Annotated in this window: 124 protein-coding genes, 2 tRNA genes and 1 pseudogene (2 of these 127 running past the window's edge); 74 read left to right on the plus strand and 53 right to left on the minus strand. The window is 56.0% G+C overall.

Annotation, left to right across the window (positions count from 1 at the left end):
• From SOM40_RS09610 to SOM40_RS09620, 3 genes are all read right to left on the minus strand, one after another.
• A protein-coding gene (locus SOM40_RS09610) for an SDR family NAD(P)-dependent oxidoreductase (RefSeq protein WP_166182270.1) crosses the window boundary here: on the minus strand, positions 1–515 show its 5' portion. It extends 250 nt beyond the left edge of the window; only the first 515 of its 765 coding nucleotides appear in the window; the start codon lies at positions 513–515; the stop codon falls past the left edge of the window.
• Positions 516–518: 3 nt separating this feature from the next.
• Positions 519–1,841, minus strand: a complete 1,323-nt coding sequence (gene hisD, locus SOM40_RS09615) for a histidinol dehydrogenase (RefSeq protein WP_312996274.1) — start codon at positions 1,839–1,841, stop codon at positions 519–521.
• 73 nt (positions 1,842–1,914) lie between these two features.
• Entirely contained in the window at positions 1,915–3,153 is a 1,239-nt protein-coding gene (locus SOM40_RS09620) for an MFS transporter (RefSeq protein ID WP_106993677.1), read from the minus strand.
• Between the two features lie 352 nt (positions 3,154–3,505).
• Here SOM40_RS09620 and SOM40_RS09625 point away from each other — a divergent pair, with 352 nt between their 5' ends.
• The 5 genes from SOM40_RS09625 (at position 3,506) to SOM40_RS09645 (ending at position 9,478) form a co-directional block, all read left to right on the plus strand.
• The gene (locus tag SOM40_RS09625) at positions 3,506–4,576 is read left to right on the plus strand and encodes a LacI family DNA-binding transcriptional regulator (protein ID WP_320456988.1); all 1,071 of its coding nucleotides are present in this window, start codon (positions 3,506–3,508) and stop codon (positions 4,574–4,576) included.
• Entirely contained in the window at positions 4,573–5,544 is a 972-nt protein-coding gene (locus tag SOM40_RS09630; protein ID WP_320456987.1) for a nuclear transport factor 2 family protein, read from the plus strand. The genes SOM40_RS09625 and SOM40_RS09630 overlap by 4 nt, the downstream gene beginning before the upstream one ends.
• Positions 5,545–5,662: 118 nt before the next feature.
• Positions 5,663–6,802 (plus strand): nuclear transport factor 2 family protein, encoded by a 1,140-nt coding sequence (locus SOM40_RS09635; protein WP_225758969.1) that lies wholly within the window; start codon positions 5,663–5,665, stop codon positions 6,800–6,802.
• A complete protein-coding gene (gene hisD, locus SOM40_RS09640) occupies positions 6,802–8,112 on the plus strand; it encodes a histidinol dehydrogenase (RefSeq protein WP_320456986.1) in 1,311 nt (436 codons plus the stop codon). Before SOM40_RS09635 ends, hisD (SOM40_RS09640) begins: the two co-directional genes overlap by 1 nt.
• A gap of 52 nt (positions 8,113–8,164) precedes the next feature.
• On the plus strand, positions 8,165–9,478 hold the full coding sequence (locus SOM40_RS09645; RefSeq protein ID WP_320456985.1) for an amidase: 1,314 nt from the start codon (positions 8,165–8,167) through the stop codon (positions 9,476–9,478).
• Here the strand turns inward: SOM40_RS09645 and SOM40_RS09650 are convergent.
• A complete protein-coding gene (locus tag SOM40_RS09650; RefSeq protein ID WP_320456984.1) occupies positions 9,465–11,075 on the minus strand; it encodes an FAD-NAD(P)-binding protein in 1,611 nt (536 codons plus the stop codon). The two genes, SOM40_RS09645 and SOM40_RS09650, sit on opposite strands and share 14 nt — an antisense overlap.
• A 296-nt stretch (positions 11,076–11,371) precedes the next feature.
• Here SOM40_RS09650 and SOM40_RS09655 point away from each other — a divergent pair, with 296 nt between their 5' ends.
• From SOM40_RS09655 to SOM40_RS09670, 4 genes are read left to right on the plus strand one after another with little or no spacing between them, the layout of a single operon-like run.
• Positions 11,372–13,771, plus strand: a complete 2,400-nt coding sequence (locus SOM40_RS09655) for a DMSO/selenate family reductase complex A subunit (RefSeq protein ID WP_320456983.1) — start codon at positions 11,372–11,374, stop codon at positions 13,769–13,771.
• Entirely contained in the window at positions 13,755–14,387 is a 633-nt protein-coding gene (locus SOM40_RS09660) for a DMSO/selenate family reductase complex B subunit (RefSeq protein WP_225758964.1), read from the plus strand. The genes SOM40_RS09655 and SOM40_RS09660 overlap by 17 nt, the downstream gene beginning before the upstream one ends.
• Positions 14,380–15,213, plus strand: a complete 834-nt coding sequence (locus SOM40_RS09665; RefSeq protein WP_312187392.1) for a dimethyl sulfoxide reductase anchor subunit family protein — start codon at positions 14,380–14,382, stop codon at positions 15,211–15,213. The genes SOM40_RS09660 and SOM40_RS09665 overlap by 8 nt, the downstream gene beginning before the upstream one ends.
• Positions 15,214–15,269: 56 nt before the next feature.
• Positions 15,270–16,088 carry a 4Fe-4S binding protein gene (locus SOM40_RS09670; protein ID WP_320456982.1) on the plus strand — a complete coding sequence of 273 codons (819 nt, stop codon included), beginning with the start codon at positions 15,270–15,272 and terminating at the stop codon, positions 16,086–16,088.
• Positions 16,089–16,155: 67 nt separating this feature from the next.
• On the opposite strand, the gene SOM40_RS09675 is transcribed toward SOM40_RS09670, so the two are convergent.
• From SOM40_RS09675 to mdtK, 3 genes are all read right to left on the minus strand, one after another.
• Positions 16,156–16,232 (minus strand) — tRNA-Val (locus SOM40_RS09675).
• 11 nt (positions 16,233–16,243) lie between these two features.
• A tRNA-Val gene (locus tag SOM40_RS09680) sits at positions 16,244–16,320 on the minus strand.
• 151 nt (positions 16,321–16,471) lie between these two features.
• The gene (mdtK, locus tag SOM40_RS09685; protein WP_166182283.1) at positions 16,472–17,845 is read right to left on the minus strand and encodes an MdtK family multidrug efflux MATE transporter; all 1,374 of its coding nucleotides are present in this window, start codon (positions 17,843–17,845) and stop codon (positions 16,472–16,474) included.
• Between the two features lie 222 nt (positions 17,846–18,067).
• Between mdtK and SOM40_RS09690 the strand changes: the two genes are divergently transcribed.
• Positions 18,068–18,712, plus strand: coding sequence for a riboflavin synthase subunit alpha (locus tag SOM40_RS09690; RefSeq protein ID WP_320456981.1), 645 nt, complete (start codon positions 18,068–18,070; stop codon positions 18,710–18,712).
• Positions 18,713–18,746: 34 nt separating this feature from the next.
• Here the strand turns inward: SOM40_RS09690 and cfa are convergent, their stop codons facing one another.
• Both cfa and punC read right to left on the minus strand, forming a co-directional pair.
• A complete protein-coding gene (gene cfa / locus SOM40_RS09695) occupies positions 18,747–19,895 on the minus strand; it encodes a cyclopropane fatty acyl phospholipid synthase (protein WP_225758960.1) in 1,149 nt (382 codons plus the stop codon).
• Between the two features lie 281 nt (positions 19,896–20,176).
• Positions 20,177–21,373 (minus strand): purine nucleoside transporter PunC, encoded by a 1,197-nt coding sequence (gene punC, locus SOM40_RS09700; protein WP_225758959.1) that lies wholly within the window; start codon positions 21,371–21,373, stop codon positions 20,177–20,179.
• A 116-nt stretch (positions 21,374–21,489) separates the two neighbouring features.
• Here punC and punR point away from each other — a divergent pair, with 116 nt between their 5' ends.
• A complete protein-coding gene (gene punR, locus SOM40_RS09705) occupies positions 21,490–22,422 on the plus strand; it encodes a DNA-binding transcriptional activator PunR (RefSeq protein ID WP_320456980.1) in 933 nt (310 codons plus the stop codon).
• Here punR and purR read toward each other — a convergent pair.
• On the minus strand, positions 22,419–23,444 hold the full coding sequence (gene purR / locus SOM40_RS09710) for an HTH-type transcriptional repressor PurR (RefSeq protein WP_106993691.1): 1,026 nt from the start codon (positions 23,442–23,444) through the stop codon (positions 22,419–22,421). The two genes, punR and purR, sit on opposite strands and share 4 nt — an antisense overlap.
• A 295-nt stretch (positions 23,445–23,739) precedes the next feature.
• Here purR and cydH point away from each other — a divergent pair, with 295 nt between their 5' ends.
• Both cydH and SOM40_RS09720 read left to right on the plus strand, forming a co-directional pair.
• Positions 23,740–23,829 carry a cytochrome bd-I oxidase subunit CydH gene (cydH, locus tag SOM40_RS09715; RefSeq protein ID WP_106993692.1) on the plus strand — a complete coding sequence of 30 codons (90 nt, stop codon included), beginning with the start codon at positions 23,740–23,742 and terminating at the stop codon, positions 23,827–23,829.
• Positions 23,830–23,992: 163 nt separating this feature from the next.
• Entirely contained in the window at positions 23,993–25,159 is a 1,167-nt protein-coding gene (locus SOM40_RS09720; RefSeq protein WP_320456979.1) for an MFS transporter, read from the plus strand.
• 35 nt (positions 25,160–25,194) lie between these two features.
• Here the strand turns inward: SOM40_RS09720 and sodB are convergent, their stop codons facing one another.
• Complete coding sequence (sodB, locus tag SOM40_RS09725; RefSeq protein WP_225758957.1) at positions 25,195–25,776, minus strand: superoxide dismutase [Fe]; 582 nt, start codon at positions 25,774–25,776, stop codon at positions 25,195–25,197.
• Positions 25,777–25,898: 122 nt separating this feature from the next.
• Complete coding sequence (locus SOM40_RS09730) at positions 25,899–26,702, minus strand: C40 family peptidase (RefSeq protein WP_106993695.1); 804 nt, start codon at positions 26,700–26,702, stop codon at positions 25,899–25,901.
• 336 nt (positions 26,703–27,038) lie between these two features.
• Here SOM40_RS09730 and grxD point away from each other — a divergent pair, with 336 nt between their 5' ends.
• The gene (grxD, locus tag SOM40_RS09735) at positions 27,039–27,386 is read left to right on the plus strand and encodes a monothiol glutaredoxin 4 (RefSeq protein WP_032617810.1); all 348 of its coding nucleotides are present in this window, start codon (positions 27,039–27,041) and stop codon (positions 27,384–27,386) included.
• A 46-nt stretch (positions 27,387–27,432) separates the two neighbouring features.
• On the opposite strand, the gene rnt is transcribed toward grxD, so the two are convergent.
• The 5 genes from rnt to eptA all read right to left on the minus strand — a co-directional run bounded on the left by rnt (position 27,433) and on the right by eptA (position 32,088).
• Positions 27,433–28,083: a ribonuclease T gene (rnt, locus tag SOM40_RS09740; RefSeq protein ID WP_166182289.1), complete on the minus strand. Its 651-nt coding sequence runs from the start codon at positions 28,081–28,083 to the stop codon at positions 27,433–27,435.
• A gap of 96 nt (positions 28,084–28,179) precedes the next feature.
• Positions 28,180–28,587 (minus strand): lactoylglutathione lyase, encoded by a 408-nt coding sequence (gene gloA / locus SOM40_RS09745; protein WP_106993697.1) that lies wholly within the window; start codon positions 28,585–28,587, stop codon positions 28,180–28,182.
• An 83-nt stretch (positions 28,588–28,670) separates the two neighbouring features.
• Positions 28,671–29,768, minus strand: coding sequence for an alkene reductase (locus SOM40_RS09750; RefSeq protein ID WP_261643076.1), 1,098 nt, complete (start codon positions 29,766–29,768; stop codon positions 28,671–28,673).
• Positions 29,769–29,821: 53 nt separating this feature from the next.
• Positions 29,822–30,421, minus strand: a complete 600-nt coding sequence (locus SOM40_RS09755; protein WP_320456978.1) for a TetR/AcrR family transcriptional regulator — start codon at positions 30,419–30,421, stop codon at positions 29,822–29,824.
• A gap of 38 nt (positions 30,422–30,459) precedes the next feature.
• Positions 30,460–32,088, minus strand: coding sequence for a phosphoethanolamine transferase EptA (eptA, locus tag SOM40_RS09760; protein WP_320529772.1), 1,629 nt, complete (start codon positions 32,086–32,088; stop codon positions 30,460–30,462).
• Between the two features lie 147 nt (positions 32,089–32,235).
• On the opposite strand from eptA, the gene SOM40_RS09765 reads away from it, so the two are divergent.
• From SOM40_RS09765 to sodC, 3 genes are all read left to right on the plus strand, one after another.
• On the plus strand, positions 32,236–32,475 hold the full coding sequence (locus SOM40_RS09765) for a DUF1289 domain-containing protein (RefSeq protein ID WP_106993700.1): 240 nt from the start codon (positions 32,236–32,238) through the stop codon (positions 32,473–32,475).
• A 48-nt stretch (positions 32,476–32,523) separates the two neighbouring features.
• Positions 32,524–33,420: an aldo/keto reductase gene (locus SOM40_RS09770; RefSeq protein WP_320456977.1), complete on the plus strand. Its 897-nt coding sequence runs from the start codon at positions 32,524–32,526 to the stop codon at positions 33,418–33,420.
• Positions 33,421–33,501: 81 nt separating this feature from the next.
• Positions 33,502–34,020, plus strand: coding sequence for a superoxide dismutase [Cu-Zn] SodC (sodC, locus tag SOM40_RS09775; protein WP_106993702.1), 519 nt, complete (start codon positions 33,502–33,504; stop codon positions 34,018–34,020).
• Here sodC and SOM40_RS09780 read toward each other — a convergent pair.
• Genes SOM40_RS09780 through SOM40_RS09790 form a run of 3 tightly spaced genes read right to left on the minus strand, consistent with a single transcriptional unit; the run spans position 33,999 to position 37,131 of the window.
• Complete coding sequence (locus SOM40_RS09780; RefSeq protein ID WP_320456976.1) at positions 33,999–36,032, minus strand: FUSC family protein; 2,034 nt, start codon at positions 36,030–36,032, stop codon at positions 33,999–34,001. The genes sodC and SOM40_RS09780 overlap by 22 nt on opposite strands.
• Positions 36,029–36,892 carry an efflux RND transporter periplasmic adaptor subunit gene (locus SOM40_RS09785; protein WP_320529771.1) on the minus strand — a complete coding sequence of 288 codons (864 nt, stop codon included), beginning with the start codon at positions 36,890–36,892 and terminating at the stop codon, positions 36,029–36,031. The genes SOM40_RS09780 and SOM40_RS09785 overlap by 4 nt, the downstream gene beginning before the upstream one ends.
• A 2-nt stretch (positions 36,893–36,894) precedes the next feature.
• Complete coding sequence (locus SOM40_RS09790; protein WP_106993704.1) at positions 36,895–37,131, minus strand: DUF1656 domain-containing protein; 237 nt, start codon at positions 37,129–37,131, stop codon at positions 36,895–36,897.
• Between the two features lie 185 nt (positions 37,132–37,316).
• Here SOM40_RS09790 and slyA point away from each other — a divergent pair, with 185 nt between their 5' ends.
• Entirely contained in the window at positions 37,317–37,757 is a 441-nt protein-coding gene (gene slyA, locus SOM40_RS09795; RefSeq protein ID WP_106993705.1) for a transcriptional regulator SlyA, read from the plus strand.
• Positions 37,758–37,792: 35 nt separating this feature from the next.
• On the opposite strand, the gene SOM40_RS09800 is transcribed toward slyA, so the two are convergent.
• Both SOM40_RS09800 and slyB read right to left on the minus strand, forming a co-directional pair.
• Positions 37,793–39,145, minus strand: a complete 1,353-nt coding sequence (locus tag SOM40_RS09800; protein ID WP_320456975.1) for an MASE4 domain-containing protein — start codon at positions 39,143–39,145, stop codon at positions 37,793–37,795.
• 203 nt (positions 39,146–39,348) lie between these two features.
• Positions 39,349–39,816: an outer membrane lipoprotein SlyB gene (slyB, locus tag SOM40_RS09805; protein ID WP_106993707.1), complete on the minus strand. Its 468-nt coding sequence runs from the start codon at positions 39,814–39,816 to the stop codon at positions 39,349–39,351.
• A 285-nt stretch (positions 39,817–40,101) separates the two neighbouring features.
• On the opposite strand from slyB, the gene anmK reads away from it, so the two are divergent.
• The 5 genes from anmK to pdxY all read left to right on the plus strand — a co-directional run bounded on the left by anmK (position 40,102) and on the right by pdxY (position 44,685).
• Positions 40,102–41,226, plus strand: a complete 1,125-nt coding sequence (anmK, locus tag SOM40_RS09810; RefSeq protein WP_106993708.1) for an anhydro-N-acetylmuramic acid kinase — start codon at positions 40,102–40,104, stop codon at positions 41,224–41,226.
• 96 nt (positions 41,227–41,322) lie between these two features.
• Positions 41,323–41,646 carry a C-type lysozyme inhibitor gene (gene mliC / locus SOM40_RS09815; RefSeq protein ID WP_106993709.1) on the plus strand — a complete coding sequence of 108 codons (324 nt, stop codon included), beginning with the start codon at positions 41,323–41,325 and terminating at the stop codon, positions 41,644–41,646.
• Between the two features lie 57 nt (positions 41,647–41,703).
• Positions 41,704–42,360: a pyridoxamine 5'-phosphate oxidase gene (gene pdxH / locus SOM40_RS09820; protein ID WP_106993889.1), complete on the plus strand. Its 657-nt coding sequence runs from the start codon at positions 41,704–41,706 to the stop codon at positions 42,358–42,360.
• 126 nt (positions 42,361–42,486) lie between these two features.
• Complete coding sequence (tyrS, locus tag SOM40_RS09825) at positions 42,487–43,761, plus strand: tyrosine--tRNA ligase (RefSeq protein WP_166182295.1); 1,275 nt, start codon at positions 42,487–42,489, stop codon at positions 43,759–43,761.
• A gap of 63 nt (positions 43,762–43,824) precedes the next feature.
• Complete coding sequence (gene pdxY / locus SOM40_RS09830) at positions 43,825–44,685, plus strand: pyridoxal kinase PdxY (RefSeq protein WP_225758949.1); 861 nt, start codon at positions 43,825–43,827, stop codon at positions 44,683–44,685.
• An 81-nt stretch (positions 44,686–44,766) separates the two neighbouring features.
• On the opposite strand, the gene gstA is transcribed toward pdxY, so the two are convergent.
• The 12 genes from gstA to blr form a co-directional block, all read right to left on the minus strand.
• A complete protein-coding gene (gstA, locus tag SOM40_RS09835; RefSeq protein WP_106993712.1) occupies positions 44,767–45,372 on the minus strand; it encodes a glutathione transferase GstA in 606 nt (201 codons plus the stop codon).
• A gap of 108 nt (positions 45,373–45,480) precedes the next feature.
• The gene (dtpA, locus tag SOM40_RS09840; protein WP_106993713.1) at positions 45,481–46,986 is read right to left on the minus strand and encodes a dipeptide/tripeptide permease DtpA; all 1,506 of its coding nucleotides are present in this window, start codon (positions 46,984–46,986) and stop codon (positions 45,481–45,483) included.
• A gap of 615 nt (positions 46,987–47,601) precedes the next feature.
• On the minus strand, positions 47,602–48,237 hold the full coding sequence (nth, locus tag SOM40_RS09845; RefSeq protein ID WP_320456974.1) for an endonuclease III: 636 nt from the start codon (positions 48,235–48,237) through the stop codon (positions 47,602–47,604).
• A complete protein-coding gene (locus SOM40_RS09850; protein ID WP_106993715.1) occupies positions 48,234–48,920 on the minus strand; it encodes an electron transport complex subunit E in 687 nt (228 codons plus the stop codon). Before SOM40_RS09850 ends, nth begins: the two co-directional genes overlap by 4 nt.
• Before the next feature lie 2 nt (positions 48,921–48,922).
• Positions 48,923–49,543, minus strand: coding sequence for an electron transport complex subunit RsxG (gene rsxG / locus SOM40_RS09855; protein WP_166182298.1), 621 nt, complete (start codon positions 49,541–49,543; stop codon positions 48,923–48,925).
• A gap of 10 nt (positions 49,544–49,553) precedes the next feature.
• Positions 49,554–50,606 (minus strand): electron transport complex subunit RsxD, encoded by a 1,053-nt coding sequence (gene rsxD / locus SOM40_RS09860; RefSeq protein WP_320456973.1) that lies wholly within the window; start codon positions 50,604–50,606, stop codon positions 49,554–49,556.
• Positions 50,607–52,628 (minus strand): electron transport complex subunit RsxC, encoded by a 2,022-nt coding sequence (gene rsxC / locus SOM40_RS09865; RefSeq protein ID WP_320456972.1) that lies wholly within the window; start codon positions 52,626–52,628, stop codon positions 50,607–50,609.
• Positions 52,621–53,199, minus strand: coding sequence for an electron transport complex subunit RsxB (rsxB, locus tag SOM40_RS09870; protein ID WP_106993719.1), 579 nt, complete (start codon positions 53,197–53,199; stop codon positions 52,621–52,623). The genes rsxC and rsxB overlap by 8 nt, the downstream gene beginning before the upstream one ends.
• A complete protein-coding gene (rsxA, locus tag SOM40_RS09875) occupies positions 53,199–53,780 on the minus strand; it encodes an electron transport complex subunit RsxA (protein ID WP_106993720.1) in 582 nt (193 codons plus the stop codon). Before rsxA ends, rsxB begins: the two co-directional genes overlap by 1 nt.
• Before the next feature lie 76 nt (positions 53,781–53,856).
• A complete protein-coding gene (locus SOM40_RS09880) occupies positions 53,857–54,297 on the minus strand; it encodes a DUF2569 domain-containing protein (protein ID WP_106993721.1) in 441 nt (146 codons plus the stop codon).
• Between the two features lie 83 nt (positions 54,298–54,380).
• The gene (ydgT, locus tag SOM40_RS09885) at positions 54,381–54,596 is read right to left on the minus strand and encodes a transcription modulator YdgT (RefSeq protein WP_032617854.1); all 216 of its coding nucleotides are present in this window, start codon (positions 54,594–54,596) and stop codon (positions 54,381–54,383) included.
• Between the two features lie 200 nt (positions 54,597–54,796).
• The gene (blr, locus tag SOM40_RS09890) at positions 54,797–54,955 is read right to left on the minus strand and encodes a division septum protein Blr (protein WP_181247264.1); all 159 of its coding nucleotides are present in this window, start codon (positions 54,953–54,955) and stop codon (positions 54,797–54,799) included.
• 245 nt (positions 54,956–55,200) lie between these two features.
• Between blr and SOM40_RS09895 the strand changes: the two genes are divergently transcribed.
• Complete coding sequence (locus SOM40_RS09895; protein ID WP_106993723.1) at positions 55,201–56,241, plus strand: oxidoreductase; 1,041 nt, start codon at positions 55,201–55,203, stop codon at positions 56,239–56,241.
• Between the two features lie 33 nt (positions 56,242–56,274).
• Here the strand turns inward: SOM40_RS09895 and add are convergent, their stop codons facing one another.
• The 7 genes from add to SOM40_RS09930 form a co-directional block, all read right to left on the minus strand.
• The gene (add, locus tag SOM40_RS09900; RefSeq protein ID WP_106993724.1) at positions 56,275–57,276 is read right to left on the minus strand and encodes an adenosine deaminase; all 1,002 of its coding nucleotides are present in this window, start codon (positions 57,274–57,276) and stop codon (positions 56,275–56,277) included.
• Between the two features lie 113 nt (positions 57,277–57,389).
• Positions 57,390–58,619 (minus strand): site-specific integrase, encoded by a 1,230-nt coding sequence (locus tag SOM40_RS09905; RefSeq protein ID WP_320456971.1) that lies wholly within the window; start codon positions 58,617–58,619, stop codon positions 57,390–57,392.
• 1 nt (position 58,620) lies between these two features.
• Positions 58,621–58,839, minus strand: a complete 219-nt coding sequence (gene xisR / locus SOM40_RS09910; protein ID WP_106993726.1) for an excisionase family protein — start codon at positions 58,837–58,839, stop codon at positions 58,621–58,623.
• Positions 58,840–58,903: 64 nt separating this feature from the next.
• Positions 58,904–59,143 (minus strand): DUF4060 family protein, encoded by a 240-nt coding sequence (locus tag SOM40_RS09915; RefSeq protein WP_088902320.1) that lies wholly within the window; start codon positions 59,141–59,143, stop codon positions 58,904–58,906.
• Positions 59,144–59,180: 37 nt separating this feature from the next.
• Positions 59,181–60,296: a RecT family recombinase gene (locus SOM40_RS09920; protein ID WP_320456970.1), complete on the minus strand. Its 1,116-nt coding sequence runs from the start codon at positions 60,294–60,296 to the stop codon at positions 59,181–59,183.
• Positions 60,297–60,307: 11 nt separating this feature from the next.
• Complete coding sequence (locus SOM40_RS09925) at positions 60,308–63,577, minus strand: RecE family exodeoxyribonuclease (protein ID WP_320456969.1); 3,270 nt, start codon at positions 63,575–63,577, stop codon at positions 60,308–60,310.
• Positions 63,578–63,716: 139 nt separating this feature from the next.
• Positions 63,717–63,881 (minus strand): YdaE family protein, encoded by a 165-nt coding sequence (locus tag SOM40_RS09930; protein WP_234600577.1) that lies wholly within the window; start codon positions 63,879–63,881, stop codon positions 63,717–63,719.
• A gap of 93 nt (positions 63,882–63,974) precedes the next feature.
• Between SOM40_RS09930 and SOM40_RS09935 the strand changes: the two genes are divergently transcribed.
• Positions 63,975–64,151 (plus strand): hypothetical protein, encoded by a 177-nt coding sequence (locus SOM40_RS09935; RefSeq protein WP_320529781.1) that lies wholly within the window; start codon positions 63,975–63,977, stop codon positions 64,149–64,151.
• Between the two features lie 198 nt (positions 64,152–64,349).
• Here SOM40_RS09935 and SOM40_RS09940 read toward each other — a convergent pair whose 3' ends face one another.
• From SOM40_RS09940 to SOM40_RS09950, 3 genes are all read right to left on the minus strand, one after another.
• A complete protein-coding gene (locus SOM40_RS09940; RefSeq protein WP_320456968.1) occupies positions 64,350–65,111 on the minus strand; it encodes a hypothetical protein in 762 nt (253 codons plus the stop codon).
• 20 nt (positions 65,112–65,131) lie between these two features.
• Positions 65,132–65,410 carry a hypothetical protein gene (locus SOM40_RS09945; RefSeq protein WP_320456967.1) on the minus strand — a complete coding sequence of 93 codons (279 nt, stop codon included), beginning with the start codon at positions 65,408–65,410 and terminating at the stop codon, positions 65,132–65,134.
• Positions 65,411–65,512: 102 nt separating this feature from the next.
• Entirely contained in the window at positions 65,513–65,917 is a 405-nt protein-coding gene (locus tag SOM40_RS09950) for a helix-turn-helix domain-containing protein (protein ID WP_320456966.1), read from the minus strand.
• A gap of 72 nt (positions 65,918–65,989) precedes the next feature.
• Between SOM40_RS09950 and SOM40_RS09955 the strand changes: the two genes are divergently transcribed.
• The 6 genes from SOM40_RS09955 (at position 65,990) to SOM40_RS09980 (ending at position 69,057) form a co-directional block, all read left to right on the plus strand.
• Positions 65,990–66,208, plus strand: coding sequence for a transcriptional regulator (locus SOM40_RS09955; protein ID WP_071701156.1), 219 nt, complete (start codon positions 65,990–65,992; stop codon positions 66,206–66,208).
• Positions 66,209–66,219: 11 nt separating this feature from the next.
• Positions 66,220–66,759: a toxin YdaT domain-containing protein gene (locus SOM40_RS09960; protein ID WP_320456965.1), complete on the plus strand. Its 540-nt coding sequence runs from the start codon at positions 66,220–66,222 to the stop codon at positions 66,757–66,759.
• 79 nt (positions 66,760–66,838) lie between these two features.
• The gene (locus SOM40_RS09965; protein WP_320529770.1) at positions 66,839–67,762 is read left to right on the plus strand and encodes a replication protein; all 924 of its coding nucleotides are present in this window, start codon (positions 66,839–66,841) and stop codon (positions 67,760–67,762) included.
• Positions 67,759–68,535, plus strand: coding sequence for an ATP-binding protein (locus SOM40_RS09970; protein WP_320456964.1), 777 nt, complete (start codon positions 67,759–67,761; stop codon positions 68,533–68,535). Before SOM40_RS09965 ends, SOM40_RS09970 begins: the two co-directional genes overlap by 4 nt.
• A complete protein-coding gene (locus SOM40_RS09975) occupies positions 68,525–68,836 on the plus strand; it encodes a hypothetical protein (protein WP_320456963.1) in 312 nt (103 codons plus the stop codon). Before SOM40_RS09970 ends, SOM40_RS09975 begins: the two co-directional genes overlap by 11 nt.
• Complete coding sequence (locus SOM40_RS09980; protein WP_320456962.1) at positions 68,833–69,057, plus strand: hypothetical protein; 225 nt, start codon at positions 68,833–68,835, stop codon at positions 69,055–69,057. The genes SOM40_RS09975 and SOM40_RS09980 overlap by 4 nt, the downstream gene beginning before the upstream one ends.
• A 41-nt stretch (positions 69,058–69,098) precedes the next feature.
• On the opposite strand, the gene SOM40_RS09985 is transcribed toward SOM40_RS09980, so the two are convergent.
• Positions 69,099–69,584 (minus strand): hypothetical protein, encoded by a 486-nt coding sequence (locus SOM40_RS09985; RefSeq protein WP_320456961.1) that lies wholly within the window; start codon positions 69,582–69,584, stop codon positions 69,099–69,101.
• Positions 69,585–70,276: 692 nt separating this feature from the next.
• On the opposite strand from SOM40_RS09985, the gene SOM40_RS09990 reads away from it, so the two are divergent.
• The 14 genes and pseudogenes from SOM40_RS09990 (at position 70,277) to SOM40_RS10055 (ending at position 76,339) form a co-directional block, all read left to right on the plus strand.
• Positions 70,277–70,516, plus strand: a complete 240-nt coding sequence (locus tag SOM40_RS09990) for a hypothetical protein (RefSeq protein ID WP_039029266.1) — start codon at positions 70,277–70,279, stop codon at positions 70,514–70,516.
• A 34-nt stretch (positions 70,517–70,550) separates the two neighbouring features.
• Positions 70,551–71,147, plus strand: a complete 597-nt coding sequence (locus tag SOM40_RS09995) for a DUF1367 family protein (protein ID WP_320456960.1) — start codon at positions 70,551–70,553, stop codon at positions 71,145–71,147.
• 4 nt (positions 71,148–71,151) lie between these two features.
• Positions 71,152–71,352, plus strand: a complete 201-nt coding sequence (locus SOM40_RS10000) for a hypothetical protein (RefSeq protein WP_032612101.1) — start codon at positions 71,152–71,154, stop codon at positions 71,350–71,352.
• 2 nt (positions 71,353–71,354) lie between these two features.
• Positions 71,355–71,645 carry a DUF1364 domain-containing protein gene (locus SOM40_RS10005; RefSeq protein WP_142489724.1) on the plus strand — a complete coding sequence of 97 codons (291 nt, stop codon included), beginning with the start codon at positions 71,355–71,357 and terminating at the stop codon, positions 71,643–71,645.
• A complete protein-coding gene (gene rusA / locus SOM40_RS10010; protein WP_320456959.1) occupies positions 71,642–72,004 on the plus strand; it encodes a crossover junction endodeoxyribonuclease RusA in 363 nt (120 codons plus the stop codon). Before SOM40_RS10005 ends, rusA begins: the two co-directional genes overlap by 4 nt.
• Positions 72,001–72,141, plus strand: coding sequence for a YlcG family protein (locus SOM40_RS10015; RefSeq protein WP_320456958.1), 141 nt, complete (start codon positions 72,001–72,003; stop codon positions 72,139–72,141). The genes rusA and SOM40_RS10015 overlap by 4 nt, the downstream gene beginning before the upstream one ends.
• Positions 72,138–72,842, plus strand: coding sequence for a bacteriophage antitermination protein Q (locus tag SOM40_RS10020; protein WP_320456957.1), 705 nt, complete (start codon positions 72,138–72,140; stop codon positions 72,840–72,842). The genes SOM40_RS10015 and SOM40_RS10020 overlap by 4 nt, the downstream gene beginning before the upstream one ends.
• Positions 72,843–73,040: 198 nt before the next feature.
• On the plus strand, positions 73,041–73,535 hold the full coding sequence (locus SOM40_RS10025) for a hypothetical protein (protein WP_320456956.1): 495 nt from the start codon (positions 73,041–73,043) through the stop codon (positions 73,533–73,535).
• A 157-nt stretch (positions 73,536–73,692) separates the two neighbouring features.
• Positions 73,693–73,917, plus strand: a complete 225-nt coding sequence (locus tag SOM40_RS10030; protein WP_320456955.1) for a class II holin family protein — start codon at positions 73,693–73,695, stop codon at positions 73,915–73,917.
• A complete protein-coding gene (locus SOM40_RS10035; RefSeq protein WP_320456954.1) occupies positions 73,895–74,458 on the plus strand; it encodes a lysozyme in 564 nt (187 codons plus the stop codon). Before SOM40_RS10030 ends, SOM40_RS10035 begins: the two co-directional genes overlap by 23 nt.
• Positions 74,458–74,730 (plus strand): annotated as a pseudogene (locus SOM40_RS10040) (DUF2570 family protein); the annotation flags it as partial. The gene SOM40_RS10035 and the pseudogene SOM40_RS10040, both read left to right, overlap by 1 nt.
• Positions 74,669–74,992, plus strand: a complete 324-nt coding sequence (gene lysC, locus SOM40_RS10045; RefSeq protein ID WP_422655538.1) for an Rz1-like lysis system protein LysC — start codon at positions 74,669–74,671, stop codon at positions 74,990–74,992. The pseudogene SOM40_RS10040 and the gene lysC, both read left to right, overlap by 62 nt.
• A 29-nt stretch (positions 74,993–75,021) precedes the next feature.
• Positions 75,022–75,315 (plus strand): Acb2/Tad1 domain-containing protein, encoded by a 294-nt coding sequence (locus SOM40_RS10050; protein ID WP_320456952.1) that lies wholly within the window; start codon positions 75,022–75,024, stop codon positions 75,313–75,315.
• 859 nt (positions 75,316–76,174) lie between these two features.
• Positions 76,175–76,339, plus strand: coding sequence for a YnfU family zinc-binding protein (locus tag SOM40_RS10055; protein ID WP_219921357.1), 165 nt, complete (start codon positions 76,175–76,177; stop codon positions 76,337–76,339).
• Positions 76,340–76,608: 269 nt separating this feature from the next.
• Here SOM40_RS10055 and SOM40_RS10060 read toward each other — a convergent pair whose 3' ends face one another.
• The gene (locus SOM40_RS10060) at positions 76,609–76,959 is read right to left on the minus strand and encodes a hypothetical protein (RefSeq protein WP_320456951.1); all 351 of its coding nucleotides are present in this window, start codon (positions 76,957–76,959) and stop codon (positions 76,609–76,611) included.
• A gap of 144 nt (positions 76,960–77,103) precedes the next feature.
• Positions 77,104–77,331, minus strand: a complete 228-nt coding sequence (locus SOM40_RS10065) for a hypothetical protein (RefSeq protein WP_320456950.1) — start codon at positions 77,329–77,331, stop codon at positions 77,104–77,106.
• 23 nt (positions 77,332–77,354) lie between these two features.
• Between SOM40_RS10065 and SOM40_RS10070 the strand changes: the two genes are divergently transcribed.
• From SOM40_RS10070 to SOM40_RS10195, 26 genes are all read left to right on the plus strand, one after another.
• Positions 77,355–77,927, plus strand: a complete 573-nt coding sequence (locus SOM40_RS10070; RefSeq protein WP_320456949.1) for a terminase small subunit — start codon at positions 77,355–77,357, stop codon at positions 77,925–77,927.
• Entirely contained in the window at positions 77,924–79,495 is a 1,572-nt protein-coding gene (locus SOM40_RS10075) for a terminase large subunit domain-containing protein (protein WP_320456948.1), read from the plus strand. The genes SOM40_RS10070 and SOM40_RS10075 overlap by 4 nt, the downstream gene beginning before the upstream one ends.
• 4 nt (positions 79,496–79,499) lie before the next feature.
• On the plus strand, positions 79,500–80,903 hold the full coding sequence (locus SOM40_RS10080; protein WP_320456947.1) for a DUF4055 domain-containing protein: 1,404 nt from the start codon (positions 79,500–79,502) through the stop codon (positions 80,901–80,903).
• Position 80,904: 1 nt separating this feature from the next.
• Positions 80,905–82,008: a structural protein gene (locus tag SOM40_RS10085; protein WP_320456946.1), complete on the plus strand. Its 1,104-nt coding sequence runs from the start codon at positions 80,905–80,907 to the stop codon at positions 82,006–82,008.
• A 124-nt stretch (positions 82,009–82,132) separates the two neighbouring features.
• Positions 82,133–82,885 carry a DUF6651 domain-containing protein gene (locus tag SOM40_RS10090; RefSeq protein ID WP_320456945.1) on the plus strand — a complete coding sequence of 251 codons (753 nt, stop codon included), beginning with the start codon at positions 82,133–82,135 and terminating at the stop codon, positions 82,883–82,885.
• A gap of 19 nt (positions 82,886–82,904) precedes the next feature.
• Complete coding sequence (locus SOM40_RS10095; protein WP_320456944.1) at positions 82,905–84,041, plus strand: major capsid protein; 1,137 nt, start codon at positions 82,905–82,907, stop codon at positions 84,039–84,041.
• Between the two features lie 38 nt (positions 84,042–84,079).
• Positions 84,080–84,349 carry a hypothetical protein gene (locus SOM40_RS10100; RefSeq protein WP_320456943.1) on the plus strand — a complete coding sequence of 90 codons (270 nt, stop codon included), beginning with the start codon at positions 84,080–84,082 and terminating at the stop codon, positions 84,347–84,349.
• A 2-nt stretch (positions 84,350–84,351) separates the two neighbouring features.
• A complete protein-coding gene (locus SOM40_RS10105) occupies positions 84,352–84,834 on the plus strand; it encodes a DnaT-like ssDNA-binding protein (RefSeq protein ID WP_212478099.1) in 483 nt (160 codons plus the stop codon).
• Position 84,835: 1 nt separating this feature from the next.
• Positions 84,836–85,189, plus strand: coding sequence for a hypothetical protein (locus SOM40_RS10110; RefSeq protein ID WP_212478100.1), 354 nt, complete (start codon positions 84,836–84,838; stop codon positions 85,187–85,189).
• A 2-nt stretch (positions 85,190–85,191) separates the two neighbouring features.
• Entirely contained in the window at positions 85,192–85,791 is a 600-nt protein-coding gene (locus SOM40_RS10115; protein ID WP_320456942.1) for a hypothetical protein, read from the plus strand.
• A 7-nt stretch (positions 85,792–85,798) separates the two neighbouring features.
• On the plus strand, positions 85,799–86,230 hold the full coding sequence (locus tag SOM40_RS10120; RefSeq protein ID WP_320456941.1) for a DUF4128 domain-containing protein: 432 nt from the start codon (positions 85,799–85,801) through the stop codon (positions 86,228–86,230).
• Between the two features lie 46 nt (positions 86,231–86,276).
• The gene (locus SOM40_RS10125) at positions 86,277–87,209 is read left to right on the plus strand and encodes a phage tail tube protein (protein WP_320456940.1); all 933 of its coding nucleotides are present in this window, start codon (positions 86,277–86,279) and stop codon (positions 87,207–87,209) included.
• Between the two features lie 143 nt (positions 87,210–87,352).
• Positions 87,353–88,126 (plus strand): hypothetical protein, encoded by a 774-nt coding sequence (locus SOM40_RS10130; RefSeq protein WP_320456939.1) that lies wholly within the window; start codon positions 87,353–87,355, stop codon positions 88,124–88,126.
• Between the two features lie 64 nt (positions 88,127–88,190).
• Positions 88,191–88,529 carry a phage tail assembly chaperone gene (locus SOM40_RS10135; RefSeq protein WP_320456938.1) on the plus strand — a complete coding sequence of 113 codons (339 nt, stop codon included), beginning with the start codon at positions 88,191–88,193 and terminating at the stop codon, positions 88,527–88,529.
• Positions 88,530–88,546: 17 nt separating this feature from the next.
• Positions 88,547–88,834, plus strand: a complete 288-nt coding sequence (locus tag SOM40_RS10140) for a DUF1799 domain-containing protein (RefSeq protein ID WP_103792440.1) — start codon at positions 88,547–88,549, stop codon at positions 88,832–88,834.
• Positions 88,834–91,887 (plus strand): phage tail tape measure protein, encoded by a 3,054-nt coding sequence (locus SOM40_RS10145; protein ID WP_320456937.1) that lies wholly within the window; start codon positions 88,834–88,836, stop codon positions 91,885–91,887. Before SOM40_RS10140 ends, SOM40_RS10145 begins: the two co-directional genes overlap by 1 nt.
• A gap of 72 nt (positions 91,888–91,959) precedes the next feature.
• Entirely contained in the window at positions 91,960–92,313 is a 354-nt protein-coding gene (locus SOM40_RS10150) for a hypothetical protein (protein ID WP_320456936.1), read from the plus strand.
• A 54-nt stretch (positions 92,314–92,367) separates the two neighbouring features.
• Positions 92,368–92,718 carry a phage tail protein gene (locus tag SOM40_RS10155; RefSeq protein WP_320456935.1) on the plus strand — a complete coding sequence of 117 codons (351 nt, stop codon included), beginning with the start codon at positions 92,368–92,370 and terminating at the stop codon, positions 92,716–92,718.
• Positions 92,718–93,488 carry a phage minor tail protein L gene (locus SOM40_RS10160; protein WP_313825723.1) on the plus strand — a complete coding sequence of 257 codons (771 nt, stop codon included), beginning with the start codon at positions 92,718–92,720 and terminating at the stop codon, positions 93,486–93,488. The genes SOM40_RS10155 and SOM40_RS10160 overlap by 1 nt, the downstream gene beginning before the upstream one ends.
• A 12-nt stretch (positions 93,489–93,500) precedes the next feature.
• On the plus strand, positions 93,501–94,232 hold the full coding sequence (locus SOM40_RS10165) for a C40 family peptidase (protein ID WP_320456934.1): 732 nt from the start codon (positions 93,501–93,503) through the stop codon (positions 94,230–94,232).
• Positions 94,220–94,807: a tail assembly protein gene (locus SOM40_RS10170; protein WP_320456933.1), complete on the plus strand. Its 588-nt coding sequence runs from the start codon at positions 94,220–94,222 to the stop codon at positions 94,805–94,807. The genes SOM40_RS10165 and SOM40_RS10170 overlap by 13 nt, the downstream gene beginning before the upstream one ends.
• A 55-nt stretch (positions 94,808–94,862) precedes the next feature.
• On the plus strand, positions 94,863–99,797 hold the full coding sequence (gpJ, locus tag SOM40_RS10175) for a TipJ family phage tail tip protein (RefSeq protein ID WP_320456932.1): 4,935 nt from the start codon (positions 94,863–94,865) through the stop codon (positions 99,795–99,797).
• 64 nt (positions 99,798–99,861) lie between these two features.
• On the plus strand, positions 99,862–101,541 hold the full coding sequence (locus SOM40_RS10180) for a phage head spike fiber domain-containing protein (protein WP_320456931.1): 1,680 nt from the start codon (positions 99,862–99,864) through the stop codon (positions 101,539–101,541).
• 38 nt (positions 101,542–101,579) lie between these two features.
• Complete coding sequence (locus SOM40_RS10185) at positions 101,580–101,843, plus strand: hypothetical protein (RefSeq protein ID WP_320456930.1); 264 nt, start codon at positions 101,580–101,582, stop codon at positions 101,841–101,843.
• Between the two features lie 9 nt (positions 101,844–101,852).
• The gene (locus SOM40_RS10190; RefSeq protein ID WP_320456929.1) at positions 101,853–102,608 is read left to right on the plus strand and encodes a tail fiber domain-containing protein; all 756 of its coding nucleotides are present in this window, start codon (positions 101,853–101,855) and stop codon (positions 102,606–102,608) included.
• Positions 102,609–102,931: 323 nt separating this feature from the next.
• Positions 102,932–103,252, plus strand: a complete 321-nt coding sequence (locus SOM40_RS10195; RefSeq protein WP_320456928.1) for a hypothetical protein — start codon at positions 102,932–102,934, stop codon at positions 103,250–103,252.
• Between the two features lie 339 nt (positions 103,253–103,591).
• Here the strand turns inward: SOM40_RS10195 and SOM40_RS10200 are convergent, their stop codons facing one another.
• The 3 genes from SOM40_RS10200 to SOM40_RS10210 form a co-directional block, all read right to left on the minus strand.
• Positions 103,592–103,837 carry an Atu4866 domain-containing protein gene (locus SOM40_RS10200; RefSeq protein WP_149358975.1) on the minus strand — a complete coding sequence of 82 codons (246 nt, stop codon included), beginning with the start codon at positions 103,835–103,837 and terminating at the stop codon, positions 103,592–103,594.
• 115 nt (positions 103,838–103,952) lie between these two features.
• Complete coding sequence (locus tag SOM40_RS10205) at positions 103,953–104,174, minus strand: hypothetical protein (RefSeq protein WP_071031576.1); 222 nt, start codon at positions 104,172–104,174, stop codon at positions 103,953–103,955.
• A 237-nt stretch (positions 104,175–104,411) separates the two neighbouring features.
• Positions 104,412–105,134 (minus strand): SDR family oxidoreductase, encoded by a 723-nt coding sequence (locus tag SOM40_RS10210; protein WP_071031578.1) that lies wholly within the window; start codon positions 105,132–105,134, stop codon positions 104,412–104,414.
• A 98-nt stretch (positions 105,135–105,232) separates the two neighbouring features.
• Here SOM40_RS10210 and SOM40_RS10215 point away from each other — a divergent pair, with 98 nt between their 5' ends.
• Entirely contained in the window at positions 105,233–106,132 is a 900-nt protein-coding gene (locus SOM40_RS10215; protein WP_320456927.1) for a LysR family transcriptional regulator, read from the plus strand.
• A 452-nt stretch (positions 106,133–106,584) separates the two neighbouring features.
• On the opposite strand, the gene SOM40_RS10220 is transcribed toward SOM40_RS10215, so the two are convergent.
• Both SOM40_RS10220 and malX read right to left on the minus strand, forming a co-directional pair.
• Positions 106,585–107,757, minus strand: a complete 1,173-nt coding sequence (locus tag SOM40_RS10220) for a MalY/PatB family protein (protein ID WP_261643244.1) — start codon at positions 107,755–107,757, stop codon at positions 106,585–106,587.
• 49 nt (positions 107,758–107,806) lie between these two features.
• The gene (gene malX, locus SOM40_RS10225) at positions 107,807–109,399 is read right to left on the minus strand and encodes a maltose/glucose-specific PTS transporter subunit IIBC (protein WP_106993739.1); all 1,593 of its coding nucleotides are present in this window, start codon (positions 109,397–109,399) and stop codon (positions 107,807–107,809) included.
• A gap of 178 nt (positions 109,400–109,577) precedes the next feature.
• Here malX and SOM40_RS10230 point away from each other — a divergent pair, with 178 nt between their 5' ends.
• The gene (locus SOM40_RS10230) at positions 109,578–110,606 is read left to right on the plus strand and encodes a Mal regulon transcriptional regulator MalI (RefSeq protein ID WP_166182304.1); all 1,029 of its coding nucleotides are present in this window, start codon (positions 109,578–109,580) and stop codon (positions 110,604–110,606) included.
• An 8-nt stretch (positions 110,607–110,614) separates the two neighbouring features.
• On the opposite strand, the gene SOM40_RS10235 is transcribed toward SOM40_RS10230, so the two are convergent.
• Positions 110,615–111,505 carry a LysR family transcriptional regulator gene (locus SOM40_RS10235; protein WP_320456926.1) on the minus strand — a complete coding sequence of 297 codons (891 nt, stop codon included), beginning with the start codon at positions 111,503–111,505 and terminating at the stop codon, positions 110,615–110,617.
• Between the two features lie 108 nt (positions 111,506–111,613).
• On the opposite strand from SOM40_RS10235, the gene SOM40_RS10240 reads away from it, so the two are divergent.
• Positions 111,614–112,314, plus strand: the 5' portion of a protein-coding gene (locus SOM40_RS10240; protein WP_320456925.1) for an MBL fold metallo-hydrolase. It continues 280 nt past the right edge of the window; 701 of the gene's 981 nt are visible here — the first part of the coding sequence; the start codon lies at positions 111,614–111,616; the stop codon falls past the right edge of the window.

Raw genomic sequence — 112,314 nt, forward strand, 5'->3', positions numbered from 1 at the left:
GCTTTGGTGAGACCCTCCAGGGCGAATTTGGAGGCGCAGTAGACGCTGCGCCGCGGACCGCCGACGTGCCCCATCTGCGAGGAGAGGTGAACGATCGACCCGGCGATCTGCTGGTCGCGCATCCGCGCCGCCACCCGCTGGCTGATAAAGAAGGTGGCCCGCAGGTTAATCGCCATCACCGCATCGAAATTCTCCTCACTGACGGCCAGAAATGGTTCGTGGCGCGCCAGCCCGGCGCTGTTCACCAGAATGTCGAACGCGGGCAGCCCGGCGAGCGCCGACTCAACCTGCGCCACGTCGGTGATATCCAGCGCCACCGGGTGCAGCCCCAGCCCATGTTCCGCGGCGAGGGTGGCGGCACCGTCCAGCCCCTGGCGATCCCGGGCGGCGATCCACACCTGTGCCCCGGCGTGGGCCAGGGCGACGGCGCAGGCGAACCCCAACCCTCTGGAGCCGCCCGTCACCAGGGCGCGCTTGCCGTGCAGGCCAAAGGAGGGCATCTCAGGAAAGGTCATGGGTTATACCTTCTCTCTGACCGGGGCCGGAGTGGCGTAAGGTACCTCCACCTGACCGTAGCGGCGCACGCGAACGTTGGCCTGCTCGGCGTGACCAGCAAAGCCCTCCAGCAGCGACAGCCGCGAGCAGTAGCTGCCGATCTCGGCGGTGGCTTCATCGCTGAGCACCTTCTGCCAGGTGCAGGTTTTCATAAACTTGCCGACCCACAGGCCGCCGGTGTAACGCGCCGCCTTTTGCGTCGGCAGGGTGTGGTTAGTGCCGATCACCTTGTCGCCGTAAGCGACGTTGGTACGCGGGCCGAGGAACAGGGCGCCGAAGTTGGTCAGGTTCGCGAGGAACCAGTCGTCGCGGTCGGTCATCACCTGGACATGTTCAGAGGCGATGCGATCCGCTTCGGCGAGCATTTCGTCGTAGCTGTCGCAGACGATGATCTCCCCGTAGTCGTGCCAGGCCTGGCGAGCGATGTCGGCGGTGGGCAGTTTTTCCAGCAGGCGGTCAATCTCCCGTAGCGTCTCTTTGGCCAGGGTCATTGAGTTGGTCAGCAGAATAGCCGGGGTGGTGACCCCGTGTTCAGCCTGTCCCAGCAGATCGGTGGCGCAGATCTCGGCGTCGACGGTGTCGTCGGCAATCACCAGGGTTTCGGTGGGGCCAGCGAAGAGATCAATCCCTACCCGGCCAAACAGCTGGCGCTTGGCCTCCGCCACAAAGGCGTTACCCGGCCCGACCAGCATATCCACCGGGGCCAGGGAATCGGTGCCGAGCGCCATCGCGCCAATCGCCTGAATGCCACCAAGGGCGTAGATCTCGGTCGCGCCGGCCATTTTCTGCGCCGCTACGATCGCCGGGGCAGGCTCGCCGCCGAACGGCGGGGCACAGCTGACGATGCGGGAGCAGCCCGCCACGTTGGCAGTAATAATCGACATGTGCGCCGAGGCCAGCAGCGGATATTTCCCCCCCGGGACATAACAGCCCACCGCGTTAATCGGAATATTTTTATGGCCGAGGATCACCCCGGGGCGGGTCTCAATTTCCAGGTCAAGCAGACATGCTTTTTGCGCGCGAGCAAAATTAAAGACCTGCTCCTGGGCGAATTCGATATCGTGAATATCCTGACGGCTTAATTTTTTGATACAGGCATTAATTTCTGCATCGCTGAGGCGATAATCCTGCCGGTCATAACGGTCAAACTTAATGGATAATTCGCGAATGGCTTTATTGCCGCGCTTTTCAATATCCGCAAGGATAAGCTCTACCGTTTCCCTTATTTGTCGCTGCGCATCCTGACGTTCCTGAACCGGTTTACTGGTTTTAAGTATATAAGCCACACTATCTTCCTTCTCTATTTATGATGAGGGGTACCCTCCCGGCGGGCCGGGATAAATTTATCGGTAATAAAAATTACTGGTCGCGCGCGGGCGCGAGGGAACTGTTAAGAGATAATTCAGCCGTGGCCGGTGTTTTACGGGAATAGACCCAGCGCACCGAAAGCGGGGTGGCAATTGCCGCGACAATCGACAGGGCGGCGATAAACAGATACCCGGACGACAGATTAATGTGCTGCATCATCACCCCCATGATCACCGGCCCGGCAAACATGCCGCAGGAGTAGATTGTCTGGAACAGCCCCATCCGCGTCGACTGCTCATCGGAGGTAGTGTTAACCACGCTCAGGGACATAAAGGCCGCGAATGCCATCCCGAAGGAGAAGCCGGCCAGCGCCTGCAGGAGATAAATCAGATAGAGATTGCTGGTGAAGGGGATGCCAAAGGTCGACACCACCTGCAGCACAATGCCCAGCACCGCGGTCTTCATCAGGCCCAGGCGCTGGTAGAACACGCTGCTGCACAGGGCAATGGCGAGAGCGTAGAAGATCAGATGGATGTTGCTCAGCAGGGTTAAAATTCCGGCCCGCCCGCCCAGTTGCTCGGCGTAGATCGGCGTCAGGGTATCGCGGGTGGCAAAAGGCACCAGGATGACGAGGGTCGCCAGAATGCCGATCAGCCACACCGAACGGTCGGCCAGCTGCAGGCGGGCTCCGGCGATACAGGCTTTCAGCGTCGGGGCTTTGACCGGGTCGTGGACATCGCGAATGCGGGTGGTGAGATACAGCGCCACCAGCGCCGACACGCAGGAGACGAAGAAGGCGATGTTGTTATCAAAATAGTGAATCAACAGGCCGCCGATGCAGTTGCCGAGAAACACCCCCACCGGCCCGGCCAGCGCCAGCAGCGCCACGGCAGCGGGGGCCTCTTTGCGATCAAAGTAGCGAATAAACAGGATGTTGTAGAGCACCCAGGTGGCGGCAGTCACCCCGTCCGCCGCTTTCGCCAGATACAGGGTAATGGCATTCGGCTCCAGCCAGGCCAGCGGCCAGGCGATGATCGGCAGGACCAGCGCGAACTGGATAAAGATTTTCCGACTCTTCACCACGTCGGAGACAATCCCCAGCGGGAAGCGGATCAGCAGGGTCGCCAGCCCGCTGGCCCCCATGATGATCCCCATCACCTGCGGCTCCATCCCCTGATTAATCATCATCGGGGCCAGAAACGCATCGATGCTATGAATACAGATAAAAAACAACACGCTGATGATAAAGAACAGCCGGGCTTCCGGTCGGCGTAACAGTGCTCGAAACATGGTTGTGAACCTCTTAAAACGTAATGGGTTAAAACCAGTCAAGTACAACTTTTACCGGCTCACTCCTTTTGGTGACTGCCCAATCTGCCCGGTACCATTGACGGTGTGAAAACTGCGCTGCATACGTATTCAAAAATTGAAGTTACGAAAAGGTTTCAATTTTGTAAAGGTCGTTTGTCACCATTGTGAAAAAAATAATTTAGGTTGTTGCATACGCATGCAAAGATGGTGTAAGACTAAAAAGTACCCGCTTCCTGAGGCACAGTTTTGCGGGGGAACATCGCAGGTGATCGGCTTAACGCCTTGAATCTGTGCCAGAATGGGGAAGCGAAAGGGATAAGGACTCAGGGCAATGAAACGTAAGACTTTTACAGCGGTGACCTCTCAGCAGGTGGCGCAGCTGGCGGGCGTATCACAGTCGGCGGTGTCGCGCACCTTCACGCCGGGGGCCAGCATCTCGCCGGCCACGCGTGAAAAAGTGCTCAAGGCGGCGCGGGAGCTGGGCTATCGGCCGAACGCCATTGCGCGTTCGCTTAACACCGCCCGGTCGCGGATCATCGGGGTGGTGATCTCCTATTTTGATAATCAGTTTTACCCCCAGGTGCTGGAGGCGCTGGCGCAAAAGCTGGACACCCTCAACTACCACCTGCTGCTGTTTGTCGGCGATCGCGAGGGGAACGTGGATCGGATTTTCGACCAGATTATGCAGTACCGCGTGGACGGCATCGTGCTGGCTTCGGTGACGCTGTCGCTGGATCTCTCCGAGGAGTGTCTCGCTGCCGGGATCCCGGTGGTGCTGTTTAACCGCAGCGAAGAGAGCGGCATGGCCTCCAGCGTCAACAGCAATAACGAGGCGGCTGCCCGCCAGATTGCTGAATTTTTACTGGCCGCTGGTCATCAGCGCTTTGCTTACGTGGGCGGCGTGGCGGACTCGTCCGTCAACATAGCTCGCCAGCACGGGTATCTGGCGGCGCTGCAGGAGCTGGGGGCTGACGACGTCCGGGTGGTTAACGGTAATTACGATGCGCAGCAGACTGCCCGGGCGGCATACGCGCTCTTTTCTGCCACGCCCGCGCCGGATGCCATTTTCGTCGCCAACGATCATATGGCTGTCATCGTGATGGACGTGGCGCGGTACGAGTTTGGCCTGCGCATCCCGGAGGACGTCTCGATCATTGGCTACGACGATATTGGCCCGTCCGGCTGGGCATCCTACGCCTTAACCTCTGCCTCGCAGCCGGTGGAAGCGATGGTTGAGGCCACGGTGGAGCTACTGATGAAGCAGATCGACAGCGGCACTATCGAACCTGAACAGGTCATCGTCCCGGGCAGGCTGGTGGTACGCCACTCTGCGCGCCGCCCGCATACGGGCACTATTGATGCAGAGGGTAATTACGTGTTCCAGACCCAGGAGGACAAATGAGCAGATTGCCGGGATTCAGCCCCCAGTTCGACTCTATCCAGCAGTTTATTCTCACCCTGACGCATGTGGTCTGGGAGCAGAAGGACATTGGCCAGCTGGCCGATTTTTACGCCACGCCGGTGGTGTTTATCACCCCGGAGAAGCAGCTTAACGATCTCTCGCAGTTTATGCGCCTGACCCTGGAGGCGATGCACAGCTTCCCCCAGCGTACCGTGCTGACGGAAGACATTCTGGCGACGCAAAACCCCGGGGATGAGCATTACGCTGCCCAGCGCACGATTGCCTGCATCCGCCATCAGGGGGAGGGCTTCTTCGGCCCGCCAACCGGGAAAACCGTCTGGGTGCGTACCTGGGCCGACCGGATTTGCGCCGAGGGCGCCGTGCGCCAGGAGTGGCTCCTGCAGGACCGGGCGGCGATTGTGGCCCAGTTAGGACTCAACGTGCAGGCGTTCGCGCGCAACCTGGGCGTGATGCAGGATCAGCTGGGAATGGTGCGTGAAAGCGCGGAAACCCTCGACGCGCGCTGGGCGGGTGGGCCTGAAGGCGACGATGTCGACGGGCCGATTGCCGGCGTGGTGGAGCGCTATCTGACGATGTGGGCGGGGGGCAACAGCGGCACCGTGCCGGGCCTGTACCATCCAGCCGCCACGCTCTATGCGCCGGGGCACTGCATCGGTACCGGCGAGCAGGAGATCGCCGCGCTGCTGTCGGGCTACCGGGCCTCCTTTGCCGACAGCGAAGTGCAGCTGCACCACCTGATCGTGCGTCGGGACCCCAACGAGCCGGTGCGCATTTCCCTGCGCTGGTCGCTGCTGACCTGGCACGACGGCTACGGAAAATTTGGCGTACCGACCCGTAAACCGGTCTCTATTACCGGTATCAGCCAGCTGGAATTACGCGATGGGTTAATTATTCGCGAATATTTAGGCATTGATGAATTAGCTATCTGGTCACAACTCGTTAATTAAGCGAAATATCGTTATCTAAAAAACGTTTTTAATTCTGCCGCAATATCTGTTGCGGCTCTCTTCTCCATCCATTCCGGGTGCGGGATCGTATTGTCTGAAAATAGATGCAGGAGTTTATATGTCTTCAACCGAAGCAACAAATAAAGCGCCAGCCGTACCTGAAAAAAACAGTAAACTTACCCGCGACGAACCGGTATTACAAATTGAACGCCGGGACTTTATTGATTTAGTCCCGGAGAAACGTCCGCGCGTACAATCATTACGTGGATTCGATGAGTGTTATACCGATATTGTCGATTACATCGTTCGCTGTACCCATAAAATATGGGATGAACGCGATGTGGGATTAATTTACACCCACTATACCCACAACTGTGTGTTATATAACGCGCTGGGCACGCTCTATACCCGCGAGCAGGTGGTGCAGGATACCCTTCAGCGTCTGGTGGCCTTCCCGGAGCGCCGCGGCATGGCTACCCAGGTGATCTGGAATGGTAACGACGTGGACGGTTTCTATACTTCGCACCTGGTGACCGGCAGCGGACGTCATACTCAGTTCAGCCACCTCGGCAAGCCGACCAACCGCACCTTCGTCACCCGCACCGTGGCCGACTGCATGATCCACGAGAACAAGATCTACCGGGAGTGGGTGGTGAGCGACAACATGTCGCTGATGAAGCAGCTCGGGCTCAATACCGACGAGATCGCCTTTAACATGGCGAAAGAGCAGTTCGACAAGGGCTTTCGCGTCACCGACATCGGCGAAAACGGCCGCATGCTGGGGCAGTATCCGCCGGAAATGGTCTGCGACGTCTCCATTGCCCACACCGACACCGAAGAGCAGTGCCTGCGCTGGCTGCACGAAATCTACAACCGCCGGATGCTGGGCAAGATCAAAGAGGTCTACGCCCCGAACGTCCAGTGGCACGGCCCGCTGATGAAAGAGCTGTACGGCACGGCGTCGGTCACCCATCAGACCCTGGCCCTGATCGGCATGATCCCGGACGGCGCCTGGCTGCCGCAGCATATCTGCTCCAACCCGTGCGAGGAGGGCGGCACCAAGGTGGCGGTGCGCTGGATTATTGAGGGGCATCATCTGGGCTACGGCGAGCTGGGTAAACCGACCGGTGAACGCCTGTTCGTGATGGGCATGTCTCACTACCACATTATCAACGGCAAAATCGTCGACGAGTGGGTGGTTTACGATCACCTGGCGCTGCTGGCGCAAATCAAACTGGGTCAAATGGAGGAAGCGTAATGTCTGTACAGTCAATTGTTGACCAGGTGAGCTGGATTAAACGTCCTCAGGGGCAGGATGCGCAGGCCGACAGGTCGTTAACCGACACGGTGAGCGCCATTATTGAGCGCGTAAAAGCTGACGGCGACGCGGCCCTGAGAAGCTATTCTCAGCAGTTTGATAAGGTGGTGCCGGCGCAGTTTGAAGTCAGCGCTGAGGAGATCGAGACCGCGCTCAGGGAGATGGATCCCCAGACCCGCCGCGACAGCGAGTTTGCCATCCAGCAGGTGCGCCGCTTTGCCGAAGCCCAGCTCGCCACCATGCAGCCGCTGGAGGTGGAAACCCTGCCCGGCGTCCATCTGGGGCACCGCATTATCCCCGTCCAGACGGTGGGCTGTTACGTCCCCGGAGGCCGCTACCCGATCCTCTCCGCGCCGGTGATGTCCATCGTGCCGGCGACGGTGGCCGGATGTGAGCAGATCATTGCCTGTCTGCCACCCGCGGCGCACCCGGCGATGATTGCGGTCTGTCACCTCGCCGGGGCGCATCGGATCTTTAAAATCGGCGGGGCGCAGGCCATCGCCGCCATGGCCTGGGGCACCGAAAGCGTCCCGGCGGTGGATAAAATCGTCGGGCCGGGCAACGCCTTTGTGAACGAAGCCAAGCGCCAGGTATTCGGCAAGGTGGGGATCGACGCCCTGGCCGGACCGAGCGAGATCTTCACTATCGCCGACGACAGCGCCGATGCGCGCATTATTGCCGCCGACCTGCTGGCCCAGGCCGAGCATGATGTCCATACCCGCGTCGGGCTGGCGACCACCAGTCGGGCGATTGCCGAAGGTACCCTGGCAGAAATCGAACGCCAGCTGAAAAACCTGCCTACCGCCGCCACGGCGGGCGAGGCCTGGCGTCGTCAGGGTGAAATTGTGGTCTGTGACAGCGAAGCGCAGCTGATCGCCTTCGCAGACTACATGGCCACCGAGCATCTGCAGGTCCATACCCGGGATCCGCACGGCACGGCGGCGAAAATCCGCAATTACGGCTCGCTGTTTATCGGCCAGAATGCCAGCGTGGTGTTCTCGGATAAATGCTGCGGCACCAACCATACTCTGCCGACCATGGCGGCGGCGCGCTATACCGGTGGGCTGTGGGTAGGGGCTTACGTTAAGATCTGCACCCATCAGTGGATCGACGAGCAGGGTATCGCTGCCATTGCCGAACCGGCGATCCGCCAGAGCCGTACCGAGGGGATGCAGGGCCACCGTCGTGCGGCGGAGATCCGTCTGCGTCCAGAGGCACTGGATGCCATCACCTCCGGGCTGCGCGACTAAAGGCGACAGGAGGTCGGGCGCGAGCCTGGCCTCCGGCAGGCTAAAGGATGCTATGAAAAAACAACGGCTGATCCCCCCCGCGGATTGTGTGGCGGAGATAACCCGACGGCTGGCGACTATTGATGCGAACCCGCAGCTGAACGCCATTCTCGGGATCAACCCGAATGCCCTTGCTGAGGCCGCTGAGCGCCAGAGGCAGCGGCGTGATGGTAATCTGTTAGGCCCGCTGCACGGTGTGCCGCTGATCGTCAAAGATAATATCGCCTGCGCCGGGCTGCCCCTGACATTAGGTTGCGCCGCGCTGGCGCAGCTACGGGCGACAACGGATGCGCTGGTGGTGCGTCGGCTGCGCCAGGCCGGAGCGATTATTCTCGCCCGGGCGAATATGTCCGAGTTTGCCTTCGACGTCCGCTCCCGCAGCACGCTGGGCGGGGATGTGCATCACCCGCAGTTTCCGGGTATCACCGCAGGCGGCTCCAGCGGGGGAAGCGCGGCGGCGGTGGCGGCCGGGATGGCGGAAGGTGCGCTCGGCACCGATACCGGCGGCTCGATCCGGATCCCGTGCAGCTATACCGGACTGGTGGGGTTGAGGCCGCGGGTACGCAGGGCGCAAATGCAGGGCATCGCGCCGCTCTCCCTGAGTAAAGACACGGTAGGGCCGATGGTGCACAGCGTCCAGGACGCGGCTCTGCTGCACGCGATTATCCATGGCCAGACGCCTGACACTGTTCAACCTCTGTCGCTGAAAGGCGTGCGGTTAGGCGTTGTCCGCGCCCTGGAAGGGCGTGATCCTCAGCAACTGGCCGTCTGGCATGACGCCATCGCCACCTTGAGGCGGCACGGCGCGACGATCGTGGAGATTGACCTGCCGGTCCTGCCTGAACTGGCAAAAGCGACCTGTCTGAGCCTGTATGAGTTTCGCGTGGGGTTTGACGTCTGGTTACAGCGGCAGCCCGGCGCGCCTGCGGGGCTCCGGGGGATTGTTGCCTCCGGGCAATTTTTGCCGGAGTTTATGCCGCTCCTGACCCGGATGCTCGCCAGCGAGAGGTTAAAAACGCCGGAGTGGTTTGCCGGACGGCAGCTGCGGCGTCGGCTGCAACAGGCCCTGGGGCAGGTGGCAGAGCAGGGGCGGTTCGACGGTTTTCTCTACCCAACGGTGAGCCGGATTGCCGACAGCCTTGAGAAAATGCCCCCCGGCTGTGGCCCCGAACTGGCGGCCATCAGCGGGTTTGCTGCCATCACGCTTCCCTGCGATCGCACGCAAACCGGCTTCCCCGTAGGGCTCGAAATACTCTCCTGCGCCGGAGATGAATCCTCCTTACTGGCGCTGGCCGCTGCCTGCGAAACCGCCTTCAGTCTGGAGTAAACCGCAGCCATCTGCGCACGCGCGAGGCGGGTTGCACGGCGGCTTTGGCCATCGCCTCGCCAATCTCGGCGCACACCACCAGCCCCTGCACAAAGGGGCGATCGTGCATCAGGTACGGCAGGGCACCGAAGGCAATTTTCCCGCGCAGGTAGTCGGGGGCCAGCAGGGTGTAATCGTCCCCGACATCGGGAATATCCTCTCCGGCGGACTCCAGCTGGTGGCGCAGGACCGGAAACGGCAGGTCTTTGGTTTTGAGCGGTTGCTGCCCGCGCGCGTCAATAAACACATCGAAATACCAGGCTTCGCCCTCGACATGGATCACCGTCCGATCCTCTTTCAACGCCAGCTCATAATCAGCACCCAGGGTAAGGATGCTGATAACGCCCGCTTCGCGCAGGGCCAGCAGACGGCGGATCGACTGGGAGGGGATCGCCGCATAGTTGTCGATGAAAATACGCGCCAGACCGACCTTAAAGCGCTCTCTGTCCTCTTCAGTCAGATGGGGAACAATCTTCTCCACGGCCTCATGCAGCCGCAGGATGGTGTAGCGCCACGGCACCGTGCGTTTGTCGCGCTTGTTGCGTTCCACTTCATCAAGGTTAGAGACCGCCCAGCGGAACGGGCCCTGTTTTTCCCGGTCGGCAAACCAGGCCTCGCGGATGGTGTCAGCCGTCAGGGTCTCTAACGCCACCGCCTTGCTCCACTGCGGGTCGGCGTGCAGCAGCTCGGCCACAATGAGGTCAAAGATGCGATCCAGTAATCCCTCTGAGCCCTGTTCGATAGCGGCATCGATTGCCGCTTCCGTGGCGATGGTGAGCGGCTCGTAGGGGATCGGGCAGTAAAAGTCGGCTTCGGGCAGGATCCCCGAGCGGGACATCAGCACAATCTTCAGCGCCTCGCTGCCCTCATCCAGCCGGAACTGGATCTGTTCATCTTCGGATTCAATAAATGTGCCGTGCTGAACGGCCACCGCCATCGCTGCATCCAGCCCGCTCAGCGAGGTGCCCATAATGCCGACGTCGCAGGCGGGGATTCTGGCCTCCATCAGCCCGGACCACGGGCTCGGGAAGAAGGATCGCGATGCGGCCTCCTCATCCGGCCAGACGTGCCCGGTGGCAATTACCGCCAGATCGAACTGCTTCGGTGTCGGCTCACCCTCGGCCCAGAGATTAACTCCCTCAGGCGTGGCCTCCACGTCGGTGACCTGGCAGGACTCGCGCACTTCCACTTCAAAGCCCGCTTTTTTCGCCTCCTCGACCAGCTGCACAAACTGATCGCGGAAATATTCCCCCAGCAGGATGCGCGGCAGGAACTGGCGCACGTGCAGGGTCGATTTCTCCACACCGTAGCGCGCCAGATGGGCATCGTCCTGGGTACGCAGCCAGTCAATATAGGTGGAAAAGATGGGCGGAATTTCAATGCTGGCGATGTTGGCCAGCATCAGCCTTGAGTTGTCTTCGTCGCTGTAGGGCATGCCAACCCCGGCTTTTTCAGCCTGCTCATAAACAGTGATGCAAAGCGGCGTCCGATGGTTCAGTAGTGAAAAAAACGTATAAATGCCGGTCGGCCCTGCGCCGATAATGGCGATCCTTTTCATCAATGCTCACCCTTTTTTTGCCTGCCTGACAATCGTCTCAGGCACGCGCGTTATTAATCCATGAAAAATAAGTGTGGTTGAAAACGCAAAATGAGCAAATCAGTAGCTCAGGCATACCCCTGACTCATTAGTTTTGTGAATGTATATGGAAAATAGCATTCGCATACTCAATTGTTTTACCTAAATAAAATAAAAATAACGTGCGTAGTACAGAGCACATTTTCTCAATTGATTCATATCAAATACCAAATTGGGGTTATAGGGAAGAATGCACCTCTTTTTTGAGAGGGAACAACATGTTAGAACGCAAAGAAAAAAGGGACGCGCTTTTTCCCGACGTCACGCGCCGGGGACTGCTGAAGGCCAGCTCAGCGCTGGTGACGCTGCCCTTTGTGATGTCCGGCAAGGCCTTTGCCGCCAAAAGCGAAGCCGGAACGGCACCCGAAGCCGCTGGCGCTGCGGAACGCGTCGTCCAGACCTGCAGCACCTTTGACTGCGGTGGTAAATGCGATATCCGCGCCCACGTCGCCGACGGCGTGGTCACCCAGATCACCACTCGCCCGGATAGCGCGCTTGATCCAGAGATGCCGGTGATGCGCGCCTGCGTGCGCGGTCGCAGCTATCGCAAGTTTGTCTACCACCCGGATCGCCTGAAATATCCGATGAAGCGCGTCGGCAAACGGGGCGAGGGGAAGTTTGAGCGCATCTCCTGGGAAGAAGCCACCACGCTGATTGCCGACAATCTGCAGCGCATTACCGCCAAATATGGCCCGGCGTGCCGCTTTGTGCACAACAATACCGCCACCAGCGGGGGCACCTTCTCCGGCGATAAGATGATGCGTCGTCTGCTCAATCTCACCGGGGGCTATCTGGAGTACTACCACTCGGTGAGTATGGGCAACACCGCCGCCGCCACGCCTTATACCTACGGCACGGCCGCCAGCGGTAATTCGCTGGATACGCTCGCCGATACAAAGCTGGTGATTTTGTGGGGGCACAACCCGACCGAAACCATCTTCGGCCACACCAACCACTATTTTCAGCAGATGAAACAGAACGGCACCCGCTTTATCGTCGTCGATCCGCGCTACTCCGATACCGTGGCGTCGCTGGCGGATGAGTGGATCCCGCTGCTGCCCGCTACCGACAATGCCCTGATGGACGCGATGATGTATGTCATCGTCAGCGAAAATCTGCACGATAAAGCCTTTATCGATCGCTATACCCTGGGCTTTGACGAGGCCTCCATGCCGGAAGGCGTGCCCGCCAACGAGTCGCTGATGGCCTACCTGATGGGGGATAAAGACGGTCAGGTTAAAACCCCCGAGTGGGCGGAAAAGATCACCCGGGTTCCGGCCCAGACGATTCGCCAGCTGGCGCGGGATTACGCCAACACCAAACCGGCGGCCCTGATTCAAGGCTGGGGTCCGCAGCGCCACAACTGCGGCGAGCGCACTGCCCGCGGGTCGACGCTGCTGGCAACCCTTACCGGTAACGTCGGAATTAAAGGCGGCTGGGCAGCAGGCTATGGCGGCAGCAGCAACCGTAAATTCGCCGCAGGCCCGGAGATGCCAGATAACCCGGTCAAAGAGAGCATCTCGATCATGAACTGGGTGCAGGCCGCCGCCGATGCCAGCAAGGTGACGGCAGAGCAGGGGCTGAAAGGCGGGGATAAGCTCCAGAGCAATATCCGGATCCTCTTCTCGCTGGCGGGCAACTACCTGGCGAACCAGAATCCGGATCTGCATCAGGCGGTGAAGGTGCTGGAGGATGAGTCGAAGATCGAGTTTATCGTCGCCAGCGACCTCTATATGACCCCGAGCGCCCGCTATGCGGATCTGCTGTTACCAGAAACCAGCTTTATGGAACGCTGGAACATCGGGGAAACCTGGGGGACGGCAAGCTATCTGATCCTGTCAGAGAAGCTGATTGAGCCGGAGTTTGAACGCCGCTCTGACTATGACTGGCAGCGCGAAGTGGCCACTAAGCTGGGGATTGAGCCGCGGTTCAGCGAAGGCCGCACCGAGCAGGCGTGGATTGAACATATCTGGGAGCAGACCCGTCTCTCCATGCCGGATGAACATCTGCCGACGTTCGCCGAGCTGCGGGAAAAACGTCAGCATCTGTTTAAAAGCAAGCCGCATATCGCCTTTGAAGACAACATCCGCGATCCGCAGAATCATCCCTTCCCGACGCCGTCCGGGAAAATTGAGATTTTCTCGAAGCGTCTGTATGACATGAATAACCCGGAGATCCCCGCGCTGTCGCATTACGTTCCGGCGCACGAAGGCCCGGAAGATGCGCTCGCGAAGCAGTTCCCGCTCCAGCTGATCACCTGGAAAGGGAAAAACCGCGCCAACTCCACGCAGTATGCCAACCCCTGGCTGCAGGAAGTGCAGGTCCAGAAACTGTGGATCAACCCGGAGGATGCCCGGAAGCGGGGGATTCGTCAGGGTGATAGCGTGCGTATTCACAACCAGCGCGGTGTCTGCCAGGTCCCGGCAGAAGTCACCATGCGCATTATGCCTGGGGTAGTCGCCATGCAGGCCGGTGCCTGGTGGCAGCCGGATGCCGAGGGCGTCGATCACGGCGGATGTGCCAACGTCCTGAGCTCCGCACGTATTACTCCGCTTGCGAAAGGCAATTCTCATCAAACCATGCTTGTGGAGGTCGCAAAGTATGAGTCAGCAGTATAAGGAATACCCACCGGTCAGCGATAAGCAGCTTGGCTTTTTCATTGACTCGTCACGTTGCTCCGGGTGTAAAGCCTGCCAGGTGGCCTGTAAGGACAAGCATAACCTTGAGGTGGGACGCCGTTTCCGCCGCGTCTATGAGGTGAAGGGCGGCGGGTTTATCCCGACCGGGCAGGGCGGCTATACCAATAACGTCTATGCCTTCACCCTGTCGATCTCCTGCAACCACTGCGCGGATCCGATTTGCACCAAAAACTGCCCGACCACGGCGATGCATAAGCGCCCGGGGGACGGCATTGTGCGCGTCGATACCAATAAATGCGTCGGCTGCGGGTACTGCGCCTGGTCCTGTCCTTACGGCGCGCCGCAGATGAATGAGGAGGCCGGCCAGATGTCAAAATGCGATTTCTGCGTGGATTTACAGGCCAAAGGCGAGCAGCCGATTTGTGTTGCCACCTGTCCACTGGGGGCGATCCAGTTCGGGCCGATCGAGGAGCTGCGTGCGAAGTATGGCAACCTCTGTGACGTGCAGGGCCTGCCGGATTCGTCCATTACCCGGCCTAACCTGGTGATTAAAGCGCATCAGGGTGCAGAAAAAGAGGAACAGCCGCATGCATGAGTTACCGCTTCTGATCTTTACCCTGCTGGTTCAGGGCTCGGTGGGCATGACCCTCTTCCTGGCCCTGTCCGCCCGGGCGGGGTCGCGTGTGCCGGAGGTGAAACCCCAGCTGTTACCGGGGATGCTGATCGCCTGCGTGGCCGGGGGCCTGGGGCTGGTGGTTTCTACTCTGCACCTCGGCTATCCGCTGAACGCGTTTAACGCTCTGCGCCACGTCGCCAGCTCATGGCTGAGTCGTGAGATCGTCTTCGCCAGCCTGTATCTGGCGGCGTTAGGGCTTTGCACGCTGGTGATGCTGGTCAGAAAGCAGCTGATCCCGCTGTTACTGCCCGTTGCCGCGGTGCTGGGGCTGATCGATGTCTGGTGCATGAGCGCGATCTATGCCCATACGTCGGTCATCACCTGGAGCCATTTCAACACCTGGCTGATGTTTTACGGCGCCGTTGGTGTGCTGGGCGCGGTGGCGCTGGCATGGCTGCCGATGCTGAAAGCCCGGTCCGTAGCCCGGGAGCGGCAGTCGGTGATGCGCTTCGCGGCGGCGATGGTGGTGGCGATTGTCGCTATCCGTCTGCTGGCGCAGCCGGACTATATCGCGTATCTGGCCAACGCCAGCCTGAGCGGAGTGGTGACCCTGCCACACCAGCCGATGGCGATCTTCACCCAGCTTAGCGGTCTGCGACTTTTTAGCTGGACCTTATCCGTGCTCGGCGCGCTGCTGTTTGCAGTAAGCGCCTGGCGTCAGGGTAAGCTCGGCTTGATGGTCGGCAGCCTGCTGCTGGTGCTGTCTGAAGTGTTGTTCCGCTTTATGTTCTTCTGCATTAACTGATGGCGCTATTTCGCCTGACGCAGCCCCCCGCGCCGCCCGGCGTGGGGGAGTCCTGCTTGCGCAAGCAATTTCCCCGCCACGACTGCCAGGCCTGCGTGGCGGCATGTCCGGTGCAGGCTATCACCGCAACGCCCAGCACGTCGACCATTAACGCGCTGGATTGCCTGCAATGCGGCCGCTGCCTGTTTGTCTGTCCGGCGGATGCGCTGCAAAACCTTCGACCTGAAACCCGCCGCTATACCGCATCGACGCTGGTGGCGCCTTTTTCCACGCTGGAGCCGTCCGTTGAGGAGTTACTGATGTGGCATCAGCAGCACGGGATCCGCGCGGTGGAGATGGAAATGGACGCCTTCCCCGGATGGGTGCGTGCCGTTGCGACACTGAATATCCGGCTCCGGGCGCTGAATGCCCCGGTCTGGCAGATCCTCCCCCCGCCGCCAAAAGCGATCAACACCGGGCGACGACACTTTATCAAGGCTAGTGAAACGGACGTTAAGTCAGCCACCGTTCATACCGGGCGTCGGGCCCGTCGTCAGGCTTTTTCTGCGATCAGCGAATATCAGCTGTCGCTGGATCAGGGGCAGTGTACGGCCTGCGGCGCCTGCGCCAGGGTCTGTGGAGAGAGGGCGCTTAGCCTGAGCGAGGTTGCGCTGACGTTCTCGTCGTCATCCTGTACCGGCTGCAACAGCTGTGCGGTGGTCTGTCCCGTGAAGGCGGTTCGCATTGAAAAACAGTTAAGTGAAAACAGGGTGCAGCGCTTTAGCTGGATACAAAAATCCTGCCGTTGCTGCCAGCGGGCGTTTTATACCTTTGATCCGGAAACGAAACGCTGTGCGGTGTGTCAGCGGCATCAGTACGGTATGCGGGAAGCATGAGTAAGATGTTTAAAACGGTGTTTGATTAGCGAGAGAGTAAAAAGGAACTGCTGATGACTTACTGAAATGGTGCGTCCGAGTGGACTCGAACCACCGACCCCCACCATGTCAAGGTGGTGCTCTAACCAACTGAGCTACGGACGCACTGTAGAGAATGGTGCGTTCAATTGGACTCGAACCAACGACCCCCACCATGTCAAGGTGGTGCTCTAACCAACTGAGCTATGAACGCATTGTTGTGTGTGACAACGGGGACGAATATTAGCGGCAGTGCGGGCATCAGGCAAGAGGAAAACTGCAAATTTCTTCCAGATTTCACGCGATTGCTGTATTCCCGCGCAAAACGAAGAGAAAGTAGCCGCCCGCAGGCGGCTGGTGCGCAATTAGCGTGCAGCGCGTTGCAAAATCACGCTTGATGGCTGACGCTGCAGGAAGCGCATACGCAGCATCATCATGATTGCGGCAGAGGTTAAGCCGATAATAAAGCCCATCCAGAAGCCGGCGGGGCCCATCCGATCCACCACCAGGTCGGTGAGGGCCAGAATATAACCGCTCGGCAGCCCCAGCACCCAGTAGGCGATAAAGGTAATAAAGAAGATCGAGCGGGTATCTTTATAGCCACGCAGCACGCCGCTGCCAATCACCTGAATCGAGTCGGAGATCTGATACACCGCCGCCAGCAGCATCAGCTGGGAGGCGAGGATCACCACTTCCGGATTGTCGTTATAGAGCAGGGCAATCTGCTCCCGCAGCGTAACGGTGAACAGGGCGGTGCAGACCGCCATGCACACCCCAACGCCAATACCGGTGCGGGCGGCGGTTTGCGCATCCAGGGTTGAGCCCTGGCCGAGGCGATACCCGACGCGAATGGTCACAGAGGCAGCAAGCGACAGCGGCAGAACGAACATCAGCGAGCTGAAGTTCAGGGCGATTTGATGACCGGCCACGTCGACAATCCCCAGCGGGGAGACCAGCAGGGCAACCACCGCGAACAGCGTCACTTCAAAGAATAGCGCCAGCGCGATGGGCAGGCCCAGCTGCATCAGACGTTTCACCACCGCCATGTCCGGCTTGCTGAAACCGGCTTCGTAGCGAATATCGCGCATGGAACGGGCGCGCTTCACGTAAGACAGCATGCCGAAGAACATGACCCAGTACACCGCCGCTGTCGCCACGCCGCAGCCGACGCCGCCCAGTTCCGGCATGCCGAAATGACCGTAAATAAAGATGTAGTTCACCGGAATATTCACCAGCAGGCCAATGAATCCCATCACCATGCCCGGTTTGGTCTTCGCCAGACCTTCGCACTGGTTACGCGCCACCTGGAAGAATAAATAACCTGGCGTCCCCCAGAGCAGGGCGCGTAAATAGCCGACGGCTTTATCCGCCAGGGCCGGATCAATATTGCGCATGGCGTGAATAATATAGCCCGCGTTCCAGAGGACAATCATGATCAGCACCGAGACAAAACCCGCCAGCCAGAAGCCCTGGCGGATCTGATGGGCAATACGTTCCCGACGTCCGGAGCCGTTGAGCTGGGCAACAGTAGGGGTTAACGCCAGCAGCAGGCCGTGACCGAATAAAATAGCCGGCAGCCAGATAGAGGTGCCGATGGCGACCGCGGCCATATCAGTGGCGCTGTAGCCGCCTGCCATGACGGTATCGACGAATCCCATCGAGGTCTGGGCAATTTGCGCAAGTATTACCGGGATCGCCAGGGCTAATAACTGACGCGCTTCAATCAAGTACTTCTGCACGTGAACACCTTTGATATTGTTGTTATTTGATAAAGAGAAAGCCGCTGCGAAATGCAGCAAGAAAAAGATGAGGGGAATTCCAGCTATTGTAGCGGGGATAAGCTAATTATCTAGTGAAAAAATCGCCAGAAAAGGTGGGGTACTGGCAACCTCTATTTTCAACTGTTATTGTGGTGCGATAAAACGGTGTCATCACCGAAGGAACAAACAGGAGTCGTAAGCATGTTTACTGGTATTGTGCAGGGCACCGCGAAACTGGTGTCCATTGATGAAAAACCCAACTTCAGAACCCATGTTGTGGCCCTGCCGGATGAGATGCTCGATGGCCTGGAGACCGGGGCATCGGTTGCGCACAACGGTTGTTGTCTGACGGTCACCGTGATCAACGGTAACCTGATCAGTTTCGATTTAATGAAGGAAACGCTGCGCATCACCAACCTGGGTGAACTGGCTGAAGGCGATATCGTTAACGTTGAGCGCGCGGCAAAATTCAGCGATGAAATCGGCGGTCATTTAATGTCGGGCCATATTATGACCACGGCTGAAATTTCTAAAATCCTGACCTCAGAAAATAACCGCCAGATCTGGTTTAAAGTTCAGGATCCGTCATTAATGAAATACATCCTTTATAAAGGATTTATTGGCGTGGACGGCATCAGCCTGACGGTGGGGGAAGTAACCCCAACCCGTTTCTGCGTGCACCTGATCCCGGAGACCCTGCAGCGCACCACCCTCGGCAATAAAAAGCTGGGCCATCGGGTCAATATTGAAATCGATCCGCAAACCCAGGCGGTGGTCGATACCGTGGAGCGCGTACTGGCGGCCAAAGAGGCAGCCGCCATCCAACAGACGCTCAACGACGCGTGATAATAAAACACCCCGGCAAGCCGGGGTGTTTTATTTAGCGTGCCACCCGCAAACCGTTCTCCACGCCGCGGCTGAACACCACCTGCCACAGATGAATATCGCGGGCGCGAAACGCCCCGGCGCAGGCATTCAGGTAATAACTGAACATCCGTTTAAATCGTTCGGAATAGTTGTCTGCGATCTCCGGCCAGGCGGCGAGGAAACGTTCATGCCATGCCATCAGGGTCGTATCGTAATCAGCGCCAAAATTATGCCAGTCTTCCATCACAAAATGGGCTTCGCTGGCATTGGCAATCTGGCGAACTGAGGGTAAACAGCCATTCGGAAAGATGTATTTATCGATCCACGGGTCGACGTGATGATCGGTTTTTTGTGAACCGATGGTGTGCAGCAGAAACAGACCATCCGGCTTGAGGTTGCGATCCACCACCTCAAAATAGGTGCGGTAGTTCTTCGGCCCGACATGTTCAAACATCCCCACAGAGACAATACGATCGAACTGGTCGCGCAGGTCGCGGTAATCCTGCAACAGGATGGTGACATCAAGCCCCTCACAGCGCGCCTGAGCCATTTTTTGCTGTTCAGCGGAGATGGTCACGCCCACCACGCTGACACCATAGTGATGCGCCATAAAATGCGCCAGCCCACCCCAGCCACAGCCGATATCGAGCACCCGCATGCCGGGTTTCAGCTGCAGTTTTTCACAAATCAGACGTAATTTATCCTGCTGGGCCTGTTCGAGGGTGGTTGCCTCTTTCCAGTAACCGCAGGAGTACTGCATGGTGGGGTCGAGCATGCGGCTGAACAGGTCGTTCCCGAGATCGTAATGCTCTTTGCCAACGATCCAGGCACGTTTTTTACTCTGCAGGTTGAACAGGCGGGCAGTGGCGATCCGTAGCGTATCCTTCAGGTGGCTGGGAAGCTGTGTTTCCAGGCCCGCCCGCAGGACGTTGTTGAAAAAGATATCCAGTCGCTCGCACTCCCACCAGCCGTCCATATAGCTCTCGCCAAGACCCAGCGAGCCCTGCTGCAGGACGCGTTTAAAAAAATCGGGGTGTTTAATTTGTAGATCGGAGGATGCCGGGCCGTTGATGGTGATACCCGCGCGGCTCAGCAATTCGTTGACGATCCGGAACCAGTCATCATTCCGGATGCTGACTTCTTCTATACACGATGAACTCATAGCTTCTCCATCACCTGATGTGATCAGAACCCATAAACAGCGTAGACGCTCTTTATGGACAGTGAGAAATTTCACGGGAGTGACCCGTGAGGCTAATATCCGACGTAGAACAGAGGAAGGGAGAGGACCCTTGCCGAAAGGCCATCCATGGTAAAACGGGAGCGCTCCGGCTCCCGTTAACACTTAATATTTGTAGTATTTATCAGAACGCTTCAGTGAGTATAGGACTGATATCGCAGTGATTCAACAGGATATCGTTAGCAAGCTAACTACATATTCTGTCAGGCGCGTGACGATTCGGCCTGCAGGCTGTCATCCCGCTGGCTGGCGGGGATGTACTGCATCCGATAGCCCAGCGCCGCCAGCACCACAGTCGCCACCATCACGCTGGTAGTGGTCAGCAGCGGGGTGGCAATCAGCCACGACACCAGCAGGCTCGCCAGGAAGCAGAGACCCAACTGCAGGGTGTTCTGCAGCGCGGCGGCGCTGCCGGTCGCCTGTGGGAAAGGACGCAGGGCCTGGGCCACCACAATTGGGTAGATCGCGCCGTTCGCCACCGCCATCAGGCAGAAGGGGATCAGCAGCTCAGTCAGGCCCACGCCCGGGATAAACCCGACCGCCCAGGTGCCGATCACGCTGACGGCAAACAGGCCCAGCAGCCACGGCAGCATCTGGTGACCCTGCCATTTCTGTAGCGCGGCACGGCAGCCATAGCCACCAATCAGGAAGGCGATGGTCTGCGGCACGTAGCTCAGGCCGATCGCTGCCGGGCTGTAGCCCATGTCGCTGAGGATAAACGGCGAGCCGGTCAGCCAGGCGAAGAAGCTCGCAGAGCAGGCGGCATAAATCAGGACGTTGCCGCGATAGGTACGCGAGCGCAACAGCGATAAAAAGGTGACGCGTTGTTTAGGTTGTTCATTTTTCACTGCCGCTGGCTTCAGGCTAAAGGCCGGGATCATCAGCACCAGGGTGATAACAAACAGCACCGCAAAAATCGCCTGCCAGCTGAAATGGGCGAGGATCCAACTGCCGAGCAGCGGGGCCAGCGCCGGAGAGAGTCCGACCAGCGGCATGATGGTGGCAAAAATACGGTTAGTGCGCGAGGCCGGGTAGTAGTCGGTCACCAGCGCCTGCCATGTGACCGCTGCGGCACAAACCCCCACCGCCTGGATGAAGCGCAGCACCAGCAGCCAGGTGGCATCGCGAACCCACAGCATACCGAGGCAGCCGAGAGCGAAAATGGCTAAGCCCGCCAGTAAAACCGGCTTACGGCCGAAGCGGTCGGACATCGGTCCCCACAGCAGCTGAGCAAAGGCAAAGCCCGCCAGGAACAGGCTCAGGCTGGCGCTGATGGCCGCCGCTGGGGTCTGCAGATCTTCCTGCATGATGGCGAAGGCAGGCAGGTACATATCGGTGGCGAGAAAGCCCAGCACGCTTAAGCCGCCGAGCCAGACTAAAAATCCTTTCCCGGGTGTCATTATTTTATTACTCCGTTTGGGCGCAGGTTTGGGTAGCCGCTGAGTGTAGGGAGTGCAAACCCGCTTGTGAAACGCTAATATTTGGCGGTTGCATTCAAAAATTTTGCAGGCAGAAAATGTGGTCAGAATATTCTCTTGAAGTGGTGGATGCTGTAGCGCGTAACGGCAGCTTCAGCGGAGCAGCGCAGGAGCTGCATCGCGTCCCGTCCGCCATCAGCTACACCGTGCGTCAGCTGGAGGAGTGGCTGGCGGTACCGCTGTTTGAGCGGCGTCACCGGGATGTGGAACTCACGCCTGCCGGGACGTGGTTTCTCAAAGAGGGGCGGTCTGTTATCAAAAAAATGCAGATCACCCGCGAACAGTGCCAGCAGATCGCCAACGGCTGGCGGAGCCATATCTCCATTGCGGTGGATAATATCGTGCGCCCCGAGCGCACCCGGCAGATGATTGTCGATTTTTACCGCCACTTTTCCGACGTCGAGCTGCGGGTCTCGCAGGAGGTCTTCAACGGCGTCTGGGATGCGCTGGCGGACGGCAGGGTGGAGATGGCGATCGGCGCCACCCAGGCGATCCCGGTCGGGGGGCGCTATGCGTTTCGTGATATGGGCACCCTGAGCTGGATCTGCGTGGTGGCCAACCATCATCCGCTGGCCGCCATGGAAGGACCGCTCAGCGATGATACCCTGCGCAACTGGCCCTCGCTGGTGCGCGAGGACACCTCCCGCTCGCTGCCGAAACGCATCACCTGGCTGCTGGATAACCAGCGGCGGATCGTCACTCCGGACTGGGAATCGTCCGCCACCTGCCTCTCGGCTGGTCTGTGCGTGGGGATGGTGCCGGTGCATTTTGCCCGGCCGTGGATCGACAGCGGGAAGTGGGTCGAGCTGACGCTGGAAAATCCCTTCCCGGATGCGGCCTGCTGCCTGACCTGGCAACAAAACGATATGTCACCGGCCCTGGCCTGGCTGCTGGATTATCTGGGAGACAGTGAAACGATGAACCGGGAGTGGCTGCGGGAGCCAGAGGTGCTGGCTCCCGGAGAGGATTAACGGCGGTAGTCGCGGAACGGACCATCCGCCACGGAACGGCGTTCGATCAGGCGCGGATGCACCTCAATTGACTGGGACTCTTCGCGCTTATTGACGATACGGTCCAGCAGCATGTTGAAGGCGGTCTCCCCCAGCGAATCTTTTGGCTGGTGGATGGTGGTCAGCGCCGGGGTAAAGAAGCGGGCGTTGCGCACGTTATCATACCCGATCAGCGAAACGTCCTGCGGAACGCGCAGGCCCATCTCATCGGCAGCACAGAGCGCACCCATTGCCATAATGTCTCCGCCACAGAAGATGGCGGTCGGGCGCGGACTCTGGGAGAGGATCTGCTGCATGGCGCGGTAGCCAGACTCCGGTTCAAAGTCGCCCTGCACGATCCAGTTTTCCGGGACCGTGATTAAGGCCTCTTCCATCGCTTTCATAAAGCCCGCCAGACGTCCGGCACCGGTGTTGCGCTCCAGCGCTCCCGGGATCACGCCGATTTCGCGGTGACCGCGTTCAATCAGATAACGTCCGGCCATGTAGCCGCCCTCAAAGGCGTTATCGATCACCGAGTCGGTAAAGTCGGCCTTCGCTTCGCCCCAGTCCATCACCACCATCGGAATATTGCGATACTCTTCCAGCATCGACAGCAAGGATTCCGGGTATTCGGAACACATCACCATCAGGCCGTCGACGCGCTTCTGCGCCATCATCGACAGATAGGCGCGCTGTTTTTCCTGGCTGTTCCAGGCGTTGCCGAGGATCAGGGTGTAGCCCTTCTGGAAGCAGTTCTTCTCAACTGCTTCAATAATTTCCGCAAAATAGGGCGCTTCGCTGCTGGTCGCCAGCAGGCCGATCGATTTGGTGTGATTAACCTTCAGACTGCGGGCTACGGCGCTGGGAGAGTAGTGCAGCTCTTTAATGGCCGCCCAGACGTTGTTACGGGTCTCTTCCGCGACAAAGCGGGTTTTGTTAATAACATGTGATACGGTTGTAGTGGAAACGTTTGCGCGTTTCGCCACGTCTTTAATTGTTGCCATCAGATGTCACTCCAGACCATATCTAAGCTCCTGAAAAACCAATAGGTAAACGTTTGCCTTCACTCGCCCTAATTGCGCAATTTGAATTGCGGTACGCCGGGAAAACGACACAGGACGTCAGGAGGGGGTCAATGGCCGGTACGCTAATAAATTTAGCGTGGAATTTTGTCTTATCTTGGCCAAAAGGGGAAGAGCAAAAACCGATATCAATCTAAATCCAGCAAGATTTTTACCCGGAACTGTGTAAAAATGAGCAGGCTCACTCTTCATAGGGTGATTAAAAGGAGAAAAATTGATGAGTACCGATCTTAAGTTTTCGCTGATTACCACCATTATTGTTCTGAGTCTGATTGTTGCCAGCGGTCTGACTGCGGCACTGCACTGATTGATGCGGGAGAGTTCCGCTCTCCCTCGTTCCTGCGCTGATTGTTACGCGCCCGGCAAAAATCTTTTGCCAAATTGTTAACTTCTCATTTTTTGTGATTGGTGTCATGCTTTCGCCTTCATTGTTCTGTGTCGCCTGACGACACGGTGTCTGGAGTTGAAGTATGAGAATCAATTTTCCGCTGCTGGCCCTGGCCATTGGCGCCTTTGGTATCGGCACAACCGAATTTTCCCCGATGGGCCTGCTGCCGGTTATCGCCCGGGGCGTGGATGTCTCAATTCCCGCTGCGGGCATGCTGATCAGCGCCTACGCCATCGGCGTGATGGTGGGTGCGCCGCTGATGACCCTGCTGCTGTCCCATCGCGGTCGCCGTAACGCGCTGATCTTCCTGATGGCGATCTTTACCGTCGGTAACGTGCTGTCGGCGCTCTCCCCGGATTACACCACCCTGATGCTGTCCCGAATTCTGACCAGCCTGAACCACGGCGCCTTCTTTGGCCTCGGGTCGGTGGTCGCTGCCAGCGTAGTGCCGAAGCACAAGCAGGCCAGCGCCGTCGCCACCATGTTTATGGGCCTGACCATCGCCAATATCGGCGGCGTGCCGGCCGCAACCTGGATGGGTGAAGTGATTGGCTGGCGCATGTCTTTCCTGGCCACCGCGCTGCTGGGCGTGGTCTCAATAATCGCGCTGTTCTTCTCCCTGCCAGCGGGCGGGGCGGGTGAAAAGCCGGAGGTGCGCAAAGAGCTGGCGGTCCTGCTGCGTCCGCAGGTGTTATCTGCGTTGCTGACCACCGTGCTCGGGGCTGGCGCGATGTTTACGCTCTACACCTACATTGCCCCGGTGCTGCATGATATCAACCAGGCGACGCCGGCCTTTATCACCGCCATGCTGGTGCTGATTGGCGTTGGTTTCTCCATCGGCAACTATCTTGGCGGCAAACTGGCGGACAAGTCTGTGAGCGGCACCCTGAAAGGCTTTTTACTCCTGCTGATCGTGATCATGCTGGCTATTCCGTGGCTGGCGCGTAGTGAAGTGGGCGCGGCCGTGGCGATGGTAGTCTGGGGTATGGCGACCTTTGCGGTGGTTCCGCCGCTGCAGATGCGCGTTATGCGCGTGGCCAGCGATGCGCCAGGCTTATCGTCGTCGGTAAATATCGGTGCTTTTAACCTGGGGAATGCGCTGGGGGCGGCTGCCGGTGGGGCAGTTATTTCCAGCGGGATGGGTTACAGCTTTGTCCCGGTGATGGGGGCGATTATTGCAGCCCTGGGACTTATTCTGGTCTTTGCCTCCGGGCGAAAACAACCCGAGCCGGTTTGCGCCACCGAATAAAAATAACGCCGAAGGAGTTCCCTTCGGCGTTTTCATTATGCCGCGAAGTTCTTCGCCACAAATTCCCAGTTTACCAGCGCCCAGAAGTGCTCAAGGTAGTTCGGGCGCGCATTACGGTAATCGATGTAATACGCATGTTCCCAGACGTCGACGGTCAGCAGCGGGGTAGCGCTGGTGGTTAACGGCGTTCCCGCGTTAGACGTAGAGACGATGGCCAGCTTGCCGTCGGCCTCTTTAACCAGCCAGGTCCAGCCTGCGCCAAAGTTTTTCACCGCGGCATCGGTAAACTTCGCTTTAAATTCCGCGAAGCTGCCGAATGCAGCAGCGATGGCCGCAGCCAGTTCGCCCGTCGGTTCGCCGCCTGCATTGGGTGCCAGGCAGTGCCAGTAGAAGGTGTGGTTCCACACCTGAGCAGCATTGTTGAATACGCCGCCGTCGGACGTGCGCACGATCTCTTCCAGGGTTTTCCCTTCGAAGGCGGTACCGCCGATCAGGTTGTTCAGGTTAGTGACGTAGGTCTGGTGGTGTTTGCCGTAGTGGTATTCCAGGGTCTCCGCCGAGATATGCGGGGCCAGGGCGTCTTTTGCATACGGTAATGCAGGTAATTCAAACGACATTGCTTCTCTCCTTATTATAGTGATCCATTCAATAACCCTATTGAATGAAGGGGTAGGGTAGCAAATTGAAAGCCTATGTAAAATAGGAACTTACCCCGCTGAGACGCCAGCGGGGCAGGGGATTAACGGAGGGTGTTGGCCTTCATCACGCGACGTGCGCCGACGTAATGACGTTGCCAGTAGTCTTCGCTCAGGGAGGTGATCTGAATGTCCTGGCCGGTGCGTGGCGACTGAATAAATTTGCCATTACCAACGTAGACGCCGACGTGATCGGCGGTGCCGCGACCCTGGGTGCGGAAGAACACCAGGTCGCCGCTCTCCAGCTCACCGCGATCGACCGGAGAGGCGTCACGCAGGTGGTACATTTCGTTGGCGGTGCGCGGAATGCGGAATTTAACCAGATCTTTATAGGCGTAATAGACCAGACCGCTGCAGTCGAAGCCAGTACGCGGCGAACTGCCACCCCAGCGATAAGGTTTACCAATCTGACCCATCAGCTTATTCATTGCCGTCTTCTGGGCTTTTTGCACCCGGACTTTATGCGCTTCGGCAAGGGTAGTGGTTTTGCTGGTTTTAACGCAATGCGCTTTACGCCCTTTGCGGGCAGTGCATTTTTCTGTCACAACGCGGGAGGCGGTTTGCGTGGTTCGGCTGGCGCTGCGGGAGGTGGTTCGGCTTTTTTTACTGGAATTCGTTGACTGTGTTTTAGCGAGGCTTTTTTTGGTGCTGCTCTTTTTACTGGTGCTCTCTTTTTTTGCGGTTTTGCTGGTACTGCTTTTTTTCTTGGGTTCGGTCGCTTTCGCCAGATGCGTTTTATGCGCGGCAGAAGGCCGCGCCTGCTCTGAGGCGTTAGCCATCGGCGTGAATGTGAGAGAAGTAAACAGCAAAGCACAGAGCGTGATCGAGAATGTATTTATTCGCGCCACTGGGCAATCCTCTGGTAATTGCAGGTTATAAATAAACCGGCTTATGATTTACAAAACTCGTCGATTCTAATCTATAAAAAGGCCCGGCGTTAATAAACTTTTTGCATCTAAAACTGTGTTTCGTTAGCGAGTGCAAAAAATCAGAATTTCATTGGGGCGATTTGTGCATTACCTGAACAAAAGCGCCGGTAATCGCGCGATAAGTTAGGTTGTGTATGCAACTTTAAGGGACGCGCGGTAAAATCATATAAGTGACAAAAATGTTATTTTCCGTTGTCGGTCTGAAACGCTACAATGTCAGACGATTGCCGTAACAGAAGTTAAAGGAAGCAAAACATGAGCACTACTATTGAAAAAATTCAGCAGCAGATTGCTGAAAACCCGATCCTGCTGTACATGAAAGGTTCTCCGAAGCTGCCAAGCTGTGGTTTCTCCGCTCAGGCGGTCCAGGCGCTGTCGGCCTGTGGCGAACGTTTTGCTTACGTTGATATTCTGCAGAACCCGGATATCCGCGCTGAGCTGCCAAAATACGCGAACTGGCCGACCTTCCCGCAGTTGTGGGTTGACGGCGAACTGGTTGGCGGCTGCGACATCCTGATTGAGATGTATCAGCGTGGCGAACTGCAACAGCTGATCAAAGAGACGGCTGCAAAATACAAATCAGAAGAGCCAGGCGCCGAGTGATCCACCGCGCCCGGTAAATAAAAAAGCGACCTTATGGTCGCTTTTTTTATGCGTTGTTGTCGGCTTCCGGCAGCGGCCAGCCGCCAAGGCGTTTCCAGCGGTTCACAATTTCACAGAACAGTTCAGTGGTCCGCTCGGTATCGTAGAGGGCAGAGTGCGCCTGGGTGCCGTCAAACTCAATCCCGGCGGTAATGCAGGCTTTCGACAGTACGGTTTGTCCCAGCGCCAGCCCGCTTAATGCGGCGGTATCGAAGGTGACAAACGGGTGGAATGGGTTCCGCTTCAGTGACGCACGTTCGGCGGCGGCCATCATAAAGCTGTGATCGAAGGTCGCGTTATGCGCCACCATAATGGCCCGGTTACAGTTCTGGTCTTTCATGCCCTTGCGCACCATTTTGAAAATGGCATGCAGCGCTTCATATTCGCTGACCGCCCCACGCAGCGGGTTATGCGGATCAATGCCGTTAAACGCCAGCGCCTCAGGCTGCAGATTGGCCCCTTCAAAGGGTTCAACGTGAAAGTGCAGCGTGGAGTCCGGCAGCAAATCGCCCTGTTCATCCATTTTCAACGTGATGGCGGCAATCTCCAGCAGCGCATCGGTTTTGGCATTAAATCCAGCGGTTTCGACATCAATGACTACAGGATAAAAACCACGAAAACGGTCGCACAGACCGGTAAGTTGAGCGTTATCGGACATCTGGATCTCTTACAAGGGGAAAAAAGCAGTGGGCATTATGGCAAATTTTGCTATGAGATGCAGTAAAACAACGGGCGCATGGCGCGCCCGCAGGGATCAGTTGCCCAGACCGCGACCCGCGTCTTTGGCTTCGATCAGTTCGATTTTATAACCGTCTGGATCTTCAACAAAAGCGATCACAGTGGTGCCGCCTTTAACCGGACCCGCTTCACGGGTGACGTTACCGCCGTTGCTGCGGATACGCTCGCAGGCTTCGGCCGCGTTATCCACTTCCAGCGCGATATGGCCGTAAGCGTTGCCCAGGTCGTAGCTCTCAACGCCCCAGTTATAGGTGAGTTCGATAACGGCTTCGTCGCTCTCAGGACCGTAACCGACAAACGCCAGAGAGTATTTGTACTCCGGGTTTTCGCTGGTACGCAGCAGGGTCATGCCCAGTACGTTGGTGTAGAACTCGATGGAACGTTGCAGGTCGCCAACGCGCAGCATGGTGTGAAGTAGGCGCATAGTATCCTCTTAGCTTTTTATCATCTTGAACAGAAACGATGTTTTAGTATAGCGGCGAATTGTCGCCGCTATCAATGAAGGGATTATAAAGAAGGGTAATCGGTATAACCTTCCGCGCCGCCGCCGTAGAAGCTCTCCGGACGCTGCGGGTTCAGCTCAGCTTTACGCTCCAGGCGTGCCACCAGATCCGGGTTGGCGATGTAGGCGCGGCCAAAGGCCACGGCATCAATCAGCCCCTTGTTGATCAGATCTTCTGCTTTTTCCGGCGTATACGCGCCTGCACCGATGATCACGCCCGGGAAGCGGTCGCGCACTTTCTGGCGGAAGGCGTCGGTGTATGGCTCACCACCCGCCCAGTCTGGCTCGGACATGTGCAGGTAGGCGATGCCGCGTTTAGCCAGCTCTTCGATCAGATACAGCGCGTCCGCTTCTTCGTTCGGGCCGTTATCGACGTTCTGGAAGGAGCCGATTGGCGAGACGCGGATCCCGATGCGATCGGCGCTCCATTCGTTTGAAACAGCATCAATCACTTCCAGCACCAGACGGGCGCGGTTCTCTACGCTGCCGCCATACTGATCGGTACGCTGGTTAGAAGACGGTGACAGGAACTGGTGCAGCAGATAGCCATGGGCACCGTGCAGCTCGACCAGGTCGAAACCGGCTTCACGGGCATTGGCGACGGCCTGGCGGAAGTCGTTGACGATGCCAGGGATCTCGTCCAGCTCCAGCGCGCGCGGCGTGGTGGTATCAACGCGGATCGCGTGGCCATTTTCATCGCGCAGGGAGGTGCGGGTTCCCGCGTTGAGGGCAGAGGCCGAAACCGGTGCCTCGCCGCCAGGCTGGATGCTGCTGTGCGAGATGCGGCCGGTGTGCCACAGCTGGACCGCGATGCGGCCGTCTTCGGCGTGCACGCCGTCGGTGATCTTCTTCCACGCCGCGATCTGCTCCGGGCTGTGCAGGCCAGGTGCGCCGGCATAGCCTTTGGCCTGGGCGGAGATCTGAGTGGCTTCAGAGATGATCAGACCCGAGCTGACGCGCTGGCGATAGTATTCGCCCATCAGTGGGGTGGGGATATCGCCCGGCTCAATGCTGCGCAGACGCGTAAGCGGTGCCATAAAGACGCGGTTTGGTGCAACGATCGCGCCCACTTTAAGCGGGGTGAAGAGTTTTTCGGCTGACATAGTGGCTCCTGAGTAGACCGGTCGTCTAGTAATTCATGAAATAAAAACGCCTGTTAAAGGCCAGGCGTAGCAATGATGTTTTTAACATGGTCCAGCGCGCTCTCCAGCGGCAGCGCACTGCGGGACATTTTGGCCTGCAGATTGGCGCCCAGCCACAGAGAGTAGAGCACCTGCGCCTGAGTGAGCGGTTCGCCAGTGAAAGCGAGTGACTTCTCATCCCGGCCTTTCGCCAGCGCCTGCGCCAGCAGGGTGATCACACCCGTGGCCCCTTTATCCATCGCGGTGCGCATATCTTCGGAGAGATCGCACACCTCGGCAGAGAGTTTTACCGTCAGACAGCCGCTGATAATGCCCTGGGCACAAAACTGGGCCAGCGTCTCCTGATAATAAGCCAGAACACGATCCCGACAGTTGCCCTCGCCGCTGGCGAAATGCGCCGCCAGGCGCTGATGGTAACCCGCATAGTGGCGCTCCAGCAGCGCCACGCCAAACGCCTCTTTAGAGCGGAAGTAGTGATAGAACGACCCCTTCGGCACATCGGCGGTTTTCAGCAGCTCGCTCAGCCCCATTCCGGTAAACCCGCGGTGCATGCAGAGCCGCTCCCCGGTTGCCAGAAGGTGTTCGCGTGTATCGTGTTCAGTATGCTTATTCATGTCGTCAATGTAGTAGACCAATCGGTCTAATGCAAGCCTTATATGCGACGACAGTGGCTGAGCAGATCCATTTCCGGCTGATAGACCGACGTCTGGATGTTCATCATTCCCAGCATCGTGGAGAACAGATTGTCCTGCGAGACCGTCTCTTTTGCCGCCTGGTCGTGCAGACACTGCTCATCAACGCCGAAGCTCTGTTGGTAGTTTTTTGACAGCCAGAACATAAACGGAATATGGGTCTGCTGCTCCGGGGCCAGCAGGTACGGCGTGCCGTGCAGATACAGGCCATTTTCCCCCAGCGATTCGCCATGATCCGAGAGATAGACCAGCGCCGTGTTCATCGTTCCCTGACGAGCTTTCAGGGCATCGATGGTTCTGCTCACCACGCTGTCGGTATACAGAATGGTATTGTCGTAGGTATTCATCAGCGCCTGATGATCGCAGTCCTGGATCTCATTGGTGTCGCAGGTTGGGGTAAAGCGACGGTACTGCGCCGGATAACGTTGATAGTAGGCCGGGCCGTGGCTGCCCATCAGGTGGATAACCAGTACCGTATCCTGTTTCAGGCCATCCAGCGTCTCATTCAGGCGGTAAAGGTCAACGTCATCGATGCAGGATTTATCCTTACAGAACTGATCCAGCTTCCACTGGGTCATGTCGGTGTGGGGAATGCGGTTGCAGGCGCCTTTACAGCCCCCATCGTTATCCCGCCACAGTAGGTTGATCCCGGCGTGATTCAGCACATCCATTAACCCTTCCTGATGGTGCGCCAGGTCGGCATCATATTTTTTCCGCGGCATTCCCGAAAACATGCATGGCACCGAGACGGCGGTTTCGGTGCCGCAGGAGGAGGCCTGCGGGAAGTTAATCACATTCTCTTTTTTCAGCTCAGGGTTGGTCTCACGGTGGTAACCGTTCAGGGAGTAGTTCTCCGCCCGGGAGGCTTCCCCGATCACCAGCACCAGCACGGTCTTTTTCTGCTCCGCCAGCAGCACCGGGCCTTTACGGGCATCTTCACCGAGGCGGATTAAGGTCTGATCGCCGGCGAACCAGCGGGCCTTGCTGTATTTGGCGATGGCGCTGACGTAGTTAGCCGGCGTGACCATTTTGACGATGCCTTTGTTATTGCGGAACAGCGAGGCGTAGTCCTTATAAAAGACCGCCGCCACCAGAATAATCACCACTGTGCTTCCGAGAATGGCCGCGAGACGCATTAACAGGATCTGCCACCACTTACCAGGGCGAATGCGGATCATTGCCAGCACGCTGGCAGGTACCAGCCCGGCGACAGCCAGCCACAGCACCAGCTGCGGGGTGACCAGCGCCGTGGCCTCCTGGGAGTTGGTCTCAAAAACGTTGACCATCATGTTCTGGTCGATTACCGCGCCGTAGGTAAACATAAACCAGGTCGCTGCCGCGCAGCCGAGGGTTAGCAGCACCAGCAACGGTTTGCGGATCAGCGGGATATTCAGGATGCTGAATACAATCACCCAGCCGCAAAACAGCACCAGCGGCACGGTGAGGGCGAAGAGCACGTCATGCAGTCGGGCGGGGGAGATCACCTGCCAGCTGCGATGAATAAACAGGGCATTTAACAGCGTAAATAAGAGGGCACAGCCCAGCGTGAATCTTGTATCGTTACACTGTAACTTTTTTAAGGTGATCATCATCATTAAGCCTGCATCGTATTGATGAGGCGAGTATAGGGAGCGAAGATTAGTGAAACCTTAATGCCACAATTCTGTGATTGACGCCTTGCGTTACCCCGGCTTAAGGTCTTCACTTTACTCATTCTTGGGTGTCGGGAGGGTCGTGTGGCTGAACAACTGGAGTTCTTTCCCGTCCAGAGTCCCTGCCGGGGTATCTGCCAGTCTGACGAGCGGGGATTCTGTCGCGGCTGCATGCGCAGTCGGGAAGAGCGTTTTAACTGGCAATCCTTTAGCGATGCCCAGAAGCAGGAGGTCCTGCGCCTGTGTCGTCAGCGTCTGTTGCGTAAATTACGCGCAAACAAAGCCCCCGAAAGCGAAGAACCGCAGCAACCCTCACTTTTTTAGCGCCGCGAATGCGTATACTCTTCCCAGACTTTTTTTAAGGAAATTGCTATGGTTCAGCGTATTACCCTTGCCCCGCAGGGCCCTGAGTTTTCTCGTTTTGTGATGGGTTACTGGCGTCTGATGGACTGGAACATGTCCGCCCAACAGCTGGTCAGCTTTATTGAACAACATCTTGATCTGGGGATCACCACCGTAGACCATGCCGATATCTACGGCGGCTACCAGTGTGAAGCGGCCTTCGGTGAGGCCATGAAGCTCTCTCCCGCGCTGCGTCAGCGGATGGAGATCGTCACCAAATGCGGCATTGCCACCACGGCCAAACCAGAGCATGCCCTCGGTCACTACATTACCGACCGCGACCACATCATCAGCAGTGCAGAGCAGTCCCTTACCAATCTGGCCACCGATTATCTTGACCTGCTGCTGATCCATCGCCCGGATCCGCTGATGGATGCCGACGAGGTTGCTGAAGCCTTCCTCGCCCTGCACCAGAGCGGCAAGGTGCGCCATTTCGGCGTGTCCAACTTTACCCCGGCGCAGTTTGCCCTGCTCCAGTCGCGTCTGCCGTTCACCCTGTCGACCAACCAGGTCGAAATATCACCGGTATACCAGCCACTGCTGCTGGACGGGACTCTCGATCAGCTCCAGCAGCTGCGCATCCGGCCGATGGCCTGGTCCTGCCTCGGCGGCGGTCGTCTGTTTAATGACGACTCCTTCCAGCCGCTTCGTGATGAACTCGCTCAGGTCGCCCAGGAGCTGAATGCCGAAACCATCGAGCAGGTGGTGTACGCCTGGATTTTACGTCTACCGTCGCAGCCGCTGCCGATTATCGGTTCCGGTAAAATCGAACGGGTGCGTTCAGCCCTGGCGGCAGAGCAGCTGCAGATGACGCGCCAGCAGTGGTTCCGCATCCGTAAAGCCGCGCTGGGTTACGACGTGCCGTAATTCCGTATTTATCTGACTTTCCGGTGAAATTCTTGCCCCTGGTATAAACTTAAGGGGCAAAAAATAACCGAAGGAGGTCATATGAAGCGTTTTACTCTGGCAGCGTTGACGCTGGTGGTCTGCGCAGGTGCGCAGGCTGCCAGTGAAGAAGTAAAGATGAACCTCGTCACCTCTGGGGGGATTGGCCAGTCCATCGGGACGGTGAAAATTACCGAAACGGATAAAGGCCTCGAGTTTTCCCCCGATCTCAAAGCCCTCCCGCCGGGCGAACACGGTTATCACGTCCACGCCAAAGGCTCCTGCGAACCCGCCATGAAAGAGGGTAAACCTTCCGCCGCTGAGGCTGCGGGCGGGCACCTCGATCCCCAGAACACCGGCAAGCATGAAGGGCCGGAAGGCATGGGCCACCTCGGCGATCTCCCCGCGCTGGTGGTCAATAACGACGGAAAAGCCACCGACCCGGTGGTTGCGCCGCGCCTGAAAAAGCTGGATGAGGTCAAAGGTAAAGCTCTGATGATCCATGTTGGCGGCGACAACATGTCCGATCACCCTAAACCGCTTGGCGGTGGTGGGGCGCGTTACGCCTGCGGCGTAATTTGATCGCTTAAGGTGCCCGGAGCGGGCGCCTGTTCCAGCTGGGACAGCGAGCAGTGCAGGCGCCAGATCAGGGCCGCCAGCTCCTGACCGGCTGGTTGCGAATGACGCCCAAGTACATCGCAGATGCGCTGTAGCTCATCAAGGGTGGCGGCCAGCGGCCGCTGCTGTACCCCGCGTTCGCTCATGATATCGCGCAGTAACGACACCGCGACATCCCGCACCTGTGCCAGTGGATCGGAGCGAGTCTCCCAGTCGCGCAGCTGCCACACCACGTGGCTGCAGTTGAGCAGCACTACGCCCCAGCGCAACAGCCAGCGGCGCGAGAGCGCATCCTGACTGCTGTTAAGCTGGCTCACATGGTGATAGACCAGCGATTCATAACCATTTTCACTCAGCTGCGGTTTACGACTGAGCTGATCGACAAATCCCCGCCGCAGCTCGCGGATGTGACGGCGGCTTTTCCGTTCATCCGAGCCTGGACGTAATACCGCAAAGGCCAGCCACGTCAGCCCTACGCCAAGAATTTTTGCCAGATCGTCATTCAGGAAATCGGCAAAGTCATACACCGGCGGGTTGGTCACTGAAATAAACGATCCCATAAAGACGATCAGCTGTCCCCACAGTCCGGCGAGCGCGGGCATCTGCAGCTTCAGCAGCTGCATGGTGGTCAGCAACGGGAACAGGAACAGCAGGAACAGCCACAGATCGGAGATCTGCACCATCAGGCCAAATTTGACCACAAAGCTGAACAGCGAGAGCAGGATCAGGGTGCGCAGCAGCAGCGTCAGAGAGTTGAAAGGCGAGGCCGCCACCGAGTACAACACGCTGCTGATCGCCGCCAGCGTCAGGGCTGCTCCCCCGGCGTCCCACTGGGCGGTAATGGTCCATGCACCCACCAGGCTCAGAGCGCAAAAGGTACGAAAGCCGCTCCACAGCGCCTCCAGGTTATCGGTATGCCGGGCCAGTGCCGGGCTGCGCGGGACGGCGAACTCCGTCACCGGGGTGGCCGTTTCAACTGCCTTTATCCAGCGACTGCTGCGCAAATAGAGGCGGCAGAAATAGCGCAGCCGCTGCCAGACGGCACGATGGCGATAGTCGCCGTCAGCACCCGGGTTGAGCGGAGCGATGATGCGAGCCAGGGTATAGAAATCGGCATCGGGCCGGGCGAGGGCGGCCAGCAGCTGATCGATGACCTCCCGGGTCTGTGCCGGTGGGTCAGGCCAGTTCAGCAGCATACGGCGCAGGCTGGAGATAGCGCTGGTCATCCGCAGCTGCTGGTGGAGCAGATAGTTGAGCAGGGCATTTTGCCGACGGAAACGGTAGTGACTCCAGAAGGCCTGAATTCGCAGCAGGTTCATGGTCAGGATCTGGGCGATGACCTTCTCATGGGCCAGACGAATGGCATCGTTGCTGTCGGGCTGCCACAGCAGGCTGGCGTGCTCCAGCAGCCGGGCGTGCATCGCTTTCAGGGCGCTGATAAGGGCGGTACCGTCGGAAGTGCTGGGCAGGATCATCATCATCACCCCGCCGCTCAGGATGCCGATAATGACTTCACACACGCGCGCCTGGGCAATATCCCACAGCTGGGTCATGTCGATAATATCGATCACCGGGAAGGCGATGATCGCCGCGGTGTAACCGGCCAGCTGAAAGGCGTAGGCGACGTTATTGCTGAAATGGGCGCAGGCCCAGGTGCAGATCGCCAGCCAGGCCGCCATACTGAACAGAAACAGCCACGGGTCGTTAAGCGTATGTCCGGCAATGATCAATGCCGCGGTGGCCCCCAGCAGGCTGCCCGCCACCCGGCCAAGGCTTTTACTGATCACCCCTCCGACGGTGGGGAAGCTGACCACCGCCGCCGAGGTCATCGCCCAGTAGGGTTCATCCAGGTTGAGACAATAGGCGACGGTGAGTGCCAGGCACATCGCAATCCCGTTGCGCAGGGCATAGCGCCACTGCGCCGGGGTCGCCTTGAGCCACGGCAGGTTGCGCCAGGATAATGCGGGCACACTCACCGGGCGCGTCCGATGGAGACGGTGCAGGTGGTGCCGGAGACCAGCGTCAGGTCCGTCGGCAGCTGGTCAAAGGCGATGCGCACCGGGATGCGCTGCGCCAGCCGCACCCAGGGAATGTTGGGTTTAACGTCGGGGACCAGCCCTGAATCGGTCTCCACGCTCTGATCGTAGATGGCGCGTCCGATACTGGACACATGCCCCTGTAACCTTTTCGAGCCGCTGTAGAGTACGATTTGCGCCGGGGCGCCCTCGCGGATATGCCGGAGTTTGGTCTCCTCAAAATAGCCCACCACATAGAATGAATGGCTGTCGACGAGGGCGAAAACTGGCTGACCGGTAGACGCGTAATCGCCCGGGCGGGTAGAAAGATTGGTGACCCAGCCATCAACCGGGGCTTTGACCACCGTCTGGGTCAACTGCCACTGGGCCTGCTTGAGGGTGGCTTCGGCCACGGCCACGCTGGCCTGCATCGCTTTGACGTTGATATTGGCGGTATCCAGATCTTCTGCAGAGATATAGTTGCGGGAAAGATGGCGGCGGCGGTTGGCTTCGTTATTGGCTTTCGCCAGATCGGACTGGGATTTCGCCAGCTGCGCTTCAGCATTGAGGACCGCGATGTGATAGGGAGTCTCATCGATATAAAACAGCACGTCACCGGCATGAACGAACTGGTTGTCTTTGACCTGCAGCCGGGTAATGGTGCCGGACACCTGCGGCGTCACGCTAACTTGCTCGGCGCGTACCTTGCCGTCACGGGTCCAGGGCGACTGCATATAATAATTCCATAACCACCAGCCCGCGATCACCGCCAGGGCCAGAACGAGTAAGGATGAGAAATATTTAATGGTTTTCACAGGTATCGTCACCACACAATCAACAGAGCCAGACTCAGGCACACCGCGAGCACAAACAGCGAAAGATCCATCAACATCGGATGCCAGATTTCACCGGAATAGATCCAGTCGCGCAACAAGCGGTGGGTGACAAGCCAGATTAGAAAACCCAGCATTACCGCCTTGAATAAGGGAGGAAAGTAAACCGAGGCGCCGACAATCAGATCCTGAAGCGGTAACCCCGTGGCGTTAAACGTGAAATTCACGAGCCGGTTCCTTTGCATTGGGGGAAGTGACTAAAAGTAGCCGCATATCGCCCGGGGGCGTCTTAACTCAATGTAAAGCAGAGAGTCATTTTGTTTTTATCCAGTATTGCATTTGTTTTGGCAATATAAATGCTGCACACTATTCTAAAATCAGTATCATAACTTAGCAAGCTAATTATAAGGAGATGAAATTGGAATCGCCACTAGGTTCTGATCTGGCAAGGTTAGTACGCATCTGGCGTGCTCTGATTGACCATCGCCTGAAACCTCTGGAGTTGACACAGACGCATTGGGTCACGCTGCATAATATCCATCAGCTGCCACCCGACCAGTCACAGATCCAACTGGCAAAAGCGATTGGCATTGAGCAGCCATCACTGGTACGCACGCTCGACCAACTGGAAGAGAAGGGGCTGATTTCGCGTCAGACCTGCGCCAGCGATCGTCGCGCCAAGCGGATTAAACTTACCGAGAAAGCCACGCCGATTATCACTGAGATGGAAGCCGTGATCTGCAAAACGCGCGGTGAAATCCTCGCCGGGATCAGCCCGGCTGAACTGGAACTGCTGATCTCGCTGGTCGCCCGGCTTGAAAGCAATATCCACGAGCTGCAATCCCGTGACTAACCTCTAAAAAGCCTTGCGAACGCAAGGCTTTTTCTTTACTGAAACACCACCACCCGGTTACGCCCGGTCTCTTTCGCCTCGTACATCGCCTTATCTGCGCATTCAACGCACGCTTCCGCGCTGGTTTCCGGCGAGGTGGCGGTAAACACGCCCATACTGATGGTAACAGGCTCGGGGAGTTGTCCTTCTGAGCTGGCTTTGTCAACGCTGCTCAGTTTTAACCGTATCCGCTCTGCAACCTGGCGGGCTGCGTCGGAAGAGGTATGGGTTAACATCAGGACAAACTCCTCCCCGCCAATACGCGCCGCAATGTCCTGGGGGCGTACCGAATCCATCAGCAGCTGGGAGACAAACTGCAGCACTTTGTCCCCCTGTAGATGCCCGTAGTTGTCGTTAATACGCTTAAACCGATCGAGATCGCTGACGATAACCGAGACCGGGTGGTTATCACTGGCCGTGCGCAGCGACTGGTTCAACGCGTCGTAAAAATAGCTACGATTGTAGAGACGGGTAAGGGGATCGCGAATCGAGTTCTGGTAAGACTGCTGGTACTTCAGATGCGAGTTGCGATAGAGATTAAATACGTCATACAGCAGGACGAAAATAATCAGCAGAGTGGCGACGGTTTCAAATAACCGGGCGCGATACCAGGTAATATCTTCCGCGTGACCGCCCAGAAACAGCATCGCCAGCGTCACGATATAGCAGACGCAGATAAAATTACCTCCGACCCAGAACATATTGCGCACGCGGGTAATAATCATCAGGATAGCTAATGAAACAATCCAGACGAGGAGTAAGGCAACGCTTATCGCCTCTTTCCACAGCAGCATATATTGCCGGGTTTCATTATCCACCAGATCTAATGATAACAAAGGCGAAAAGCTGGAATATAGCCAGGCCAGGATCACTATCACGGCAGTATAAATAGCTGCCCCAACAATAACGGCCAGGTGAAACGTCCGGGTGAGCGGTCTGGTACGTATAAAATAGAGCAGGGCCGAAGCAATAAACATTACCGCCATTAACAGATGACGAAACGTAAAGAAGATCATCGCGTCGTTGTAGTTCACAACGTTGAACTGATGCTGGTCCAGCCATGCCGGGTAGCTGGAGAGCGTCCCTACCATCAGCATAGCGGAACCGACATAGGCGAAAGCAAACGCGATCAGATATAAGCGCTGTCTGTCACACCAATATTTCATAACCATAAAGCAGGCAATAAAGAGATGAAAGACCAGTAAAAATATGGTCAGCATCGGAAATAAAAGCGGTGAAAATGAGGTGACCTTGTCTTCCAGTCCGGTAAACAGAAAATGTAAAATTCCGATAACAATAATGCATCCCAGCCAAAACTGGACGTAGTTATTCTTTATATAACGGCTCATCGAAACCCTGGATGTTGTGTGTTAGTAATAAATAGAAAAAGAGGGTTTGCGAATAGTCTCATGAACACAGGGGGAATACTTTGCGCAGGAGCAAGAGAAGCGGATGTTAATTATATGTTTGCTGAATGTATTGTGTAAATATATTCAGTGCAGTGTTATATAGTGTAAATGGACGTGGTCATAGGACCACGCCCATAATGTCATTAACGCGGGGAGACGGTAACCTGGCTGCCATTGCTTGCCAGCACGACACGTTGACCAGCGGCAAATTTGGTGTTGCCCTGTTTCTGCACCACCATAATGGTGTTGCCGTCGTCTTTGCGGATTTCTAACTCAACGCCCTGGGATTTGTTCATCGAACCCTGAACGCCCTGACCGGCAACGCCACCGGCGACGGCGCCTGCCGCAGTTGCCAGGGAACGGCCCGTACCGCCGCCCACGGTGTTACCGAGGAAGCCACCCAGTACCGCACCGCCAAGAGCACCGATCACGTTGTTCTCATCACCACCCTGAATCTGCACCGGGCGAGTGTTCACAATGGTGCCGTAGGTGACTTGCTGTACCTGCTTCGCCTCAGATGCACTGTAAACATCCCCGGAGAGGGAGCTATCATTAACACAGCCAGCCAGAGTGAATCCAACCAGCGAAACGGCCAGTACACGTAAAATCATTTGAATCTCCTGTTCACCAAAAAACGCTCTGTGAGCATCCGTTATGGCTAAATTATATGGCATCAGGTGCCATAGATCCTATCTTCGCCTAAACAATAGGAGAATAGTACTTGATTCTGGCTTAACCAGATATAAACAGGCTCTGAGTTCACCCCACATCCGATGAGGATAATTCCTGGAATGACCGTTACGTCCAGGTATTGTTAAAAAGTATTATCGCGTCATGGAATTGATGCCGGGTTTATGGTGGAGTGGGCCATCAACCCAGCGGAGTAAGGAAAACGGATGAAATCGGGTCGCTATATTGGCGTAATGTCAGGAACCAGTCTGGATGGCGTGGATGTTGTTCTCGCAGCTATCGACGAGAATATGGTGGCGCAGCAGGCAAGCCTGAGCTGGCCCATTCCCCAGCAAACCAAACAAGCGATCCTGAATATCTGCCAGGGACAACAGCTGACGCTGTCGCAGCTGGGTCAACTGGATACGCAGCTGGGCCGTCTGTTCGCTGATGCCGTGCTGGCGCTGATGAAACAGGAAGATCTGCGCCCTCAGGATGTGGTGGCGATTGGCTGTCACGGGCAAACCGTCTGGCATGAGCCGGTGGGCGATGCGCCTCATACTCTGCAGATTGGGGATAACAACCAGATTGTGGCCAAAACCGGGGTGACGGTGGTGGGTGACTTCCGCCGCCGGGATATGGCCCTTGGCGGGCAGGGCGCGCCGCTGGTGCCAGCCTTCCACCAGGCGCTGCTTGCGCACCCGACGGAGCGCCGCATGGTGCTTAACATTGGCGGGATCGCCAATCTCTCCTTATTGATCCCCGGGCAGCCGGTACGCGGGTTCGACACCGGGCCGGGAAATATGCTGATGGATGCCTGGATCTGGCGTCAGTCGGGCAAACCCTACGATAAAGATGCCCAGTGGGCCTGCAGCGGCAAGGTTATTATCCCCCTGCTGCAAAGCATGCTGTGCGATCCCTATTTTGCCGCTCCGGCACCAAAAAGCACCGGCCGCGAGTATTTCAATTACGGCTGGCTGGAACGCCAGCTGGCGAACTTCCCGGGCCTGGCGCCGCAGGACGTGCAGGCCACGCTGGCAGAGCTCACCGCCGTCTCCGTATCCGAACAGGTATTGCTGAGTGGCGGCTGCGATCGTCTGCTGGTGTGTGGGGGCGGCAGCCGTAACCCGCTGCTGATGGCGCGGCTGGCCGGACTGCTGCCGGGCACGGAGGTAAGTAGCACCGACAAGGCCGGGATCAGCGGCGATGATATGGAAGCGCTGGCCTTCGCCTGGCTGGCGTGGCGAACGGTGGCGGGTCTACCGGGAAATCTCCCTTCCGTGACTGGCGCGCGGGAAGCCAGCGTGTTAGGTGCTGTTTTTCCAGCCAATCCGCGGCAAAATCAGAGTTAACCGAATTTCGCTTAAAGGCGCACTGGGTAGAATGACACGAAAAAACGGGAGGGCGTTCGCGCCCTCCGGGACCAGGAAAGTCTTCGGAACTCACCCATGAAAAAACTGCTTCTTGCTTTAACCCCCTTCCTGCTGGCGAGCTGTAGCGTCTACAACCAGTTTGTTGAGCGCATGCAAACCGACTCCCTGGCGTACCAGTGCGACGAAAAGCCGCTCACCGTGAAGCTCAACAATCCCCGTCAGGAAGTCAGTTTCGTCTATGACAACAAACTGCTGACGCTTAAGCAGGGGATGTCTGCCTCCGGCACCCGCTACAGCGACGGCGTCTATGTGTTCTGGTCGAAGGGCGACAGCGCGACGGTCTACAAGCGCGATCGCGTTGTGCTGAACAATTGTCAGATCGAAAATCCGAAGCGTTGAGATTTTGCAGGGGGCGGCGCACAATAGCGTCACCCATTGTCAATGTCAGCTAACGCCATGTCAGATAACGACGAATTGCAGAACATCGCGCACCTCAGGCGCGAATACACCAAAGGCGGCCTGCGTCGCCAGGATCTCCCCGCCGAGCCGCTGGTGCTGTTTGAGCACTGGCTGAAACAGGCCTGTGACGCCCGGCTGGCCGATCCCACCGCGATGGTGGTGGCGACGGTCGACGAACAGGGTCAACCTTACCAGCGCATTGTGTTGCTCAAGCACTACGACGAGAAAGGGCTGGTGTTCTACACCAACCTCGGCAGCCGCAAAGCGCACCACCTCGAAAACAACCCGCGCATCAGTCTGCTCTTCCCCTGGCATATGCTGGAGCGTCAGGTGATGGTCACCGGCACCGTTGAACGCCTCTCCACCCTGGAAGTGGTGAAGTATTTCCACAGCCGTCCACGCGACAGCCAAATTGGGGCCTGGGTCTCGAAGCAGTCGAGCCGCATTTCGGCCCGCGGCGTGCTGGAGAGCAAATTCCTCGAGCTGAAACAGAAGTTCCAGCAGGGCGAAGTGCCCCTGCCGAGTTTCTGGGGCGGTTTCCGTGTCTCTGTCCAACAGATGGAGTTCTGGCAGGGCGGTGAGCACCGCCTTCACGACCGCTTTTTATACCAGCGCGAGAACAGCGCGTGGAAAATCGATCGTCTGGCCCCTTAATCCCCTAAATTTGTTCTTTTAAGCGCTGGTACAACGGGTGTCAGCGCTTTATTCTATGTACCTTTCGCGTCTGGCGAAAAGTCGTGTACCGGCAGAGGTGCAGTCGTTTTATACATGGAGAATTTGATGGCAAGCAGTAACTTGATTAAACAATTGCAAGAGCGGGGGCTGGTAGCCCAGGTGACGGACGAGGAAGCGTTAGCAGAGCGACTGGCGCAAGGCCCGATCGCGCTCTATTGCGGCTTCGATCCTACCGCCGACAGCTTGCATTTGGGGCATCTTGTTCCATTGTTATGCCTGAAACGCTTCCAGCTGGCAGGTCATAAACCTGTGGCGCTGGTGGGCGGCGCAACGGGTCTGATTGGCGATCCGAGCTTTAAAGCCGCCGAGCGTAAACTGAATACGGCAGACACCGTGCAGGAGTGGGTGGATAAGATCCGCAAACAGGTTGCCCCGTTCCTCGATTTCGACTGTGGTGAAAACTCCGCGATCGCTGCCAACAACTACGACTGGTTTGGCGGCATGAACGTGCTGACCTTCCTGCGTGATATCGGCAAGCACTTCTCCGTTAATCAGATGATCAACAAAGAAGCGGTGAAACAGCGCCTGAACCGTGACGACCAAGGTATCTCGTTCACCGAGTTCTCTTACAACCTGCTGCAGGGTTATGACTTCGCCTGCCTGAACAACCTGCACGGCGTGTCGCTGCAGATTGGCGGCTCCGATCAGTGGGGTAATATCACCTCCGGTATCGACCTGACCCGTCGTCTGCACCAGAACCAGGTCTTCGGTCTGACCGTACCGCTGATCACCAAAGCCGACGGCACCAAATTCGGTAAAACCGAAGGCGGCGCGGTATGGCTCGATCCGAAGAAAACCAGCCCGTACAAGTTCTACCAGTTCTGGATCAACACCGCAGATGCTGACGTCTATCGCTTCCTGAAGTTCTTCACCTTTATGGATCTGGAAGAGATCAACGCGCTGGAAGAAGAAGACAAGAACAGCGGCAAAGCCCCGCGCGCCCAGTACGTGCTGGCGGAGCAGGTCACGAAGCTGGTGCACGGTGAAGAGGGCCTGGCGGCCGCGAAGCGCATTACCGCCAGTCTGTTCAACGGTACCCTGAGCGATCTGAGCGAAGCTGACTTCGAACAGCTGGCGCAGGATGGCGTGCCGATGGTTGAGATGGAGAAAGGGGCAGACCTGATGCAGGCGCTGGTAGACTCCGGGCTGCAGCCGTCCCGTGGTCAGGCGCGTAAAACTATCGCCTCGAACGCTATCACCATCAACGGCGAAAAACAGTCCAACGAGGAGTATACCTTCGTGGACAGCGATCGCCTGTTTGGCCGCTACACCTTACTGCGTCGCGGCAAAAAGAATTACTGTCTGATCTGCTGGAAGTAATCATAAAAGCACAGGGGCATGGGAAACCATGCCCCTTTATTTTTTCAGGGTTGTGGTAAGAAAATGAAGAATATCCTCGCCATCCAGTCCCACGTCGTGTTTGGGCATGCTGGCAACAGCGCCGCGGAATTTCCGATGCGTCGTCTCGGGGCCAACGTCTGGCCATTAAATACCGTTCAGTTCTCCAACCATACGCAATACGGTAAGTGGACCGGTTGCGTGATGCCGCCTGCTCATCTGACAGAGATTGTCCAGGGCATCGCGGAGATCGACAAACTCAAAACCTGTGACGCCGTGCTGAGTGGCTATCTGGGTTCAGCCGAGCAGGGCGAGCATATTCTGGGCATTGTTCGACAGGTGAAGGCGGCCAATCCGGCGGCGAAATACTTCTGCGATCCGGTGATGGGTCACCCGGAAAAGGGCTGCATCGTGGCCCCCGGCGTTGCGGAGTTTCATGTTCGTCATGCCTTACCGGCCAGCGACATCATCGCCCCGAATCTTATTGAGCTGGAGATCCTCTGCGAGCATCCGGTCAACAGCGTGGAAGAGGCTATTGCGGCGTCACGGGAACTGATTGCTCAGGGCCCGGAGATCGTACTGGTGAAGCACCTGGCCCGCGCCGGGATCAGCCCGGACCGCTTTGAGATGCTGCTGGTGACGAAAGACGAAGCCTGGCACATCAGCCGTCCGCTGGTGGATTTCGGTAGCCGTCAGCCGGTGGGTGTCGGGGATGTGACCAGCGGCCTGCTGCTGGTGAAACTGCTGCAGGGGGCAACGGTGCGTGATGCGCTGGAGCACGTCACGGCAGCGGTGTATGAGATTATGATCGCCACGAAAAATATGCAGGAGTATGAGCTGCAGGTGGTGGCCGCTCAGGACCAGATTGCGAAGCCGGAGCACCTCTTTAGCGCGACCCAGCTTTGACATTAATGCCCGGCGGCGCTGCGCTTGCACGGGCCTGGAAAACCGTAGGCCGGGTAAGCGTCAGCGCCACCCGGCAAAAACTTACTTCAACCCTTCCGCTTCCAGCGCTGCCGCCACGGCAGGACGCTCCGCCATACGCTGCATGTACGCATCGATATGGCTCAACCCTTCCATATTCAGCTTCACGGCTTTTGCCCAGCGCAGAACGGTAAACAGATAGGCATCGGCAATGGTAAAGCGTTGACCGCAAATCCACTGCTCGTCTTTCAGGGACTCGTTCACATACTGCAGCTTTTTCTCCAGCAGGGCGCGAACGGTCGGCTTGTACTCTTCCGGCGTATCCGGGCGGAACAGCGGGGTGAAGCCTTTGTGCAGCTCGGTGGCGATGTAGTTCATCCACTCAAGCGTCTTGTAACGCGCGATGCTGCCGGTCGGGGCCAGCAGCTGGCGATCTGCCACGCCATCCGCCAGGTATTGCATGATCGCCACCCCTTCGGTCAGCAGGGTGCCGTCTTCCAGCAGCAGGGCCGGGACCTGGCCTTTAGGATTCACCGCGAAAAAATCATCGCCGTTTTCCAGACGCTTCTTCATCAGATCCACCCCGTTGAGGGTGAAGTCTTTACCGCTCTCGCGCAGCGTAATATGGGAGGCAAGAGAGCAGGCGCCTGGTTTATAGAACAGTTTCATCGGTCACTCCTGTTTACGTAGGTTTACTCTATGGTAGTGCGGCACAGAATAAAAAAAAAGCCGCTAACGCACAGTTAGCGGCTTCAATTCAGTCGTTTCCCGATGACATTACGCGGTCGCGGTTTTCGCTTTGGCGTCGATGTCGTCGTCCTGAGTCATGCGATTCAGTTTCGGTGCGATCAGCATCATCAGCACGGCGATAACCGCGGTGGCGATACCAATCTGCAGGAATACGTCGCCGTAAACATGCAGAGACTGCAGCGGATCGGTCACGTCGGACGGCACGGCCATCAGGTTCGCGATCTTACCGGCGATGATGGCGGCACCGGCAGTGGTCAGGAACCAGCTACCCATGATGAAGCCCATCAGACGCTGCGGAACCAGCTGCGCAACCATTGCCAGACCCAGACCGGAGATCATCAGTTCACCGATGGACTGCAGAGCGTAGCTCAGGATCAGCCAGTTGACGGAGACGATACCGGCGTCGCTGGCGAATTCCGCACCCAGCGGCAGCACCAGGAAGGCGCCAGAGCACAGCACCATACCCACCGCGAACTTGTGCGGCATTGGCAGACGGTCGCCCATCTTGTTGTAGATAGCGGCCAGAATCGGGCTACCAATCATGATCCAGAACGGATTCAGGGCCTGGAACTGCTCCGGTTCGAACGCGATACCGAGGATAGAGTGCTCAACGTTACGGATGGCGAAGAAGTTCAGCGAGGTTGGCATCTGGCTGTACAGGACGAAGAAGACAATTGCCTGAACCATCAGGATGAAGGCAACAATCATTTTACGACGCGCTGCGCCATGCATAGCGAAAGCTTCTTTCGCGAAGATGCAGACGATGCCCAGCGCAACCACGCCCAGCACCGCACGGGCGATACCCTGGTTGTGCAGCAGCCAGGTGGCAACGGCAACCAGAATGACAACCCCGACGATGGTCGCCAGCAGTTTGCCCATCTGTACCGGCGCGAAGTCAGGTTTGGAACCGTAGTCTTTCACCCAGCCGCGGCAGAACAGGAAGTTCACCACGGTGATCAGCATCCCGACGAAGCTCAGGGCAAACGCCACGCTCCAGCCGAATTTTGCTGCCAGCCACGGGGTCGCCAGCATAGAGAAGAAGGAACCGATGTTGATGGCCATGTAGTACATGGTGAATGCACCATCAAGACGTGGGTCATCTTTGTTGTAGCAGGTCGAGAGCAGGGACGATGGGTTCGCCTTGAACAGGCCGTTACCGACCGCGATGGTCGCCATACCCATATACACCACGCCGGCATCATGACCAGACCAGGCAACCAGACCGTAACCGATCGCCAGAACGATGGCGCCCAGCAGAATAACACGTTTGGTCCCCAGCACTTTATCGCCCAGCCAGCCGCCGATTGCGACCAGACCGTACACCAGAGCACTGAAAGAAGAGAACAGCGTGATGGAATCAGCTTCGGACATACCCAGTTGTTTAACCAGGTAAACCGCCATGATCCCTTGCAGACCGTAGTAACCAAAACGTTCCCACAGTTCAATGGAGAAAATGAGATAGAACGATTTCGGTTGTTTGAAAGCGTTAAGACTTACGCTTTCCTCAGCTGGTTTATTGTTTGCAGTAGACACATATACCTCTTTTTTTACATCCCATATTAACGGGGGTGTTCATAGCGTGATGACCGTAGTCCATCCGCTTTATAGTTATAGTGGGAGGGGAAACGGCGGGTAATGTTCACTATCCTGACCCGTCTGGCAAGGCATTTGTAATACTCTGTTACATATAACTCCAGCGCTATAATGCGCCAGAAACCTAAATGTTATTTAGCGTTAAATTTCACCGTTGCGTTGAAAGTGGTTTTTTTCACTATCTGTTAGCCGAAAAAGTGCGCAGGTGGCGATATGTTCTGCTGTAAAAGGTGTTATGCAGTGATATGGGCTAAGTTCTGAAATATATCCGGTCATATCTTCGGGTTATCAGGGTTGATTTCTCAATGCAATAAGGCTTTATCGGCATTTGCGATACATAAAATTAACACCGTGTGAACAGGGTGATCTCGATCACATTTATATAGAAAATTTCGCTGACGAAAAAACAATTAACCTGTTTGATTGTTATATAGCCGAACAATCCGCAAGGAAGGGAGTGTGGCTCAGGGGGAATGCCTGTAAAAGGTGTTATCAGCAGGAAGTCATACTTTGCGTAAGGAATATAGCGCATAAAAAAACCGTCGTAAGACGGTTTCAGAGGTCAGTTTTCTCTTTATATTCACAGAGATCTTCAATGATACAGGAGCCGCAGCGCGGTTTACGGGCGATACAGGTGTAGCGCCCGTGGAGGATTAGCCAGTGATGGCAGTCGACCTTAAACTCCGCCGGAACCACCTTCAGCAGCTTCTCTTCCACCAGTTCGACATTCTTGCCGGGGGCGAAGTTGGTGCGGTTACAGACGCGGAAGATATGGGTATCCACGGCGATGGTCGGCCAGCCGAAGGCGGTATTCAGCACCACGTTGGCGGTTTTACGCCCGACGCCGGGCAGGGCTTCCAGCGCAGCACGATCTTCCGGCACCTCGCCACCGTGCAGCTCCAGCAGCATGCGGCAGGTCTTGATCACGTTCTCGGCTTTGCTGTTAAACAGGCCGATGGTCTTGATATAGGACTTCACACCCTCTACGCCCAGCTCCAGCATCGCCTGCGGGGTGTTGGCGACGGGATAGAGCTTCGCAGTGGCTTTATTCACGCTCACGTCGGTGGCCTGCGCAGAGAGCAGGACCGCTATCAACAGCTCAAACGGCGAGGTAAAGCTCAGCTCGGTGGTCGGGTGCGGGTTGTTATCCCGCAGGCGCTGCAAAATGGTTAAACGCTTCTCTTTGTTCATGAGGCCTTCTCAGGGATCCCTTCCTCTACGCTGCGTGCAGCAGCGCGGCGCTTACGTTTCTCATCTATCAGGTATTTTACCGCCAGCATCATGCCGAGGCCAATAAACGCGCCCGGCGGCAGCATCGCCAGCAGGAATGGGGTATCGGTGTGGAACACCTCAATGCGCAGCGATTTCGCCCAGCCGCCCAGCAGCGCGTCTGCGCCGTCGAACAGGGTGCCGTTGCCGAGGATTTCACGCATCGAGCCCAGCACGAACATTGCCCCGGTTGCCCCCATGCCGATGGAGAAACCATCGAGGGCCGAAATCAGCGGATCGTTCTTCACCGCAAAGGCTTCGGCGCGACCCACCACGATGCAGTTGGTCACGATCAGCGGGATAAAGATCCCCAGCGACTGATAAAGGCCAAAGGCGTAGGCGTTAATCAACATCTGCACGACGCTCACCACCGAAGCGATGATCATCACGTAGATCGGAATACGAATTTCTGACGGCGTCCAGCGACGCAGGGCGGAGATCGACAGGTTGGTCAGGGTCAGTACCAGCGTAGTGGCCAGACCCAGACCCAGCGCGTTGGTGGCGGTCGACGTGACTGCCAGCAGGGGACACATCCCCAGCAGCTGCACCAGGGCGGAGTTGTTCTTCCACAGCCCCTGAACGATAACCTCTTTAACCTGGCTCATGATCACTCCTCACAGGCGGGCAGATTGTTAAGTTGCGACGGCAGCGTTTGGGCATAGACGCCCGCACGTTTAACGGCATTCACCACCGCGCGCGGGGTGATGGTCGCCCCGGTAAACTGATCGATTTCACCGCCGTCTTTCTTCACCGCAAACGCCGGGTCGTTACTGCCGTGAATGGTTTTACCGGCAAAATGCAAAATCCAGTCGCTAAGACGGGTTTCGATTTTGTCCCCAAGCCCTGGCGTCTCGTGATGCTCAGTGACGCGGGTCCCCAGCACGGTGCCAGAGAAGTCGGTACCCACCAGCAGCTGGATGGCGCCGGAATAGCCGTCCGGGGCGGTCGTTTCCATCACCGCGCCCACCGGGGCATCCCCTTTCCGGGCGATAAAGATACGGTGGGTCCCTTTGCCTAACGGCGCAGCCTCGACAAGATAACAGCTTTTTTGCAGGTCGTTATCGTAGAGCTCCGCCGGGATCACCTGATCGAACAGCGCCTTTTGCTGAAGGGCCGCCTGCTCGTCGATGGTGGATTTGGTTAAGCCGTTGACCAGGGCGGTCAGACCGGTCAGTACCGCGGCAAACAGCGCCAGCGTCACGCCGTGTTTTTGCATCGTTTTTAACATGGCGAGTCCCTTAGCGATGGCCGTACACGCGCGGACGCGTGTAGTAGTCGATTAACGGTACGGTGATGTTCGCCAGCAGCACGGCGAAGGCCACGCCATCCGGATAGCCACCAAAGCTGCGGATCAGCCATACCAGCAGACCGGCCAGCGCACCGAAAATCAGGCGACCCCGGTTGGTAGTCGAAGCCGTCACCGGATCGGTCAGAATAAAGAACGCCCCCAGCATAGTCGCGCCGGAAAGCAGATGAATTTGCGGCGACGCCAGCGATTCCGGCGAGAATGCCCAGCCCAGCCCGGAACAGATTGCGAGAGTAACCAGGAAGCTCACCGGAATATGCCAGCGGATCGTTTTCTGCCACAGCAGGAACAGCCCCCCGGCCAGATACGCCAGGTTAACCCACTGCCAGCCCGCACCGGCCAGCACGCCGCTGTAAATCGGGTAATGAAGGATCTGCGCCACGCTGTGACCGGCGTGCAGGGAGGTTTTAAAGGTATCGAGCGGGGTGGCCTGGCTGATACCGTCCACGCCCATGCGCAAGGTGTTCATATCCGCGCCGCTGGCGGTATGGCCGGAGAAGATTACCTGCAGGGCATCCATAAAGCCCGGCACCGTTGCGGCGATGTCGTGCGGCGGGAGCCAGCTGGTCATCTGCACCGGGAAGGAGATCAGCAGCACCACATAGCCAATCATCGCCGGGTTAAAGGGGTTATGCCCGAGACCGCCGTAGAGCTGTTTAGCGATGATCACCGCGAAGACGGTGCCGAGCACCACCATCCACCAGGGGGCGAACGGCGGAATACTGATCGCCAGCAGCAGGCCGGTGAGCAGGGCAGAGTTATCCGCCAGGATCTTGCTTACCGTCATCTTACGCAGTTTGAGGACCAGGGCTTCAGCCGCCAGCGCGCTCACACAGCCGAGAAGGATCTGCAGCAGCGTACCCCAGCCAAAGAACCAGACCTGCACGGCGATGCCCGGCAGCGCGGCCAGACAGACCAGCATCATAATGCGCGATGTCTGGCGCTGGTTGTGGGTATAAGGGGAGCTTGCGATTCTGAAAACCATTTAATCCTCGTTGACTGCCTTCTGTGCGGCTTTCTTCGCCTGAACGCGCGCGATAGCAGCAGCGACTGCCGCCTTGCGCGGATCGTCATTGGCCGCAGGTTCTTCTTCTTGTTGTGCCGCTTTACGTGCTTTCGCACGGGCAATGGCGGCTTCGACCGCGGCTTTACGCGGATCGACAGGTGTTGGTTCTGCCTTTGTCTCGTCCGTCTGCGCCGCTTTGCGGGCCTTCGCCCGGGCAATCGCCGCTTCGACGGCCGCTTTACGCGGGTCCACCGGGGTCGGTGCTAACTGAATCTCGTCCGGCTGGGCTGCTTTACGGGCCTTCGCCCGGGCGATAGCGGCCTCGACGGCGGCTTTACGCGGATCGGCTTCTGGCTGCGCGGCGGTAGTCTGGGCTTTCTCGGCCTGACGGGCGCGGGCCTCGGCTTTACGTGCTTCGCGGGCAGCTATGACCTCGCTGTTGTCCGGACGAACCCCGGCCGGGATCACCACATCCTGGGCGGCGGTGGCGTTCTTCTCCCGCACGCGGGCCAGGGCGGCAGCGATCGCGTCCTGATCTTTGGCCGCAGGCTGAACCGCGGCTTTCTTATGGCGCTCTTCGCGGGCGGCTTTTTCACGCTCCAGACGCTGCTGGCGGGCTTCAAAGCGCGCTTTGGCCTCGGCAGCGCGTTTCTCTTCCTGGGCGATGGCGTAAATTTCGGCCTTCTCGACGCGGAAGTACTGCACCAGCGGGATATTGCTTGGGCAGACCCAGGCGCAGGCGCCGCACTCAATACAGTCGGCCAGGTTATGGGCTTTCGCTTTGTCGTGGATCTGTCCTTTGCTGAACCAGTACAACTGCTGGGGCAGCAGATCCGCCGGACAGGCATCGGCGCAGGCGCTGCAGCGAATGCAGCCTTTCTCTTCCTGCTCTTCGCTCATCTCGCTGGCGGACGGAGCCAGCAGGCAGTTAGTGATTTTTACCACCGGAACGTCCAGCCACGGCAGGGTAAAGCCCATCAGCGGCCCGCCCATGATCACCATCTGTTCGGCGCTCGGGCAGAACCCGGCCTGGTCCAGCAGATGCCGAACCGGCGTGCCCAGGCGCGCCCAGACGTTGCCAGGGTGGCTGACGGCTTCCCCGGTCAGGGTGACGACGCGCTCGGTCAGCGGCTCGCCGTCAATAACGGCGCGTTTCACCGCATAGGCGGTGCCGACGTTCTGCATCAGCACGCCGATATCCGAGGAACGTCCGCCGTGCGGAACCTGCTTGCCGGTTAAAATCTGGGTCAACTGCTTGGCGCCGCCAGAGGGGTATTTGGTCGGGACCACCCGCAGGCTGATATCGTGGCTGCCCGCCAGCACCGCACGCAGCATGGAGATCGCCTGCGGCTTGTTGTCTTCAATGCCGATCAGCACTTCCTTCGGCTGCAGAACATGGGCGAGGATACGAATACCCTCGACGATCTGCGCGGCGCAGTCCTGCATCAGACGATCGTCGGCGGTGATGTACGGCTCACACTCGGCGGCGTTAATAATCAGGGTCTGGATCTTGTCGCCACCGCCCTGCAGCTTGTTGCCGGTCGGGAAGCCCGCGCCGCCCAGACCGGCGACACCAGACTGGTGGATGCGGGTAATCAGCTCTTCCCGGCTGCGGCTGCGGAAATCGCTCCAGCCGTCGCGTTCGATCCAGCGGTCTTCGCCATCGGCGTCAATCACCACGCACAGCTCGGAGAGGGCAGAAGGGTGGGCCACCGTGTGCGGAGCAATCGCCGCGACGGTGCCGGAGGTTGGGGCATGCACTGGCAGCATACGCCCGCAGCCAAAGGTCAGCGGCTGACCGCGTAATACCCGATCACCAACCTTAACGCACAGCTCGCCCTCAGCACCGATGTGCTGCTTGAGCGGGATAACAAAACGGTTAGCCAGTGGGATCTGGCGCAGCGGCGTGCCGCTGGACTGGGTTTTCATCTCCGGCGGATGAATACCACCGTCGAAATCCCAGATCTTCTCTTTTCTGAAGGCAGAAAATAACTTAAGCATGTTGTTCCACAGGAATATTGCGCACTGGAATGGTCTGAAGATCCCACTTCCAGCTGTCGGTCGTCGTCGCTACCGGGCGTAACTCAATGCACTGCGTCGGGCAGGGGGCAACGCAGAGGTTGCAGCCGGTACAGAGATCCTCAATCACGGTGTGCATGGCGCGCGTCGCGCCGACAATGGCATCCACCGGACAGGCCTGAATACATTTGGTACAGCCGATGCAGTTGGGTTCATCGATCACCGCCAGCATGCGAACCGGCTCCTGCGCGCTCTCATCGCCATCGACCGGTTGTGGGTCAACGTTCAGCAGCGCGGCAATTTTCAGCATTACCGCTTCGCCACCGGGCGCACAGCGGTTAATTTTCTCCCCGCCGTTGCCCACCGCCTCGGCGTACGGGCGACAGCCAGGAAAGCCGCACTGCCCGCACTGGCTTTGCGGCAGCAGCTCATCAATTTTTTCAACGATCGGATCGTCCTCAACCGCGAAGCGGCGTGAGGCGTAACCGAGTATGATGCCAAAAAGCAGCCCCAGTACGCTGATGGCTGCGATGGCGATCCAGATTGCATTCATTACAACTTCACCAGACCACTAAAGCCCATAAAGGCCAGAGACATAAGACCGGCGGTAACCAGCGCGATAGCATTACCGCGGAACGGTGCCGGGATATCGGCGGCAACCAGGCGTTCGCGGATCGCCGCAAACAGCACCATCACCAGCGAGAAACCGACCGCAGCCGAAAAGCCGTACAGCGCCGACTGCAGAAAATTGTGCCCAAGGTTAATGTTGAGCAGCGCCACGCCGAGCACCGCACAGTTGGTGGTGATCAGCGGCAGGAAGATGCCGAGCAGACGGTATAACGCCGGGCTGGTTTTACGCACCACCATTTCGGTGAACTGCACCACCACTGCGATAACCAGAATAAAGGCCAGCGTGCGCAGATAGATCAGGCCGAGAGGGATCAGGATCCAGGTGTCAATCAACCAGGCGCTGATCGAGGCAAGGGTCATCACGAAGGTGGTCGCCAGCCCCATCCCCATCGCTGTTTCCAGCTTTTTGGACACGCCCATAAACGGGCACAGGCCGAGGAACTTCACGAGGACGAAGTTGTTTACCAGCACCGTGCCGACAAAGAGCAGTAAGTAATCGGTCATTATTCAGCCTGAAATAAAAAAGCCGCCTATTATCGGACAAACCACCGCAGGCGACAACAGGTTAACTGTAAGGTTATTACGGGTTCACAAAGGTGTTCTTCACGCGTGCCGAACGCTTAAAGTAGGGCACAAACAGCGCGGTCACCAGCAGAGGGAAGAGTAACTGACGCACCGCCAGCGCATCGGAGACGGGCGAGAACGCAAAGGCTTTCACGGCCAGTAATACGGAAACCAGCAGCCAGATAATATAGTGTTTAGGCACGCTGCGACGGCGTTTGAAAAACGCAATGGTCAGCCAGAGCGTGTAGTACCACATCGCAATCGCGAAGGCGAAAGAAATAAACCACATGACAATATTAACGGTATTTTGCGCGCCCAGCGTTTTTAACGCATGTGGCGTAATTAATGCCGTGGAGTAAAGGACCAACGCCAGCGAGGCGCTTAATAATGCTACCAGCAGCCAGGCAAGCGGAGCCAGTAACCAGCCGCTAATTCTTTCTCCAGCCATTGTGGTCATGTTCTCTCCCAATTCAGTAACAGCGCAAACTGCAAATTTGCAGGGGCGAGAGTATATAACATTTCCGGGGAATGACTACCCTCTTAGAGCACGTAACGCCACACGGACTTAGGCACTTCGCCAATGTTGAACAAACGTCCGCCAGAGACCAGCTCAGCGCGGCGATGATCCGCGGCACGGTACATGCTGATAATCTCCTGGTTATCGCTCAGGCTGTAGTTCAGATGATCAAACAATTTTTCCAGACTTTCGAGGGAATTAATTTTGCGAAATTTTAATAAATAGTCCTGAACAGTCATATTAATAATTTTCCATATAAGAGGAGTGATACCAAAGGAGTAATTCGAGCGAATAATAAACGGTTCATAAAAGACGTAAACAGCTGCCAAAGCGCATCGGCAAAAATAAGAATTTTCTTTACTGGTGAAATCAGGCGTCGGTCGACGCCTGGCGATGAAGGTTAACGCTGTTCATGACGGCTGGCAATACGCAACTGACATCATATGTCACTATTTTTGAGTAGTGCATGCGGCTTAGCGTGAGTGACGCTGTTGACCGGCTCCGGCGGCTGATAGTTGTCAATATGGCTGGCGACTCCCAGCAATATCACTGACACCCCCAACACAATCCAACCGGCTAACTCAATAATTCGATTAATAATTGTCGTCATGATTCGTTATTTTGTTTTATCCATAAATACAGATTAAGAATTTTACAGTGCGCAATGCGGTCGGGCAAGCGCTTTGCAGCGATGTTTTGCGATTGTATTCAGCGAGTTATAATTGTTAATCAGAAATTACTGATTGCATGTGTCGCCGTAAGGCGCGAAACCCCGGATTAATCTATTGTGACCAGATAAGAGATAGTGTGAAATATAGGTGTAAAAAGATGAGAGGCGACTTCATGAGCGATAAAATACGTGTTGGATTAATAGGTTATGGTTATGCGAGTAAAACGTTTCATGCCCCGCTGATTGACGGCACCCCGGGGATGGAGCTGGCGGCAATTTCCAGCAGCGATGCAACAAAAGTGCATGCCGACTGGCCGACGGTTCCGGTGGTTTCCGAGCCGAAGCATCTGTTTAACGATCCTGATATCGATTTGATTGTTATCCCGACCCCGAATGACACTCACTTCCCGCTGGCGAAAGCGGCGCTGGAGGCGGGCAAACATGTGGTGGTGGATAAGCCTTTTACCGTGACACTGTCACAGGCCCGAGAGCTGGACGCGCTGGCAAAAAGCCTTGGCAAACTGCTTTCCGTCTTCCATAACCGCCGTTGGGACAGCGACTTCCTGACCGTGAAGGCGTTGATTGCCGACGGTTCCCTCGGGGAAGTGGCTTTCTTTGAATCTCACTTCGATCGCTTCCGTCCCCAGGTGCGTAACCGCTGGCGTGAGCAGGCGGGCCCGGGCAGCGGCATCTGGTACGATCTGGCCCCGCATCTGCTTGACCAGGCCGTTAACCTGTTCGGTCTGCCGGTGAGCCTCAACGTCGATCTGGCCCAGCTGCGCCCAGGCGCGCAGGCAACTGACTACTTCCACGCCGTGCTGAGCTATCCGCAGCGTCGCGTGGTGCTGCATGGCACCATGATGGCGGCGGCGGAATCGGCCCGCTATATCGTGCACGGCACCCGCGGCAGCTACGTGAAGTTTGGTCTCGACCCGCAGGAAGATCGTCTCAAGAACGGCGAGCGTCTGCCGCAGGAAGACTGGGGCTATGACATGCGTGACGGCGTGCTGACTCGCGTCGAAGGGGAAGAGCGTGTGGAAGAGACCTGGCTGACGCTGCCGGGCAACTATCCGGCCTATTATGCCGGGATCCGCGATGCGCTGAACGGCAACGGGGAAAACCCGGTCCCGGCAAGCCAGGCGATCCAGATTATGGAACTGATCGAGCTGGGGATAGAGTCCGCGAAGCATCGCGCGACCTTGTGCCTCGCGTAAAAACAGAGCCCGGCAACATTGCCGGGCTTTTTCTTATCCGCGTGCGACCTTATCGCGCAACGCCTGCTTCTCGGCAGGGGTCAGGAAGGCCATCTCCAGACCGTTGATCTGCGCCTGACGGATCTGCGCCTGGCTGAGCCCAGCCAGCGAGGCGGCAACCGTATACTCGTGAATAATATCCACCCCCTGAACCGCCGGATCGTCGGTGTTCAGCGAGGCCATCACCCCGTGCTCAAGGAAGGTTTTCAGGGGATGCTGCGCCAGCGTCGCCACGGTGCTGGTCTGAATGTTTGAGGTCAGACAGGATTCAATCCCGATGCGCTGTTCCGCCAGGAAGTCCATCAGGGCCGGGTCTTCGACCGCCTTCACCCCATGACCAATACGTTCGGCACCCAGCTCACGAATGGCCTGCCAGATGCTCTCCGGACCTGCCGCTTCACCGGCATGGACGGTAATATGCCAGCCTGCATCGCGGGCGCGGTTGAAGTGGGAGAGGAACAGACTGCCCGGGAAGCCCAGCTCGTCGCCCGCCAGATCCACGGCGGTGATCTGGTCCCGGTGGGCCAGCAGGGCTTCGAGCTCCTGCAGGCAGGCATCTTCCCCGAAGGTGCGGCTCATGATGCCAATCAGGCGCGCTTCCACATTGAAGGTTTTGCAGCCTTCGCGCACGCCGGCGATCACGGCTTCTACCACACCCGCGACCGGCAGCTGATGGGTCATCGCCATGTAGCCCGGGGAGAAACGCAGCTCGACGTAGTGCAGACCGTTGCGCGCGGCATCTTCAATATTCTCGAAGGCGACGCGACGGCAGGCATCCAGCGAGGCCAGCACTTTTACCCCCCAGTCGAGTTTGCTCAGGAAGCTGACCAGATCCGGCTCGTTCTCCGTGACCTGCACGTGCGGGATCAGTGTCTCAAGGCTTTGTGCGGGCAGGGTTAAATTATACTGACGACCGAGGTCAAGGATGGTCTGGGCGCGGATGTTGCCATCAAGGTGGCGATGAACGTCAGTTAGCGGGAGGGTGGTATCAATCATGGTCGCACTCTTTATTAGTAGAAGTGCGGGCCATTATACTACAGTTAATTAACCTATTAAAAATGCTGAGAAATTCAGATACCTGCAGAATGAAAGGGGCATATAGGGGGCAATCAGCCTAATTTGCTGTTTAAAAGCTCCACCTGATCCCGGTCTTTATCACACATCCATTTCGAGTAAACTTTATACACCATACTGGCGTCTGCGTGTCCCATCTGACTGGCGATGAAAGAGGGGATCGCTCCCGCAGACAACAACCAGCACGCGTAAGTATGGCGAGACTGATAAGGAACGCGGCTGCGTATCCTCGCTTTTTTCAAGCCCTGTTTCCAGCTGTAGCCCAAAGCGTTTTTTGAATAATACGGATTTGGAACGGCAAATTTAATCACCGGACGAAACACAAACCGTACATGCTGCCGTTCAGTACTTGCATAAGCACGATGGTGAAATGTGATTTCTGTGGTCTGGTCAGCGCCGGTCAGGTCAAACTGATCTCTTAGAGCTTCGAGGGCAGGCTCCAATAATGTAATCGTACGTTCTCCAGCAGCCGTTTTGGGCGGCCCGAACTGATCGTAGTTGTTCAGGTTCCGACTAACGTGAATTTTTCCACTGACCAGATCCACATCATCCCATCCAAGTGCGCAAAGCTCGCCATGACGAAGGCCGGCGTAAAATGCCACTTTCCATAAGTTAACGACTGAAGCCGGTAACACCAAAATGAATCGCTCGTATTCTTCCATCGTGAATGGATCTGGTGCTTTTCTTGGCCGCTTCAAAGACGGAATGTCTTCAAAAGGGCTGTTGGAAATAATCTTGCTACGTTTTGCAAATTTCAGCATGGCGCACAAGGTGCGTATTTGCTCATTTACCGTCGCTGGAGCGCGGCCCGTTTTATTCAGGTGTGGCACGGCCTCATTGCGCACATCCCCCAGCAACAACTCCTTCCGGTATCTCAGAATGTCGATCTGTTGAATATCAGTGATCAGAGTTTCGCTACCAACTACCCGCAGCAGTATCTTGATTATGGACTGCATGTTTCGCGCCGATGCGTAACTCATCTCCAGCTCTTTGGTTCCGCAGTATTCGTCACAGAGCTCCTGGAAGGTGTTGATCCTTAGCGTGGTAGAAAATTTTTTCGCCGTTTTAGACCCGGGGAACTGCAGGCCATAATCGAACACCCCCATCTGAATATCACTGGTGATCTTCGCCCTGAGTTGACCTGCCTTTTTGAGATTGGCGTTCGTTACCAGCCAGCCTTTAAGCGTTTCCCGGCAACGAACCCCTCTATAAATGAACCATATCCGAATCTTGCCATTGTGAATTTCAACACCCGTTGGCGCCACGTCACTGCTCCTGAACGAAACTGTTTATCTTTGGGAAGTTGTACCAAAGTGTCGCCCGGGGAGAGCTGTTGTCTCCTTCAGTCTGGGTGACACGCTTAAAATGGATACCTTCAATCCAGCGATGAGCGCGATAGCAAGTTACCTGCCGCTTTGAGAGCCCCGTTCTCTCACACAGCTTCGCTTCCACCACCCACTCTTCGTTAAAAATCACCTGTGCCATAATTCACCTCAGGTAACCGACATCAGTATAAAGATGCCGGTTGTTATTAAATGATATTTCGATATCAGGCGGCCTGCCCGGGTAAGGATCGCAGGCGGCGCATGCCGGTCATTGCTGTGGCCACGTAGCTCGCCTTCCGGTTCACCACCTCCACCCAGACCTTCACACCTTCCACCCGCACCGTGTATGTCTCTTTCATCCGGCTGCGCCCGTAGTTGCCGTAGCGCTCTTGATGGGCCGCCAGGGCGATGTCGCACGCTTGGCGAGCCAGTGGTGACTGTGTGCTGCGGTTGATTAATCGCATATGTTTTCTATCGGGAGGGCGAACCCTCCCGCCTCCCTTAGGCCAAATATTCCGGTTTCATATCTGCCAGGGTGATGCTGAACTGATCGTGCAGCTCGTCGCCCATGTGTCGTTTCGCTGCTGCCAGCACGCGCTCGGCTTCCGCGAACTGTTCAACTGCGCCCGGTTCGCCCGGCTGTGGCAGGGAGTTAATCGCCGCCTCGACCGCATTACGGTGCTTCACCAGGTGGTAGCGGCGCGTAGCCTTGTTCTTCAGTTCGGTGAACAAGGTGGTCCCGAGAGCAGCCTTTGCCTCGTTGATTTCATTGCCGACGGTGGTGGCGGTTTCCAGCGTTTCAGCAGCATCAATGCGATCCCGGAACTCATCGGCCATAGCGTCGATGTTGGCGGCAGATTCCTGCGCGCTGTGGGTGGTTGTTACGCTGTCACTTTTAATGTCAGCTAGGCTGACGCGCGGGGCGGGCGCCGGGTTGATCTCTTTCTCTGCGCGCGACTCCACCTCATCTGGGGTGTACACGCCTAGAACGACTGCAGGGCAGTACAGGCGCGCCCAATACTTAAGGGCCAGATACGCGATCTGCTGTTTCGGGTTAGAAATCCACAGTGGAGAGTTACGCGTAATCACACTGGAGAGGAACACCGGTTCGCCCCAGGTGATCTCGCTTTCGCCGCGAATGATGGCACCCACACGAACCGACAGGCCTTGCTCGTCAGCGCTGGTCCAGCCGCGTACCATTTCTTTCTTGTCATACGTCCCGCCGCCTTTCGCCGGCCTCTTCACGATCTCTTCGCGCATGCTGGCGCATTTCGACCAATCGCCCTCGTACTCATAGTGGAAGCGGCCCACAATGGCGTTAGAGCTGGAGATCACCGCGTTTACCAGTTGCGCCTCGTAGCCCAGCACGCCGTTGACCAGGTGCGTTTTCTGCGCCACCGCGTACGGGTTCATCCCCCACTGCATAGCCTGCATGATGATAGCCATGCAGTCGGCTGGGTTGCCGCGAAGATGTTCAGGAACCGTTACGGCGGCCTGCGCCATCAATCCGGCAACGGCCTGCAGCTGGGTTAATGCCTGCACATTGAAGATGGCGTTGCTGGCAGAGATAGTGTTTGGAGCCTGCTGCTCCGCGGTTACGATATTCATGTTTTCCATCGTCATTCCCCTTATGCCTGAATACGCAGCGCTTCAAGGCGGCGCAGGTCGAAGTCGTTAAGTTCGTCGGTGTAGTCTTCGGTGATTGGTGCTGGCCACTCTCCAGTGTCGAACGCGTTAGCGATGCGGTTCATCGTCTGGCGATACTCGAGCATGCCCAGCTCAATCAGCTCCTCGCTGGCCTCGACGATGGCGATCCAGTGGTAACCCTCGTCTTTGTTGACGAAGATCCAGAAAAACTGGTTCAGTGCAGCGGTCTGCATGTACATGGCCGCGCTGAGGTGGTAATCGCGGTCGATGATTTCGCGGTGTAGACGGGCGCGCAGGCCGGACTGCTTCACGTTCCACATGCTGATGGTTTTCAGGTCGGCGCCCACGCGCACCGCCTCGATGTCGATTTCCAGATCCGGGCGTACGCGGATTTCCAGCCCGGTCTCTTCGTCGATACCGAAATAGCTCGTCTCAACAGCGCGATCAGGGTGCAGCAGCAGTTTCCCGGCAGTCGGGTGCTCGTGCAGCGCTTTCTGAATGGCCAGCGCCGTTTCCATCTGCTGCTGGGTCACCAGAATCTTGTCGTCCGGGTTGTCGCGCCACGCGTCCAGCAGTTCGTCAGCAAACACAGCATCCGGCTTAACGGACTTCACCGCCTGGATCATCTCTGCTTTGGTGCCGGATACTTTCAGCGGTGCCGGTTTCTGGGCTTCCTGCGCCACCAGGTCAGGGTTGATGAGCGCCAGCTGTTCCAGCAGCGCGTCACGGCTGCCGCTGGTTTTCACCTGCGCAGGCAGGGTGGCGTTGTACTCTTTGATGCAGGCCTTCATTGCGACAGCGGTCTGCTTCTGCTCTGCCTCAATACGCTGGAACTCAGCTGGCAGCGTCATATAGCTCTGAGCTGTTTCATCCAGGCTGCCGCCCATCGGCACCTGCGCGGGCAGGGTGGCGTTGTATTCTTCCAGCAGCGCTTTGATATCGTCAGCGCTCAGCAGCGCCGGCAGGCTGGCGTTGTGTTCATCGATAAAGGCACGCAGGGTCGCTGCGGTGGTGAAGGCCCCTTCCGGGATCACCGGCTCCACGCTGAACTCTTCATTGAGATTTTCCGGCTGTAGCGCCAGCGCATGCACCAGGTTGCCCATATCGAGCACTTTGGAACCTTCACGCGGAATGGTCTTGGCAACGTGGCGCGCGTTGAAGTACATCAGGCTGACACGGGCATCCTTCACCTGGGTGCTGCTGATCCCGTTTGCTGCGTGATACACGTTATTCGGCAGACCTTCATAGCGGCCCGGTTCGAAGTACGCAGGGTATTCCGGCGCAGTGGCGTTCGCCAGATCCGGCGCCGCGGCGGCAAGAATCTCAGCCGGGTTCAGGGCAACTGTTTGCGGATCAGCTGCATCAGTGCTTTCGCCTGGTGGAACCGCGTTAACACTTTCTCCTTCCGCCGGGTTAGTCTCTTCCATCTGCACATCGCTGGTGGTCTCCTCTGTAACCGATGAACGGTCATCTGTTTGTGGTTGGTATTCGTTCATCAGGCATTCGATGGAGAAGACGCCGCCGCCGAGGTTCGCGACCTGTGGCTGCTTGGCGGCAGTGCTCGCCCACTTCGGCAGGGTCTGTGTTTCAACTTCACTCTCATCAGCGAGTTGTTGATCGCCCGCCTCTGCCCATTTTGGCAATGCGTGTTGTGTTTCGACGGCCTGGGTTTCCTCTTCCGATTGAATAACCGGCAGAGGGAGAAGCTCAGTTGCAGCGTTGAATTCAGCCGTCATCGTCTGGTTCACGAACTCCAAATGCGCAACCGGCGTCAGGTGGATATTCTCCGGTGCGATGCGCGCCAGGTTGAATATGGCCGCGCGGTTCACTGCCAGAACGCCAGGCTGGTTACGCAGGATTTTGCTCCATGACTTCCATGGCTCTTCTTTGGTCGCGACAATCTCCTTAGCGCGGCGGTGGATGCTGCCAGGGATTTCCAGATGGTTGAAATCCATCGGCAGCAGGGCGCAGGCGATCTCAAGATCGAGGGTGTCCAGGGTATGATGCGCGCCTTCACCACGGTCAGTTACGTACCCGCCATCGGCATTGGTCCCGGCGTCAGTGCGCTGTACGTTGCTGATGCGGTTGCCAGCGGCCCATTCGCGCGTCAGGATCCCGCGGTCAATGTGCTCGGTGCTGAACCACGCCTTAAAGAACTGGATGACGACAGACAGCTCAGTGCGTTTTCCATCAACAGGGAAGATGGTTTTCAGTGCATTGATCACTTTCCAGATGTCGGGCTCATGCGCTTTCTTGAAGCCATCAACATTTTCGGCGGCCAGGATCATGTTCTGCACATAGCTGTTATCCACATCCAGTTCGAGCTCCAGAATGGCTTTCTTCTGCTCTTCATCGACGTGGTAGAAATACTGCTTGTCAGCGATGTACTGCGCCAGAAGACGCTGACGGAAAGGCAGGGTGGCTACAGTCGTTAAGACCGGGAATTTGCGTTCGCGGAACTCTCTCACCGCATCACAGACATTCTCCGAGGTGGTACCAGCATCGTCTCCAGCAGTCGCCGGGAGCTTCCCACTCTTCCAGTCATCAACCAGCTGATTGCGATCGCCAGCTTCGGCTTCAATCCAGCTCGACATGAAAGAGGCTAGCTGCGCGGGCTCGTGCTCATTGTCCTGCGGGAAAACGTCTTTTACGGCCTGCACCAGTTTCCACTCGGCGTGCAGGCTGAGATCGTTCAACTCAGGACCATCATTTTTGGCCTGCAGCAGGTTCTGGAAGTAAACATTTCCCTCATCAAACGCCAATTCGTTGGCGACGATCTGCTGCTCCTGGCTGATCTCCGAAAGGTATTTGTCTCCCAGCAGATGGACGGCGAAGCGGATAGCCGGGGTGCGATTTTCAAGCAGAGAGGTGCTGCCAGCGTTTGCGGTATCAGTGGTGGTTACCGGCGCGGCAGGCAGATCCGCATCGCTGGTTGTCACCGGGGCGAGGGTGGTTTCATCCTGAGATGCGACGCCGGGGATCACGTTCCAGGTGCGCTGGTCGTCGGCCAGGGCGTAGCGTTCGCACCAGGTATAATCGATGGTGCTTTCTTCGGGCAGGTCATTGAACACCGGGAAATCGGTGCGGACAGGCTTGGCGTAATCTTTACCGCGGCCAGTTTCGATACCAGCTTCTTCCAGCTCAACATCGAGCGTCAGGGCGGCGCGGGCTTCGCTTTTCGCAGTGAACCAGATCACTGCATCTTGCTTGCCGGATTTCTGAGTGGCCTTAACCAAGTAGAAAAATTCCATGTCAGATCCTCATTTTTGGATGTAAGATCCCCGGGCCAGAGATAGCGCCCATTGGGTGTGTTTTTTGGTTTTGAGTTGTATTCCGGTGTACTTTGGTCGGTGGCACCGGACGTAGACCCCGCCTTGCGGGGGTTTTACGTTAGGCTTCGTGGGCCATCTGGTCGTACGAAGCGCAACGTACAGAACAGTAATCACGTTGTTCGCGCGCCAGCTGGGCGCCGCGTATGAAGAGCAATTCGTTTTTAACTTCTTTCCCTTGCTCGATTGGTTTGCGGCAGTACGCGCATTCTTTCGAGTTACACATCAGGATTCCCCTTCTGCGCCAACAGATAACAGATGCGGCGAATAAACGCCCCAAGAGAACTCAGTTTTACGGCCTGCTGCCGTACTGGTTTACGTGCGTAGTCAATCATGGTCACCCTCATTTGCCCTTGTCGCCAGGCTGGCGGAACGTTTCTTTAACCTGATGCGCGTTATTCACTCCACCTCATCCGACTATTCGTATGCCGTCGGCGGCTACTTCGTGGGCTCCATGCCTGGGTGGTTCGTGGTGCGTCTTGGTGATAGGGATTAAATCACTGGTTTATAATCATGTCAACTCAAGGTTAATATTAATTGTAAATCTCTGGTTTATATAGGTGGATTTTGTGAGGGCTCTGCCGGATTGCAGGCAAAAAAAATCCCGACGCTAAGGTCGGGATCGGGGAGTTCGGTGGGGGAGCTTGGCGGCAGAGCTGGTGGGTAAGGGTGTAAAAAACCCGGCGTAGCCGGGTTATTTATGTTCAGAATTTGGTGCTGGTGCTGGTGCTGGTGCTGGTGCTGGTGCTGGTGCTGAAGAAATAGGGGGTTGAGGTATTTGAATGACAATCGGCTGTGAACTTGGCGTAGATGGAGTAGATTTAAAACTATTGACCGATGAAATTACCCCTGGGATAGCTACAATCAATGCGATAACTACACCAAAGATTGCCAATCGAGTTGAAATACCTGATTGAATACCGGTAATGGCAGTGTTGATTCCAGTCATTTGACCTTGGAGACCACTAAAAGTGCCATTTATTGCCTTAATATCACCATCAACACTATCCAATTTTCCATCAATTTTAGATGAAATTGCTGAAATTGATGAATTTAGCTGAGACATTTGAAAGTTTTGGTGCTCACGCCATTCAGCCATGTCGCGTTGCATTTTAGCTGCGACGGCTTCAATTTCTGCCTTGTTTTTGTCAAGCTTAGCATCAAGCTCTTCCCTTGTTAGTGACATAATATCGTTCTCTGCCTGCAAGAATTTTTCACCAAACGGATCGGTGTTATCGACTAGGTAACCACTTTTTCCATGTGTACCGCGACGCTCATGGTGCAAGTCTAACTCACTTTTGTCGGTATGGCCTAAATCTTCCTCATTAATGACTATACCACTATTAAAGACCCTTTTCGGTTGATGCACCTGTCTTACATGATCTTTAGGGATGTTCCGAAGTTTTGAAACGATGGGTATAACTTCAGCAAGTTTACCACTTGCACCGTGGCTCATAGAGTGTCCCTGCATATCTTTTACACTTTGTTGTTAAGAGCATCTAATTGCTGGACGATTGTTTGAGCCAAATCTCTCGCTTGATATTCCGAAAGCGATATTGTTGCAATAGCTTCTGCGTTCAAATCTGAAATGCTAGACATCTGATTGAATTCATTTTTATGAACTTTCGCAACGTACTTAACAAAAGTGATAGAGCAAAATTGTTCTGGTCCAACATTTGTTCCTATCACGTACCACGAGTTAGCTGATTCACTGAGGTAATTTTTGGATTCGTTGATATATTTTTCTTCAATCATAACGTCCTCTACATAAGCTTGTGTGTTGTAAGAATCTTAAAAATGAGGTTCATAAAATTAGTGCGTGAAATAATTGATGCAATAAAACAGGGGCTTGATAAGTTAATTTCTTATCCGCCCCTTCATGTACTTCTCATACAGTTCATCCAGCTCTTTCAGGCGAATAGCAAAGATGCGGAGCATGTTCTGCTGCTCTTCTTCCGGAAGCTGGCGGTAGAGCTCCAGCAGGCGCTGTTCGTCAGGCTTGAGTCCGTCTTTCTCTCCAACATCCTCCCCGAGTAGCCACGCGACAGAGATTCCAACAGCATCGGCTATGGCCAGTGCTGATTTCTTACTAATCACGCCTTTTTTGAACCAGCCGTTAACCGCCTGAGGGGTCACTCCGGCTATGCGTGCCATGTCTGCTTTGGTAACGCCGCGATCAGTGATCTCGGTGAGGCGTTCTACCAGAACGAGGTTGGGTTCTTCTTTTCTCATATCGTCATTGTAAATATTTGGTTTATACACACAATAAATCCATAGTTTGCATGAAGTATAAATCTGTGGTTTACTTCTGCTATCAATAAGCAGGAGAAGCACATGTCCGCATTAGACAAAGCAATCAAAGCCGCTGGCTCAGCCAGGAAGCTCGGCCTGGCACTGGGTGTGACGAGTATGTCCGTGAGTCACTGGAAAAATCGTGATCATGGAATCGTCCCGCCAAATTACATCTTTTCCATCTTCAATCTGACTGGCGTAACTCCCCATGAACTGCGTCCTGATCTCTACCCAAATCCCACTGACGGTTTACCAAAGTAGGAGCGTTAACAATGCAATCACTTACGTATCAACAGAGTAACGGGTTCAATCCAGCAGCGCTGATAAATCGCGCTCAACCAAAAACAGGCGTCAGCTGTGGCGCCCTCCGTGATGCCGTGCGTGCCTGGTCAGCAGTAGCGGGTCAGGACGTTGTAACGGCCCTGATCGTTGAAGAGTGGTGCCGGAGTGGTGGCGAGGGTATCGACTTTCCGGCAGATCACAGCCGTGCCCGGCAGAAGCTGTTCCGCTTCCTGGATAACCGCTTCGACTCCGAGCAATACCGAGAGAACGTTCAACAGCTGGCTCCGGCAATCATTGCCGTTCTGCCGCTGGAGTTCCGCACGCATCTGATCGGCGGCGAATGCAAGCTGACGCGCCTGGCGAAAGCCGAGAAAGAGGTCGCAGAGGCAAAGCAGGCGGTAATGCTGGATGCGCCAGAACACCAAAAGCTGAAAGAGGTTAGCGAGGGTATAGCGTCGTTGTTCAAGCTCATGCCGGAGCAGGTAGGGCCGCTGATGATGATGGTGACATCAATGCTGGGGGTCGTGTGAAGAAGACTAAAAAGGCAAAAGCCACTCTGCTCGAACAGAAGTGGCCTTCAGTTGCAACTAACGTGAGCCAATTGCGGAGATAAGTATGTCAAATACCGCTGAAATATTCAAATTTCCCACGCAAGAGGGGAAGCAGGAGAGTCGCATGGCTGAGCTGGAGAACGGCTATTTACGTTTAGCCAACCAGATTCAGGATGCCCTGTGTATCGTCGAGCTATCGGGCCGGGAATTCCGCGTTCTGAATGCCATCGTTCGGCTGACGTATGGCTGGTCGAAAAAATCAGATCGGATCGCTAACAGCCTCATCGCAGACAAAACGACGCTGAAGGTGAAGCATGTTTCTGAAGCCGTGCTGAGTCTGGCTTACCGGAATATCATCATCCTGCGCCGGATTGGGCAAACCAGATACATTGGGATCAATACCAACCTGGATAAATGGGCTTACGCCAAGCCAAATTGCACGAAGTGTCCAGCGGCTTTCCCTGCTGCTGAAGTTGTCACATGGGTTATCACCATCCCTGAATTCGGGGATAGCAATTTTATCCCTTCAACCATCCCTGAAAACGGGGATAACCATCCCCAAAAACAGGGAAAGGGATCCCTGAAAACAGGGAACACCAAAGACATTCTTCCAAAGACAAATATAAATACAGATCTAACCCCCTCTAATCCCCCAAGGGGGAAGGTGAAGTTTGACCCGCTGAGTATCCCGGTTCCTGAATGGCTGGATGCGTCGTCCTGGAGTGAGTGGGTCGCCTATCGCCAGCAGTCTGGCAAAGCCATTAAAACCGAGCTGACTGTCACCAAGGCGTTCAGCCTGCTGAAACAATGCCTGGACGAAGGCCACGATCCGGTAGCCGTAATCAACGCCAGCATCGCCAACGGGTATCAGGGACTGTTCAAGCCAAAATTCGGACTGAGCAGCCGCAATACGGGCCGGGATGTAAATCACTTATCCCAGCCAGACAAGAAAATCCCAACGGGTTTCAGGGGTGCAAAATGAAAAGCGTCATCGGAACTGGCAGCGCGCTTGAGCGCCTGAAGAAGTTCATCCCGGCCAGCGTACAGCCGAAATTTAACAGCGTTGAAGAGTGGCAGGCATGGCAGGAAGCTGAGGGCCGCAAGCGTTCTGAGGAGATCGACAAGCAGAATCAGCGTGCACGCTCGGAGAAGATTTTTGGTCGTGCTGGTATTCAGGCTCTGCACCGCACCTGCTCGTTCGCGAACTATCAGGTGTCGAGCCCGGAGCAGCGCCAGGCGTACAGCATGGCGAAGAGCTACGCGCAGAATTTTGGCGGCGGTGGATTCGCAAGTTTCGTCTTCAGCGGCGCGCCGGGTACCGGGAAGAACCACCTGGCAGCAGCGATCGGTAACTACCTGCTGGCTGCTGGCCATTCCGTTCTGGTGGTGACCATCCCTGACCTGATGCTCCGCGTGCGCGAATGCTATGACGACGGCCAGTCAGAATCCTCCCTGCTGAATGACCTGTGCAACGTCGATCTACTGGTGCTGGACGAAGTCGGGATACAGCGTGGTTCAAGCGGCGAGAAGGTGATCATCAACCAGGTCATCGACCGCCGACTCTCTGCCATGAAGCCTGTTGGCATCCTGAGTAACCTGAATTACGACGAGCTGGTTGCCACACTCGGTGCGCGGGTCATCGACCGCCTGCGGATGGACTCGGGCGTCTGGGTCAATTTCGACTGGGCCAGCTACCGCGGGAAAGTGTCACACCTGCGTGCCGTGGGTGGCAAGGGGGCTGCAGATGGCAAGTAACAACCTCTGGACAATCATCCGCGCCATCCAGCGCAGCGGGGAGATCACCCCGCGTCAGGTTCGCCAGCTGCTGGGCTGCGACAGCAAGAAGGCCTGCCGCCTGCTCGAACATCTCGTTTCTGCTGGTGCTGTGAATAACATCGGCCAGCGCCGCCACCCGGTCTACGTCATGCAGCCAGACGGGGAAGCGCGCATCAAGCCAATGCCGGTGGTGCGCCAGCGGCCCAGCATTGCAGAGGTTTGTCGCCAGAACTGGCAGGGCTATCAGATCCACAAAATTATCGGGAGTGCACGGGCATGAGTGATTCACTGAACAACAAAGAGCTGGTGGCCGTTGGTCATCAATTCGCGAAGGCGATGAGCAGCGACACGGCGATCATAGACATAGCGAAGATTGTTTCTCGCCTGGCCGAACGGCTGGACTGCACCACCGCGGCGCTGCGTGAGATGACAAAGCAGCGGGATGCGCTGGCGGCCATGCTTCAGTCTGAGCCGGTGAATGAGGCCGCCAAACATAGGTGATTTGTAACACATCGATCGAATGCTGATTATAGGGAATCAGATTATTTTTTTGATTCCCTTTTTGGGAAAGGAAACTCCAAATAATCCATGTCGTAGTTAATTTCTACCTCATTGACCCATTTCCACCACTTGTCTCTATACTCAACAGCGTAACAGTGCTCTTTTGCTTCCTGAAGGTTGTCTAATAACTCTTCACTCAATTCAGGATGCTTTTCGATGAAATCGTTAAGGTTTTTTTCAAAAACACAAGAACGAAGCGCCATGCAATAGAAAGCCTTGCGCATTTCTACTATTTGCGCCTCATATGCCTTAATCTTCCCTTTATACTGAGCTTCCATTGCATTTTTTTGAATCCTCAGTTTCGAAAGAGCGGCATCCGCATCCAAACGCTGAGTCTGTAAATCAAGCTCGTGAGCTAGTTTTTCTTTATGAGCAGTCTCGCTTACCCTGTGAGCTTCTCTATCCCTTTGCGCGGCATCGAAGTCGTGGTTAAAAAATGGATTATTACCTTTTCCCCAGAAACCCATAACCATATCCTCAAGTTAATGTAAGTAAACCCACCGAGACTCTCAGGCTTATCCTCCCAAAATCAGAAGGATATAGCAATGCATGCTGTCGCCGTTCACTAAGGTGTTGGCGCAGGCAACCCTGCTGAAGGTCTATGCCGGGAGGCAACAGACCGCCTGATTCATCCCATGAATGCAGCTTATCCTCGGCATTTTCCCCTGATCGATAATACCGATCGATATCAAGATATTGATCTATGAAATTGATCAGATATTAACCGCGGTGCGGCAACAAATTATCAACCTGACATGAAGTGTCAGCCCTGCAATATACCCTCAGGCGCAGGCCTGTTCCTGGTTCGTCAGGATTGAGGGGTTTCTAATCAGATATTTACCCCAGTACTTTCAGCCCAGACTAAGTGTTAAAAATAACGGTCAGTTTTTACATGGAATTAGCGTAAAAATTTATTCAAATCAATCAGATGAGTGGGCTTGCGCAGACATGCCTTTCATGTGCATACTTAAGCCAAACGGATAATTACTGTTTATATATACAGTATTTTGTTGTATGGTTTAAGTGCTACAGAAAAAAATGAATTTTTCTTCCGGCGAACCTATTAGGAAATTTGCGCCATTTGTTATTTTGGCTCTGTGGAGTGGAGTTCTCCCCGCCGGGAGAGGGTATTTGGTGATAGCAAAGTGAGGAGGTCGATGTGAAAGAAAAGCAGGAGCAGGGTGACTGGTACGACATTATCAGGCGTTCAGACGGCAAGCTTATTGGTTCAATGCCGTTTGAAAGCCGATGTCTCGTTTACACCAGGAATGGCATGGTGTCGTGCCGCCCGCTGCTGGAGGATGAAGGGATTTTTAATCTTTCTTCCGGAACCCGTTTTCTTCGCCGCCTCGGCTACCACGTCAATCAACCCTCTGATATTATGATATCAACGGACTGAACACCCGTTGACCTGATGCGCCACGGAGAACACCATGGCGCAGTTACAACTCATCAAGCAGTCCTCAGGAATCCTGATCCCCGCCACGCCGGAGACCAGTGAATTGCTGCAATCAAAAATCAAGCTCGGCGCCGTGCTGGTGGCCGACTTCAAACAGGTCCGTAATCCGGCCTTCCATCGTCGCTTCTTCGCTCTTCTGAATCTCGGCTTCGAATACTGGGAGCCAACCGGCGGCGCCATATCATCCAACGAGCGCAAACTTGTCACCGGTTACGCTAAATTCCTCGCTGTGTTTGGCGGGAGTGAAACCGCGCTGCTGGATGCTGCTGAGCAGTATCTCGAACGCATCGCCGACAAACGTACTGGCAGCATCAGCGCCTGCAAATCTTTTGACGCGTATCGCGCCTGGGTCACCATCGAATCCGGGCATTACGACGCCATCCAGCTGCCAGACGGAACTCTCCGGAAACACCCCCGCAGCATCGCCTTCGCCAATATGGACGAGACCGAGTTTCAGCAGCTCTACAAAGCCGCGCTCGATGTTCTTTGGCGCTGGATATTGTCGCGCTCATTCAGGGACCAGCGCGAGGCTGAGAACGCCGCTGCGCAACTGCTGAGCTTCGGGGGCTGACCAGATGGCGAAATCATGGTTCCACTACACCGAATGCACAACCGAGCAGGCCGATGAACTTCAGCGGCAGTACCAGCGGCGCGGGGTAGCCGTAACGCGCAGCCTTAATCGTGATTACCTCACCTGGACCGTCAGCGTTGAGCGGCAGGAGGTGAAGTACCTCGAGCCCACGCCGCGTACGTTCCGCCAAAAGGTCTGGGGGTGAGCATGGCTGATTTACGCAAAGCGGCCCGCGGCCGCGAATGTCAGGTGCGGATCCCCGGCGTGTGCAATGGCAATCCTGAAACATCCGTTCTGGCGCATATTCGCCTGGCTGGACTGTGCGGTACCGGCATAAAGCCGCCTGACCTGATCGCCACCATCGCATGCAGCAGCTGCCACGACGAAATAGACCGACGCACCCGCCTGGTGGATGCGGAATATGCAAAGGAGTGCGCGCTGGAAGGCATGGCCCGCACGCAGGTTATCTGGCTGAAAGAGGAACTGGTGAAGGCATGAAGACTTACAACATCACGCTGCCGTGGCCGCCGAGCAATAACCGCTATTACCGGCACAACCGCGGGCGCACGCATATCAGCACCGAAGGGCAGACCTACCGCGACCGCGTCGCCCAAATCATCAAAGACGAGATGCTGGATATAGGAATCACCGCGGCGGTAAAGATCCGCATTGAATGCCACATGCCTGACCGCCGCCGCCGGGACCTGGACAACCTGCAGAAGGCTGCATTCGACGCGCTGACCAAAGCTGGGTTCTGGCAGGACGACCAGCAGGTTGACGATTACCGCGTAAAACGGATGCCGATCGTCAAGGGCGGCAAACTGGAATTGACCATCACCGAGCTGGAGCCAGCATGAAACCAGAACTGATCGAATCGCTTCGCATGCGCTGGCTGCGCCTCCGCATTTATCGCCGCCCGGGTACGGTGCTGGTGGACTATCGCATCCTTCGTAACTTTATTCGCATATACCTGATGGCAGGAGCTGCAACATGATCACTCAAGACCTGGAATTTGTACGCCAGCAGCTCATCGTTGCGACTGCAGATCTGAGCGGGGCGACGAAAGGGCAGTTGATGGCCTGGCTGGAGAACGCCCAGTTCGACACGAAGACCTTTAAGCGGAAGAAGCCCAAAGTTTGGGACGAAGAAAGCGAGAAATGGGTGCCGGTTGATAACCCGCCGATCCCCGGCAAACAGTCACACGCGAAGGGCTCGCACATTCCTCTGGTTCAGCCGGTCGAATACTCCACAGCATCGTGGCGCCGGGCGGTCCTGTCCCTCAAGGAGCACCAGAAAGCATGGCTGCTCTGGAACTACAGCGAAAACACGCGCTGGGAGAACCAGGTGGCGATCACCCAATGGGCCTGGGCCGAGTTCAGGGCGCAGCTGGGCACCAGGAAAATTGCCGGCAAGACCATGGACAGGCTGAAGGCGTTAATCTGGCTGGCGGCTCAGGACGTCAAAGAGGAACTGGCGGGGCGTGACGTTTATCAGCAGCAGGATCTCGCAGCACTGTGCGAAGTGAAGCCGGACAACTGGAGCCATAACTACGTTGATTACTGGCGCACCATGCGGGCAATCTTCAGACGACTTGATAACGACTCTCTACTTTGCGCAGTGAGAACACGATCACAACATAAATCAGTAAATTCGCAGCAAGGTATTGCAAAAGTCAATCAAATGCGCGATATTTGAGTCTACTTTGATATGCTGCCAAAAATACATCGGCGGCACAAATGAAAGCCTCGCACTGCTGCGGGGTTTTTTTATTAGTAAAGAACTAATTTTTTCTGATAGTTGTCCGATAACACTTCCGGTGCTATCAGGTTTGGTTATTCCCTTGTCGAAACCTTGCTTGATAGATGAGTTTGAGTTGTTTTTAAAGGGATGTGTATGGGACGAAACCTTTCAAATTCGCAATTAAAAATACAAAATTCCGTAAATATTAAATCTTGGATTTTTGGTGCTCTTTCCGCAGGTGTCTTGGCTTTTATAGCTATACATTTTCTTCCTAAGGACTCATTTCTACGTATTTCTAGTTTGATAGCATTTACCGGTATTGCGTTAGTCCCTGCTCAAAAAATCATCTATCACGTTTTGGCTGCTGATTCCCGGTGCAAGTCCTGCAATACAAATTTTTCTGTTAAACGTGTTGATTCATTAAAGGAATTTATTTCCGCGATACCGCGTAAAAACATCAAGAATATGGGAATAGTCGGAGGTCATGGCCCTGACGTAGGTAAGCAAATCATACTGCATGAATCTTGGACTGAAGAACGTTACAAAATTACAGATACCTTTGCTTGTGTAGAATGTGGTGACACGCACTCGTCTTCCCGCGTAACCACACAGCGAACAGGATATACAAGTACAAAAGTACGCAAATAGTAATTTATCTTTGTTGGTTTCTTATGAAGGCTGCTAAAAGCAGCCTTTTTCATTTCCGGCTCAAGAAATAATACTCAGTAAACCTCTTTGTCAAATCGTCCTTAGGGCCTGATTCCTTTCAAACTCACAACACCCGCTAATTACGCGAGGTGAGAGCATGTATCGAATGGACAAAATAACCACCGGCGCAGCTTATGGCGCCTCTGCGGGGAGCGTGTTGAACGGCATTCTTAACGCATACAGCCCTGAGCAGTGGAACGCCATCGGCGTACTGGTGGGCATAGTAGTTGCTGTTCTTACGTACCTGACAAATTTGTACTTCAAGATCCGCGAAGAAAACCGTCGCAACAGGAGCCGGCATGAACCTGACACTGAGGAATAAGCTGGTGGCCGCGATCGCTGGCGGTTCGGGGGCTATTACGATTGCAGCAGTGATGCTGGGCAATGCTGACGGGTTGGAAGGGCGACGGTATTACGCGTATCAGGATGTCGTTGGCGTCTGGACTGTATGCGACGGGCACACTGGTGCTGACATTCGCCGCGGTCACCGTTACACCGACAAAGAGTGTGATGCCCTGCTGCAGTCAGACCTGCGCAAGGTGGCAGCGGCCATTGATCCGCTTATTAAGGTTCGTATCCCTGAGACGACGAGGGCGGCGCTCTACTCATTCACCTACAACGTTGGCGCTGGTGCTTTCAGCAAATCCACGCTGCTGAGAAAACTTAACGCCGGTGATGTGCCGGGGGCCTGCAAAGAGCTTCAGCGCTGGACCTATGCTGCTGGCCAGCAATGGAAAGGCTTGGTCACCCGACGCGAGACAGAGCGTGCGGTCTGCGAGTGGCAGCAAAAGCCGCAACTATTCAACGGTGGCGCCGGGCCGCTTAAGCCCAGCGTCCAGGCATCTGCACCAGGGGGGTTCTGATGAGACTGCATTACCTCATTGCTATCGCAGTATTCATCCTCTGCCTGTTCGGCGGGGCTTGCTGGTCAGCTTGGTATTACAGCGACAAAGCCAGCCGTGAAAATGCCCGGGCTGATAGCGCAGAGCAGCAGGCCGAATCGGCAAATATCGTCACCGCCAACATAATTCAGGCCGTGAACATCATCAACGCCATTTCAGAGGCCAACCAGGATGCAAAGAACGAGATCGTACTGGAGTCACAGAGAGCCGAGGCTGACATCAAAACTGCTGTTGCGGATGATGATTGCGCTCATCGGCCTGTGCCTTCTGCTGCTGCTGACCGGCTGCGGCAATTCGCGGACAGTCTACGTACCGGTTCCGGTAGTGCCGCTTCCGGTAAACCTGACAGCTGAGACACAACAGCCAGCCATTCCCGAACCATTGACCTATGGGGCCAGTCTGGATCTGAATGTGAGCCTGCTGTCGGCGCTGGGTCAGTGCAACATCGACAAGGTCAGCATCCGAAAAATTGAAGAATCACGGGCCACGCAATAACGGGGCTTTTTACTAACTGAGGAAACCTGATGAGCGAAGCAAAACCACAGGATGGCAGCACCGTTAAGGGCTACCGCACGTTAACACCTGGCGACATTGAACGTATGAACCGCCTGAAGGACGTCAGTCGTCACTTCTGCAACCTGCTGGATACCGAGCGCAGCGAGCTGCTTACTGTCCGTAATGGGCCAGCAATGCTGAGCACTGAGCAGGCACGTGAGATTGATGACGCACTGCGCTGCCTGTCTATTGCCCGCACCAAAATGCAAGAAGCCTGCATGTGGGCCTGTCGTGGAGTAACACGTCCTGACTCTGATTGTTAAGCCATTCCAAAGCTCATCTGCGGGTGGGCTTGATAATTGCCGCTTAAATGACTAGGGATAAAATTGCCTCTGAAATATGGTAGGTAAAACCTGACATTCAGCTACAATCATTAAACCTTTTTCCTAAGAGGCCGTAAAATGCTTGAGGGAAGGTTAGAAGGTATGCTCTGTGGAAAATGTTGTTTTGCGGTTTATGGGAAGGAAGAATTTATTAGTAAACTCATAGATCATCTCAAAAACAGCACTGCAGTGTCTTACGATGTAAGATTCATCGGTGGATTGGATGTCATGGGTAGAACGAAAATAGCTATAACAGGGAAAATTATAGAAAGTATGTCTCTGGAAGATTTCCGAACTGTTTTGATAAGTTGCTATGCACCCAGCGCATAAATCCTCACAAACCGCCTTCGGGCGGTTTTTTTATTGTATGAAGAAAACAATGAAGTGATAAAGCGGCCAGACCGCAGCAGCCGAAAGGCGGCTATCGCAGGGTAATGACCTGCGCCCGAGTCTCCGCGTTGAGAGTCAGCTTTGCATCTGGTAAGGGTTAATAAGAAAAGAAGTGCCAGTGACGCAGCGTGATCGCCAGTCACGCACTGGTTATAGCTAACGGGGAGCAGAGACGAACCGGGGTGATGAACTCAAGGGCATGAGCGTGGCCACTCCAGGTAGTGGCAGTCATTCAAAAGCTCAGCTGCGGAGGCTGGTGGGTTGTGTCAAACAAGTTCACTAATGCAACATCCGAGAATAGTTAGCAGATTATTAACTCGGTGATTAAGTGCTAAAGTGATGGGTGCTTGTGGTTAAAAAATAGCCAATCGTGGTATGATAGACCTCACTCTTAGAGGGGTTAAAAATTATGTCATTCTTCGATTACGCACTTAAACGCGTTGAAGCGGCGACCAAAACAACAGTGACTTGCCCGATATGCGGTCATGACTCTAATCACCCAGCAACAAAAGTACGCCAGGAGCAGGCCTTGCTCTGCCCTAGATGCAAATCACTTTTTGTCATTCACAGATAATATGCTGACCTGCTGAATATAACCGCCTTCGGGCGGTTTTTTTATTGCCATCACCATGGGCAGACCCATCGTAATGTCTATAGCGGATAAATCGTAGTTAAGCCCTGTAGGGGATAAAATTAGTTCGGTAGGATCGGAAAAGGGTAGGAGTGCAGCAACTAAAGTTTATGGCCACACTCCAGCACTTATCTATATGTAAGTTTAATTACTATTATCTCACATACAGTTGTAATTACTAAAGACAGAAGTAATGTCCTAGTTATCGTAATTCAACCAGATAATTTTGAAATGATCTGGGCTATAGCAGTGCCAACAGTAACTGCATTTGCTCCATTTGCAATCCATTTGCTGAGACCCATTTTTTTTATGCGCCGTACCACAAAGTCATGACTTGGGTTATCACTTCGACGGACAGTGTCTAACAACTCAATGAGCTTTTTCTTGTTAACACCTTCAGCAAAAAGAGCAGAAATCTCCGGCGGTATATCATCCCTAACCTCGACGGCGGTACCGTTGTTTATAAATGCAGTATCTTCCGCTTTTATTATGGCTCCTTTGGGTACAGAGATGCCTATGCCATTGTTGGTAAAATTACACCCTTTGAAACTTAATGCGTTCATACGACCCCTATTTCATACTATTGCTGGGAGTTGTCATAAAATAGCGAGCAAAACCGATGCCTTGGAAGAATCGATAAAATCTTGCTCGTTTATACGTACTTTAATGTCACGGCCACGGGAGCTCCAAGCGCAATGGATACAGGGCTAAACACTTTTCCCGTCAACCGAAACACTTGCATTAGCAGAACTGTTTGGTATGTAAATTGTGACCTTAGAACCACTGTTGGTAATCACCTCAATTGTCACAGATGTTGGCGGCGCTCCAGTATCGTCGCCTGTGAAAGCGGTAACGATCTCTTCTGAAGTTCTGTCTTCAATGATTGGCATGAGGTCGCCGTTAACCAAGCCAGCGTAAATTTTTACGTTGCCCATCAGCATCTCCCAAAGGTATTTAAATGGCACTCACCGACAAACAAGATATGTTCTGTCGCGAGTACCTCATCGATTTAAACGCCACGCAAGCGGCTATTCGGGCGGGGTACAGCGTCAAGACTGCCAACCGCATCGCCGCTAAGTTATTGTCAAAAGTTGACATCCAAAACAGAATCGCCGAACTCAAAACGAAGCGCAATGAGGATCTTGGCATTGATGCTGATTATGTGCTCCGCCGCTTAGTTGAAATCGACCAGATGGATGTTTTGGACATACTCAATGACGATGGCAGCCTTAAGCCGATCACCTCATGGCCAAAGGCCTGGCGAATTTCGCTCACCGGGCTGGATATCAGTACCACCATCCAGAGCTTCGACGAGGAGACGGCGGAAACCATCCTCAAAAAGGTTAAGTGGCCGGACAAGGTGAAGAACCTCGAGCTGCTTGGCAAGCACGTGCGTGTGCAGGCCTTTAAAGTGCAGGTAGAGCAGAAGGTCATGGCTACCCACAGCATTATGCCGGTCCCGTCCTGCGATAACGTAGACGACTGGGAAGCGGCAGCACAGAAGCAGCAGAGCGAGGTTCTTGGTGGATGAATTACAAAGCCGTCTGGAAACCCTTGCCGGGATCGCAATCGCTCTCTCTGAGCTGCCCTTGTAACGAAATTCTCTACGAGGGAACGCGCGGGCCGGGCAAGACTGCCGCGCAGCTGGCGCGTTTCCGTCGCCTGGTTGGTTTAGGCTATGGTTCATTCTGGCGCGGTGTCATCTTCGATACTGAGTATAAAAACCTCACCGACATCATTACCCAGTCAAAGCGTATGTATCGCCTGTTTAACGACGGCGCGCGCTATCTGGCGTCAGCATCCGAGCTGCGCTGGGTGTGGCCAACTGGCGAAGAATTGCTGTTCCGATTCGGGAAAGAAGAGGGCGATTACTGGGATTATCACGGCCAGGAGTTCCCGTTCATCGGCTTTAACGAACTGACAAAGCAGCAGTCGGGTGAGTTCTACGAGATGATGTTCTCCTGTCGGCGCTCATCGTTCCGGCCAGAAAACTATCCGCGCGATGATGGCTCGTTGCTCAAGCCGATCCCCCTGGAGACGTTCAGCACCACGAACCCGTTTGGCATCGGCCACACCTGGGTGAAGAAACGCTTCATTGAGCCAGCGCCGCGCGGCACCATCATTCGCGAAACGCAAAAGGTGTTTAACCCGCAAACCGAGCGTGAAGAGAATGTGACGCTGACGCGCGTGGCTATCCACGGTTCGTTCAAGGAGAATCCGTATCTGGATCCGCAGTACATTGCGACCCTGATGGCTATCAAAGACCCGAACCGGCGCAAAGCCTGGGTAGAAGGTTCATGGGATGTCACCAGCGGCGGGCGCTTTGACCATCTGTGGAATGCCTCGCATCACGTCATCAAGCCGTTCCGCATTCCTGATAGCTGGACGGTTGATCGCTCCCATGACTGGGGCGAATCGAAGCCGTTCTCCAATCTCTGGTGGGCGCGTGCCGATGGTACCGCCGCAGAGCTCTCTGATGGTCGCCAGTTCTGTCCGCCTGCCGGGTCGCTAATCCTGATTGGTGAGTGGTACGGCTGCCCTCCGGATGAGCTGAACAAAGGCCTGAATATGTCATCCACAAACGTCGCTAAGGGCGTGGCGTGGGTGGATAAGCGGCTGGTGGGCGAAGAACTTGCGGAGCCCGAAGAGATAAAACTCAACGGGATAACTCAGGGGCAACTGAACATCATGCCCGGCATCTGCAAGAAGGTTCTACCCGGCCCGGCTGACGGGGCTATCTACAACACCGGCGATGACGAACTCTCCATTGCCCAGAAGATGGAATCGCAGGGCGTTAAGTGGATTCCATCCAACAAGAAACCGGGATCGCGCGTGAACGGAGCGGCCCTGTTTGCTGACATGCTGGAAGCAGTCATTGAAGGTAAAAAGCTGGAGTCAGGTATCCCTGAGAAACCTGCATTCTACGTATTCGACTACTGCAGGGGCTGGATAAGCCGTGTTCCGGTGCTCGTCCGCGACAGTAAGAATCCTGATGATGTAGACACCCAGCAGGAAGATCATGACTGGGATGGTACGCGCTACGCCGTACTGCATTCACCGCCGAAGAAAGTCGGCAAAGTTACCAACCTACGGATTTAACCCCATGACTGACATTTCAACACCCAATCTGGACTATGGGAACATGGTGCAGGCGTGGGACATCAACGACGCCCTGATGGGCGGCACGCTATACATGCGCCAGCTTGGTGAGGCTTATCTGCCGCGCTGGCCGAAAGAGGATAAAGAGGATTACAAAAAGCGCCTGGCTGTGGCCACGCTTCTTCCTGCCTACGAAGAGACCATCAACCAGAACGTTGGCCGCGTATTCGCTGAGCCTATCCAGTTGGGCGAGAACGTCCCGGATGCGCTGCGCGAATTTGCGAGGAACGTGGATCTTGAAGGTAGTCGCCTCGATGTCTGGGCGCAGGCGTTCTTCAGCCTGGCGATGCAGTACGGCCTGTCACATGCGCTGGTGGACTACCCCCGGGTCGATGCCGAGCAGGTGAAGACCAAGGCTGATGAAAAGGCCACCGGAGCGCGCCCCTACGTAACGATGCTGAACCCCCGCCAGGTGATCGGCTGGAAGTCGAAGATGACCGGCGGCAAGGTTGCGCTCACCGAGTTGCGCATCAAAGAGGTTGTGGTCGAAGACGGTGACGACTTCGGTCAGACGAAAGTCGAACAAATTCGCTACCTGACACCCGGAAAAGTGCAGATTTACCGCAAGGCTACTGGCACCGATGGTCAGGTGAACTGGGCGCTGCATGAAGAGTGGCAGACCTCCCGACGAGATATTACCCTGGTAACGCTCTACACCAAGCGCACCGGCTTTATGTGCGGCTCACCGCCGCTACTCAATATGGCGCTGCTGAACGTTAAGCACTGGCAGAGCCAGAGTGAGCAGGACAACATTCTGCACGTCGCCCGGGTGCCGATCCTCACCGTATTCGGGCTCGAGGAAGGGCAGGAGCTGGTGATTGGCTCTTCCTCTGCGGCAAGCTTTAACGATCGTCAGAAACAAGGGCTCGAATACGTCGAGCATACCGGTTCCTCTATCGGCGCTGGTAAAGAGTCGCTGGCGGATCTGGTAGAGCAAATGCGCCAGGCGGGCGCAAAGCTGCTGCGCACCGACAATACCTCGACCAAGTCTGTTGACCAGACCTCAGAAGAGAAGATGCAGGAGCAGTCCCCGCTCTACACCATGGCAACCAGCCTGGAAGACGCGATCGACAACATCCTGCAAATCATGGCCGAGTACATCGGCGAGAAAGACGGCGGCAGCGTCGATGTACGCACTGAACTGGATGTTGAGTCGAAAGAGTTCAACCCTCCGGCGGCGCTGGCCATTCAGTCGCTGCGCCAGGGTGGTGACCTCCGCCGTGTTGACGCGATTAAGGCGCTGCAGAAACTCAACCTGATTGACGCTGATGCAGATCCCGATGTGGTGCTGAGCGAGCTGCTTGCTGAATCAGCCTCGCTGACCGAACCGACAGTGGACGAGGTGTGATATGGCTCGTTCAGTTAACGATCGCCTCCAGGACGAGACGATAGCGCACGGTCTGCATGTGAACCGCTACGGTACGGGCGTCGCCCGACGCATGGTAGCGCTGCTGAACAAAATGGATGCTGACCTGGCCGCAAAGCTGTTGGTGCTGCTGGATGGCAAGCGTGCCGATACCTACAGTGCCCGCCGCCTGGCCTCACTGCTGGTGGGTGTGCGCGACCTGAACCAACAGGCCTATGAGCCGGTTAACGATGCGCTGGCGCGGGAACTGACGCGCTACGTTGAGTATGAGGCCGGGTATCAGTTGGACCTGTTCAGCAGCATCATTCCGAAGCAGATCCTCACTCACGTTCCGCTTCAGAGCATTGCCCCCGAGCAGGTATACGCCGCAGCAGTGGCGCAGCCCTTCCAGGGGCGCCTGCTGAAGGAGTGGGGCCAGAAGCTTGAAGCCGATCGGCTGGACAAAATCACCAACGCTGTGCGCTCCGGTTTCCTCCAGGGTGAAACGGTAGAGCAGATTGTCCGGCGCGTCGCTGGCACGCCGAATCTCAACCGTGAAGATGGGGTGATTCACGCTTCCCGGCGCGACCTTGCTGTGGTGACCCGCACCGCTGTGAATCACATGGCTGCCACGGCGCGTCAGGAGTTTGCCCAGGTCAACAGCGATATCGTGAAGGCCAAGCAGTGGTCGTCTACGCTCGACACGCATACCAGCCAGTGGTGCATTATCCGCGACCGCAAACTCTACACCCTCGACGGCAAGCCGCTGGGCCATGTGGTGCCGTATCTGCGCGGCCCCGGCAAAATCCACTTCTGCTGTCGCTCCGGCGAAATCCTGATCACGAAATCGTGGGAGGAGTTGCAGATAGCCTCAGGCGAACTGAGCAGCGCTACGCGTGCGTCGATGGACGGGCAGGTGCCAGCGCATACCAGCTATGCCGACTGGCTTACCCGGCAACCGTACGCACGGCAGGAGCAGGTGCTGGGCGTCACCCGCGCCATGATGCTACGTGACGGCAAAATCACGGTGCCGGAGATGTTCAATGATGCCGGGGGGTTTCTTACCCTGGACGAACTGCGCCGCGTGGATGCGTCGGCGTTTGAGTAACACAAACCTCATCAACATCAGGCTGCCTCCGGGCGGCCTTTTTCATGCCTGCCGCTGAGCGGATGCGACGCGGTGAACGGGTCGGATGACCTATTACCAATGGCCGGAAGGCTGGAGCAAAACAATGAAACTCAAACTTGATGCTAACGGCAATGTGGTCGTTGAAAACGGCATGCCTGTGTACGTTCATGACGACGGCAAAGAGATCCCGTTCGATGCAGCCGCAGCGATGACCAAAATCACCTCCCTGAACGGTGAAGCCAAAACTCACCGTGAAGCGAAGGAGCAGGCGGAAGCCAGTCTCGCGAAATTCGCTGGCATCAGCGACCCGACCAAGGCACTCGAAGCCCTGGAGATGATGACCAAAATCGACCAGAAGAAACTGATCGACGCTGGTGCCGTTGACCAGGTTAAGGCTGAGATCACCAAGGTTTATCAGCAGCAGCTGGACGAAGCGAACGGCAAAACCAAGCAGCTGGAAACCCAGCTCTACGACGAGATGATCGGCGGCCGCTTCGGTGGTTCGAAGTTCATCTCCGAAAAGATGGCGATCCCGGCTGAGTTCGTGCGTTCCCACTTCGGCCAGAACTTCAAAATTGAAGACGGCAAGGTCGTGGCTTATGACGTGCAGGGCAATAAAGTGTTCTCCCGCACCAAACCCGGCGAACTGGCTGGCTTCGATGAAGCGCTGGAATCTCTGGTCGAGTTGCATCCGCAGAAAGACTACATCCTCAAAGCGTCCGGCAACAGCGGCGGTGGCTCCCACCAGTCGCAGCATCAGGCCGGGCAAAAAACCATGAAACGTGGTGCGTTTGACGCTCTGGATGGCGCAGGAAAGCAGGCTGCGCTTAGCGACGGCGTCAGCATCGTCGATTAATCGAAAGGATATTTAGAATATGAGCAATACGCTTACTGGGTTAATTCCCACTCTTTACACCGCACTGAACCGCGTATCCCGCGAGCAGGTCGGCTTCATCCCTGCCGTGGCGCGCAACGCGAAAGCTGATGCTGCGGCTAAAGACCAGACCGTCACCGCGCCGGTGGCACCAAAAACCACCACCGTCGATATCACCCCTGCAGCGACCGCCCCGAACGATGGCGATCAGAACATCGGTACCGTGGATGTCAAAATCACCAAATCCAAAATGGCCCCGGTCAAATGGAACGGTGAAGAACAGCTGGCTATCGGGCCGTCAGGTAATTACGACGTCATCCTTGCTGACCAGTTTTCCCAGGCCTTCCGTGCGCTGAGCAATGAGATGGACGCTGACCTGGCGGCGCTGTACTACAAATCATCCCGCGCAGTGGGCGCGCCGAAGGATACCCCGTTCAGCATCAAAGACGATCTGTCTGATGCGGCGCTGGCCCGCCAGATCCTGGTCGATAACGGTTCTCCAACCACCGATATGCGCATGGTGCTGGGCGGCGAGGCGATGGCCTCTATTCGTGGTAAGCAGTCCGTGCTGTTCAAGGCGAATGAAGCTGGCACCGACCAGCTCCTGCGCGAAGGTATCATCGGTCGCGTGATGGGCTTCAACCTGCATGAATCGGCCAACATCAAGCGTACGGCGAAAAGCACAGCATCTGGCTACAAGGTCAACGGTGCGAAGAAAGAGGGCGACATCATTGTGGCTATCTCTGCGGGTACAGGTGGGATTGCAGTCGGTACCGCAGTGAAATTCGATGGTGATGACAATCAGTATCTGGTCGTTGCCGCCACTTCTTCCAGCATCACCATTGGTGCGCCGGGTCTGCGTCAGGATCTGGCAGACCAGGCAGCCGTCACCGTGCTGAGCGAGTTTGCGCCAAACATGGCGTTCGACCGCAACGCATTCCTGCTGGCGTGCCGCACCCCGGCAATGCCAAAAGGCGGCGACACCGCCGACGATGTGATGAACGTGACCGACCCGGTATCTGGCATCACCTTCCAGATCGCGCTGTATCGCCAGTACCGTCAGGTGCGTTATGAAGTTGGTGTGGCGTGGGGCGTTGCAGCCGTGCAGCCTGAGCATTCCACCATCATCATGGGTTAACCACTGGGGCTTAGGCCCCTTTGTTTTCAGGAGGCCCAATGGCCGGATTAACCAAAGAGCAGCGCGCGCAGCGTGAGGCTGAAAAGCTCGCAGCGCAGAACGGCGCTGAACAAACTCCTGCTCAGCAGGACCAGCAGCAGGACCAGCAGCAGGACCAGCAGCAGGACCAGCAGCAGGACCAGCCAGGCATTGAATTGGTTGTCATGGTTCGCGATACCCCAGAGTTCCCCGGCGGTCCGCTGAGCGCTGAGGTACACCCCGACGAAGTGGATAACTGGCTGGCGCTGGACTGGCGTCTGGAGGAGTAAGCATGCTGGTTGCCGATCCCCACGTTCCAGGCTTCAACAGCTACGCCAGCGTTGCTGACCTGCGAGCTTTCGCTGCCGGGCGCGGTTACACCGTTCCTGCCGATGACGGCGAGTGCGGCCAGATGCTTATGCAGGCTATGGACTTTCTGGAAGGGAAGACCTGGCGCGGCCAGCGCTCCAGCACATCGCAGCCGCTATCGTGGCCGCGTACCGGTGTGCGTTTCGATGGCGTTGATCTTCCGGATGACAGCATCCCGCAGCGCCTGGTTGATGCACAGTGCCGTCTGGCTATCGAATCGCAGGAGATTGACCTCACGCCTTCGGTTGCTGGTGGCGGGGCGGTGACGATGGAGCGCGTAGAGGGCGCGGTGACCGTGCAGTACGAGCCGGGAACCAATAAGGCCTCGCCGTCATTCCCCTGGTTCTATTCCTCGCTGCGTGGGCTAGTGGTGGGCGGCAATCAGATCCGCATCGAAAGGGGGTGACATGCCAATCGACTACCGCCGCATGCGCGCGACCGCGACCCGACTGCTGACCGAGAACGGGAAGGCATATCAGCTTACCCGCGGCGGCGGCACCATCCGTGACCAGTTCGGCAAAGAGGTCACCACCCCGGCCATTACCGCGACCGTAACCGGTGTTATCACCGAATACTCCTCCCGCGAAATCGACGGCTCCCTGATCGCCACCGGCGACAAGAAGCTGGCGGCCACGTTCGAAACGGAAGTGCGCATCGATGACCGCATCGAAATCGACGGCAAAAAATGGCGCGTGGTGCAGCCGAATCCGGTTAAGCCTGCCGATGTGCTGATCTCCTATAACATCCAGCTGAGGGCGTAACTATGGCCGGAACAGTTAATCAGCCGTTTCTGGCTGCCATTCAGTTGTTCGTGGATAGCTCGAAGCAGGAGATGGACGAGGTAGTGCGTCGGACGGGTATTAAAATCCTCGGGCGCCTGGTCGAAATGTCCCCGGTGGGCCAACCGGATATCTGGCAGGTCAACCAGACTGCGACGGCGTACAACACTGCAGTGCGGGAGCATAACGCTACCCTGCGAGATGATCCTGCCAACATGACCAAATCAGGACGACTTAAGCGCGGCCTGCGCGTCAACGACTCGATGGACATCAAAAAGCCTGATGGCTATGTCGGCGGGCGGTTCAAAAACAACTGGTATGTGGGCTTTGATAGCCAGCCGACCCAATCCAACGATACACCGGATGCTTCCGGTCAGGGTTCCAACTCCCGGGGCCTGGCAGTGCTCGAGGTGTTCAGAGTAGGACAGGTCAGCTCGATTTTCTTCACCAATAACCTGCCCTATGCACAGGCGCTGGAGAACGGGCACTCCGGTCAGGCCCCCGGTGGCATGGTGGGCATCACCGCGCTGGATGCCGCGCAGCTGTTCCGTGAGACAATGAGCGAGGTGCGCAATGGCCGGTGACCAGTCAATGCGGATCGCTGACCTGCTGGAAGGTCGTATCGCGGTTATCTGCTCTTCGCTCGGGCTGCCAGTAGCCTGGCCGAACATCGCGTTTACTCCCCCGGATAATGCGCCTTACGGGCGTGTTTATGTTATGCCGGCACAAACCGTGGGGCAGGACCTGGAAGGCCATTTGCGTACGTACCAGGGCATTCTGCAACTCAACATTATTGCTCCTGCCGGTAGTGGCGTGGCTCAGGCCCGAGGATTGGCAAAGTCTGTCGCTGACGCCTTTCCCGAAGGTCTGCCGCTGGTGGATGGTGACCTGACCGTGTACATCAACGGTCCACCGCAGGTGCGATCGCCAATACAGGATCGCCCGACATCAGCACCCAACGGCAGTAGTGGCTCCATCACCTACACCACCCCCGTCAGCATGCAGTACCGCGCTGATTACTGACCCGCCGCCTGGCGGGTTTTTTATTACCTCAATTCAGGAGAATGCAATGGCATTCGCAATCCCTAACGGGTCACGTGTGAACGTGGCCAAGGCCTATCTTGCGCCGATTGTCTTCACTGCAGCCTCCAACGCGACGGAATGCGAACTGACCGTTGCCTCGGCTGCAGGGATCCTCGCGGGTGATGTCGTCCAGGTCAGTTCCGGCTGGCTGAAGCTCGATAACATGGTGCTGCGCGTTAAATCGGTGACCGGCACCAAAATCGTACTGGAAGCCTTCGATACCACCGACACCAAGAAATTCCCGGCGGGTACTGGCGCGGGGACTCTGCGCAAAGTCGACTCGTGGATCACAATGCCGCAGGTCATGACGCTGTCCACTGAGGGTGGTGACCAGCAGACTACCTCCATCCAGTTCCTGGAGGATGATAAGGCCCGTACCATCCCGACGTTTAAAAACGCTGTGGTTCAGGTCTATACCTTCGCGCACGACCCGTTGCTGGCAATTTACAAACGTCTGAGTGACCTGGACGAATCCAGCGACACTACTGCGGTGTGGTTCCATAACCCGCGCGGAAAAGCTGATCGTTACTACTCTGCCAAAGTGTCATTCCAGAAGGTGCCTAAGACTGAAATCAACGCCGTTGAAAGCAACGAAGCGCGCATGAACTTCGAATCGGACATGCAGATTTACCCGATCACCGACGCCTCCGCTGTGCCGCTGGCGTTCCTGACTGACCTGCCAGCCACCAAAACCCTTGCGGTTGGCGCTGCGCTGGATCTGGCTGTGGTGATGCAGGGCGGCTCCGCGCCGTACACCTATGTGTGGAAGAAGGGCGGCACGGCTATCCCTGGCAAAACCGCCTCGACGTTCAACATCCCATCAGTCGCATCCGGCGATGCTGGCTCTTACACCTGTGAAGTCACCGATGCCGCAGGAAAGACCCTCACCTCGGCTGCTTGCACCGTCACTGTCAGCTAACCAACAAGGCCCGGTTCGCCGGGCTTTTTTATGCGCGTCGCATGCGCACTAAATCGAAAGTCTTTCAGTAGCGAGCCTGGGCTATGCCGTTTCTTTCGTGCGGCGGCGCCATGCGACAGGCTCGCACCTAAAAGGAAAATGTAATGCCCAAGAGTTTGAATATTTTCTCAGTTGAGACTCATCCCGAATTATGGGGCGTAAGTGTTAAATGGAAATGGCCCGAGGAAGGCACCCAGGGGGATAAGCTGGAATTACAGTGTCTGTTCTCTGATGGACGACTGAAATATGATCTTATCTCCTGGCCGGTAACTGGAACGCATATTGGTGGCCTGAAGGCGGGTGAGCGCGTGCAGATCCGTTTACGTCAAATCGATATAAACGGCAATTCTCCTGAATGGGGTTTGGGTGACTGGATCGAAGGCGTTTCCTCAGCAAATGCCGGAGATTATCTGAACAATATCTGTGTCGATATCTGTAACTCGTCTATCCGTTCATCACTGCTAATTAATGATGCCTTCCTCCAGCCAGGCATCATTCAAAATGCGAAGCTGAATAACGCAGTCGTCAACAGCAGTTACAGCATTCAGGTAAAAGCCGACAACAGCGATAAACAGCCTGCTGCCGGGGCGATCCGGGTCAGCGAAAGTGACCAGCAGCAGGTAAGCACTGGCTGGGAAATCAAAAAAGCTGGTACCGCCATCGCCAGCAGCGCAGATGCAACCAAACTCAGTCTCTCAGACGAAATGCGTGAGGCGGTGGTGGATGCCGTGCGTAACAGCGATCTGTTTGAATCCCTTAGGGCAGAACTGAACGGTCAGACAGCATCTGTAGCCAGCCTGCAACATGCTATTCATGACATAGCAAACGATGCTATCCGCAACGCAATGAAGCCTGGTGGCCTGCTGTTCGGCCGCTAAGAAACAAATCCTCGCTCGTTTATTTAACCCGCTCCGGCGGGTTTCGTTTTTCTAAGGAACCGAAATGACCAAATTCTCCCTGATCCCAAACCCGACCTTCTCCGTTACCGCCAGCATCCCGCGCGCTGGTGCTGAAGACGGCAAGCTGACCTTTACCTTCCGCCACAAGACGCTGCAGGAACTCCGCGCAATGGACGAGAAGATGCAAAAAGCTGCTGAAGGCAAAAAGGCAGCAGTAGAGCCACAGGCCGACTATCTGATGGAAATCGTCGAAGGCTGGGCGCTGCCGGACGAGTTCACCCGCGATAACGTGATTGTCCTCCTGCAGAACTATCCGCGCGCTTTCGACAGCATCGGTCTGGCCTACACCAAAGAGCTGATGGGTATCCGCGAAAAAAACTAAGGCAGGTCGCCGCAGCGATGTATACACCGGGACCGACACTCGCGGAGTTAGCCGCTTTTGGTTTAACGCCTGAAGATGTGGAGGAAGAGGTGGGGATCCTGCCATCCATATGGGAGGCCTTTACCGTCTTCTCCACGCTGGCGACCCAATGGCGTGTCGGTGCGAGCGGTGCGACCGGTCTTGATTACAACGTACTCCCCTGGGTGTTTGAGTTGCACGGGGTTGAGGATGCGGCGGCCTGCATGGCTGATATTCGAATTATGGAAAGCGAGGCTCTCAAAGTGATGCATAAGGAGACGGCCTGATGAGTGACCAAATCGCCTCGATCACATTGCGCGCTGACGTATCCGATTTGAAAACGGCCAGCAATGAACTGGATAAACTCGGTGAGGCCGCGGCGGGTGCCGTAGGTAAAGCTGATGACCTTAACAGCGTATTTCGCGCTGGCGCTGAGTCTGCGAAGCAGGGCAGTGAAGGCCTCAAAGAGCAGCAGACCGCGCTCAAAGGCCTGCTGGAGAATATCGACCCGGTCACCAAGGCGCTGAACCGCCTGGACGAACAGCAGGCTGCGCTGCGTAACTTCCAGACCAAGGGCTTTCTGGATACCGATACATACCAGGCCTATAACAAGATCCTGGATGATACCCGGCTGAAGCTGACCGATACCGGCGAGGCAGCGGCGCGGGCCCAGGCCGAGCTGGCCGCCACCCAAGCTGCCGAAAAGCAATCTGCCGCACTGAAGAACCTGCTGGGCTCCATCGACCCGACAATCCGCGCGTTCAACTCGCTGGATGAGCAGCACGCGCAGCTGGTGGCCCATTTCGAGTCAGGGCGCATCAATGGCGCTCAGTTTGAGCACTTCAACACCATCCTTAACCAGACGCGTGAGCGGCTCTCAGGCGTCGCCGACGTACTGCCTGAGGCATTATCTCGTCAGGAGGCGGCGGCCCGTCGTGCGGGGATCTCGGTGGGCCAATACAGCGCGGCCATGCGCACGTTGCCGGCTCAGTTCACCGACATCGCCACGCAGCTGGCTGGTGGGCAGTCTCCGTTCCTGATCCTGCTCCAGCAGGGCGGGCAGATAAAAGACCAGTTTGGCTCAGTGCAGGGGGCGCTGTCCGGCGTCGGCGAATACATCCGCAGCATGGCCGGGATGATTAATCCAACCACAATTGCGCTGGGCGGTCTGGTGGGCATCATCGGCCTACTGGCTGCAGCCGCGTACAGTTCGTCTGAACAGTTCGATCAGGTAGCGCGCTCTGTCATCATGATGGGCGGCGCTGGCTTCGCCTCAATGCAGCAACTCAACCAGGCCGCTGAAGAGGTGGCGGGCAAGACGAACATCTCGGTCAGCTCGACGGTCGATATCCTGGTTGCGCTGAATGACACAGGCAAATATACCGCCAGCCAGATGAAGCAGATCGCCACGTCCATCACTCTGATGGGCAAGGCGGGCAACGACACCAAGGCGGCGATGTCCGACTTCGGTAAGATTGTCAGTGATCCAGTGAAAGGACTGGCCAGCCTGAATGAGCAATACGGCTTTGTCGATGAAGCCATGATGAAGCACATCATCCAGCTGCGTAAGCAGAAGGGCGAGCAGGCGGCGGTTACCGAAGCCATTGACCTGTTTGCTGGCGTAATGGCAAAACGAGCAGAAGAGACTACCAGGGCGACCGACAATATCGGGCAGTCCTGGCAATGGCTGAAGAAAACATCATCTGACACCTTTGATGATATTGGGGTTACCGTCCGCGCCTGGGGAAACCAGATACTGGATATTTTTAATCTGGTTAAGGCATCGATAAAGGATCTCTTTCTCAATATCACCTCATTGGACGCCAAATTTACCGGGACCTTAGCTGGCTGGGCTGAAAAAATACCTGGTGGCGGTGCGATAACTGAGTTCCTCGGCATGGATGTCGAGGCTATGAAAAAGGCCGGGACTGAAGCTGACAAAGAAATCGCGGCGAACAAAAAACGCTACGATGAACTCTGGAAGCGCGTAACTGCCCCCAACGCACAGGCGAGCTATGAAGCCGAAGCGCGAGGGGTCACCGTTAAAGGGGAGGGTGGTTCGAGCCGCGAATCGAGGGATGCGGTATCGAAACTTGCCGAAAACTCTGCCAAAAAGACCCGAGAAGCAAAGGCCACGCTGGATGCGGGCGATCGTACCCTGGAGAACTACCGCGCCCAGACCAGAACCCTAACGGAAACTCTCGAAACCCTACGGCAGACCGGCGAGACCCACGCCAAAAACACCGAGTTCAGTAAACAGCAATCCCACTTTGCTGAACTGGAGGAGGCCGCCAAAACTCGCGCCCTGACTGCTCAGGAGAAATCTCTACTGTCGAGCCGCGAGGCCATTCTGAACGCCGCCAAGGTGGTGGATCAGAAGAACAAGGAAGTTGAGGCCCAGCAGAAGATTAATGGTCTGGCGCAGCAGGCAAATAAATACGTCACACAGATGTCTGAAAAAACGAATGCTCTGCGAGATAGCGCCGGGCTGAGCGGCCGCCAAACCCAGCGTATGATGGAAGAGGCGCAACTCCGTCAGGGCTGGCTGAATGGTGGCGGAAAACTTGAAGATGCTGGCTATGAGAAAGAGTTAGCTGCGCTTCGGAAATATTATGCTGAAGAAGATAAGCTGCGCGGCAACTGGAAGGCTGGCGCTATCAGTGGTTGGAATGAATATCTAGACGCAGCTACCAATACCTATGATGCCGTGAAGAACGTAGCAAGCTCGACCCTAACCGGCCTGAGCGACATGCTGACCGAACTTATGACGACCGGCAAAGCTTCGGTTAAAGAGTTTGGCAAATCGATGCTTAAGATGATCCTGGACGTGACGAACCGCCTCATGGTTGCCTACGCAGTACAGGCTGCAATGGGGTGGATTAGTGGTGGTTCGGGTGGTGGCGCTACACCAGGCGGAGCGTATGCAAACGCTGCCGCAGGCGTCACGTTCAACGCAAAAGGCGGCGTCTACGAGTCCGTAGGCCTCAGCAAATATGTGAATGGCGTTTATGACTCACCTCAGTACTTTACCTTTCAAGGTGCATCGAAATTCGCGAAAGGTGGGGTTTTCGCTGAGGCTGGTGCGGAGGCGATCATGCCACTTACCCGTGACTCAGCCGGGCGTTTAGGCGTAAGAGCGCAAGGCGGCGGTGGAGTAGCGCCGGTTATTAATACTACCGTTAACGTCGATGTTGGTGGTTCGGCAACAGCACGCACCTCCAGTTCTGGCGATGCCATGGGACGTGCGCTCGCTGAGGAAATGCAGAAAGCTGCTCTGCAGGTGGTTCAAAAACATCTTAAGCCGGGTGGCATGATCTACAACTTCACTAAAGGCGCATAGTCGCTTCGATTGTTTTGACCTTATTATTCATCCTGTTAAGATGTTTCCGATTGTAATCAAAGGAAACGTGAAATGAAGAAGGTAGTTGCTTTAGCTCTTGGGGCGTTAATGCTGTCTGGCTGTACTGTTCGTGTTGCTGATATGACCGTAGGAAGTACCAAAAACTACAACCTGAACGCAGCTAAGTTTGAAAAAGGTCAACGTGTGACTGGTGAAGACAAAGCTCCTATTGTCATTTTCCCATTGGGCATTCCAAGCGTTAAAACAGCAATGGATCGAGCTATTGAAAAAGATAAGTGTTCCGTAGGCCTAAGCGATGTTGTTATCTATCAGTTAAACCACGCATTTATTTTCGGCACATATGGTTTCCGTGTCGAAGGCACGCAGATTATAGACAAGTCTCAGCTTGGTTGTGAAAACCGCTAATCTGCTACTTATACTGACAAGCCACCTTCGGGTGGCTTTTTTTATGGAGCAAATATGGCAGTTGAAACCTATAACTGGCGTTCGCAGCTCGGTGCCGGGCCTGTCGAGTATGGTCAGACGGTGCGATCGGCTCAGTTTGGCGATGGCTATGAACAGGTGGCCGAGAACGGCATCAACTCCACGGTCATTCAGGTGCCGATGAAGCACACTGGGACTGAGGCGGAAGTAAACGCGATCCGCGACTTCCTGCTGGCCCATACCGTTAAGGCCTTCATTATCACGCCACCCGGCGAGGTGAAGGGGCTATATCGTGTTGTCGCTGATTCCATGCGGAAAAACCAGCTGAACAGCAAATTCTCTGAGCTGACCTTCACTATCAAACGGGCCTACGGAGTCTACGCATAATGGCACTTGTCGATCAGGCGGCGATGCTGGCACCGGGTGGCAGGGTCCGCTTGGTCGAAGTGGACGCCTCCGAGTTCAGTGGCGGGATCCACCGCTTTCATTACGCGCCATTCCCCCATACGGCAGCAGAGATTGACGCGGCAAACGGCGACGAGTCGAAGCTGGGGCCGAAGCCGATAATCTGGGACGGTAACGCCTACGAATTCTGGCCCTTCCAGGTAGCGGACCTGTCGCTCTCCACTGACCAGGCCGCTGAGCCAAAACTCAATGTTTCCAACCTTGACGGGCATATCACAGCGCTGTGCCTTCAGTTCAAAGATATGGTGAATGCGAAGGTGAGCATCATCGACACCTACGCCATTTACCTCGATGCGGTTAACTTCCCGGGCGGCGTAAACCCTACGGCGGACCCGACGGCGTTCTCCCTGCAAACCTTCTGGCTGGACACCAAAACCTCAGAAGATGATGAGGTGGTGTCGTGGGCAATGAGCAGTCCGGCAGACCTGCAGGGGTTGGTGATCCCCACCCGGCAAATCACCTCGCTTTGCGAATGGGCACTGCGCGGGCAATACCGCAGCGGCGATGGCTGCACCTACAACGGCACGGCGTATTTTGATGCGAAGGGTAATCCGGTCGCTGACCCGGCTCTGGATGTGTGCGGCGGCTGCTTCAGCGACTGTCGTAAGCGGTTTGGTGCCGGACTGGCAGAGCCTAACGCAGCAAACCTCGACTTTGGCGGCTTCCCGGCAACCGTTCTCTTCTCTCGATAACCGGACATATCAATGAACAAAACCATTATTGCGGCGATCCGCGCGCATGCGCTGGAGGAATCCCCGCGCGAGTGCTGCGGCTTCGTCATCCAGTCGGGGCGGCGCCAGCGTTACATACCGATACCGAACAGCCACGAAAACCCGACAGATCATTTCCGCATTGACGGCGAGCACTGGGCGAACGCGGAGGATGCCGGGACTATTATCCGCGTCATTCACTCGCATCCAGGCGATGGCGCCCGGCCTATCCCTTCAGATCTCGATCGCCAGCAGTGCAATAACTCCGGTGTGGTCTGGGGCATCTATGCGCCGGACTGTGATGAATATGCAGAGGTAACACCAGACGCCATCCCGCTGATTGGCCGCCCGTTCATTCTGGGCTCGCACGACTGCTGGGGGCTGGTCATGGACTGGCACACTATCCAAGGCGTGACGCTTAACGATTTCCGGGTGGATTATCCGTGGTGGGAAAGCCAGTACCCGGACAATTTGTATTTCGAGAACTGGGAGCGGGAAGGGTTTGTCGAATGCAATCCGGGGCCAGGATGCATGGTCATCATGCAGGTTGAGTCAGCCAAGTGGAATCATGCGGGGATCATCACCGAAGAAGGCGAGCTGCTGCACCACCTGTACGGCCAGCCATCCTGCATAACTCCGTATACCCGGGGCTACTTCAAAGACCGGACCATGATCTGTGTTCGCCACAAAGACCTGCCGCAGGAGATTCAACCATGGCGCGTTTAACCACTATTCGACTGTATGGCGCCCTGGGGGCCCGGTTTGGCCGCGTTCACCGGCTGGCAGTCCAGACTTCAGCAGAGGCCGTAAAGGCACTCTGCATCAACTTCGACGGGCTTGAAAGCTACCTGATGAACGCCAAAAAGAACGGCATGACTTTCGCAGTGTTCCGCGGTAAGCGCAACATCGGTGCGGATGACTTCAGGGATCTGACCGGGGATAGCGATATTCGAATTGCACCAGTGATGGAGGGGGCAAAAAAAGCGGGTATGTTCCAGACGATCCTTGGGGCAGTCATGGTGGTTGCTGGGGTGGTTGCCTCGTTCATACCAGGCGGACAGGCATTCGCGCCTTCGTTACTTATCGGTGGTGCCAGCATGATGGCCGGCGGCATTTACCAGATGCTCTCGCCGCAGCCTAAAGGCCTACAGGGACGCGATGATCCCGATAACAAACCCTCCTACGCCTTTGGCGGATCCGTTAATACCCTGGCAATGGGTAACCCGGTTGCACTGCTGTATGGCGAGCGCGAGATCGGCGGCGCCATTATCAGTGCGGGGATCGTAGCTGAGGACATCTGACGACCATTTACTCTTCAATTAGCACCCAATCGGGTGCTTTTTTTATGGATGCAATATGGCAACGATTACTGGAGCAAAAGGCGGTAGCCAGAAGCAGCGCACGCCCGTAGAACAGCCTGATTCAGCTCAGTCAATGGCACGCTGCCGCATGCTGCTGGCGCTCGGTGAAGGGGAATTTGCTGGTGGGCTGGATGCCACCCGTATTTTCCTCGACGGCACGCCGCTGGGGAACGCCGACGGCTCAATGAACTTTGAGAATGTCTCCTGGGATTTTCGTCCGGGCACACAGGCCCAGACGCCGATCCCCGGCTTCCCCGCTGTGGAGAACGAGACGAGTATCGGGGTGCAACTGACGAAGGCTGCGCCCTGGACGCGAGCTATCAGCAACACCCAGATTGACGCTGTTCTGGTGCGCATCGGGATCACCGGCCTACAGCAGCAGGAGAACGACGGTGATATCGTCGGCACAACCGTCGCATATCACATCGACGTTGCGGTTGATGGCGGGGCATACCAGACAGTGCTCACCAAAACGGTAACGGAAAAGCTCAGTTCACTGTATGAACTGACGCACCGCATCAATCTGCCCAAAGCAACCACTGGCTGGCAGATCCGTGTGGTCCGCGATACTGCCGACAGCGTCAGCCAGATGCTGCAGAACAAAACGCAGGTGCAGGCCATCACCGAGGTCATCGACGCCCGCCTGCGCTACCCGCATACCGCGCTGCTGTATGTGTCATTCAATGCCAAAGCATTCAGCAATATCCCGAAAATATCTTGTAAGCCGAAAGGCCGGGTGATCCGCATCCCGCAGAACTACGATCCCGACGCGCGAACGTACATCGGCACATGGGACGGCACTTTCAAATGGGGCTGGGCTAACAACCCGGCGTGGATCTGGTTTGATGTCCTGACAGAGCCGCGCTTTGGTCTGGGCCGCCGGGTAACGGTGGATATGCTCGATAAATGGGAGCTCTACCGCATTGCCCAGCGCTGTGACCAGCAGGTACCGGACGGGAAGGGTGGTACCGGCACAGAGCCGCGATTCATGTTTGACGTCTATATCCAGTCGCAGGCCGACGCCTGGCAGGTTATTAAGGATATCGCTGCTGGCTTCAACGGCATGACGTTCTGGGGCAACAACATGTTCAATGTTGTCTCTGATATGCCGGCAGACACGTCGAAGCTGCAGATCCTTACCCGCGCATCAGTGGTGGGTAAGCCAACGTATTCCAGCGGCAGCGAAAAGACACGATTCTCGAGCGCGCTGATTAACTTCAGCGACCCGGATAACCATTATCAGGATCGCACCACCTCGGTAATGTTTCCTGAACTGGTGAAGCAGTTCAAATTCAAGCAGACCCAGCTCACGGCCATCGGCTGTACACGTGAGAGCGAGGCTCAGCGCCGCGGCGGATGGGCGGTTTATTCTAATTCACTGGATCGTATCATTACGCTGCAGACCGGGCTGGATGGCTTCGCCTATGTCCCCGGCACCGTATTTGCCTTCGCTGATGAGCGCGTTTCCGGGCGTGTTTATGGTGGCCGCCTCACGGACTATAACGCCGGGCTTAAAGCGGTAACAACCGATCGCGGTACCAGCGCTGTCGCGGGTGACACACTGATGATCCGCACCCAGGGCGGCATTGTGGAAAGCCGCGTTATACAGGCGGTCAACGGCACGCAGCTGATCGTGGCCACTCCGTTCACAGCAGCGCCAGCGCCAAACGCCGTATTCGTTATCGATGCAGGGCAGCTGCGCCTTCAGTACTTCCGCGTCACGAATCTGACTTTTAACGATGAAGAAAACACGTATACCATTAGCGGCGCGGAATACAACGCATCGAAGTATGATGCCGTCGACCACAATGCGCGCCTCGATATCCCGCCGATCAGCCTCATCCCCACGGGAGTTGTTTCACAGCCCGGCAATATCGTCGTGTCGAGTTACGAGTCGGTGCGCCAGGGCCAGCGCATAGCGACATTGACTGCATCCTGGGATGTTCCGCTCGATAAAGCCGGTAAGCCGCAGGCCGATGTGATCGCCTATCAGGCTCAATGGCGCCGGAACGATAGCGAGTGGGTAAACGTCCCTCAGACTGGCCTTCGCAATATTGAGGTACCCGGCATTTTTGAAGGTGATTACCTGGTGCGGGTCCGGGCGATAAACTCAGGTGGGGCCTCCAGCCTGTGGGCATCGTCAGCGCTGACACATCTTAAGGGTCGGGTGGGCGATGTGCCAAAGCCAGTTAATTTCCGTACCACGCCATTGCTCTGGGGCGTGCAGCTGGACTGGGACTTCCCTGCCGGGACTGGCGATACGCTGCAGACAGAAATTCAGTATTCCACGGTATCAACCGGCGCGAACCCGATGCTGCTGGCAGGCGTTCCGTATCCCCAGCAGATTTACCAGCAGCTTGGGCTAAAGGCAGGGGTAGGTTTCTGGTATCGGGCGCGGCTGGTGGATCGCACCGGCAACAAGTCGGCCTGGACTGACTTCATCCAAGGCAGCAGCAGCTCAACCGCCGCTGATTACCTAGTGGATATCGATAACCAGATCAAACAGACCGACGCCTATAAAGACCTAGTTTCGGATATCACTGATCTAGGTGACGATATCCAGTCAGCGCGCGATGACATCAGCACGGTGACGACGGAGTCTGCGGCCACTAAAACGGGCCTGGCCAAGGAAGTCACGGACCGTAAGAAAGCCATCACCGACGAGGCAACGGCCCGCGGGCAAGCGCTGCTGACAGAGAAGAACGAGCGCCTGGCGGATATCAGCAACGTCAACCAGACGATTCAGAGCAGCACCGAATCGCTGGCGCAGCAGATCGCGCAGGTGTCTGCAGGTACCGGCTCGCAGTTCGACCCGGCCAAAATCTGGTATTTCGATTCGACAGCAGAAGGCTGGACCGGTAACGGCACGCCGACCATTGTTGATGGCTGGCTACGCCCGGCTAACCATGCCTCAGATCCGTACGTTACGTCTCCCGGCTCGCTGGCCATTACAGCAGCTGCGTATCGCTTCCTGAAACTGCGCATCAGGAAATTCGGTGCGCCGGGCTGGACGGGGCAGTTGCGGTGGCGTGGTACGGGTGGTTTCAACGACACCAACATGATCGCCGTCGCCGACCCTGCCTATGACGCGAACGGTATCGCTACGGTGGAGTTCGACAATATCCCGTGGCTGACCGAAACCACGATGAATCAGTTCAGGCTCGATCTCTCTACCAAACAGGACGCGACGAACTATTACCTGATTGACTGGGTGGCGGTCGGACGGCCAACGCCTGGGGCCGGGATGGCGGCTCTGCAGCAGGAGACGACAGCCCGTGTCACTGGCGACCAGGCGGAAGCCACGGCGCGCGAGACGCTGGCGACGCAGATCCGGGGCGGCTATACCGGTGACGACCCGTCAAAACTGGCATCGGGCCTGCTGTACACCGAACGCCAGGCGCGCATCACGGCTCAGGAAGCGGAGGTGACGGAGCGGAAGAAGCTGGAATCGACCGTTAATGCCAACAAAGCCAGCGTGACGCAGGAGCTGGCAACGCTGACGACTGAGCAGGGGGCGCAGGCTACAACGCTGTCGGGCCTGCAGACCACCGTCGGGAAAAATACCGGCGATATCACGCGCATCGATAAAGCCGTTGCCGATAACAACAAAGCGCAGACTACCGCGCTGGCTGCTGTTAAAGCCACAACAGATCAGAACACGGCGGACATCAGCACGGAAACCACGGCCCGCACGGATGCAGACAGCGCGCTCGGTCGCCGTATCGACAGCCTGAAAGTGGATGTGGACGGTAACACGGCCAGCCGCGACGCCGGTATTGTCGGTAGTGTCAGTAACGCGCTCGCCAGCTTCATGGCGTTCTCTGATCAGCGCGTCACGTTTGCCGTTGGCGAAACGAAAACGATGGCCGAGATCACCGAGACCCGGAAGACCGCCGCGGATGCCACAAGCGCTGTAGCCGAACAGGTCACGACGCTTAAGTCCACGGTTGAGCAAAACGGCCAGACCAACGCCGCCGCCATTACGCGCATCGACAAAGCTGCAGCAGACCTGAAGAGCGCCACGGCTAGCAGCATTCAGGAGGTAAAGGCTGAAATTGGCGATACCAACGCAGCAGTGCAGACAACCAGCGAGGCGGTTGCTGATATCAACGGCAAGCTGAGCGCGCAGTGGGGCGTTAAAGTCCAGGTAGAGGCGAACGGTGTTAAACGCATCGCGGGGATCCAGCTGGGTATTGATGCCGCAGGCTCCTCTAACTTCCTCGTCAGCGCCGACACGTTTGCGGTTTATAACCCGACGACCACCGGGCAGGAACTGGTGTTTGCCGCCACCGGCGGGCAGCTGTTTTTGCGCTCGGTGTTCATCCAGGACGGTTCCATCGATAACGGCAAGATCGGCAATTACATCCAGTCCAGCAACTGGGACGGGACCGGTAATGTCGGCTGGCATATCAATAAATCCGGGTACGCCACGTTTAACGGCGTGACCGTTCGCGGGACGATCTATGCCACCGACGGGAGTTTTAGAGGAAGAATCGAGGCAACCAGCGGGAGTTTCAGGGGAACAGTAGAGGCCACATCTTTCATTGGGGATGTGGCGAACGTGGGCATAGCGTCGGACGCTGTTGTATCAGGCGCTGGCACAGCTTCGAGTTCGATTACGTTTACTGACTCCTCTTCATCATCACTGGATAAATCGGCCCTGCTTGAGGCGATGGTGTACGTCTCCTCTACCTCAGGTTCAACGACAGTGAGCATCACCCTTAACATTAACGGAAATGTTCGTGATATGGGCTCTATAAGCGTGCCTGCCGGCACGGGAGGGCTCTGGGTTACCGTTCGTCATGCTGTCCGCAATCTTACGACCAGCGTGATTACCGGGATCATCACCGTTGTTGGTACTGGCACGGCCAGTAAGCGCATTGCCGCTCCGACACTGACCATTACCCGGGGCACCGGCTCCTTCTCCTGATCCTCATAACCTCAGACCATCTAACCCAGCTCCGGCTGGGTTTTTCATTTTAAGGACATCACTAATGGCCACGATTAATGACGATTTAGCGAAATCCGTCACAGAAGGTTTTCGCCAGGCGCAAATTGATATCGTCAACCAGGACCTTATTTTATCGGGTACCGGTGACGTCACGGTTACGCTGGCAGACGGCTCAAAAAAAACTGGGCCGAGCTGGTCGAAGTTGATCACCGCTGCGAACGCGGCAGGCACCAGCGCCGCGGCAGCTGCAACGTCTGAGAAGAATGCCAAAACTTCAGAGACGAACGCGAACTCATCAAAGACCGCGGCAGCAACCTCAGAGAAGAACGCGAAAACGTCAGAGACGAACGCCAAGACATCAGAAACCAACGCGAAAACGTCTGAGACGAATGCTAAAACGTCAGAAAACAACGCCTCCGCCAGTGCCAGCAGTGCCGCAGCATCGCTGGCCGCCGCGCAGCAGTTGACGTCTGTACCCTATGAGGAGGCGCCGTTCCCTGACGTCTGGTTGCCGCTGAATGATGACATGCGCCTGCTGGCGGGTTGCGCGCCTTATGATCGTCTGACGATTTCAGGGCAGGTACTGGAGTTAGCAACAAAGTCAGCGACACTTACCCGCTCTACAACCGCAATGTATTACGATAAATCAGGTATCTTGCAAAACGCTGATATTAACGAACCTCGTTTCGAGCGTGAAGGCTTATTAATAGAGGGGGCCAGCTCTAACTTATACACCTACTCTGAGCAGTGGGGTGCAGGGCAGCGAGTTACTACAACGAATAATAGCGGCGACTCTCCTCGTGGCGATAAAACAATGGCGCTGATAATTGAGGACACATCGGGGAGTGAACATTACGTACAAGACCGTAATATCACTTTAACAGCCAACACAACATACTGTTACTCTGTATTCGTCAAAGCACACACAAACTCACGTCTTTTATATCTTCGGATTGCCTCTGGAAGTACGTCTGGAGTTTTCTTTGACCCAGTAGCAGGGGCATTTGTTGGTAGTGGTGGGGTGGGGGCTCAATACGTTGACCGTGGGTTTGAAATACTCAGTAATGGTGTCTATCGCGTATGGATGACATTTACCGCTGCGGCGAGTCAAAGCACTGTTGTTCGCCTTCAATTAGCTAAGGACGGCGTAACTGCTAGTTACACCGGAGATGGTGTGTCTGGTTTATATATTTGGGGAGCGCAATTGGAGTCTGTACCCGTGATGTCCAGTTATATTCCAACAGCCGCGTCCGCTGTAACAAGGGCTGCTGATAAGCTCTCGTTACAACCGTCTGGTAATGTTGGATATCAACTACTCGGGGATGCGTTCAACAGGACACTTGCATTTGAAATCTCTGTTAATAGATATGTCACGCCTAGTAATAATTACGCTGACCTTATCAGGGCGGTCGGCTCCAACAACGATATTATATTCAGGGCGGGAGCATCTACTCTTTTCACATATATTGGTGGGAGCGGGCCATCTTTAGCAGTTACATATCCAATCGATAGAAAAGTTTACGCGCAATCTGTAGATGCTAACAATAAGACCAGCATGTACTTCGATGGGAAAATTAACAGCAGGACGGTAGCACCAGTGAATCCAGGGTCTAAGCCGACGAGCATTGATATACAAGGGCACCCGAACGTTGTTTATCACATTCGTAACTTCCGTATATGGCATCGCCTGTTGACTCTTAACCAAATTAATGGACTCCGCTAATGAGAGACTTATACCTGCGCTTTAATGACGCCGACGAAATGCGCACGCAATTAATCGCGGCGGGGTTTATGGATGATGAGGAGCAGGGCGGTTTATATCACCCGGATATCAGCCTGGATGTAATCGGCGTTATTGCCGTCCCCACTGAAATTAAAAATGCAGGGGAGGAAAAGGAAGTTATTACGTTCGTCAATGAGCCAGGCTACCACGCCAACCTTCGTGTGATGAATGACAAACTGGATTTATCATCCCTGCATGATTTCGTCGTTAACCCTAAAACACCGGCGCGCGTCTGGGCTTAAGGAAATAATATGACACTCAGAAATGATAATATCACCATGACTGCGGCAGACGTAAAGGCGCTCAGCGCTGACGGCGGCACTGTTACTGGCAGCGTAACGGTAAGAGGTGCCATGACAGTTAATTCTGCTGGTAGCACATTTGGCGATATTCATACCAGGCCTGGCGGCGGCTGCGGGGTTGCTGCGTGGCGGGCTGAATCCAATAATGGTATCGAGCTAAATAACACCCCTGATGACACCGGTGATGGAAATTACGTAAACCGGATATCTGGCGGCTGGTACGCTGGCGGCTGGACGATTGGAGGCGTACGAGGCGGGAGCACTGATCTTAACCGAGTGCAAATTAACGTTAATGGAGGGTCGTCAGGTTTAAATTCCTCCTTTGTATTTGGTTCTAATGGCAACGCTGGCGGCGGGACATGGAATAACCCATCTGATGAGCGTTTGAAATACAATATTAAAAACATTGAGAACCCCATACAGAAAATGAAGTCATTTCATGGGAAGACGTTCACTTATATAAAAGGTGATGTTGATTCTGCAGGGTATATTGCTCAGGAAGTGAACAAGGTTCTGCCGGAAGTTGTCGGTGAGGATAATGACGGATACCTGTCTCTGAATGTTGCGGGTGTTGGGGCGCTTCACCATGAGGCAATCCTGGCACTGATTGAGCGCGTTGAGTATCTGGAGGCTAAGCTTGGTTTGCAGCCAGACGAGGAAGAGGAACCTGAAGAGACGGACGAACAACCTGATGTTCAGCAGTAATTATCAATAGGCAGGGCTTTCTTGATCTGCACTCTCTTTAAAACTACTGTATGGATACACAGTAATAATAAATGAGAGGTCACCATGCCCCGCCAATCAGACATTAACTCGGCTTTCCACGCTGCTATTCAGCTTAATCCCAAAGGTTACCAATGCCTGAGGTCTTCTGACTTCGTTCGGGAGCTGGCGAAGGTTCACCATCATTTCACCCTGGTCGATGCCAACGAGTGGATAGAATTCTACCAAACTGGGTTTGTTGACAAGTCTCCGGACGATAGCGAGAACCGATACTGGATCTTGCGCACTATGGGGCAGGTGTTCTAATGGGCTTCGTATCTCCGGCAACCGATTATGTCGAGCAGCGCTTGTCCCCGACGAGTATCTGCACCACGAACGAAAGCCGCATCCTGGAAACGTCAACTGGGTTTGCGGTGATCGAACCTGTCAGCCGGATGGTGCAGGGGCAGGTGTTGCTGATTCTCAGCGGTGGAATGACGCAGTTCGCGAAGCTCAGAGGTCAGGCGTTAATCACGGAAGACGGCGAAGCGATAGAGGGCGCGGCGGCCGAGGAAGTCGAGGTAATGGGCAGGGTGACTTTCTTCATCAACAGTGCAGCTGATGATGGTGATGAGTCTCCGATGTAAAAAGCGGTGCGCAAACAAGGGAAGATGGTGATCTTCCCTCCATGTGGTTTAAATTCCGCTTAGAGCGAGAAGCGGACACTGCCTGGCGATGGGCTATGACGCCTCACACGTGTATGAGTACAATAAATCCACCTACTGAGATAACTCTTACAGCTTTGAGTAATTTATATAACGGCAATCTAAGAATTATAAATAAGTATTTATAGTGTCATTCAGCGCCTTTAAAAAGGATCGCTATTTGACAGGCAATCCATTGCCAAGTAATAGTATTTGTTAGTTGATAAAATGCATTCTGATGATTAAAATTTATGTCGGTAATTTTTATAGATAGTATATTATTTATTTGCGGCGGAAAAGCACCATTCCCGCGTGATGAAGCTCGTCATTACTGACAAAAGTTCCATCAGCTGTAAAACCGGTATCGTCCTGATAGTAGATCCTGTTTTCACGAATGTCGTAGTCGCCCTGATAAGCATTGTATTTTGCGCCTCGTGCTTCATTGTAACGCCCATTTGGTAAAAGCTCATGGCGAATGTACCCATCTTCGGTAATCCAGAGGCCTGTATAAGTATGCTGTTTTTTCATGTGTTTCCTGATGTCATGTATGCGTATCAGAGATAAATTGTTGTATTAGCGTGTGGTTTCACGACTCATTTTGAGCAATTCCGGTCAAGAGAAATTCCAAGCGCATATGAGATTGTTATTTTTTATTAACAGGGGTTAACTCTGCCGTCATATAAACCCTGTTTTTAAAAGAAGCCCCAAGAATTTCATATGATTTCCCCTCTTTAGTTGCCAGTGTGAGAATTTTTTTCTCAGCGCCCTCGATGGTTGAATCGACTGCCGTAACAATCTGGGCCATAGTGCTGAAAGATGATAAAAAGAGAATTGTTGCTACAGTCAAGCGATGGATATTATTCATAGTGATTTTCCTGTCAATGGATAAGAGATGATTTTTAAAAAGTGGGAATAAAATAATTTAAATTTATTCCCAGTGCCAGTTTGGTTTTTGTAATTAATACAGTGTTACTGTCGGTTAAGAATGACGTAATGAATTAACAATTGTCATGCAATTTATCATGTCATCAGCAGTTCTTATTCCAGAGGCATTAAATAAATAATGATCGCGGATACTTACTTCGTCCCGCTGTCATACGCTTCAGTTTGCGGATGCTGTCGGTCTGATGGTTATTTCTGTTGTATCAACGCTTTCCGGAGCCTCAATGACATGTCGTACGGCACGGGCAATATCAGCGGGTTTAAGTGCAACAGAACGGTATGCATCCATCACCGCCATGGTTTCCGCATGGGTGATGGTTGAGGCGAGTTCACTTTCTACAACGCCGGGATTAACGCAGGTCACGCGGATTTTCGAGCTTTCCTGCCGTAAACCATCGGAAATAGCGCGTACTGCGAACTTAGAGGCGCAATAGACGGCGGCTGTAGGCACAACTGAAAGGGCACCGATAGAGCCAAGGTTGATTATCTGACCAGAACCCTGAGCTTCCATCACTGGAAGCACAGCCCCAATCCCCCACAGCACGCCCTTGATGTTAACGTCAATCGTACGTTCCCATTCATCCTGTTTACCGGCCGCAAGCGGCGAAAGTGGCATGATGCCCGCATTGTTAATCAGAACGTCAACACGCCCCCACGTATCAAGCGCTGACTGCACAAACTGAGCCATGGACAGTCGGTTTGTGACATCCAGCTCCCGCGCTTCAGTAATACCGCCGGTGCTGCGGATTTCTGCGGCTATGGCTTCGATACGATCCAGTCTGCGTGCCCCTAATAGCACCTTCGCGCCTGCATTTCCAAGCTCTCTGGCAATACCTTCCCCAATGCCACTTGACGCGCCGGTAATTAATATAACTTTATCCATGATGTGCTCCTTCAGTTGAGTTCAGAGAGATGATAGAACTTTGTGATTAGTTCCAGTATCCTGCTTTCACTGGACTCAGTAGTTAGCAGAGCTAAACAATGAAAATTGATCTCAATCTTTTACCTGTTTTTATTGCGGTTGCTGAAGAACGTAATTTCACCACAGCCGCAGCCCGGCTGGGAGTTACACGCTCGGCGGTTAGTCAGGGAATAAGGCGGCTTGAGGATGCTTTCGGCACAATGCTGGTAATGCGGACAACACGTTCAGTAAACCTGACTGAAGCGGGAGAACAACTGCGTACATCCCTGTCATTACCTTTATCCAGCATTGAAGCTGCGTTCGAAGAGATTGCATCCGACAGTACGCCACGTGGACTTCTGAGGATCGCGGTAACCTCCATAGCTGAAGAGTTTCTTTCAGGTCCGCTGATCGCCTCGTTTGCGGCTGCTAATCCAGCCGTGACGATCGACATTGTCGTGACAGATGAGGAATTTGATATTGTGGCCGCTGGTTATGATGCTGGCGTAAGGCTCGGAGATGTGATCGCGAAGGATATGATTGCCGTCCCGCTTACAGAAAAGCAACGTGAAATGGTGGTTGCGTCCCCATCCTATCTCACAGCTAATAGCGCCCCTCTTCACCCGCGTGAGCTTGTGTATCATCAGTGTATCGGCTGGCGTCCTTCCCCGGATGTTGCTCCTTATCGCTGGGAATTTGAGGAGAACGGGAGAGCTTTCGACGTGGCGGTAGAACCGCGAATAACAACTAATGACCTGCGTCTCATGCTGAGGCTGGCTCTTGCCGGTGGAGGTATAACATTTGCCCCTGAAGAAACATTCAGGCCGTATATTGAAAATGGTCAACTTGTTTCAATGCTTGATGATTTTCTTCCCCATTTTCCTGGCTTTTATCTGTATTTTCCTCAACGCCGGAATATAGCGCCAAAACTACGCGCCCTAATCGAACATGTCAGGCAATGGCGGCAACCGTATGCTTAATGGTAAGCGCTAAATACTTTGTAACGTAAACCAGTTTTCTGAGGACTGACTCATTTAGTTAGTTGTTATGTCCGCTTCTGGCACAAAGCTGCATTTGATGTAAGAAGCGGCGCATACCTTTCAATCTTACAAACGGATCAATAGCGATACTACCAGGGCCGGCGGAGGGGGCTACGTGTCTAGTGTGATATCTGGAAGGAGCTACGCAAAATAGGGAAGGCGTGGGGGCACGGTGGGGGCAGAAGGCATGACGGGGACACAAATAGGGGCAGAGAAATGTCAGTTAATGCGAGATAATGTTATTGCTGTGCGTTATGCAACTGTTTGAATAAAAGGATAAACCTTGATTATCAACGATATTGAACGCATTAACTGTAATGTGCGGGCCATTATAAAAACAAAACGGAGTAAAAAGCTATTTGCGCAATGGATAATTCCGTTGCGCAAATAAATCACACCAGAGCGTTGATGCCAGCAATCAGGCGCTTAACCCCTTCCTCAAGCTTGCTGCGCGGACAACCGGCGTTGAGGCGGATAAAGCCGTTACCCTCGTCGCCATAGGTATATCCCGGCATGATCGCTACCTTCTCCTGCTCAATCAGCACTTTTTGCAGCGCCTTATCGTCAATGTTGAGCGGACGAAGATCGATCCATGCCAGATAGGTCGCCTCCGGCGGCTGCCACTTTAACGTCGGGAAAGCGGCATTCAGTCTGTCACACACATAGCGTAAATTGGCCTCAAGATACGCGCGCAGTTCATCCAGCCAGGCTTCACCCTGCTGGTAGGCGGCGATATGTGCCACCAGCGCCAGCACCGAGGGTGAGGAGAGTCCGTCGCGTCCCTTCAGCGCCTGCAGATACGCCGTGCGGCTGGCCTCATCCCCAATCAGGCCATATGCCCCGGTGAGGGCCGGAATGTTAAAGCTCTTGGAGCCGGAGGTCAGCAGCGCCCATTTGCCATGGGCCACGTCACACCATGGCGTATGTTTATGATTACCCCACACCATGTCCATATGGATCTCATCGCTGATCACCGCCACGTTGTGGCGGGCGCAGAGTTCAGCCATGGTCGTTAACTCGGCCCGGGTCCAGACCTTGCCGGTCGGGTTGTGCGGGCTACAGAGTAATAAAATGTTGTTCTGCGGCTGGGCCAGCACCGCTTCCAGTTCGGCCATATTGCACTGCCAGCCTTCCGCTGCTTTGTGCAGGCCGACGGAGACAACCTGACGGTTATTACCCGCAATGGCATTGTAAAACGCGTCGTAGGCGGGAGTGTGGATCACTACCCCATCGCCAGCGTCGGACCACTGGCGGATCAGCTCAGAGACCATGTAGATCACCGAGGGGCCATACACCAGAGCGCGGGTATCAACCTCGCTGTTAAAGCGCTGGCGGAACCAGTGGGCCACCGCGGCGAGGAACTCGTCGTTCTTCCAGCGGCTGTAACCAAACACCCCGTGGCCAATGCGGGTCTGCAGGGCGTCGATGATGCAGGGGGCAGTGGCAAAATCCATATCTGAGATGGTAAAAGGCAGCAGATCGGCGGCGCCGAAGCGGTCGGCAATATAGTCCCACTGGGTACACCAGGTGCCGTGACGATCCACGACGGCAGAAAAATCAAACATGACGTTGGTCCTTAAAATAAAACCCCCTCATGGCGAGGGGGCTGCGGCATCAGGCTTCTACTGTTCGCATCAGGGTCGCCAGCTCGTCTTTCACTGACTGCACCTGTGGGCCGATGACCACCTGCAAATTATGCTGATTCAACTGTACCACGCCGATAGCGCGGTTGGCCTTCAGGGCGTTGGTATCCACTTTGGACATATCCGCCACCGACAGGCGCAGACGGGTGATGCAGTTATCCAGCGAGGTAATGTTATCCGTACCACCCAGCGCCGCCAGAATGGCAGGGGTGTTATAGCCAGATTTACCCACCGTACCCGCCACGGCCTGTTCAACGCTGGTGGCCGTATCAGTATCGCGACCCGGCGTTTTCAGGTTAAAGCGGGTGATGGCGAAGCGGAAGATGCCGTAGTACACCGCGAACCAGATCGCCGCCACCACCGGGACCAGATACCACTTGGTCGACAGGCCGTGCAGGATCCCGAACACCACAAAGTCAATTACGTTGCCGTCGGTGTTGCCGATAGTTACGCCCAGTACCGCCATGGTGGTAAAGCCCAGACCCGTCAGCACGGCGTGGATGAGGTACAGCACCGGCGCGACGAACAGGAACAGGAACTCGATCGGTTCAGTGGTGCCGCCCACCACGCAGGCAATCACGCCGGAGATCAGCAGACCTTTAATCTTATGACGGTTTTCCGGACGGGCGCAGTGGTACATCGCCAGCGCGGCACCCGGCAGGCCGCCGAGGAAGGCCGGCATTTTACCCTGAGACAGGAAGCGGGTGGCGCTCTCGGAGAAGCCGTGGGTGGTCGGGCAGCTCAGCTGCGCCTGGAAGATGGTCAGCGCGCCGCTGACATCGTGCCCGCAGACGTCCATGGTGCCGCCTGCTTCCGTGAAGCGGATCAGCGCCACGAGGATATGCTGGAGTCCAAACGGCAGCAGCAGGCGTTCCCCGGTGCCGAAGATCATCGGGCCAAAGTCACCGGCACTGTTAATGATACGGCCAATGCCGGTAATGCCCATAGCAAACACCGGCCAGACCAGCGGAATGATCAGACCAAACAGTCCCATCACCACCAGGGTGATAATCGGCACAAAGCGGGTACCCCCGAAGAAGGCCAGCGCGTCCGGCAGGCGGATATTGTGGAAACGCTCGTGCAGCATCCAGATGATCACCCCGGCGATCACCGCCCCGAGGATCCCGGTATCAATAGACTGAATCCCGATCACGCTCTGAATGTTGTTGGCCTTCAGCACTGCCGCGTCGGTGGTCGGCAGGATGCCTTTCGCGGTCAGCCAGAAGTTAACCGCCAGGTTCATCACCGCGTAGCCAACAAAACCGGCAAACGCCGCCACGCCTTTGTTTTCGCGGGCCAGCCCCAGCGGGATAGCGATACAGAACATCACCGGCAGGAAGCTAAAGGCAAAGGAGCCGACCTTGCTCATCCAGATAAAGATCGCCTGCAGCACAGGATTACCCAGGAACGGGATCAGCGTAATGACATCATGGCTACTGAGCGAGCTGCCGATCCCCAGCATGATCCCGCAGAAGGAGAGCAGTGCCACGGGCAGCATAAAGGTTTTACCCAGTTGCTGGAAAAACTCCCATAGCGAGATTTTTTGTGCTGCTTTCGCCGTCATAAAACGACTCCTTTATTGTTAAAATAGATTTAACTGCCTCAGTGCTGCGAGAAGATAAAACGTTTTATCAAAGTTTAGTGCGCGCTAAATCACATTCTCAGGCTTTGGCAGAGAGTATAAAGATAACGTATTGATAAAACGTTTTACCGATCTCATTATCAGGGAGTCACGCCACCACATGGCTGTAGCGAAAAAGATCACCATCAATGACGTCGCCCTGGCGGCGGGCGTTTCCGTTAGCACCGTTTCGCTGGTGCTGAGCGGGAAAGGGCGGATCTCCTCCGCGACGGGACAGCGCGTCAACGATGCAGTTGAACAGCTGGGATTTGTGCGCAATCGCCAGGCCTCGGCGCTGCGCGGTGGGCAGAGCGGGGTGATTGGCCTGATCGTCCGCGACCTCACCTCGCCGTTCTATGCTGAACTGACGGTGGGCCTGACCGAAGCGCTGGAAGCCCAGGGGCGGATGGTCTTTTTGCTCCACGGCGGGCGTGAGGCCGATCAGCTGCTTCAGCGCCTCGATATGCTCCTGACCCAGGGAGTGGACGGCGTGATCGTTGCGGGTGCCTCCGGGGCGAGCAATGAACTGTGCGAGCGGGCGGCGGAGAAGGGCGTGCCGCTGGTGTTCGCCTCTCGCGCCAGCTATCTGGACGAAGCCGATACCCTGCGTCCGGATAACATGCAGGCAGCACAAATGCTGACCGAACATCTTATTCGTCGCGGCCATCAGCGGATTGCCTGGCTGGGGGGGCAAAGCTCGTCGCTGACCCGCGCCGAACGGGTGGGCGGCTACTGCTCGACGCTGATCAAATACGGCCTGCCGTTCCACAGCGAGTGGGTGGTGGAGTGTGGTTCCAGCCAGAAGCAGGCGGCCGAGGCGATCGGCACATTACTGCGCGCCAGCCCCACCATTAGCGCCGTGATTTGCTATAACGACGTCATCGCCATGGGGGCCTGGTTTGGCCTGATCCGCGCCGGACGCCAGAGCGGGGACGGCGGAGTGGAAACTTTCTTTGGCCATCAGGTGGCGCTGGGGGCCTTTGCGGATGTATCCGAAAACGCGCTGGACGATCTGCCTATCGTCTGGGCGACGACTCCGGCGCGGGAGATGGGCTATACCCTGGCGGACCGCATGATGCAGCGAATTGAGAAATCCGACGTGCCGGCCGGGCACCAGATTGTGTCGGCCCGGCTGGTGACGGTGAAGTAGCCTCAGGGTTATGGCGTGAGCGGGTTCAGCACCAGCCGCGCCTCCAGCGCCTCGACAAATTTTCGCACTTTCGCAGGGATCAGCCGCGACGTGGGGTAAACGGCCCACACCGCCAGCGCTTCCGGCTCGGCATCCTGCAGAACGATCCGCTCCAACTGGCCTTGCGCCAGAGCGGGGGCAACGTACCAGCGGGATAAGTTAGCGATCCCCATTCCCCCCGCGCAGGCTTCAAAGATCGCCTCAATGGAGTTCGCCGAAAACCGCCCCGACACTTTTTGCCTGTTCCGCTGCCCGGCCTGGTCGAACGACCAGTGGGTGGTGTCAGAGGTGGTTAAGCAGCTGTGCGCCGCCAGATCGCTGAGCGTTTGCGGATAGCCGTTCGCCGCCAGGTAATCGGCACTGGCGCACAGGTCGCGGGCATTGTCACACAGCCGATGGGCAACCAGCCGGTTGTCCCGCAGCGGGGCGATGCGCAACGCCACGTCGATCCCTTTCCCGACAATATCCACCTGCTCGTCAGTGGCAAGCAGATCGACCTGCAGGGCCGGATGCTGGCGCATAAAGTCGGGCAGCATCGGGGCGATGATCTTGCGGCCAAACGCCGCCGAGGCGGTGATGCGCAGCCGCCCGGAAAGGTGGGCGCCATCGGGAAACAGATCGGCCAGGGCATTGGTTTTATCTTCCAGCAGCGCCTGGGCGTGGGGTAAAAAGACCTCGCCATCGCTGGTCGGCGACAGGGATCGCGTGGTGCGATGCACCAGTCGGACTCCCAGCTCGGCTTCCAGGTTATTGAGGCAGCGCGACGCCGCCATAGCGCTCATCGACAGTCGACGCGCGGCACCCGCCAGGCTGCCCGCTTTTATCGCTTCAACGAAGACTTCCACATCGTCCAGTCTCATTATCTCGCATCCCGTTATACTGACCTATCAAATTACACATCTACACTAATTATCGTTATAGCGCCATAGTCTCTCCACATCCTGATAAACAGTGAATTCGGAGTGACAATGAAAAAGATGACAGCGGTTCTGGCCCTCAGCAGCCTGTTTCTGATGGGCTCAACATGGGCAGATGCCCCCGCTCAGGTGCGTCAGCAGGTGCCGGGGTATTACCGCCTGGCGGTGGGGCAAAATGAGGTGACGGCGCTGTTCGATGGCTATAACGATCTCTCGCCGTCGCTGTTGAAAGGGCTCGCGGCCGACAAAATTCGCGATCTGCTGGCGCAGCATAAGATCGATGCCGAACGCATGCCCACCTCGTTTAACGCCTTTCTGGTGAATACCGGGAAACATCTGGTGATGATTGACAGCGGGGCGGGCCACTGCGTGCCGCAAACCGCCGGGCAACTGATTCCCAATATGGAGGCCTCCGGATATCGCCCTGAGCAGGTGGACACCATCTTCCTGACCCACCTCCATCTTGATCACGTCTGCGGACTGAGCGATGCCTCGGGTAAGGCGCTGTTCCCCAATGCCACCGTCTGGGTCCCGCAGGGTGAAGCCGATTTCTGGCTGGATCCGGCGAAAGAGGCCAGTGCGCCCGCCAGTGCGAAGGAGTATTTCGCCATCGCGCAGCATGCCCTGGCAGCCTATAAAGCGACCGGACATCTGAAAACCTTCGTTCCGCCAGCCTCACCCATTCCGGAAGTGCAAACAGCATACGCAACCGGTCATACCCCTGGCAGCACGGTGTATCGCTTTGCCTCTGA

The sequence above is a fragment of the Leclercia sp. CFBP8987 genome (genome assembly GCF_034044995.2).
GTDB classification, from domain to species: domain Bacteria; phylum Pseudomonadota; class Gammaproteobacteria; order Enterobacterales; family Enterobacteriaceae; genus Enterobacter; species Enterobacter tamurae.

Coding starts and splice junctions, on each gene's coding strand:
- SOM40_RS09620 (WP_106993677.1), bottom strand. CDS start 3,153: ATGTTTCGAGCACTGTTACGCCGACCGGAAGCCCGGCTGTTCTTTATC.
- SOM40_RS09625 (WP_320456988.1), top strand. CDS start 3,506: ATGAAACGTAAGACTTTTACAGCGGTGACCTCTCAGCAGGTGGCGCAG.
- SOM40_RS09630 (WP_320456987.1), top strand. CDS start 4,573: ATGAGCAGATTGCCGGGATTCAGCCCCCAGTTCGACTCTATCCAGCAG.
- SOM40_RS09635 (WP_225758969.1), top strand. CDS start 5,663: ATGTCTTCAACCGAAGCAACAAATAAAGCGCCAGCCGTACCTGAAAAA.
- hisD (WP_320456986.1), top strand. CDS start 6,802: ATGTCTGTACAGTCAATTGTTGACCAGGTGAGCTGGATTAAACGTCCT.
- SOM40_RS09645 (WP_320456985.1), top strand. CDS start 8,165: ATGAAAAAACAACGGCTGATCCCCCCCGCGGATTGTGTGGCGGAGATA.
- SOM40_RS09650 (WP_320456984.1), bottom strand. CDS start 11,075: ATGAAAAGGATCGCCATTATCGGCGCAGGGCCGACCGGCATTTATACG.
- SOM40_RS09655 (WP_320456983.1), top strand. CDS start 11,372: ATGTTAGAACGCAAAGAAAAAAGGGACGCGCTTTTTCCCGACGTCACG.
- SOM40_RS09660 (WP_225758964.1), top strand. CDS start 13,755: ATGAGTCAGCAGTATAAGGAATACCCACCGGTCAGCGATAAGCAGCTT.
- SOM40_RS09665 (WP_312187392.1), top strand. CDS start 14,380: ATGCATGAGTTACCGCTTCTGATCTTTACCCTGCTGGTTCAGGGCTCG.
- SOM40_RS09690 (WP_320456981.1), top strand. CDS start 18,068: ATGTTTACTGGTATTGTGCAGGGCACCGCGAAACTGGTGTCCATTGAT.
- cfa (WP_225758960.1), bottom strand. CDS start 19,895: ATGAGTTCATCGTGTATAGAAGAAGTCAGCATCCGGAATGATGACTGG.
- punC (WP_225758959.1), bottom strand. CDS start 21,373: ATGACACCCGGGAAAGGATTTTTAGTCTGGCTCGGCGGCTTAAGCGTG.
- punR (WP_320456980.1), top strand. CDS start 21,490: ATGTGGTCAGAATATTCTCTTGAAGTGGTGGATGCTGTAGCGCGTAAC.
- purR (WP_106993691.1), bottom strand. CDS start 23,444: ATGGCAACAATTAAAGACGTGGCGAAACGCGCAAACGTTTCCACTACA.
- cydH (WP_106993692.1), top strand. CDS start 23,740: ATGAGTACCGATCTTAAGTTTTCGCTGATTACCACCATTATTGTTCTG.
- SOM40_RS09720 (WP_320456979.1), top strand. CDS start 23,993: ATGAGAATCAATTTTCCGCTGCTGGCCCTGGCCATTGGCGCCTTTGGT.
- sodB (WP_225758957.1), bottom strand. CDS start 25,776: ATGTCGTTTGAATTACCTGCATTACCGTATGCAAAAGACGCCCTGGCC.
- grxD (WP_032617810.1), top strand. CDS start 27,039: ATGAGCACTACTATTGAAAAAATTCAGCAGCAGATTGCTGAAAACCCG.
- rnt (WP_166182289.1), bottom strand. CDS start 28,083: ATGTCCGATAACGCTCAACTTACCGGTCTGTGCGACCGTTTTCGTGGT.
- gloA (WP_106993697.1), bottom strand. CDS start 28,587: ATGCGCCTACTTCACACCATGCTGCGCGTTGGCGACCTGCAACGTTCC.
- SOM40_RS09750 (WP_261643076.1), bottom strand. CDS start 29,768: ATGTCAGCCGAAAAACTCTTCACCCCGCTTAAAGTGGGCGCGATCGTT.
- SOM40_RS09755 (WP_320456978.1), bottom strand. CDS start 30,421: ATGAATAAGCATACTGAACACGATACACGCGAACACCTTCTGGCAACC.
- eptA (WP_320529772.1), bottom strand. CDS start 32,088: ATGATCACCTTAAAAAAGTTACAGTGTAACGATACAAGATTCACGCTG.
- SOM40_RS09770 (WP_320456977.1), top strand. CDS start 32,524: ATGGTTCAGCGTATTACCCTTGCCCCGCAGGGCCCTGAGTTTTCTCGT.
- sodC (WP_106993702.1), top strand. CDS start 33,502: ATGAAGCGTTTTACTCTGGCAGCGTTGACGCTGGTGGTCTGCGCAGGT.
- slyA (WP_106993705.1), top strand. CDS start 37,317: ATGAAATTGGAATCGCCACTAGGTTCTGATCTGGCAAGGTTAGTACGC.
- SOM40_RS09800 (WP_320456975.1), bottom strand. CDS start 39,145: ATGAGCCGTTATATAAAGAATAACTACGTCCAGTTTTGGCTGGGATGC.
- slyB (WP_106993707.1), bottom strand. CDS start 39,816: ATGATTTTACGTGTACTGGCCGTTTCGCTGGTTGGATTCACTCTGGCT.
- anmK (WP_106993708.1), top strand. CDS start 40,102: ATGAAATCGGGTCGCTATATTGGCGTAATGTCAGGAACCAGTCTGGAT.
- mliC (WP_106993709.1), top strand. CDS start 41,323: ATGAAAAAACTGCTTCTTGCTTTAACCCCCTTCCTGCTGGCGAGCTGT.
- pdxH (WP_106993889.1), top strand. CDS start 41,704: ATGTCAGATAACGACGAATTGCAGAACATCGCGCACCTCAGGCGCGAA.
- tyrS (WP_166182295.1), top strand. CDS start 42,487: ATGGCAAGCAGTAACTTGATTAAACAATTGCAAGAGCGGGGGCTGGTA.
- pdxY (WP_225758949.1), top strand. CDS start 43,825: ATGAAGAATATCCTCGCCATCCAGTCCCACGTCGTGTTTGGGCATGCT.
- gstA (WP_106993712.1), bottom strand. CDS start 45,372: ATGAAACTGTTCTATAAACCAGGCGCCTGCTCTCTTGCCTCCCATATT.
- nth (WP_320456974.1), bottom strand. CDS start 48,237: ATGAACAAAGAGAAGCGTTTAACCATTTTGCAGCGCCTGCGGGATAAC.
- SOM40_RS09850 (WP_106993715.1), bottom strand. CDS start 48,920: ATGAGCCAGGTTAAAGAGGTTATCGTTCAGGGGCTGTGGAAGAACAAC.
- rsxG (WP_166182298.1), bottom strand. CDS start 49,543: ATGTTAAAAACGATGCAAAAACACGGCGTGACGCTGGCGCTGTTTGCC.
- rsxD (WP_320456973.1), bottom strand. CDS start 50,606: ATGGTTTTCAGAATCGCAAGCTCCCCTTATACCCACAACCAGCGCCAG.
- rsxC (WP_320456972.1), bottom strand. CDS start 52,628: ATGCTTAAGTTATTTTCTGCCTTCAGAAAAGAGAAGATCTGGGATTTC.
- rsxB (WP_106993719.1), bottom strand. CDS start 53,199: ATGAATGCAATCTGGATCGCCATCGCAGCCATCAGCGTACTGGGGCTG.
- rsxA (WP_106993720.1), bottom strand. CDS start 53,780: ATGACCGATTACTTACTGCTCTTTGTCGGCACGGTGCTGGTAAACAAC.
- SOM40_RS09880 (WP_106993721.1), bottom strand. CDS start 54,297: ATGACCACAATGGCTGGAGAAAGAATTAGCGGCTGGTTACTGGCTCCG.
- ydgT (WP_032617854.1), bottom strand. CDS start 54,596: ATGACTGTTCAGGACTATTTATTAAAATTTCGCAAAATTAATTCCCTC.
- SOM40_RS09895 (WP_106993723.1), top strand. CDS start 55,201: ATGAGCGATAAAATACGTGTTGGATTAATAGGTTATGGTTATGCGAGT.
- add (WP_106993724.1), bottom strand. CDS start 57,276: ATGATTGATACCACCCTCCCGCTAACTGACGTTCATCGCCACCTTGAT.
- xisR (WP_106993726.1), bottom strand. CDS start 58,839: ATGGCACAGGTGATTTTTAACGAAGAGTGGGTGGTGGAAGCGAAGCTG.
- SOM40_RS09915 (WP_088902320.1), bottom strand. CDS start 59,143: ATGCGATTAATCAACCGCAGCACACAGTCACCACTGGCTCGCCAAGCG.
- SOM40_RS09920 (WP_320456970.1), bottom strand. CDS start 60,296: ATGGAAAACATGAATATCGTAACCGCGGAGCAGCAGGCTCCAAACACT.
- SOM40_RS09925 (WP_320456969.1), bottom strand. CDS start 63,577: ATGGAATTTTTCTACTTGGTTAAGGCCACTCAGAAATCCGGCAAGCAA.
- SOM40_RS09930 (WP_234600577.1), bottom strand. CDS start 63,881: ATGTGTAACTCGAAAGAATGCGCGTACTGCCGCAAACCAATCGAGCAA.
- SOM40_RS09940 (WP_320456968.1), bottom strand. CDS start 65,111: ATGAGCCACGGTGCAAGTGGTAAACTTGCTGAAGTTATACCCATCGTT.
- SOM40_RS09945 (WP_320456967.1), bottom strand. CDS start 65,410: ATGATTGAAGAAAAATATATCAACGAATCCAAAAATTACCTCAGTGAA.
- SOM40_RS09955 (WP_071701156.1), top strand. CDS start 65,990: ATGTCCGCATTAGACAAAGCAATCAAAGCCGCTGGCTCAGCCAGGAAG.
- SOM40_RS09960 (WP_320456965.1), top strand. CDS start 66,220: ATGCAATCACTTACGTATCAACAGAGTAACGGGTTCAATCCAGCAGCG.
- SOM40_RS09970 (WP_320456964.1), top strand. CDS start 67,759: ATGAAAAGCGTCATCGGAACTGGCAGCGCGCTTGAGCGCCTGAAGAAG.
- SOM40_RS09975 (WP_320456963.1), top strand. CDS start 68,525: ATGGCAAGTAACAACCTCTGGACAATCATCCGCGCCATCCAGCGCAGC.
- SOM40_RS09980 (WP_320456962.1), top strand. CDS start 68,833: ATGAGTGATTCACTGAACAACAAAGAGCTGGTGGCCGTTGGTCATCAA.
- SOM40_RS09985 (WP_320456961.1), bottom strand. CDS start 69,584: ATGGGTTTCTGGGGAAAAGGTAATAATCCATTTTTTAACCACGACTTC.
- SOM40_RS09995 (WP_320456960.1), top strand. CDS start 70,551: ATGGCGCAGTTACAACTCATCAAGCAGTCCTCAGGAATCCTGATCCCC.
- SOM40_RS10000 (WP_032612101.1), top strand. CDS start 71,152: ATGGCGAAATCATGGTTCCACTACACCGAATGCACAACCGAGCAGGCC.
- SOM40_RS10005 (WP_142489724.1), top strand. CDS start 71,355: ATGGCTGATTTACGCAAAGCGGCCCGCGGCCGCGAATGTCAGGTGCGG.
- rusA (WP_320456959.1), top strand. CDS start 71,642: ATGAAGACTTACAACATCACGCTGCCGTGGCCGCCGAGCAATAACCGC.
- SOM40_RS10015 (WP_320456958.1), top strand. CDS start 72,001: ATGAAACCAGAACTGATCGAATCGCTTCGCATGCGCTGGCTGCGCCTC.
- SOM40_RS10020 (WP_320456957.1), top strand. CDS start 72,138: ATGATCACTCAAGACCTGGAATTTGTACGCCAGCAGCTCATCGTTGCG.
- SOM40_RS10025 (WP_320456956.1), top strand. CDS start 73,041: ATGGGACGAAACCTTTCAAATTCGCAATTAAAAATACAAAATTCCGTA.
- SOM40_RS10030 (WP_320456955.1), top strand. CDS start 73,693: ATGTATCGAATGGACAAAATAACCACCGGCGCAGCTTATGGCGCCTCT.
- SOM40_RS10035 (WP_320456954.1), top strand. CDS start 73,895: ATGAACCTGACACTGAGGAATAAGCTGGTGGCCGCGATCGCTGGCGGT.
- lysC (WP_422655538.1), top strand. CDS start 74,669: ATGCAAAGAACGAGATCGTACTGGAGTCACAGAGAGCCGAGGCTGACA.
- SOM40_RS10050 (WP_320456952.1), top strand. CDS start 75,022: ATGAGCGAAGCAAAACCACAGGATGGCAGCACCGTTAAGGGCTACCGC.
- SOM40_RS10055 (WP_219921357.1), top strand. CDS start 76,175: ATGTCATTCTTCGATTACGCACTTAAACGCGTTGAAGCGGCGACCAAA.
- SOM40_RS10060 (WP_320456951.1), bottom strand. CDS start 76,959: ATGAACGCATTAAGTTTCAAAGGGTGTAATTTTACCAACAATGGCATA.
- SOM40_RS10065 (WP_320456950.1), bottom strand. CDS start 77,331: ATGGGCAACGTAAAAATTTACGCTGGCTTGGTTAACGGCGACCTCATG.
- SOM40_RS10070 (WP_320456949.1), top strand. CDS start 77,355: ATGGCACTCACCGACAAACAAGATATGTTCTGTCGCGAGTACCTCATC.
- SOM40_RS10075 (WP_320456948.1), top strand. CDS start 77,924: ATGAATTACAAAGCCGTCTGGAAACCCTTGCCGGGATCGCAATCGCTC.
- SOM40_RS10080 (WP_320456947.1), top strand. CDS start 79,500: ATGACTGACATTTCAACACCCAATCTGGACTATGGGAACATGGTGCAG.
- SOM40_RS10085 (WP_320456946.1), top strand. CDS start 80,905: ATGGCTCGTTCAGTTAACGATCGCCTCCAGGACGAGACGATAGCGCAC.
- SOM40_RS10090 (WP_320456945.1), top strand. CDS start 82,133: ATGAAACTCAAACTTGATGCTAACGGCAATGTGGTCGTTGAAAACGGC.
- SOM40_RS10095 (WP_320456944.1), top strand. CDS start 82,905: ATGAGCAATACGCTTACTGGGTTAATTCCCACTCTTTACACCGCACTG.
- SOM40_RS10100 (WP_320456943.1), top strand. CDS start 84,080: ATGGCCGGATTAACCAAAGAGCAGCGCGCGCAGCGTGAGGCTGAAAAG.
- SOM40_RS10105 (WP_212478099.1), top strand. CDS start 84,352: ATGCTGGTTGCCGATCCCCACGTTCCAGGCTTCAACAGCTACGCCAGC.
- SOM40_RS10110 (WP_212478100.1), top strand. CDS start 84,836: ATGCCAATCGACTACCGCCGCATGCGCGCGACCGCGACCCGACTGCTG.
- SOM40_RS10115 (WP_320456942.1), top strand. CDS start 85,192: ATGGCCGGAACAGTTAATCAGCCGTTTCTGGCTGCCATTCAGTTGTTC.
- SOM40_RS10120 (WP_320456941.1), top strand. CDS start 85,799: ATGCGGATCGCTGACCTGCTGGAAGGTCGTATCGCGGTTATCTGCTCT.
- SOM40_RS10125 (WP_320456940.1), top strand. CDS start 86,277: ATGGCATTCGCAATCCCTAACGGGTCACGTGTGAACGTGGCCAAGGCC.
- SOM40_RS10130 (WP_320456939.1), top strand. CDS start 87,353: ATGCCCAAGAGTTTGAATATTTTCTCAGTTGAGACTCATCCCGAATTA.
- SOM40_RS10135 (WP_320456938.1), top strand. CDS start 88,191: ATGACCAAATTCTCCCTGATCCCAAACCCGACCTTCTCCGTTACCGCC.
- SOM40_RS10140 (WP_103792440.1), top strand. CDS start 88,547: ATGTATACACCGGGACCGACACTCGCGGAGTTAGCCGCTTTTGGTTTA.
- SOM40_RS10145 (WP_320456937.1), top strand. CDS start 88,834: ATGAGTGACCAAATCGCCTCGATCACATTGCGCGCTGACGTATCCGAT.
- SOM40_RS10150 (WP_320456936.1), top strand. CDS start 91,960: ATGAAGAAGGTAGTTGCTTTAGCTCTTGGGGCGTTAATGCTGTCTGGC.
- SOM40_RS10155 (WP_320456935.1), top strand. CDS start 92,368: ATGGCAGTTGAAACCTATAACTGGCGTTCGCAGCTCGGTGCCGGGCCT.
- SOM40_RS10160 (WP_313825723.1), top strand. CDS start 92,718: ATGGCACTTGTCGATCAGGCGGCGATGCTGGCACCGGGTGGCAGGGTC.
- SOM40_RS10165 (WP_320456934.1), top strand. CDS start 93,501: ATGAACAAAACCATTATTGCGGCGATCCGCGCGCATGCGCTGGAGGAA.
- SOM40_RS10170 (WP_320456933.1), top strand. CDS start 94,220: ATGGCGCGTTTAACCACTATTCGACTGTATGGCGCCCTGGGGGCCCGG.
- gpJ (WP_320456932.1), top strand. CDS start 94,863: ATGGCAACGATTACTGGAGCAAAAGGCGGTAGCCAGAAGCAGCGCACG.
- SOM40_RS10180 (WP_320456931.1), top strand. CDS start 99,862: ATGGCCACGATTAATGACGATTTAGCGAAATCCGTCACAGAAGGTTTT.
- SOM40_RS10185 (WP_320456930.1), top strand. CDS start 101,580: ATGCGCACGCAATTAATCGCGGCGGGGTTTATGGATGATGAGGAGCAG.
- SOM40_RS10190 (WP_320456929.1), top strand. CDS start 101,853: ATGACACTCAGAAATGATAATATCACCATGACTGCGGCAGACGTAAAG.
- SOM40_RS10195 (WP_320456928.1), top strand. CDS start 102,932: ATGGGCTTCGTATCTCCGGCAACCGATTATGTCGAGCAGCGCTTGTCC.
- SOM40_RS10200 (WP_149358975.1), bottom strand. CDS start 103,837: ATGAAAAAACAGCATACTTATACAGGCCTCTGGATTACCGAAGATGGG.
- SOM40_RS10205 (WP_071031576.1), bottom strand. CDS start 104,174: ATGAATAATATCCATCGCTTGACTGTAGCAACAATTCTCTTTTTATCA.
- SOM40_RS10210 (WP_071031578.1), bottom strand. CDS start 105,134: ATGGATAAAGTTATATTAATTACCGGCGCGTCAAGTGGCATTGGGGAA.
- SOM40_RS10215 (WP_320456927.1), top strand. CDS start 105,233: ATGAAAATTGATCTCAATCTTTTACCTGTTTTTATTGCGGTTGCTGAA.
- SOM40_RS10220 (WP_261643244.1), bottom strand. CDS start 107,757: ATGTTTGATTTTTCTGCCGTCGTGGATCGTCACGGCACCTGGTGTACC.
- malX (WP_106993739.1), bottom strand. CDS start 109,399: ATGACGGCGAAAGCAGCACAAAAAATCTCGCTATGGGAGTTTTTCCAG.
- SOM40_RS10230 (WP_166182304.1), top strand. CDS start 109,578: ATGGCTGTAGCGAAAAAGATCACCATCAATGACGTCGCCCTGGCGGCG.
- SOM40_RS10235 (WP_320456926.1), bottom strand. CDS start 111,505: ATGAGACTGGACGATGTGGAAGTCTTCGTTGAAGCGATAAAAGCGGGC.